Here is a 112251-nt window from a genome sequence, read left to right as displayed (position 1 = left end):
CGTTGGCGCGCAGGTAGCGGGCGACGAGGGCGCTGATCTCGCGGTCGTCCTCGACGACGAGGATGTGGGGCGTGGGCGCGGCGGCGGTGGTGCTCATGATCCGTCTGCAGTGAAAGGCGACCCTCTGTCGGGTGTTATGCCCGGCGCCGGCTGCGGATCGAAGAGAGTCGGGAAACAAACCTTGTAACCCGATGTTGCGGGACCGCGGCTCCGAGATGTTCGGAAACCTGCCGAAACCGGGGCGGGAAAAGCCGAAATCCCTTTCACGGGGGCGATTGCCCGGAGTCGCGCCGATTCCTATGTCGGAGCGGACACTGATTCGGCCCTCCGGCGAAACCGCCGGGGCGGCGCTCCAGGGAGACCGACCATGCAGGGCCCGAACCGCATCCTCGACGATTTCGCCCGCCTCTTCACCGATGCGGCCGGTGCCGCCCAGGGCGTGCGCCGGGAGGCCGAGACCCTGGTGAAGGGCCAGTTCGAGCGCCTGATCCGCGACATGGACATCGCCACCCGCGAGGAGGTGGACGTGCTGCGCGACCTCGTCGCCTCGCTGCGGACCCAGAACGAGGCGCTCGCCACCCGGGTCGCCGCCCTCGAAACCAAGCTCGGCGCCTTCGAAGCCAAGGCCGGCGGCTCCGAGGCGGTGTGACCCCGGGCTTCGAGGCCGCCTGTGATTTTGCACAGGAAGGATCGGTGGAAATGCGCGTTGCCCACCGCTCAACCCCAAATGGAGCTTTGAAGCTTCCGGGCGGGGCAGGTTATAACCGCTAAAGCACTGATTCGCCCCGACCGGAAAGACGGGACCGCAGCCGGAGTCAAATGATCCGTGGTGCAGACCTTCGCGAGAAGGTTCGCGACCTTGGGTTGCCCAATCTGCGGGCCGCAATTGCTTTTGCGCCGGCCGTTTCGACATGACTCGACCGGCCGACAACTTGGATCGCCATGAACCAGCTCCAGATCGAAGATCACGACCGGCCCGAGCACCCGCTCGACGTCGTCGAACGCATCGCCTCCCTGCGCGACTGGATGTTCGACCGGGCGGAAGCCGACGAGATGTCGGTCTCGGTCCAGGGCCGCTGGACGGATTACCACATCGCCTTCACCTGGATCGAAGACGTCGAGGCGCTGCACGTCGCTTCCGCCTTCGACCTCAAGGTGCCGGAGCGGCGCCGGACCGAGGTGCTGAAGCTCGTCACCCTCGTCAACGAGCAGCTCTGGATCGGCCATTTCGATCTCTGGTCGACCGACAGCGTCGTGATGTTCCGCCACTCCCTGCTGCTGACCGGCGGCATCGCGCCGACGCAGGGCCAATGCGCCATGCTGATGAAGAGCGCGACCGATGCCTGCGAGCGCTACTACCAGGCCTTCCAGTTCGTGATCTGGGCCGGCAAGAGCGCCCGGGAATCCCTGGACGCCGTCCTGTTCGAGACCGAGGGCGAGGCCTGAGCGGGGCGATGGCGAACGTCACCGGCCTGCCCGCCTCGCTGACCCTCTTCGGCGCGGGCAAGATGGGCGGGGCCATGCTGCGGGGCTGGCTCGCCGGCGGCCTCGATCCCGCCCGCACCACGGTCGTCGACCCGCATCTCTCTCCCGAGATGGCGATGCTCTGCGCCGAGCGCGGCATCGCCGTGAACCCGGCCGCGCCCGCCCCGGCCGAGACGCTGGTGCTGGCGATCAAGCCGCAGGGGCTGGCCGAGGCCGCTGCCGCGCTGGCCCCGTTCGTCGGCCCGGGCACGCTCCTCGTCTCGGTCCTCGCGGGCAAGACCATCGCCGATCTCAAGGCCCGCCTTCCGGGCCTCGCCTGCGTCGTGCGCACCATGCCGAACCTGCCGGCCAGCATCGGCCGGGGCGCCACCGGCGCCGTGGCAAGCCCGGAGGTCTCCCCCGGCCAGCGCGCGGCGGCGGAGGCCCTGCTGGCCTGTTCCGGCTTGGTGGAGTGGCTCGACGACGAGGGGCTGATCGACGCGGTGACGGCCCTGTCCGGCTCGGGGCCGGCCTATGTCTTCCTGCTCGCCGAGACCCTGGCCGCGGCCGGGATCGCGGCGGGCCTGCCCGCCGAGACGGCCGCGCGGCTCGCCCGCGCCACGGTGTCCGGGGCGGGGGCGCTGCTCGAGGCCACCGGCACGGAGGCGGGACAGCTGCGGCGGGACGTGACCTCGCCGGGCGGCACCACCGCGGCGGCCCTGGCGGTGCTGATGCGCGAGGGCGCCATGCCGGATCTGATGCGGGAGGCCGTGGCCGCGGCGGCCCGCCGGGCGGCCGAGCTTTCCGGCTGATCGAAGCCGGCGGGTCGGGCGCTTCTTTTCCCGGTCGGTCGGACGAGGGGAGCCCCGTTCGATCGGAGCGGTCGCCCGGGCGGCGTGGGTCAGGCCGCGATCCGCGGCTGCGCCTGTCCCCGCGCGGCGTGAACGAGGTCGCGCAGGCCGGAGGGCAGGGCCGCGAGCCCCGTGAAGAGCAGCGGCGCCAGCATCATCCCCCAGTAGAAATTGTCCGGGCGTCCGATCAGCATGAAGGCGAGGCTCAGCCCGCCGAGCAGCAGGGCGACCCGCAGGCCGAGGCCGCCGGGCCAGGCGGCCCAGCCCAGCAGGCAGAGGGGTGCCACCAGGGCGACCAGCGGGAACGGCGCCAGGGTGAGGAGCGTGCAGGCGCCGATCATGCTCAGCACGAAGGGCCACCCGCCGGCCGCGCTCCATCCGGGCGAGGCGGGGTCGGCCGCGGTCACGAGGTGGCTGAGCGTCAGGGCATGGGCGGCGAGGAGCCCGGCGAAGGCGAGGATGGCGGCGATCCAGGCCAGCGCCTCCCGCCGGTTGCCCTCGACCAGCGCCACGAAGGCCATGACGCAGAGATAGGGCAGGGCGAGCTCGCGGAAGGCGACCGCCACGAAGCCGATCAGCACGCTCCCGATCCAGCGCTCCCGGCTGCGGCAGGCCAGCGACAGCACCACCAGCACCGAGGCCCAGGCCTCGTGCCAGAAGCCGAAGACCGGGACGCCGAAGGGCAGCAACCCGACGACGGTGAGCGCGATGGCGGCGGCCAGGGCGCGGCCGGGGCCGAGATCCCGGAACAGGCGGAACGCCATGACGAGGGCGGCCAGGGCCGCGAGGCCGCACAGGACGCGCTGGGCCGCTTCGATCCCGATCCGCGCCTGCAACAGGGCGAGGGTGGGCAGGCGCACCGTTACGAAGGGCTTGAGCGGGTAGCCGCGCTGGCGCTGCTCGGCGAGGGCGGCGGTGTAGTAGCCCTCGCCCGCGGCGACGCGCTCGGCGATCGCCGTGTAGAGCTTCACGTCGGTCTGCTCGGGGTCGGGCGAGGTCCGGACCATTCCGGCGTTCGGCGCGAAGGAGAGGGCGAGCCCGTAGACCATCAGCGCCGCGAGCCCGGCCAGGAGAGCCCGGGCCGCGAGGGCCGGCAGGCGGGCGAGGCGGCTCGCGGGTAGGGAGGGCCGCGACGCCGCCGGAACCGGCGCCGCGGTCAGCGCCGCCATGTCACCACGCTCGCGGCGGCGAAGTTCCAGACCGCGCCGATCACCGCGCCGGCGATGCCCGCGATCCACCAGATCTGCTGCGTCCCGTGCACCCAGGTGCCGACGCCGACATTGCCGAGGGCCCCGATCCCGCAGACCGCGTAGAAGCTCAGTAGGCCCGGCAGCAGCCGCCAGCCGCGCAGGCGCCGGTCGCGGTAGGTGAAGACGTTGTTGAGGCTGAAATTGAAGGTCATCGCCGCCCAGACGGCGAAGGCCTGGGCCGCGGCGAAGGGGGCGGTGAGGGCCAGCCCGAGGCCGAGCACGGCGAGGTGCACGCCGAGACCGAGGCCGCCCACCAGCAGGAAGCGGATCAGCCGGGGCGGCAGGAAGCGGCCCACGGTCTTGTCGATGAGCAGGTTCAGGTATTCGAGGACGACGGCGGAATCGAGCTTGCTCTCGCCCACCGTGCGGCTCCGGAAGGTGTAGGGCACTTCGGTCATGCGGAGGGGCTCCGGCGAGGAGGCGACGAGATCGAGCAGGATCTTGAAGCCGGTGCCGGACAGGCGCGGCAGGGCCGCCTCCAGGACCTCGCGGCGCAGGACGAAGAAGCCGCTCATCGGATCGCTCAGGCGGGTTCGGGTCATCTTGCGGGCGAGCTGCGTCGCCCAGCGGCTCGCCGCGGCGCGGCCCGAATCCCAGTCGCCGATACCGCCGCCCTCGACGTAGCGGGAGCCGACCGCGAGGTCGTGGCCGTCGCGCACGGCCGCGTAGAGGCGGGGCAGCAGGGTCTCGTCGTGCTGGCCGTCGCCGTCGATCACCGCGAGCACGGGGGCGGAGGTGGCGAGCATGCCTTCGATCACGGCGGAGGACAGGCCGCGCCGTCCGACCCGCTGGAGGACGCGCACCCGAACATTGCTCCGGCCGATCTCGCGCACCAGCGCGGCGGTGCCGTCCGGCGAATCGTCGTCGACGAAGATCGCTTCCCAGGAGATCGTCGCGAGGGCCGCTTCGAGCCCGGCGAGCAGACGGCGGACATTGCCCGCCTCGTTGCGCGTGGGGATGATGACGGCGAGCTCGAGGGGGGCGTCGTCAGGGACGAGCCTGCGCTCGGCAACGATCGGGGCGTGGAGCATCGGGGCCTCCGTCTGCCGGGGCCGGGCGGCGGACCACCCGGATCATCCCCTGCTATGGAGGCAGGCCTTTTAAGAATCGGTTTGATGCACAGCCCTGATTTCCGCCTTGTCCCTGCAAGCGGGCGCGAGTGGGCTTAAGTAAGGCCCGATGAGGCGGCCCGTCCCGGTCCGCGACACTCAGCCAGAGACGGAGCGCGACCATGGAAGCGAATCCCGATCCGAAGCCCGTGGCCAAGGCCGCGAAGGGGAAATCGGCCAAGCCCAATCCCCGCGAAGCCGCCGTCGAGGCGCTGATGCGGCTCGCCGCCGAGCAGCCCTGGAACGACATCGAGGTCGGGGACGTGGCCCGCGAGGCCGGGCTGAGTCTCGCCGAATTGCGGGAGCTGTTCCCGTCCAAGGGCGCCATCCTCGGCGGCCTGTCGCGGATCATCGACAGGAAGGTGCTGGAGGAGGAGGCGACCGACCTCGCCGATGAGCCGACCCGCGAGCGCCTCTTCGACGTGCTGATGCGCCGGCTCGACGCCATGGCGCCCTACAAGCCGGCCCTGCGCCGCATCGCCTACGCGCTGCGGGCCGACCCGCTCTCCCTGATGGCGCTGAACAACGTGGCCCTCAACTCGCATCGTTACATGCTGGCGGCGGCCGGCATCGACACGGAGGGACCGCTCGGGCGGGTGAAGCTGCAGGGCGTGGTGATCGCCTTCGCCCGCACCGTCGAGGTCTGGCTGGAGGACGACGACCCGGCGCTCGCCCGTACCATGGCCCGGCTGGACCAGGAGATCCGCCGCGGCGAGCGCTTCATGGAGCGGGCGGAGGATGCCCGCCGCCTCGCCGCGCCCTTCCGCGCCCTGGGCCGCGCCTTTCTCGACCGTCGCCCCGGCCGCGGCCGGCGCAGGGACACCGTCAAGGACGAGGACCCGGCGGTGGACGGCGATTCCGCCGCCGCGATCTGAGCCGGGGGCCGCGCCTGGGCCGCGGCATCCCGTCCTCGGGGCTACGCTGCCGTTTAAAATTGCTCTAAATAAGCTTGGCGGACCGGGAGCCCGTCACGGCCCGGACGATGCGTGTGGGCGCGTGGCGGATAAGGATGTCCATGCCCCTGCAGTCCATGGCGCCCCTCGGCACCGCGCCGCCGACCGTTCCCCGCTACGGCGGGGTCGCCCAGGCCCTGCACTGGCTCACGTCGGCCCTGGTGGTGGCGGTGCTGCCGCTCGCCTGGATCGGCACCAGCCTCGCCAGGGACGCGGCGGCCAAGCCGGTCGTCTTCACCCTGCACAAGTCGGTCGGCCTGACGATCTTCGCGATCGTGGCCCTGCGCATCCTGTGGCGGGCCCTGAATCCCCCGCCGCCCGAGACGACCGAGTCGCGCAGCCTGGCGCTTCTCGCCAGGATCAATCACTGGCTGCTCTACGCGATCTTCCTGATCATGCCGGTCACCGGCTTCCTGCTCAGCGCCTTCAACGGCAATCCGCTGCCGTATTTCTGGCTGTTCTCCATCCCGGGCTTCGAGAAGAACCCCGAGTTGCACGAGGCCTTCGAGAAGGCGCACCTCGCGGGTCAATGGGCGGTCTACGCGCTGGTGCTGCTGCACATCCTCGCGACCGTCTGGCACGTCGCCATCCGCCGCGACTTCGTCCTCGACCGAATGCTGCCGGAGCAGGACCCGCGCAGGCTCCCGCCGCTGCCGGACACCCTCCCGCTCAGATGAAGGGGAGGTTGGGCAGCGCCTCGAGATCCAGCGGCCGCCAGCCGAGGCGCTTGCGCACGAGGCTGTAGAGAACGCTGAAGGCGATCATGCTGACCAGCGCCGCCAGGATGAAGTAGCTCGGCTTCGCGGTCGACAGCCAAGCCGCGATCCCGATCAGGACGGCCAGGCTCATGATCGCGCCGGTCGGGTAGCGCGGGCCGCGGAATTCCTCAGTCATCGGTCACTCCAAGAATGGTGGCGTCCCGGACGATCGGGCCGGTTCGGCCGGCTCCGATCGCCCGAAGGCCGCCTCAGCGGGCGAGATTGGCGCGGCGGCGCTCTTCCCACTCGCGCTCGTTCTGCCAGAACCGCACCATGTTCTGGTGCTGCAGGGCGAGGTTTCGCTCTTGCGCCAGCGCCTCGCGGTGCTGCGTCACACCCATCATGCATTGGGCGAAGGCGTCGGTGCCCGGCTCGAAGCCGAAGCCGAGACACTGGTTCTGATCCATGGCCCGCTGCTCCTTGGGGCTGACGCAGGCCGTGACGGAGAGGGTGCAGGCGGCGACGAGGGCGAGCCGGCTCACGAACGAAGCCGTGCTCCGACCGGAGCCCTGCCGCTCCGCCGCGTGGGCGCGCCGCTGCCCGTTCAGGCGACCATTCATGAAACGCATGGGACTTCCAGACCTTCCAACCTTCCTGCGCCGCGCGGGGTGCGGGCGCTGCCGTGAGCATCTGGAAGCCGCGCGGGACCGCCCGCCCGTCGCGGCGATCCCGGCGACGGCGGCGGCAATGGCCCCGACCGATGTCCCGATGCAGCGCGGGTGTCGCGCTTGAAGGCTGGATAAGGCCTCGCGCCTTACTCAAGTATTGTCGTGTCGATCCGGAAGAGGATCGAGGAAATACACGTTCGATGGAGGGTTAACGATCGAGGAATTCGCGGCTGATCTCGGCCGAGGCAGGGCTAACGGACCATGAAACTGATCGCGTGTATTTGCAATCGCACATAAACTGCTGATGGCGCCTCAGGCGCTGCGGGAGGTCTCGGCGAGCCAGTCGACCACCGCGTCGAGGGCCTGCCGGTTGCTGGTCTCGCCGCCGCGGGCCGCCTCGAACACCGCGATCTGCCGGTCGGCGCTGGTGCCCTCCCGCAGGATCCGCTGGGCGCCCTCGATCTCCGCCGCGCAGCCGAGGGCCTCGGCATCCTCCGCCACGAGGGAGAGCACGCTGGCGAGATAGTCCGAGAAGGGGAAGGCCTCCTCGGAGGCCTCGTCGATCAACTCCGCTTCGACGCCGCTGCGCTGCGCCCGCCAGAGGTTCTCCGCCGCGAGCGCCCGGGAGACGCCGGTGAGGCCGGCATTCAGCGCCGGCCGGCGCTCGACGAGGCGCACCAGGCAGCGGAACAGGGCGGCGATGACGAGGGCGTCGTCGAGCCGGGTGCAGCTGTCGGCGATGCGCAGCTCCAGGGTCGGGAACTTGATCGAGGGGCGCAGCGACCACCACAGGTAGCTCGCATCCTGGATCGAGCCCGCCTTGGTCATGATGCGGATGTAGCGCGCGTAATCGGCCGCATCCGCGATCAGCTCCGGCAGGCCGGTGCGGGGCAGCTCGCCGAAGGCGCTGAGGCGGTAGGCGGAGAGCCCGGTCGGCTTGCCCTGCCAGAAGGGCGAGGAGGCCGAGAGCGCGAAGAGCAGGGGCTGGAACGGCAGGAGCCGGTTCATCAGGTCGACGCGGGCCTCCGGTTCGGCCACCTCGACATGGACATGCATGCCGCAGATCAGGCTGCGCCGCCCGGCGAGCCCGACATCGCGCAGGATGCCGCGGTAGCGGTCGCCCTTGGTGGGCAATTGCCGCGCCCAGTCCGCCACCGGATGGGTGCCGGCCGCGAAGACGAGCAGGCCGTGCCGCCCCGCAATCTCGGCGAGCTTGTCCCGCTGGCGCGCGAGCACGTCGCGGGCCGCCCCGAAGGCGGTCGAGGGCGGCGTGCAGACCTCGACCTGGCACTGGAGCAATTCGCGCCCGATCTCGGGCAGGGCCTCGCCGGCCTCCGTATGGAAGGGCTTCACCGAGCGGCGCGGCGTCCCGCGGGTCTCGGCATCGGCCAGAAAGTACTCTTCCTCGATGCCGAAGCGGTAGCTGTGGCCGGACATCACCCTATCCCCTGACGCGGAGACCGGTCGGACGCCGCCTCACTCAACGCGTGAGTACGAACGCTGCCGGGGGCGAAGGGTTCAGCGTGGCCGTCCGCTGCCCACGAGCCAGGCCGGGTCGAACCAGCGGTCGGCCTCGCCGTCATAGGGCAGGCGGGTGACGTCCCAGTGCTGGATATAGGGGGCGTAGACGTCCCAGACCTTGATACCGCCGCCCACGAAGATGCGCCGGCCGGGATAGCGCTTCAGCACCGTCTCCGGATCCTCGTGCGAGCGGATCACGTCGATGGTGCGGTCCTTGAAGGCGAATTCGGGAATCGAGGAGACCGTCTTCGGGCCGGCGATGAGCACGTGGCCCATGGTGAGCTGGAAGAAGCGGGTCACGTCCTCGACGAAGACCGGATCGGTGTTGCCCTCCCAGGGCAATTGCCCGTTCAGCCCCAGCTGGCCGCGCTGGCCGATGGCGCAGATGCAGCGGACGTCGATCATGCGGTCCTCGAAGGTAGGTTGGGGGCCGGCGACGAAGGCCGCGCTCAGGCGGGGGGCTGGAAATCCAGCACCCGGTCGCTCGGGAAATCGTAGAGCCGGCCGGTTTCGTTCCAGGCGGGGCTCGCGAGCCGCACGAGATGGGGCGCGAGGTCGTCCGGCGTCCGGAGGGTCTGCGGATCCTCGCCCGGCATGGCGGCGGCGCGCATGGCGGTGCGGAGCGGGCCCGGATTGACGAGCATCGCCCGCACTCTGGTGCGCTCGGTCTCGGCGGCGTAGGTGCGCACCAGGGCGTCGAGCGCCGCCTTCGAGACGGAATAGGGCCCCCAATAGGCCCGGCACTTCACGGAGGCGCCGGAGGTGACGAAGACGGCGCGGCCGGCCTCCGAACGCTGCAGCAGCGGATCGAGGGATCGGATCAGCCGGTAATTGGCGGTGACGTTGATCGCCATCACCTGATCCCAGACCTTGGGCGTGACATGGCCCACGGGCATCAGGTTGCCGAGGATGCCGGCATTGCCGATCACCGCGTCGAGCCGGCCCCAGCGCTCGTTGATCGCGGCGCCGAGCCGGTCGAGCCCGTCGAAATCCGTCAGGTCGAGCGGCACCAGCGTGGCGCTCGACCCGGCGGCCTGGATCGCGTCGTCGAGTTCTTCCAGCGCCCCCTGCGTGCGGGCCACGGCGACGATGTGGGCCCCGGCCCCGGCCAGCGCCAGGGCGGCGGCCCGGCCGATGCCGCGGGAGGCTCCGGTGACGACGGCGATGCGGCCTTCGAGGGGCTTCCCCATCCGCTCAGTCCGCCTCGGCCAGCATCGCGAAGCGCTTCGGCCCGGCGATGGCGAGGTCGGTCAGCCCGGTCGGATACTCGCCGGTGAAGCAATGGTCGGTATATTGCGGGCAGGCCTCGTTGCGGGCTTCCTCGCCCATCGCCCGGTAGAGGCCGGGGATCGAGAGGAAGGCGAGGGAATCCGCGCCGATATATTTGCGCATCCCCTCGAGGTCGTGGGTGGCGGCGAGCAGCTTCTCCTTCTCCGGCGTGTCGATGCCGTAGAAGTCGGGATAGGTGATCGGCGGCGAGGCGATGCGGAAATGCACCTCCGTCGCGCCGGCGTCGCGCATCATGCGCACGATCTTCACCGAGGTGGTGCCGCGCACGAGGCTGTCGTCGACGAGCACGATGCGCTTGCCCTCCACCGCGGCGCGGTTGGCCGAGTGCTTCATGCGCACGCCGAGCTCGCGCACGGACTGGGTCGGCTGGATGAAGGTGCGCCCGACATAGTGGTTGCGGATAATGCCCATCTCGAAGGGCAGGCCGGTCTCCTGGGCGTAGCCCAGGGCCGCCGGCACGCCGGAATCCGGCACCGGGATCACGATGTCGGCCTCGGCCCCGGCCTCGCGGGCGAGCTCGATGCCGATGTTCTTGCGCACGGCATAGACGCTCTTGCCGTTCACCACGGAATCCGGCCGGGCGAAGTAGATGTATTCGAAGATGCAGGGCCGCATCGGGCGCCGCTCGGCGAAGCGGATCGATTCCAGCCCCTCGTCCGAGATCACCACCACCTCGCCGTTCTCCACGTCGCGGATGAAGCGGGCGCCGATGATGTCGAGGGCGCAGGTTTCCGAGGCGAGGATGTAGCGGCCGTCGAGTTCGCCGATCACCAGGGGGCGGATGCCCATGGGGTCGCGGGCGCCGATCAGCTTCTTGTTGGTCAGCGCTACGATGGCGTAGGCGCCCTCGATCTGCTGCAGGGCGTCGATGAAGCGCTCGACGATGCGGGGTTTGCGCGAGCGCGCGGCCAGATGCAGGATCACCTCGGTGTCCGAGGTGGACTGGGTGATGGCGCCGTCGCGCACCAAGTCGCGGCGGAGGGAGAGAGCGTTGGTCAGGTTGCCGTTATGGGCGACCGCGAGGCCGCCGCTCGCCAGCTCCGCGAAGAGCGGCTGCACGTTGCGCAGGATGGTGCCGCCCGTCGTCGAGTAGCGCACATGGCCGATGGCGGCCTGGCCCTTCAGCCGCTCGATGGTGGCGCGGTCCGAGAAGGAATCGCCGACGAGGCCCTGGCGGCGCTCGGAATGGTAGACCGCCCCGTCGAAGGCGACGATCCCGGCCGCCTCCTGGCCGCGATGCTGAAGGGCGTGGAGCCCGAGGGCCACGATGGCGGAGGCGTCGTCGTGTCCGTAGATGCCGAAGACGCCGCATTCCTCACGCAGGGTATCGCCCTCGGCGTCCCAGTCGAGGTCCCGCGCGCTCTGTTCTGACATGCCTGCCGATTCCTCGTTGCCGGCCGATCCCGACGGGCAGCGTCTTTGGAAAGCCCGCTATCTAAGCGACCTCTGCGGCGGAACCAAGAACGGTTCCATGCAGGCAGGCGGGGTCAGCGCCGCGGTGCGGGCGTGGCAGGCTGTGCGTCGGTGCGCTGGGCCGGCGTGTCGCCCTCGGCCGGCGGCTCGCCGCCTTCCGGCGCGCCCTCGCCCTTCGGCTTGCGCAGGCTCTTGATCCAGCCCTCCGGATTGTCGGGCAGCTGGGCGACCAGGGCGTTGCCGGACTGCTCCAGATAGTAGCGCGTCTTCGCCTGGGCGGCCCAGTCGGGCATCCGGCCCTGGACGAGCCAGGCCAGGAAGACCCATCCGATCACACAGATCAGGAAGCCGCGGGCGGCGCCGAACAGGAAGCCGAGGGAGCGGTCCACCGCGCCGATCCGCGAATCGAGCACGAGGTCGGAGAGCTTCACCGTGATGATCGAGACGACGATCAGCGTACCGAGGAAGATCGCCGCGATGGAGGCGACGAGGGCCACCGTGTCGCTGGTGACGTGCTGCTTCACCGTGGGCAGCAGCAGCGGGTGCAGCGACCAGGCGACCGCCGCGGCGACGACCCAGGCGAAGATCGCCAGCACCTCCCGGGTCACGCCGCGCACGGCGGCGAGCAGCGCGGACAGGACCACGATGCCGAGCACCACGAGGTCGAGGATGGAAAACGGCATCGCAGGCTACGCATCGCTTAGGGCGGGGAACGGCCGCTCGGCATCGACACGCGGGCTCGCCCGGGCCGCGCGCCTCCGGCTCTTGATGCGGGCGTTATACAAGCGCGAACCTCGGCCGTCACCTTGCGCGAAACAGGCGCCCGATTTCACCGTGCACGACGCTGGGGATCCTCATGCGAGTCTCCTGGCGCGGCCCCGCAGCCTCAGTCGACCTCCGCCCGGCGGGCATTGCGCGCGCTGCGCCGGGGCGCATCGGCGACGATGCCCGCCACGAGGTCGGCGATGTGGCGCAGGGACTGGGTGGCGAGCAGCCTGTCGGTCTCCTCGCCCCGGCCCTGCGGCACCATCGCCCGCGAGAAGCCGAGCTTCTGCGCCTCCTTCAGCCGCGCCTGCGCCTGGGCCACCGGCCGCACCGCACCCGAGAGGCCGACCTCGCCGAAGAACACCGTCTCCGGCGCGAGCGTCGCGCCGGAGAGCGAGGAGACCAGGGCGGCCGCCACCGCGAGGTCGGCCGCCGGCTCGGAGATGCGCAGGCCCCCCGCCACGTTGAGATAGACGTCGTGGGTGCCGAGCCGCAGGCCGCCATGGGCCTCCAGCACCGCGAGCACCATGGAGAGCCGGTTCGGATCCCAGCCGACCACGGAACGCCGGGGCATGCCCAGAGCCGAGGGCGTGACCAGGGCCTGGATCTCGACGAGGAGGGGCCGCGTGCCCTCCATGCCCGCGAAGACCGCCGTGCCCGGCGCGGCATGGTCGCGCCCCGCCAGGAACAGGGCGGAGGGATTGGGCACCTCGGAGAGACCCGCATCCGTCATCTCGAAGACGCCGATCTCGTCGGTGGGGCCGAAGCGGTTCTTCACCGCCCGCAGGATGCGGAAATGGTGGCCCTGGTCGCCCTCGAAGGAGGCGACCGCGTCGACCATGTGCTCCACCACGCGGGGGCCGGCGATCTGCCCGTCCTTGGTGACGTGGCCGACGAGGATCACCGCCGTGCCCGTGGTCTTGGCGAAGCGGATCAGGGCCTGGGCGGAGGAGCGCACCTGCGTGACCGTGCCCGGGGCCGATTCGACGGTCTCGGTCCACATGGTCTGGATCGAATCGATGATGGCGAGCGCCGGCGGATGGCCCTGGGACAGGGTCTCGACGATGTCCTCGACATTGGTCTGCGCCGCGAGCTCCACCGGATGCTTGGCGAGGCCGAGGCGCTCGGCCCGCAGGCGCACCTGGCCCACCGCCTCCTCGCCGGAGATGTAGGCGACGCGGGCACCCTGGGCCGCCATGGCCGCGGAGGCCTGCATCAGCAGGGTCGACTTGCCGATGCCGGGATCGCCCCCGAGCAGGATCACCGAGCCGCGCACGAAGCCGCCGCCGGTCACCCGGTCGAGCTCGGCGATGCCGGAGGGCGTGCGCGGCGCCTCCTTGGCCTCGCCGGTCAGGCCCTCCATGGGGAAGACCCGGCCACGGGCGCGGGACGAGGTCCGCGCCGCCGCCGGACCGGATTGGGGGCCGCTCGCCGCCACCTCCTCCTGGATCGTGTTCCAGCCGTCGCAGGCCTCGCAGCGCCCGCGCCAGCGATTGTAGACCGCCCCGCAGGACTGGCACACGAAGGTCTGGTGGATCTTGGCCATGGATTGCGGTCCCGGCCGCAGGGGCCCGGAGGAAGGGAGGGGCCGGCTCTCGCGGCCCGGCTTACCCTACATAGACACGAACATAACGGGAACCCAGCCCCGTCAGGATCTCGTAGCCGATCGTGCCTGCGGCCTCGCCCACCTTGTCGATGTCGAGGTCGTGGCCGATCAGGGTGGCGGTTCCGCCGCGTCGGGCCTCCGGGGCCTGCGTCACGTCGAGGATGATGAGATCCATCGAGATCAGGCCGAGGATCGGGCAGGGGACGCCGCCGACGAGAGCCCGGCCGGCATTGCTCGCCGCGCGCGGATAGCCGTCGGCATAGCCGAGGGACAGGGTGGCGAGGCGGCGCCGGCCGGGCGCGGTCCAGCGGGCGTTGTAGCCGCAGCTCTCCCCGGCCTCGACCTCCCGCAGCTGAAGGATCGTCGCCTCGAGCCGCACCACCGGCCGCATCGGATTCGGTCGGCCGGGATGCGGGTTGCCGCCGTACAGCGCGTAGCCCGGGCGCAGCAGATCGTGCCGGACCCGGGCGTCGAGGCAGCCGCCCGAGGAATTGGCGAGCGAGGCGCGCAGCCCCGGGAAGGCCGCGCGGATCGCGGCGAAGGCCGCCGCCTGGCGGTCGTTCACGGCGGCCTCGGGCTGCTCGGCGCTGACGAGATGGCTCATCACGAGGTCGATGCCCGCTTCCGCCAGCAGCGGATCGCCGGAGAGCGCCAGGGCCTCGGGCACGGGCAGCCCGAGCCGGTTCATGCCGGTATCGACATGCAGCGCCGCCGGCAGCGCGCCCCGCGACAGGGCCGCCCATTCGGCGATCTCCTCCCCGTCCCCGAGGACGGGGCGCAGGGCATGGGCGCGGTAGGCCGCGCCGGTGCCGGGGGCGAGGCCGTTGAGGACGTAGATCGCCGCCTCCGGCAGCAGCGCGCGCGCTGCGATCCCCTCGGCGAGATGCGCCACGAAGAAGGTCCGGCAGCCCACCCGCCACAGCGCGGGGGCGACCCGGGCGAGCCCGCAGCCATAGGCGTCGGCCTTCACCACGGCGCCGCACTCGGCCTGCGGCGCGCAGGCGCCGAGCTGCCGCCAGTTCGCGACGAGCGCCGACAGGTCGATCGTCAGGCGGGCGCCGTGGGCGGGATAAAAGCGCGCCTCGTCGCGACCCTCTGGTTCTTCGAAGGCGATGATCCGCTCTCCTCCGGCCGGCCCCCGCCGGGTCCCTCACAGCTGCGCCCGCGTGGCGCGGATGAGGGCTTGTAGCACGATCCGGATCAGATCCGGTCGGGCATCCGGTCGTCGCTGGCCAGGTTCGAGAAGCGGGTGATGTTGGCGTCGAACTGCAGCTCGACCGTGCCGGTGGGGCCGTGGCGCTGCTTACCGAGGATGACCTCGGCCTTGCCGTGGACGCGGTTCATCTCCGCCTCCCAGGCGAAGAACTCTTCCGTGCCCTCGCGGGGCTTCTTGTTGTTGACGTAGTATTCCTCGCGGAACACGAACATCACCACGTCGGCGTCCTGCTCGATCGAGCCGGATTCGCGCAGGTCGGCGAGCTGCGGCCGCTTGTCGTCGCGGTTCTCCACCTGACGGGAGAGCTGCGAGAGCGCGATGATCGGCACGTTCAGCTCCTTGGCGAGCGCCTTCATGCCGGTGGTGATCTCGGTCATCTCCTGCACGCGGTTGTCGCCCTTCTTGGCCGAGCCCGAGAGCAGCTGAAGATAGTCGACGATGAGCAGGTCGAGCCCCTTCTGCCGCTTAAGGCGGCGGGCGCGGGCGGCGAGCTGGGCGATGGAGATACCGCCGGTCTGATCGATGTAGAACGGGATCGACTGCATCTCCCGGGCGGCGTCGGTGATCTTGTAGAAATCCTCGGGCCGGATGTCGCCGCGGCGGATCTTGTAGGAGGGCACGCCGGATTGCTCGGCGATGATGCGGGTGGCGAGCTGCTCGGCCGACATTTCGAGGGAGAAGAAGCCGACGATGCCGCCATTCACGGTCTCGATCACGCCGTCGGGCCGCTTCTCGCCGCGATAGGCCTTGGCGATGTTGAAAGCGATGTTGGTCACGAGCGAGGTCTTGCCCATGGCCGGGCGCCCCGCGAGGATGATCAGGTCGGAGGGCTGCAGGCCGCCCATCTTGGCGTCGAGGTCGGTCAGCCCCGTGGCGATGCCGGAGAGCTTGCCGTCGCGCTGATAGGCCTTGGCCGCCATGTCGACGGCCGCGGTGAGCGCGTCGGAGAACTTCTGGAAGCCGCCGTCGTATTTGCCGGCCTCGGCCAGCTCGTAGAGCCGGCGCTCGGTCGCCTCGATCTGGTCGCGGGGCGCGGCCTCCACCGGCGCCTCGTAGGCGCCGTTCACGAGGTCCTCGCCGATGGTGATCAGCCGGCGGCGGATCGCGAGGTCGTAGATGGTGCGGCCGTATTCGGCGGCGTTGATGACGGTGGTCGCCTCCGCCGCGAGGCGGGCGAGGTACTGCATCGGCGTCATGCCGCCGAGATCGGCGTCGCCGAGATAGGTCTTGAGGGTGATCGGGGTCGCGAGCTTGCCCGCCTTGATCAGGGAGACCGCGACCTCGAAGATCTTGCGGTGCACCTCCTCCATGAAGTGCTCGGGCAGGAGGAAGTCCGACACCCGGTAATAGGCGTCGTTGTTGACCATGATCGCGCCGAGCAGGGCCTGCTCCGCGTCCATATTGTGGGGCGGGACGCGGTACTCGGCCTGGACCGCTTCGAGCTTCGCCGTCAGGGCGTTGGGCAAGGCCATGGCGCGCTCTCGATCTCCATTCCCGGCGGCCCGACGGGGCCGCGCTCCGTATCTCTGCCCGACCATGCCGCGGCACGGTGAACCGATCCTTAGGGGCGGCGCGCCGGCCGCGCTGCACCCGCCGCGCCACACCCGCCGAAAGCCGAGCGCCCGCGGTTCCGAGGACCGGAATCGCGGGTGCTATGCTGGAACGAATTGGGAACAAGTCAACGCCGGAAGCGCATCGTCCCCGCTGTCCACGGGGTCCCGGAACGCTTCGCGCCGGCTCAACAGCCCTGCAGCGCGGCGAAATCGGACATCTCGAAGAGGGGGCGGATCTCGATCTCGCTCGGGCCGGGCATGGGATTGGGGCAGCGCCTCACCCAGTCCACGGCTTCCGCCATGTCCTTCACCTCCCAGAGCCAGAAGCCGGCCACCAGCTCCTTCGTCTGCGCGAAGGGGCCGTCGATGACCCTGCGCTCCGTGCCGTCGAAGGCGACCCGCTTGCCCCGGGAGGAGGGGTGAAGCCCGTCGGCCGCCCGGAGGATGCCCGCCTCCGCCAGCGCCTCGTTGAACCGGCCCATGGCCTCGAGGAGTTCGGCGGAGGGCATCTGCCCGGCCTCGCTCTCCGTGGTCGCCTTCACCAGAACCATCACCCGCATCGTCCGCTCCTTCGAAGGACCGGGGCATCGTCGGCCCCGTCTCCTCGAAAGACGATGCGGCTGGTCCCGGGCCGACATCGGCCCGGGATCTTTTTTCAGTTGTTCTCCCCGGGGCGCTGCCGCCGCGGGAGGAAGCGGCTCAGCCGCGGTCGTCGGCGCCCTCGCCGGCATCGGCCAGCGCCTGGCCGACCTCGAGGCCGAGGTCGTCGAGGTTGAACTGCTCGCGCTCGGTGACGACCTCGCCGCGGGCCTGGCGCTCGGCCTCCTCGGCGCTGCGGGCGACGTTCACGGTCACGGTGACCTCGACCTCGGGGTGCAGGTGCACCGGCACGGTGTGCAGGCCGAGGGTCTTGATCGGCTGGTTGAGCACGAACTGGTCGCGGCTCACGGTGAAGCCTTCCTTGGTCACGATCTCGGCGAGGTCGCGGGCCGAGACGGAACCGTAGAGCACGCCGGTCTCGCCGGACTGGCGAACCAGGATGAAGCTCTGACCGTCGAGCTTCTCGGCGACGGCCTGGGCCTCGCTGCGGCGCTCCAGGTTGCGGGCCTCGAGCTGGGCGCGCTGGGCTTCGAAGTGCTTCTTGTTGGCCTCGGTGGCGCGCAGGGCCTTGCCGCGGGCGAGGAGGAAGTTGCGGGCGTAGCCCGGGCGGACCTTCACGGTCTCGCCCATCTGGCCGAGCTTGGCGACGCGCTCGAGGAGGATGACGTCCATGGTTCTGTGTCCTTTCGGTCGAGTTTTTCGGTGTTTGCAGGATCCGCCGGGTTCACCCGGCGGGAGGGGTCAGCGGCGCCCCGGCACGGGCTGCGGGCGCCGTCGCCCGAGCACCGTGTCGGCGATGCCGAAGAGGAAGAGGGCGACGAAGGCGACGCCCTGCGTCGCGAACAGCACCACGTAGAGGCCGATCAGCAGCGCCCCGCGCCCGGGCCGGCCGCGGCTGCGATCGTGGAAGGCGGCGAGCCCCTGGAGGGCGAAGGCGGCGCTGAAGGAGCCGACCAGCGCCACTCCGAGCACGCTCGGATAGCCCGGCACCAGGGTGAGGCCGAAGGCGGCCCCGAGCAGCGCCACCGCGGCCCGCGGCATCGCCGTGGCCGGGATGTCCGGCCAGGGCCGGGCGAGGCGGCCGGAGATCTGCACGATGCGCGCCGCCGCCCAGAGATAGAAGGTCAGGAGCACGGCGAGGCCCTGGGCGGCGAGCGCCGGGGCGACCGTGGCCAGGGCCTCGGCCACCTCGCTCTGCAGGTCCTCGGGGCCCTTGTCCTCGGGGGCGGGCTCCTGAGCCGGCGCGGGTTTGTCGCTGCCGGTCTCTGCCCCGGTCGGGGCGGGGGCGCCGGTGCGGGCCTGGGTCTGCACCTGCACGACGCGCTTCGACATCGCCCCGAGCTGGGCGCGGAAGGTCTCGTAGTTCGGCGAGGCGATCACTGCGATGGCGACGAAGGCCAGGGCCGCCGTGCCGGCGATCCAGGCGAGCAGGCGCCCGGTCGGGTACCATTCGAGGCTGCCGTCGGCGGAGGGCCGGCCGAGCATGGCGAGATAGGCGAGCCACCAGGCGGGGATCGCGAGGTAGACCGCGAAGGCGAAGGCCAGATAGGGCGAGACGAAGGCGGCGAGCACCAGGCTGCCGGCGGCCACCGCCGCGAGGCCGGCCCTGTAGCTCCAGCCGAGGCCGACGATCAGGATCGGCAGCGGGGCCAGCAGGTAGAGGACGATCGCGAGCGGGGTCGCCTTCAGAAGCACCCCGAACAGGAGTGCCGAGACGAGGCCCGCGCCGACGCCGTATGCGATGTCCTTGTTCATCGAATTCCGCTGTCCCGCTGTCCCTCGTCGAGGGCAGGGTTAGGAGCGGCGGAGAGACATCCCCGGACCACCCCAGCGATCGGGCGGCCCGTTCCAGGGCTGCCCTCGGGAAAGGTGAACCGGCCCGCGCGAGACACGCGGGCCGGGAAGCCGAACGACCCTTAGCGGATCACGTAGGGCAGCAGGCCGAGGAAGCGGGCGCGCTTGATCGCCTGGGCGAGCTCACGCTGCTTCTTGGCCGAGACCGCCGTGATGCGGCTGGGAACGATCTTGCCGCGCTCCGACACGTAGCGGGAGAGCAGCTTCACGTCCTTGTAGTCGATCTTCGGGGCGTTGGCGCCCGAGAACGGGCAGGTCTTGCGCCGACGGAAGAACGGACGACGGCCACCGCCGCCACCAGCACCGAAAGCCATGATCAGTTCTCCCCGCCGAAGTTGCGCTCGCCGCCGCCGAAGCCGCCGAAGTCGTCGTCACGACGACGCGGACGGTCGCCGCGGTCGCGATCCTTGCGATCGTCGCGGTCGCGCTTCTGCATCATCGCGGACGGCTCGGCCTCGAGCTGCTCGACGCGGATGGTCATGAAGCGCAGCACGTCCTCGGAGATCTGCATCTGGCGCTCCATCTCGGCGATCGCCGCCGGGGGAGCCGAGATGTTGAGGAGCGTGAAATGCGCCTTGCGGTTCTTCTTGATGCGGTAGGCCAGGGACTTGACGCCCCAGGGCTCGATCTTCTCGATCGTGCCGCCATTGGCTTCGATGACGCCCTTGTAGGTCTCGACCATGGTCTCGACCTGCTGGGACGTCACATCCTGGCGCGCCAGGAAGACGTGTTCGTAGAGAGGCATTCTCGGGCCTTGTCTAACGGTCAAAGGTAGCCCGGCCGCGCAGGGCGCGGAGAGTTCGGGCCGGTTCGTCTCGCATTTCGCTCGGCGCCAAGCCCTTCGAGCCCTTGATGATGGCCCGAGCGGTTGATCGAAGGCGGAGACACGGGACGACGGGCGGTCAGGCCCTGTGCCGCAGGCGGCACCGTCCGTTCAGCCCCCGGCCGGAGCGAACGCGAAGGCGCGCCCATAACGGAGTTTTCGCGGGATGGCAACGATGGGGCCGCGGTTTTCGGCTTCGTCGCTCGCAGAGGGGAGGGCTGCCGGCGAGGCGCCGTCAGGCCGCGACCTCTTCCGCCGTGCGCATCTCCGCCGCTTCGGCCAGGATCGCATAGGAGCGGAGGCGGGCGCCGTGATCGTGGATCGCGGAGGCGACCATCAGCTCGTCCGCGCCGGTCTCCGCGATAAGACGGTCGAGCCCCGCGCGCACGGTCTCCCGCGAGCCGACGATGGCGCGGGCGAGCATCCGGGAGGCCTGGGCCTTCTCGGCGGGGCTCCAGTAGGTCTCGATGTCGTCGATCGGCGGGCGCAGCAGGCCGCGGGTGCCGCGCACGAGGTTCGTGAATTGCTGCTGGGCCGAGGTGAAGAGCCGCCGCGCCTCCGCGTCCGTCTCCGCGGCCACGACGTTCACCCCGACCATGGCATAGGGCCGCCGGAGCTGCCCGGAGGGCTGAAAGCGGCTGCGATAGGCCTCGAGCGCCGGCAGCAGGGCGTCCGGGGCGAAATGCGAGGCGAAGGCGTAGGGCAGCCCGAGCATCGCCGCGAGCTGCGCCCCGAACAGGCTGGATCCGAGGATCCAGAGCGGCACCTCCGAGCCGGTGCCCGGCACCGCCTGGACCCGCTGGTTCGGCTGGAGCGGCCCGAGCAGCGCCTGCAATTCGACCACGTCCTGCGGGAAGCTGTCGGCCGCGTCCGGCGAGCGGCGCAGGGCCCGCAGGGTCAGGCCGTCCGTGCCCGGCGCCCGGCCGAGGCCGAGATCGATCCGGCCCGGATGTAGCGCCGCCAGGGTGCCGAACTGCTCGGCGATCACGAGCGGGGCGTGGTTGGGCAGCATGATCCCGCCCGCCCCGACCCGGATCGTTTTCGTGCCGGCGGCGACGTGGCCGATCACCACCGCCGTCGCCGCGCTGGCGATGCCGACCATGTTGTGGTGCTCGGCGAGCCAGAACCGGTTGTAGCCGAGGCGCTCGGCATGGCGCGCGAGATCGAGGCTGTTGGCGAGCGCATCGGCCGGGGTCGCGCCCTCGGGAATGAAGGCGAGATCCAGGATCGAGAGGCGGGGCATGGTGCGGATGTCCTGGCGATGGGCGGCCGGGCCGCCCGGGCGATGTCCCCTTCGCCTGCCAGATCGGAAGTGTTGCGCCCGCGCGCAAGCGGAGCAGGCGAGACCGCCCGCCGCGTTCCGATGTGGGCGCGGCATGACTGGGCTGCGCGGGAGCCGGACGAAGCGCGCCCGCATTCCTTTCGAAGGCCCGCTCGTCTAGAGCAGGCCGCGCAATCCTCGGAGACCCGGCCCCGTGTCCGCCTCGTCCCTTCGTCTCGGCGTCAACATCGATCACGTGGCCACCGTGCGGAACGCCCGCGGCGGCGCCTATCCCGATCCGGTGCGCGCCGCGCACGAGGCGGTGGCGGCGGGGGCGGACGGCATCACCGCGCATCTGCGCGAGGACCGCCGGCATATCCGCGACACCGACATCGCCGCCCTGCGCCAGCTCTCCGTGCCCCTCAACCTGGAGATGGCGGCCACCGACGAGATGGTCGGCATCGCGCTCGCCACGAGGCCGCATGCCGCCTGCCTCGTCCCGGAGAAGCGCGAGGAGCGGACCACCGAGGGCGGCCTCGACATCGTCGGCGGCCGGGATCACCTCGCGCCCCGCATCGCGGCCCTTTCCGAGGCGGGCATCCGCGTCTCCCTCTTCGTCGAGCCGGACGAGGCGGTGATGGATGCGGCCCGGGCCCTCGCCGCGCCGGTGGTGGAGCTCCATACCGGCCGCTATTGCGAGGCGGCGATCGAGGGGGACGCCCTGCGCCTGCGCGCCGAGCTCGACCGAATCCTGCGGGCGGCCCGCTACGGCACGCAGATCGGCCTCGAGGTGCATGCCGGGCACGGTCTCACCCTCGACAGCGTCGGCCCGGTGGCGGCGATCCCCGAGCTGAAGGAGCTCAATATCGGCCACGCGCTGATCGCCGAGGCAATCTTCGTCGGTCTGCGCCAGGCGGTGCGGGACATGCGCGCGGCGATGGACCGGGCCCGGGAGAACGCCGCGGGGCTCGCATGATCGTCGGCATCGGTTCCGATCTCTGCGACATCCGCCGGATCGAGGCCTCGCTGGAGCGCTTCGGCGACCGTTTCACCCACCGCGTCTTCACCGATGACGAGCGGGCCAAATGCGACGCCCGGGCGGCCCGCGCCCCGTCCTACGCCCGGCGCTTCGCGGCCAAGGAGGCTTGCGCCAAGGCGCTCGGCACCGGCATGGCGCTCGGGGTGTTCTGGCGCGACATGGAGGTGGTGAACCTGCCCGGCGGCGCGCCGACGCTGCGACTCACCGGCGGCGCCAAGGCGCGCCTCGAGGCCCTGGTGCCGGCCGGGCACGTGGCCAGACTGCACATCTCCCTCACCGACGACCCGCCCCTGGCGCAAGCCTTCGTGATCATCGAAGCGGTGCCGGGAGAGCCCTGAGCAGGCTAAGAAGGCGCCTCGCTGGGCCGCTGGCCGGCCCGGTGCGAAAGGGCACGGCGCTCAAGGCTTGCGTTGCGGGGGGCGTAAGCTTGGTCTAGACCGCCGCCACTCCCGCGGGCGAGACGCGCCCGCATCCCACGCGGCTGCCTTGCGGGCCGATCCGGCCCGGACGCCGCGGAGACGACTGAGACTGATGGAAACCGCGCGCGTGGATCACGAGACCAAGCCGGCCCTCCGGTCCTCCGACACCGGCACCTGGGCGAGCATCCGCGAGACCGTGAAGGTCGGCGTCCAGGCCCTCCTGATCGCGCTGGTGGTGCGCACGCTGCTGTTCCAGCCCTTCAACATCCCCTCGGGCTCGCTGATCCCGACACTCCTGATCGGCGACTACCTGTTCGTCTCGAAATATTCCTACGGCTACTCGAAATACTCCCTGCCGCTGGGCGAGTATCTGCCGATCGGCGGCCAGGGCCGGATCTGGGGCGCCGAGCCCAAGCGCGGCGACATCGCCGTGTTCAAGCTGCCCAAGGACAACTCGACGGATTACATCAAGCGCGTGATCGGCCTGCCCGGCGACAAGATCCAGGTGATCGAGGGCGTGCTCAACATCAACGGCAAGCCGGTCAAGCGCGAGCGCATCGCCGATTACGAGACCTTCGACGCCTTCGGGCAGTCGACCAAGGTGCCCCAGTACCAGGAGACGCTGCCCGGCGGCGTCGTGCACCGCACGATCGAGCGCGACGGCGACCACGGTTTCTGGGACAACACCGAGCTCTACACGGTGCCCCCGGGCCACTTCTTCATGATGGGCGACAACCGCGACAATTCCACGGATTCGCGGGACCTCGCCAGCGTCGGCTACGTTCCCTTCGAGAACCTCGTCGGCCGGGCGGAAATGATCTTCTTCTCGATCGACGAGGGAACGCCCGCCTGGCAGATCTGGCGCTGGCCGGCGGATGTCCGCTGGGGCCGCCTGTTCTCGACGATCCACTGATGTGAGCGACGCACCCGCACCCGGAGACGGCGGAGCCCCGCGCCCCTCGAGCCGCGCCCGCCGCGCCCAGCGCCCCCGGCCTTCCCTGCAGGAGCTGGAGGCGCGCATCGGCCACGACTTCGCCGATCCGGACCTGCTCCGGCTCGCCTTGACCCATGTCAGCAAGGCGGGGAATTCGGGCCGCACCGGCAGCTATCAGAGACTGGAATTCCTCGGCGACCGTGTGCTCGGCCTCGCCGTGGCGGAACTGCTCTATGCTGCCTTTCCCGAGGCCGACGAGGGCGAGCTGTCGCGCCGCCTTGCCGGTCTCGTGCGCCGGGAGACCTGCGCGGCGGTCTCGACGCAGTGGCAGGTCGGCCCGCATCTTGAGCTCGGCATCGGCGAGGTGCAGGGCGGGGGGCGGCGCAACCAGACCATCCTCGCCGATGCCTGCGAGTCGATCCTCGGCGCGGTCTATCTCGATGCCGGCTTCGACAAGGCCAAGGCGATCGTGCGCGATGCCTTCCGGCCGGAGCAGGAGACGGCGGCGCCCCGCGGGCGCGACGCCAAGTCGGCTCTTCAGGAATGGGCGATGGCCCGTTCCCTGCCGATCCCGGTCTACGAGGTGGTGGAGCGCTCCGGCCCGGATCATGCTCCGGTCTTCCGAATCGCCGTCCGGGTGAAGGGCATCGAGCCCGGTTTCGGCACGGGCTCCTCGAAGCGCGTCGCCGAGCAGGAGGCTGCCCAGTCCGTGCTGGCACGGGAGGGGATCGGCGCAACCCAGGACGGGAACAGCGATGGCTGAAGACGAAGACCACGGACACGAAGCCGCGCCGGAAAGCCTGCTGCCGCAGATCCCGGCCGATGCGAAGGCCGGCTTCGTCGCCCTGATCGGCGTGCCGAATGCCGGCAAGTCGACGCTGCTCAACGCCCTGGTCGGCACCAAGGTCTCGATCGTTTCCCGCAAGGTGCAGACGACCCGGGCGCTGGTGCGCGGCATCGTGATGGAGGGCTCGGCGCAGATCGTCCTCGTCGACACGCCCGGCATCTTCGCGCCCAAGCGCCGGCTCGACCGGGCCATGGTGCAGTCGGCCTGGGGCGGCGCCGCGGATGCGGATGCGATCTGCCTGCTGATCGACGCGCGCAAGGGCGTGGACGAGGAGGTGGAGCGGCTGCTCGGGCGCGTCCCGGACGTGAAGCGCCCGAAGCTGCTCGTGCTCAACAAGATCGACCTGATCCCCCGCGAGAAGCTACTCGGCCTCGCCAAGACCCTGAACGAGCGCATCCCCTTCACCGAGACCTTCATGATCTCGGCGCTCAACGGCGACGGCATCGAGGCGCTGCGCAAGTCGCTCGCCGCGATGATGCCCGCGGGGCCCTGGCTCTACCCGGAGGACCAGGTCTCGGACGCGCCCCTGCGCATGCTCGCCGCCGAGATCACCCGCGAGAAGATCTACGACCGCCTGCACGAGGAGCTGCCCTACCGCTCCACCGTCGAGACCGACCAGTGGCAGGTGAAGCAGGACGGCTCGGTGCGCATCGAGCAGACCATCTTCGTCGAGCGGGAGAGCCAGCGCTCCATCGTGCTCGGCAAGAACGGCCAGACCATCAAGGCGATCGGCCAGGCCGCCCGGCTGGAGATCGCCGAGGCCGCCGAGGCCAAGGTGCACCTGTTCCTGCACGTGAAGGTGCGCGAGAACTGGGCCGACGATCCCGCCCGCTACCGGGAGATGGGGCTGGAGTTCCCCCGCAACTGACAAGTTTTTAGTTCTCTAAATCGCTCTTGATGTATCGGGAATTTTATAAAAATTTGATGATTTTGTTTTGATTTTTCTTTTTTGGGCGCCAATTTTTTGCTAATGTTCGAATATAATACTATGAAATTCATTTCAGATTTTTGCACTTGCATCTACATAGGCAGCCTGATTTTCAAGAGGTTTTTGCTGTACAGGTGATTTTTTTGATTGATTTTTTGACTGAGATTCTGTTGAAGGTGGTCCGGATTAATCGGGTCAAGTCATGGGATGCTAATATGCGGGCTGCAGAAACAGTCGAGCTCGCTCTTTTGGATAGGCGCTCGAGAGAGCGCGTATCGCCTGTAGAAATTGTCGTGGAATGGCCCGGCCATCCCGGTTGGCGATTGCTTCGAGTTGTGACTGCCGTAAGATTTATGCTCGGTGATATATTTGCCTGCAGTATAGACTTGGTCGGTAGTGGTCCTGGATGTTTTTATGTTATCTATTCTTTAGACACAAATGGGATTCTATTTAGAGAAAAATATGAGGCGGTTGGACGAATTAAGCTAAGAGATATGAAGATGCGTTTTGAGATTGGCAGAATCATGGTTAGATGTAAGGATTTTAGGCGCACTATCATTTGTTGAGAAGCGTAATGTCAGATATCGAGTCAAGCGCCGACATAGTTGTTATTACTATTATACCAAAGCTTGAGCGACAGGCTATTCTGAAGGAATTTTCATCTAAATGGCCTGCTGCCAATAAGCGCGATTTGCCTGGCAGTACTACTCTTTTAGAGATTAACACCAGTAAAAACTGGAGGCCCCGTATTGCGGTGCGGGCTATTTATGAAGCTGGCAACTTGGCCTGCGCTATTGAGACGACAAATATGTTGTCTAGATTTAATCCTAGATTTGCATTTTTGTGTGGAATTGCTGGAAACATGAACCACGATAAGCGCCAGCTTGGCGATGTCGTTGTGTCTGGGTCCTATGCCTATAAATCATTTACCAGAATGTCTTCGGGAAAAAAATTAGAATCTACAATGCCAAATGGGCCGGTTATATCTAGAAAAATGTTTGATAGGGCCAGTGATTATTTTGCTAGCAATTTTATTGACTTTAGTGGATCTGATGTGAGGCAGTTTCTGGGAGATTGTTCTCTGCCTAGAGAAAGCGAAAGTGAGGTTGGAAAAATATTTTGTTGGGATTTGGTGTTGGATTGTGACGAGACTAGGCGAGAGCTTGTCGCATCCGATCGCGAGTATCGTGCTGTAGAAATGGAGATGTATGGATTTCTGCGTGCATTGCAGGCTTTTTCAGATCTGCGGAGGCATCCCATCGATGGATTGGTATTCCGAGGACTCTCTGATCCAGCCTCTGGAAAGAGCAATTCCGATCACGGTAAAACAAATTGGCGAGGTTATGCTGCTCGTAATGCTGCAAGATGTCTGGCAAGTTTCATAAATGATCTCTCGGAGGACGATTGTATGGATTTAAATTTCTAGATTATAATCTATTATAAAAATGAAAAATTAAAATCATGATTTTAACCTATAAAATTGGCATTTGAGTATTTTATTAAAATTCATAAATTCGGTGATCCGTACTACTAATAAAATTTCACGTTGCTTTTTTGAAATTCGTTCAGGGGCGGAAGTGAGCGTTTTCCGATTGCGCCGCAGCATGAACCTGTTACACGCCGACCCATGACGCAGGATCGAGCCACCCGCCAGAGCCGGCCCACGCCGCCGTAGCCGCGCGCTCTCCGTCGTCCTTTCCCTCATCCGCCTGCGCCGCTGCCGCGCGGGCTCATGCCTCCTGTCGGCGCCGCGTGGCGCGCGGGAGCACGAAAGCGCTGCCTCCATGAATCTCGTCCGTCTGCGGAGCGAATGGGCTCCGAACGTCACCCGTGAGCTGCTCGCCGGAACGGTGGTCGCCCTGGCGCTGATCCCTGAGGCGATCGCCTTCTCGATCATCGCCGGCGTCGACCCGAAGGTTGGGCTCTATGCCTCGTTCTGCATCGCCGTCGTCAGCGCCTTCGCCGGCGGCCGCCCCGCCATGATCTCGGCGGCGACCGGAGCGACGGCGCTCCTGATGACCGGCCTCGTGAAGGAGCACGGCGTCGCCTACCTCTACGCGGCGACCATCCTCACCGGCCTCCTGCAGCTCGCCGCGAGCGCGGCCCGGCTCGGCAACCTGATGCGCTTCGTCTCGCGCTCGGTCGTGACCGGCTTCGTCAACGCCCTGGCGATCCTGATCTTCCTCGCCCAGATGCCGGAGCTGATCGGCCAGGGCATGATCGTCTACGCGATGACGGCGGCCGGCCTCGTGGTGATCTACGGGCTCCCCTACCTGACCAGGGCCATCCCCTCGCCCCTGGTGACGATCGTGCTGTTCTCGGCGGTGGCGATGGCTCTCGACCTGCCGATCCATCGGGTCGGGGACATGGGCGCGCTGCCGAGCGAGCTGCCCTGGTTCGCCCTGCCGCAGGTGCCCTTCACCCTGGAGACCCTGCGAATCATCCTGCCGACATCGGCCACCATCGCCATGGTCGGGCTGTTGGAGAGCCTGATGACGGCGGCGATCATCGACGAGATGACCGACACCACCTCCGACAAGAACCGCGAATGCGCCGGCCAGGGCGCGGCCAACATCGCCTCCGGCTTCCTCGGCGGCATGGCTGGCTGCGCGATGATCGGCCAGTCGGTGATCAACGTCTCCTCCGGCGGCCGCGGACGGCTCTCGACCCTCTGGGCCGGCGCCTTCCTGCTGTTCCTGATCGTGGTGCTGGGGCCCTACGTGGCGCAGATCCCCATGGCCGCGCTCGTCGCCGTGATGATCATGGTCTCGATCAACACCTTCCAGTGGAGGTCGCTGCGGACGCTCCTCACGCATCCGCGCTCGTCGAGCGTCGTCATGCTCGGCACCGTCGCGGTGGTGGTGGCGACCCACGACCTCGCCCGGGGCGTGCTGTTCGGCGTGGCGCTGAGCGGGCTGTTCTTCGCCCACAAGGTGACGCGCCTCTTCGGCGTCACCTCTACGCGCGCGGGGCGGGCTCGCACCTACCGGGTCAGCGGCCAGATCTTCTTCGCGACGGCGGAGGCCTTCCATGCGGCCTTCGATGTCCGGGAAACCGATCTCGACCGTATCGTGATCGATCTCTCGGCCGCGCATTTCTGGGACATCACCAGCGTGAACGCCCTCGACCGGGTGGTGCTGAAGTTCCGCCATCACGGCGTCGCGGTGGAGGTCGTCGGCATGAACGCGGCCACCGCCACCATGGTCGAGCGGCTCGGCAGCTACGACAAGCCGGGCGCGGCCCTGGACGCGGCCGGCCACTGACGGCCGGCCGAGGCCGGGGCAGCCCGCGAAAAGCCGTCCCGGACGCCGCCGAATCCGGCTATACGAGAGTTATCCCCGGTCGATTCGTCCGTTTGCGACCCGAGGCACCGCTTCGCGCGTGACCTCCGGCCACGACGTGCGTTCCCGGACCGAAGCGTTTGAAGTCCGAATTCCAGAAAAGATGCAGCACGTCGTCTACGGCCTCCCCCCGGCCGGCCTCGTGGAGGTCGCCTCCGGCGCGGCGCAGGTCTCGCCCTTCTTTCCCGGCTCCCCGCGCCTGGAGGATGTGAGCCCCGGCAGCCTCGACGGCGCCGTGGTGCTCGCCCCCGCCGGCACGATCGAGCGGCGCTACACCCTCGCACTGGCACTGCGCGGGCTCGCCCCGGGCGGGCGCTGCGTGGCGCTGGCGCCCAAGGACCGGGGCGGGGCGCGCCTCGCCAAGGAGCTCGCCGCCTTCGGGGCCGTGATCGCCGAGGAGGCGCGCCGCCATCACCGGATCTGCCTCCTGTCCCGGCCGGAACGGCCGGAGGGGCTTGAGGAAGCCATCGCCGAGGGGGCGCCGCGCCACATCGACAACATGGCTCTGTGCACCCAGCCTGGCATCTTCTCCTGGGACCGTCTCGATCCCGGCTCGGCCCTGCTGATCGAGACCCTGCCGATGCTGTCCGGCCGCGGCGCCGATTTCGGCTGCGGCCTCGGCATCCTGTCCATGGCCGTGCTGCGCTCGCCCGCGGTGACCGAGCTCGCGATGATCGACATCGACCGGCGCGCCGTCGCCATGGCCGAGCGCAACGTGGGGGACGCCCGCGCGCGCTTCCGCTGGGCCGACCTGCGCCAGCCGGACGAGACCCTGTCGCGGCTTGACTTCGTGGTGATGAACCCGCCCTTCCATGACGGGGGCGCCGAGGACCGCAGCCTGGGTCAGGCCTTCATTGCCCGGGCGGCCCAGGTCCTGCGCCCCGGCGGCAGCCTCTGGCTCACCGCCAACACCCATCTGCCCTACGAGGCCACCCTGCGGGAGCATTTCCGCGAGGTGACGCAGCGGGCCGCGGGCGACGGCTACAAGGTGATCGAGGCGCGCAAGGCCACGGGTTCCGGCAAGGCCTTCGGCAAGAGGAACGGATGAGCAAGTCCGTCCGTCTCGACAAGCTCCTCGCCAATCTCGGCTACGGCTCCCGCCGGGAGATCCAGGCTTTGGCCTGGGGTGGTCGCATCACCCTCGACGGCGCGGCGTTGAACGATGCCGGCGGCCGCATCGCCCTCGAGGCCGACCTGCCCGAGCGGATGAGGATCGACGGCGCCCCCCTCGATCCCCTGCCCGGTCTCTGCCTGATGCTGCACAAGCCGCTGGGCGTGACCTGCTCGCACAAGGAGGCGGGGCCGCTCGTCTACGGCCTGCTGCCCGAGCGCTGGCGCCGGCGCGACCCCGCCCTCTCGACGGTGGGGCGCCTCGACAAGGAGACCTCAGGCCTGCTCCTGCTCACCGATGACGGCGCGCTGCTGCACCGGATCATCTCGCCCAAGGCCAAGGTCGCCAAGCGCTACCAGGTGACGCTCGACCGGCCGCTCCGGGGCGACGAGGCGGCGGCCCTGGCCTCCGGGACGCTGATGCTGGAGGGCGAGGACAAGCCCCTGTTGCCGGTCGGCTTCGAGGGCCAGGACGCGACCCATTGTGCCGTGACCCTGCACGAGGGGCGCTACCATCAGGTCCGCCGCATGTTCGCGGCGTTGGGTAATCACGTCACGGCGCTCCACCGCGACCGGGTCGGCGGCCTCGACCTGCCGGCGGATCTACCGGCGGGAGAATGCCGCGTGATGCGGCCCGCCGAGATCGCCGCCGTCTTCGCGCCATCTGCGTGATTGCCTGGCGGGGCGATTGCGGCCCATAAGCGCCGATGGCTTCCATCGATCAGACCGCTGCCGTCCTGCACGGCTTCATCGCGCGCGCCGAGCGCGACGACTTCGCCGCGGTGCAGGGCGCCGTCCTCGAACACGCCCTGGCCGAGCCGGATCCGCGGGCGCGCCCGGCCGCCCTGGACGCGCTGCTCGACCGGCTTTCGGACGGCATCCGGCCGGACACTTTCTCGCCCCTGCAGCAGGCCTTCTACGTCGCGGTGCTCGCCATGATCGAGCGGACCAGGGACGAGGTCGGCCGCGTCGCGGGCTGAGCCTGGAGGAGGGGCTTGGCTTGCGCCGCGTCCCCGCTTCTGCTAACGCCCCCGCCCATCCCACACGCGGAGCCGGCCTCATGCATGAATGAGGCGTTTCCGGTGGCCGGCCTCAGGTCGGTCGCTTCCTCCGCGGCGGTACCAACCGGAGAGAACAAAGCATCATGGCCGTCGATTTCACCATGCGCCAGCTCCTCGAGTCAGGCGCGCATTTCGGGCATCAGGCCCACCGCTGGAACCCGAAGATGGCTTCGTACATCTTCGGCACCCGCAACAACATCCACATCATCGACCTCGCCCAGACCGTGCCGGCGATGCACTCCGCCCTGCAGGCGGTGAGCGACACCGTGGCCCGCGGCGGCCGCGTGCTGTTCGTCGGCACCAAGCGCCAGGCGGCGGATGCCATCGCCGAGGCGGCCAAGCGCTCCGCCCAGTACTACGTCAATTCCCGCTGGCTCGGCGGCATGCTGACCAATTGGAAGACCATCTCGGGCTCGATCCAGCGCCTGCGCAAGGTCGACGAGACCCTCGATGGCGGCGCCGTCGGCCTCACCAAGAAGGAGCGCCTGATGCTCTCCCGTGAGAAGGAGAAGCTCGAGAAGGCGCTCGGCGGCATCAAGGACATGGGCGGCGTGCCCGACCTGCTGTTCGTGATCGACACCAACAAGGAGCAGCTGGCGATCAAGGAGGCGAACCGCCTCGGCATCCCGGTCGCGGCCATCGTCGACTCGAACTGCAACCCCGACGGCATCACCTACGTCGTCCCCGCCAACGACGACGCCGGCCGCGCCATCGCGCTGTACTGCGATCTCGTCGCCCGCGCGGCGATCGAGGGCATCGGCCGCGGCCAGGGCGCGCTCGGCATCGATGTCGGCGCCTCCGAGGAGCCGACCGCCGAGGAGCTGCCGGCCAATGACGACGCCGTCGCCTCCATCGAGTCCGGCTCGATCAACCCGGCCGACGTCGCGGCGCTCGCCGAGTCGACCGAGCATTTCGAGCTCCTCGCCGCCCCGCGCGGCGCCCCCGACGACCTGACCAAGCTCACCGGCGTCGGCCCGCAGCTCGTGCAGAAGCTCAACGATGCCGGCGTGTGGCACTACTGGCAGATCGCTGCCATGCAGCCCGACGACGTCGCCAAGCTCGACGCCGATCTGAAGCTCAACGGCCGCATCGGCCGCGACGGCTGGATCGAGCAGTCCCGCGCCTTCGTCGAGGCCGCTGCGGCCTGATCGGCGACGGCACCGGCTCTCGGGCCCGGTGCCGCGGCGCGCGTCATCTCTCTGCAAAGCCCGGCGCTTTAAGCGAGCGCCGGGCTCACTCACTTCAAGATACCGCTGAATCGAAAGAGGATCGCCATGGCCAACATCACCGCCGCCCTCGTGAAGGAGCTGCGCGAGAAGACCGGCGCCGGCATGATGGATTGCAAGGGCGCGCTCAACGAGACCGACGGCGACCTCGAGGCGGCGATCGACTGGCTGCGCAAGAAGGGTCTCGCCAAGGCCGCCAAGAAGGCCGGCCGTGTCGCTGCCGAGGGCCTCGTCGCCGTCGAGTCCGCCGGCCGTCACGCCGCGATCCTCGAGGTGAACTCCGAGACCGACTTCGTTGCCCGCAACGACAGCTTCCAGGCCTTCGCCCGCGAGGCCGCCAAGCTCGCGCTGAACACCGACGGCACCCTGGAGAGCCTGGAGGCCGCGACCTTCCCCGGCTCCTCCACGACCGTGAAGGACACGCTCTCGAACCTGATCGCCACGATCGGCGAGAACATGACCCTGCGCCGCGTCGCCAAGCTCGAGGTTGGCCAGGGCGTGATCGCCTCCTACGTGCACAACCAGATCAGCGAGGGTCTCGGCAAGATCGGCGTGCTCGTCGCGCTCGAATCGACCGGTGACGTCGAGTTCCTGTCGACCCTCGGCCGCCAGATCGCCATGCACGTCGCCGCGACCAACCCGGTGGCCCTCGACGCTTCCGGCGTCGACACCGCGACCGTCGAGCGCGAGAGCAACATCCTGCGCGAGAAGAACGCCGGCAAGCCGGACCATGTCCTCGCCAAGATCATCGAGAGCGGCCTGAAGAGCTACTACAAGGAGGTCACCCTCCTGGAGCAGCCCTTCGTGCATGACGGCTCCAAGACCATCACCCAGGTCCTGAAGGAGGCCGAGGGCAAGGCCGGCGCCCCGGTCGCGATCAAGGGCTTCGTGCGTTACGCCCTCGGCGAGGGCATCGAGAAGGAAGAGGGCCCGGACTTCGCGGCCGAGGTCGCGAGCATGTCGCGCTGAGCGCGATCCACGCTTTCCTCCATGTTGAAAAGGGGCGGCGGCAGCGATGCCGTCGCCCCTCGACGTTCTGGTACGGGCCTTGATAGAAGCCGCGGGACTTCGCGTTCCCCCCAGCGTATTGAGGAGCCCTAGATGCCGGAGAAGGCGCCGTTCCGTCGCGTCCTCGTCAAGCTCTCCGGTGAGGCGCTTGCCGCCCCGGACGGCTATTGGCTCCATCCGCCGACCTTGGCGTCCCTGGCCGAGGACATCGCCAGCACCATCCGGCATGGTTTCGAGATCGCCGTGGTGGTGGGCGGCGGCAACATGATCCGCGGCGCCCGCATCTCCCAGGCCGGCTGGATCGACCGGGCGACGGGCGATTCGCTCGGGATGATGGCGACGGTGATGAATTCGCTGGCCATCGAGACCGCGCTCAACGCCGCGGGTGTGGCGGCCCGCACCATGTCGGCGGTCTCGATGCCGACGATCTGCGAGACCTTCGCCCGGCAGCCCGCCCTGCACCATCTCGACAAGGGCCAGGTCGTGGTGCTCGCCGGCGGCACCGGAAACCCCTACTTCACCACCGACACGGCCGCGGTGCTGCGCGCGGCGGAACTGCGCTGCGACGCGGTGCTGAAGGCCACCCAGGTCGACGGCGTCTATTCCGCCGATCCGAAGCGCGATCCGAACGCGCGGCGCTACGACCGGCTGAGCCACGACGAGGCCATCGCCCGCGACCTCAAGATCATGGACACGGCCGCTTTCGCCCTGGCGCGGGAGAGCAGGCTCTCCATCGTGGTCGGCTCGCTCCATCCGCCGAGCTCCGTCACCGCGATCCTGACCGGCGACGCGCCCTCCACCCTGGTGGCGCCGTAGGGGCGTCCCCGCTCCGGAAGGCGTCAGGGGCCGGGAGGCCCCTCCGCCAGGGCGACGAGCGCCGCCAGGTCGCGCCGGATCCAGGCCTCGTCCTCGGCGAATTGCGCGTCGCTCGTGCCGGGCTGCCGGAACAGCGTCAGCATGACCTCGCTGCCTTCCCCGTTCGGCACGATCCGCAGGGGCACGAAGACGCTTCGGCCGTCGCCGAGATCGACCCGGTGATCCATCACGCCGAAGAGGTTGTGCGGCGTGAAGGTGATCCTCACGGGACCCTCCGGTCCCTGGGCGGTCCAGCCTTCGCCGTCGCGTTCGAGGGGCCCGTTGCTGAGGCCGGAGGCCCATTGCGGGAAGCTCTCGGGTCGCCAGAGCCTTTCATAGAGGTCCCGCGCTTCCCGCCGGACCGAGCAGGTGATCACCTTCGCTTCCAGCATGGTTCCTCCGGGGGCGCCATTGTTGGAGCGCATACCGCATTTGGCCAGCCTCATGCCCTTCTCCGCTGATCGCGCGTTGCCCCTCCGGGCCGATCGATCGGTGCGGGACCCGATCCGTCCGCGCGACGGGGCCGCGCCACGCTTTCAAAGGCGGTGCGCCGGCACCCGCCCGATGGCGTTCGGCAGCCGCTTCCTATTTGCGGGTGCACGCGTTTTCGTTCATTGAAGCCGCAACGCGTGCAGGCAGCCGCTCGCCCGGCTGCGCCGCTTCCACAGCCCAAGCGTCGGGACCTTCTTTCGACATGGCCACACCGGACTTCGACCTCAACGACATCAAGCGCCGCATGCAGGGCGCCGTCGCCTCCCTGAGCAAGGATCTCGGCTCCCTGCGCACAGGCCGGGCGACGCCGAGCCTGCTCGATCCGATCCAGGTCGAGGCCTACGGCGCGCTGATGCCGATGGCGCAGGTCGCCACCGTGAGCGTGCCGGAGCCGCGCCTCCTGTCCATCTCGGTCTGGGACCGCTCGATGGTGACGCATGTCGAGAAGGCGATCCGCGAATCCGATCTCGGCCTCAACCCGATGACCGAGGGCCAGACCATCCGCCTGCGCATCCCCGAGATGAACGAGCAGCGCCGCAAGGAGATGGTCAAGGTCGCCCACAAATACGCCGAGGAGGCCCGCGTCGCCGTGCGCCATGTCCGCCGCGACGGGCTCGACATCCTCAAGAAGCTCGAGAAGGACGGCGCCATCAGCCAGGACGACGAGAAGCGTCAGGCGGGCGACGTGCAGAAGGCGACCGACGACCATATTTCCGAGATCGACACCGTACTCTCCGCCAAGGAGAAGGAGATCATGCAGGTCTGATCCCGGCGGTCGCCGTTGTAATTTCAGGCGGGGCGGCGCGTTGCCGCCCCGTGTTGCATGGTCTGGATCGGGGGAGAGGCGCGTTGATTCGATCGGAAGGCGCGCGTCAGGTGGCGGCGGTCGATGGCGGGGGCGGTGCGCTGTCCGGCGAGTCCGAGCCCACGAGCCATGAGATCAAGCCCGCGCTGCCTCCCCCGCAGCACGTCGCGATCATCATGGACGGCAACGGCCGCTGGGCTTCGAGCCGCGGCTTGCCGCGCTTCGAGGGGCATCGTCGGGGCGTCGAGGCGGTGCGTCGCGCCGTGCGCTCGGCCATCCTGCTCGGCGTGCGCTACCTGACCATCTACAGCTTCTCGTCGGAGAACTGGCGCCGGCCTCCGACCGAGGTGGCCGAGCTGATGGGGCTCCTCAAGCTCTTCGTGCGCCGGGACCTCGCCGAGCTCCACGCCAACGACGTGCGCATCCGCGTGATCGGCGAGCGCAGCGATCTCACGTCCGACATCGCTGCCCTGCTCGCCGAAGCCGAGGAGCGCACCCGCGACAACAAGGGCCTGACCCTGGTCGTGGCCTTCAATTATGGCGGCCGGCAGGAGATCCTGCGGGCGATGCAGCGCATCGCGGCCGAGGTCGCCGCCGGCCGTCTGCAGCCGGACGCGATCGGGCTCGACACGATCACGGGCACGCTCGATACGGCCGGGATCCCCGACCCGGATCTCGTCATCCGCACCTCGGGCGAGCAGCGTCTCTCGAACTTCCTGACCTGGCAGACGGCCTATGCCGAATACGTGGTCTCGCCGGCCTTCTGGCCCGATTTCGATCACGGCGCCTTCCTGGAAGCGGTCGCCGAGTATCATCGCCGCGACCGCCGCTTCGGCGGCCTCAGCAGCAAGGCCCAGGGATGAGCGGTCGCGGCTCTGCGCCGACGCCCGCGGGCGCGCGGCGCATGCCTTTCGCCACCCGTGAGTTCGCGTTGCGGGCCGTCTCCGGCGTGGTGCTCGCGGCTCTGGTGCTGGCGGCGCTCCTCGTCGGTGGCTGGCCCTTCGCGGCGATCTGGCTCGCCGCGGGCATCCTCGGCGCGGGCGAATGGCTCGTCATGAGCCGTACGGCGCCGACGCGGCTTCTCGGGATCGTCACCGCCGCCGGCCTCGTCGGTCTCTGCGTGGCGCTCCTCGCCCGTCTGCCGCTGCCCGTAGCGGCCGCCATCGCGGCCCTGGCGGTCGCGATCCTGGCGGTCGCCGCGCGGGGGGCGACCGGCCGGCTCCATGCCGTGCTCGGCTTCGCCGCGGCCTCGGTCGTCGTGCTCGTGCCGACGGCCCTGCGCGAGGACCCGGCCATCGGCCTCGTCGGGCCGGCCTGGATCTTCGCCGTGGTCTGGTCGACGGACATCGCCGCCTATTTCGCCGGCCGCCTCCTGGGCGGCCCCAAGCTGATGCCGCGGGTGAGCCCCAACAAGACCTGGTCGGGGGCGGTCGGCGGGCTTCTGGCGGGCACTCTCGCCGGGCTCGGCGTCGTTCTCGCGGCCCGCGAGGGCAGCCCGGATCTGTTCGGGCGCCTCCCGCTTCTCGCCGTGGCGCTCGTCAGCGCCCTCGCCTCCGTCCTCAGCCAGGGAGGCGACCTGTTCGAATCCGCCCTGAAGCGTCGCTACGGGGTCAAGGATTCCGGGCACACCATCCCCGGCCATGGCGGCATCATGGACCGCCTGGACGGCTTCTTCGCGGTCGCCCTCCTCGCCGGCCTCGCGCTCCTGGCGCGGCGCCTCGCTGCCGTCTGATTTCGGGTGCTTGATGATGCCCGCCGACGAAACTTCAGGATGTCTCCCGTGAGCCTCACCGTCACCGTCCTCGGCGCCACCGGCTCCATCGGTCGTTCCACCACCGATCTCCTGCGCCAGCATGCCGGGCGCTTCCGCGTCGGCGCCCTGGTCGGCGGTCGCGACGCCGCCGCCCTCGGCGCGCTCGCCCGGGAGCTGAAGGCCGATTTCGCCGCCCTCGCCGACGAATCCGCCGGCCCGGCCCTGGCCGAGGCCCTGGCGGGCTCGGGCATCCCCCACGGGGCGGGCGAGGGGGCGGTGCTGGAAGCGGTGGCCCGCGACGCGGATATCGTCGTCGCCGCAGTGAGCGGCGCGGCCGGCCTCAAGCCGACCTGCGCGGCGCTGAAGCTCGGCCGCACGGTGGCGCTCGCCAACAAGGAGAGCCTGGTCTGCGCCGGCGACGCCTTCATGCGCGACGCCAAGCGCTACGGCGCGACCCTGCTGCCGGTGGATTCCGAGCACAACGCCCTGGCCCAGGCCCTGGGCGACGGCCGCATCGACGACGTGGCCAAGATGACGATCACCGCCTCGGGCGGCCCGTTCCGCACCTGGACGCGGGAGCGCATCGCCGCGGCGACGCCGGATCAGGCCGCTGCCCATCCGACCTGGTCGATGGGCATGAAGATCAACATCGATTCCGCCTCCCTGATGAACAAGGGGCTGGAGCTGATCGAGGCGCATCACCTGTTCGCGCTCTCCGCCGACCGCCTCGACGTGATCGTGCATCCGCAATCGATCGTGCACGGCTTGGTCTACTGGCGCGACGGCGCGGTGACCGCCGGGCTCGCCATGCCCGACATGCGCGTGCCGATCGCCCATTGCCTCGGCCTCGGCGACCGCCTGACCATCGAGCGGGGGCGCAATCTCGATCTCGCCGCGACCGGCAGCCTCACCTTCGAGCCGGCGGACGAGGCCCGTTTCCCCTGCCTGCGCATCGCCCGGGCCGCGCTGGCCGAGGGGGGCGGCGCGCCGACCGTGATGAACGCGGCCAACGAGATCGCGGTCGCGGCCTTCATCCGCGGCGCGATTCCCTTCTACGGCATCGCCGAACTGGTGGAGCGGGCCTGCACGCATTTCGCGGCCGAATACCGCGCGGCCCCCGCCGACGTGGAGGCCGCGCTCGCCATCGATGCGCATGTGCGCGCCTGGGCGTCCCAGGCCCTCCCCGCCGCCGCGGCGGCGGAGTGAGACCCCGCCGGCGTTCGGCGCAACAAGCCCCTGCCGCCTCGCTCCGGCTTCGGTTTCCGGGGCAAGACGGTCGGGATTAAAGGCTCGCCTCGCGCGACGGGCCGTGCGACCATCCGCGGGACGCGACGTGCTTGCCCTCGTGGAGGGGGACGCCGATCTCAGCGCGGAGCGGTCGAGAAGAACGGGGGCCGAAGGGCCTCGGGAGACTCAGATGGACTTCCTTTCCGCCATGGGCGGCACGGCCGAGAGCTTCTTCGGCTCGGTCATCCCTTTCCTGATCGTGCTCACCGTCGTCGTGTTCGTGCACGAGATGGGGCATTTCCTGGTCGGGCGCTGGTGTGGCGTCGGCGTCAACGCCTTCTCCATCGGCTTCGGTCCCGAGATCGCCGGCTTCAACGATCGCCGCGGCACCCGCTGGAAGCTCTCCGCGATCCCCCTGGGCGGCTACGTGAAGTTCGTGGGCGATGCCAACGGCGCCAGCGTGCCCGATGCCGAGGCCGTGGCCCGCATGAGCGACCACGAGCGCAGGATCAGCTTCCCGACCCAGCCCGTGCACAAGCGGGCCGCCATCGTCGCCGCCGGGCCGATCGCCAATTTCATCCTCGCCATCGTGCTGTTCTCCGGCGCGATCTACGTGAATGGCCGCTACGAGACGCCGGCCCGGGTCGAGGCCGTGCAGCCGGGCAGCGCCGCCGAGCGGGCCGGCTTCAAGGGCGGCGACGTGATCCGCGCCATCGACGGCGAGGCGATCGGCAGCTTCGCGCAGATGCAGCGCATCGTGGCGAGCAGCGCCGGGTCGAGCCTGTCCGTGGTGGTGGAGCGCGACGGCGGCCGTGAGACGCTGACCGCCGTGCCCGACACCTTCGAGGAGCGCACGCCCTTCGGCCGCCACCGCATCGGTCGCCTGGGCATCAACGGCCCCAATGCCGGCGCGGCCAAGCTCGTCCATTACGGCGCGCTCGAATCCGTGACGTTCGGCGTCCACGAGACCGTCTTCGTGGTGGACCGCACCTTCAGCTACATCGGCAAGCTGGTCACCGGGCGGGAATCCGCCGATCAGCTCTCCGGTCCGATCGGCATCGCCCGGGTCTCGGGCGAGGTCGCCCGGGTCGGCGGCGTCGGTGGCCTGATCGGCCTCACCGCGCTGCTCTCCGTCTCGATCGGCCTGCTCAACCTCTTCCCGATCCCGCTGCTCGATGGCGGCCACCTCCTGTTCTACGCCTTCGAGGCCGTGCGCGGGAAACCCTTGAGCGAGCGCGCGCAGGAGATCGGTTTCCGCATCGGGCTGGCCTTCGTCATCATGCTGATGCTGTTCGCGGCCTGGAACGACATCCTCAATCTGGGGGCTTCCTGGAGCGGCCGCGGCACCTGAGCCGACCCGGCGGGCGGGGTCGCGGCTCCGCCTGGATCGAGGGTGAACAAAGCGTTGCGCGCGCCCGCGGCTATTCGAAAAAGCCGTGGGCGTAGCCGTATTTACGCCCTATTCACCTTAATCGACGATGCTTCGAGTCTGCCATCGTCCGTTAAGTGGCGCGAAGGCCACGACCCCCAAAATCCCGACAGGTCGATCCCCCGTTCACGTTTGCTAACGAGGGGAAACTCGATAGAAGCGTGGCTGGGACCAGAGGGTGGGCGTCCGATGGACGCTCGTCTGCGGGTGCGAACCCGTGCTGATAATAAAAGAGACGGGCGAATACATGATGTCGATGACGGGGAAGCGCCGGCGCAAGTCGGCGGAGCGGACCATCGTCTTGGTCGCCACCGCCGCCGCTGGCGTGATTCTCGGCGGCGTCGCCGCTCAGGCGCAGCAGATCGTCGTCGAGGGCAATCGCCGCGTCGACTCCGACACCATTCGTTCTTACGTGACGGGAACTGCCTCGGGCTCGCCCGAGGAGGCGCGCCGCAACCTTCTCTCCACCGGCCTCTTCTCGGACGTGCAGGTCTCGGCCCGCGGCGGCACCACGGTCGTGCGGGTGCGTGAGAACAGCGTGATCGGCCGCGTGGTCTTCGAGGGCAACAAGAAGATCGAGAAGGCGACGCTCGAGGGTGTGGTCGAGGCCAAGGATCGTGGCCCGCTGAGCCAGGCCGTGATCGCCGCCGACGTTGATCGGATCCGTGACGTTTACAAGCGTTCGGGTCGTGGGACGGCGCGGGTGAGCTACCGTCTGGTGGACCTTCCGAACGGGCGGACCGACGTGGTCTACCAGATCGAGGAAGGCGACAAGACCGGCATCCGCGAGATCCACTTCGTGGGCAACAACGCCTACTCGGAGTCGACCCTGCGCGGGATGATGACCTCCTCCGAGATGAACTTCCTGTCGTTCATCAAGACCTCGGACGTCTACGATCCCGACCGCATCGCCAACGACCTGGACATCATCCGGCGCTACTACCTCAAGAACGGCTATGCCGACTTCCGCATCGTCAACGCCGATGCGCGCTACGTCGAGACGCCGGAGGATGCCGGCTGGGTCATCACCGTCACGGTGGACGAGGGCGAGCAGTACACGGTCGGCGCGGTCGCGGTGGATGCCCGGGTTCCGGGGGTCGATACCGGCGCGCTGGACGGCGAGGTGCGCGCCCAGGTCGGCGACGTCTACAACGCCGAGGACGTGGAGAAGACGCTGGTGGGGGTGACCAACGAGGTCAACCGCCAGGGCTACCCCTTCGCCCAGGTGCGGCCGACGGGCCAGCGCGACCGGGCCACCCACAAGGTGTCGCTGGGCTTCGTGGTCGAGGACGGCCCGCGGGTCTACATCGAGCGGATCAACATCCGCGGCAACACCCGGACCCGGGACTACGTGATCCGGCGCGAGCTCGATCTGGGCGAGGGCGACGCCTACAACCGCGTTCTGGTCGACCGGGCCGAGCGCCGCCTGAACGGTCTGGGCTTCTTCAAGAAGGTGCGCTTCTCCAACGAGCCGGGCTCGGCGCCGGACCGGGTGGTGGTCAACATCGACGTCGAGGATCAGCCCACGGGCTCGTTCTCGGTGGCCGGCGGCTACTCCACCCAGGACGGCATCATCGGCGAAGTCTCCGTCTCCGAATCCAACTTCCTCGGACGCGGGCAGTACGTGCGTGTCGCCGCCCAGGGCGGCCAGTACGCCAAGGGCTTCGACTTCTCCTTCACCGAGCCGTACTTCCTCGGCTACCGTCTCGCGGCCGGCTTCGACGCCTTCTACAAGTACTCGGACCTGACCCGGTACTCGCGCTACGAGACCACGGTCTATGGCGGCCAGCTCCGCGTCGGCCTGCCGATCACCCAGGAATTCGGCGTCACCTTCCGCTACTCGCTGTACAACACCGAGCTGAAGGTCCCGAACACGATCAAGCGGCCCTTCAACGACTGCTCGATCCCGATCCCCGGCTACACCCAGCTGAACCCGGCGGGCACGATCGATCCGGTCTCGGGTCGCAACGTCGGCGGCCTGCCCGCCTATCCGAACTGCGCCTTCGACGGCGAGGCCTCGATCGCGCTCAAGGGCTCGCAGGGCTCGACCCTGACCTCGCTCGCCGGCGTGACGCTCGCCTACTCGACCCTCGACAACCTGCAGCGGCCGACCAACGGCTTCTACGGCGAGTTGAAGCCCGATATCGCCGGCCTCGGCGGCGACTCCAAGTTCTTCCGGGTGACGGGCGATGCCCGCTACTACAAGGAACTCTGGGAGGACGTGGTCGGCTTCGTCCGCATCCAGGGCGGTCACATCACCGCGCTCGACGGCAACCCGCTGCGGATCACCGACCAGTTCTTCATGGGCCCGTCGCTGGTGCGCGGCTTCGCCCCGAACGGCCTCGGCCCGCGCGACGTCGGCATCGCCGATGCCCGCTCCAACGCCATCGGCGGCACGACCTACTTCGGCGGCACCCTCGAGATTCAGTTCCCGATCTGGGGCATCCCGAAGGATCTCGGCCTGAAGGGCGCGGTCTTCGCCGATGCGGGTACGCTGTTCGGGTACTCCGGCAGCCGCTCCTTCGACGTGAATGGCGACGGCTTCATCAACGGCATCGCCCCGGGTGGCCTCTGCAACTACACGAGCTTCGGTTCGAACGCGATCAAGGTCGAGCCCGAGTGCGTGAACGTGCACGACAAGCCGACCATCCGTTCCTCGGTCGGTGCCTCCATCCTGTGGAACTCGCCCCTCGGCCCGATCCGCTTCGACTACGCCTACGCCCTCACCAAGGACGAAGGCATCCAGACGACCTTCGGGCGCGTGGGCAAGGATCAGATCCAGGCCTTCCGCTTCTCCGGCGGCTCGCGCTTCTGACGGAAACGACGCGCCGCCCGATCCCCGGGCGGCGCGTTATGGCTTCATGACCGATCCCGTCTTCTTCGCGCCCGAACCCGGCCTGACCCTCGCAGAGGTGTCCGCCGTCACGGGTCTCACCCTTCCCGAAGGCGCGGATCCGTCCCGCGCCTTCGTCGCTTGTGCGCCCCTCGAGAGCGCTGGCCCCGAAGACCTCGCCTATATGGACAACGCGCGCTACGCCGAGGCTCTCGCCCGGACGCGTGCCGGTGTCTGCCTAGTCTCGCCGCGCTTCGCCGCCCGGGTGCCCGAGACGACGATCGCTCTTGTCGCGGCCGATCCCTATCGCCACTACGCCAAGCTGCTCGCCCGCCTGCATCCCGATGCGATGCGGCCGGGTTCGCTGTTTGCCGCCGCCGGCATCTCTCCGGGAGCTCATGTGCATCCCGAGGCGCGGCTCGAGGACGGCGTGCGCGTCGATCCAGGGGCGGTGATCGGACCGGGCGCGGAGATCGGTTCCGGCAGCGTGGTCGCGGCCAATGCCGTGATCGGCCCCAATGTCCGGGTCGGGCGGGATTCCTCGATCGGCGCTGGCGTCACCCTCTCCCACGCGCTCGTCGGCAACCGGGTCATCCTGCATCCGGGCGTGCGCGTCGGCCAGGACGGGTTCGGCTTCGCCATGGGTGCCGGCGGCCATCTCAAGGTGCCACAGGTCGGCCGCGTCATCATCCAGGACGATGTCGAGATCGGCGCCAACACCACGATCGACCGGGGCGCCAGCCGCGACACGGTGATCGGTGAGGGCACCAAGATCGACAACCTCGTCCAGATCGCCCACAACGTGGTGATCGGTCGCCATTGCGTGATCGTCTCCGGCGTCGGCATCTCCGGCTCGACCACGCTGGAGGATTACGTCGTGCTCGGAGGCCAGGTCGGCGTGGTCGGCCATCTGCGCATCGGCATGGGTGCCCAGATCGCCGGCTCCTCGAACGTGAACCGCGACGTGCCTCCGGGGGCGCGCTGGGGGGGCACTCCGGCCCGGCCCGTGCGGACCTGGTTCCGCGAGATGACGGCGCTCGCCCAACTCGCCCGCCGCTCCGGCGGTGAGGACGCTCCCGCTTCCCGTCCCGGCAAGCGCGCCGCCGCCGACGAGGCCTGAGCGGCTTTCGCTCAGGCGCCCCCGTCGAAGAGGGCCCGGATCTCCGGGATGCCGTCCCACAAGTCGGTGCGGTGGCAGCGCAGCTGCGCGCGGGCCGTCGTCTCGTAGAGCGCGAAACTCTCCGCGATGAGGCGGTCGAGGTCGTAGCTGGGGGCCATGCCGCCCGACGGGCGGCGTCCCTTGAACAGGGTGGAGCCTGCGACCCCATAGAATTCGGCGATGGGCGGATAGACCGGCCAGACGACTCCGTCGAGGAGCGGATCGGGCACGTAGTCGCCCACATCGATGTCGGCCGGCTGGAAGCCCGCCTCCCGCAGCAGCCGCGCCGCCACCTCGCCGAGCACGCCGATGCTCGGATGGTTGATGTTGCGCATGAACACGCCACGCCGGGCCCAGCGGGCGATCTCCCCGGAGAGATCGAAGCCGACCGCGCGGCTCGCCCGGACGAGGTCGGAGGCGCAGGAGTCCCAGGCGGCGAAATAGCCGAGCCGCACCATCACGTCGCGCCGGAACAGGGCGGCGACCCGCCCGGGCGTGAGCCCGCGCAGGAAGCCGAACAGCACGATCGCCGAATGGTAGGTGTGGAGCGGGGAGGGGACCAGCCGGCCTCCCGCGGCCCCGACATAGATCGCGTCGGGATGGAAGGCGGAGAACACGATCGAGGGATAGAGCCGGGCCGCCGGCAGGGCCTCACATAGGGCCTGCGGGCCGCTGCCGGGCAGGCTGCCCGGTTCGAGGGCCTGCACGAAGACATGATCGAAGGCCCGCAGCTCCCCGACCAGCGTCTCCAGGCCGCCCCGCCGCGCCCGCAGGCCGGCAAGGCCGAACAGGCGGACCTGGGCCCCCGGCAGCAGCGTCGCCACGGACAAGGCCACGCCCTCCGCCTGGCAATTGCCGATCACCGCGATGCGCGGCCCTGGGCCGGACAGCGCCTCCGCGGGCCGGCGCCCGGGCAGCAGCCAGGCCACGGCGCCCCTGATCAAGCCCGTGCTCATCCGGCTATTCCCGCCGGATCAGGCGGTCGACGACGAGGTCCGACCAGAAGCCCCAGCGGAACTCGCGCTTGAGGGCTTCGGGATCGTAATCGTGCTCCACCCATTCCAGGAAGCTGCGGCCGGCGGGCTCGCCCTCGGCAAGGTAGCGGGCGAAGAAGGCGTCGAGGATCCCGGTCTTGGCGAAACGCCAGTGGCCGTAGCGGGGGGAGAGCTGGCGCGCGGCTTCCCGCACGGGTCGGCCCTCGTGCAGGATCAGGAACAGGGCGGCGGCGAGACCGGCCCGGTCCGCGCCGGACTTGCAATGCATCACCGCCGGGTACTCGATGCCTTCGAAGAAGGCCTTGGCGGCGAGCACCGTCTCGCGGGAGGGCGCCTCCCGGGAGCGCAGGACGAACTCGACGAGCTTCAGGCCCTGACGCTCGCAGGCCTCGCGCTGCAGCGGCCAGGAGCCATGCTCGCGGCCCCCGCGCAGGGAGATGATCGTGCGCACGCCCTTGCGCTTGAACCAGGCGAGCTGGTGCGGCGAGGGCTGGGCCGAGCGCCAGACGAGGCCGGTGCCGACGAGATGCCGGTTGAGATAGGCTAGGCGGAACACGCCGTGATCGACGAGCAGCATGTTCGCCCAGGCCCGGGCGCGGGCAAGCGGGCCTTCGATGGGCTGCTCGAACCGGGCGATGCGGGCCATGCGGCGCGCGTAGCGGGTCTCGGGCTTGAGGAAACGGTTGAACACGATGCTCCGGCTCGATCGCCGCTCCGGGGCCGGATGCTGCCCCGCGCCGCTCTAGCAGCCGTTCGGATGGGCGACAACGCGGCGCCACGGGCGCCAGAGGCGAGCCTCTTCTGCTGCGACGCGGGAGACGCTTCGGCGCCGCCGATCCCCCGTTGCCCCGCGCCCGGATTTGCGCGCATCATGGCGCCATCCGACGCATTGGGGAGCGGACGTCTCCATGAGCACGACCACGGTCAGCATCCGCCGCGCACGGCTAGGGGACGCGGCGATGCTGTCGGCCGTGTTCGATGCAGCCTGGCGGGAGGCCTATCAGGGCGTCATCCCCGGCCTGGCTCTGGAGCGCTACATCGCCAAGCGCGGCCCGACGGCCTGGAAGGGCATGATCGGGCGCGGCCGCGGGCTCGCGGCGGTGGAGTTCGGGGAGACGATCGTGGGCTACGCCGCCTATGGCCGGGCGCGGGAGCGCTCCCTGCGGGCCGAGGGCGAGATCGACGAACTCTACATCACGCCGGAATATCAGGGGATCGGCCTCGGCACCCGCCTGTTCCGTGCGGTGCGCAACGACCTGATCGATCACGGGCTCGCGCGGGTGGGCGTCTGGTCCCTCGCCGCCAATCCGCGGGCGATCGCCTTCTACGAGGGGCTCGGCGGCCTGCGCAGCGCCGAGGCCGTCGAGCGCCTCTCTGGCGCCTGCCTGCCGAAGATCGGCTTTATCTTCGTTTAGAACCCACGGTTCAGAGTGCGGACATGGGCGTAACAGGCCGCTCCGCCTGTCGAATGTCGGATTTCCTTGGCGGTACGGCGCGGCTAGAAGGGCCGTGCAGGCAGCCGCGACCGGAAAGACGGCCTCCTGCCGGACAGATCAGGATAAGCCATGAACATCGATGCCATCTCGATCGGCAAGAATCCGCCGCAGGACGTCAACATCATCGTCGAGGTCCCGCTGGGCGGAGAGCCGATCAAGTACGAGATGGACAAGGATGCCGGCGCCCTGGTCGTCGACCGCTTCCTCTATACGGCGATGCATTATCCGGGGAATTACGGTTTCATCCCGCACACCCTGTCGGGTGACGGCGATCCCTGCGACGTGCTGGTCGCCAATACACGGGCGATCGCCCCGGGCGCCATCATCAGCGTGCGCCCCGTCGGCGTGCTGGTGATGGAGGACAATGCCGGCGAGGACGAGAAGATCATCGCCGTGCCCTCGCGCCACCTGACCATGCGCTACGACCGCATCGAGAACTATGCGGACTTGCCGGACATCACCCTGCAGCAGATCCAGCACTTCTTCGAGCACTACAAGGACCTGGAGCCCGGCAAGTGGGTGAAGGTGGTGCGCTGGGGCGACAAGGCCGAGGCCCATCGCCTGATCCTGGAAGGGGTCGAGCGCTTCAAGAAGTCCAAGGCCTGAGGCCGGATCTCCTTGAAAACAGCCCCGGGGCGCCAGGCGCCGCCGGGGCTTTTTCGTGCGTCAGCCCCGGGGGCCGACGAGGCCCGGCGGGATCGGGGGCTGCTCGCGCGGGGGAGCGGAGGCCTCCAGGGGTTGCGGCTTCGCGGCGGGTTTCGGGGCCGGCATGCGCGCCTCGACGGCCGGTTTGGGCGCCGGCGGCTTCGAGGCCGGCTCCGAGGCCGGGCGCGCCGGCTTCGGAGCCGGCTTTGGCACGATCGCGCCGGTGGTCGCGACGTCCGGAACCGCGGCGGCGGGGGCGGCGGTGGCCGGGTTGTCGAGCCCGTAGATGTCGTCGCGGAAATGCGCGCGGCCATCCGCGGTGGCGTAGCCGGTCAGGTAGACGAAGGCGACCGGCACCGGCTTGGTGAGCTTGATGTCCCGGCGCTCGCCGGTGGCGATGCCGGTCTCGATCTCGATCGGCCCCCAGGTCGAGCCCGGCCCGTTCGGCCCCTCGGTGCCCTGGAGCAGCCAGGCCGCGAATTCCTTGACCTGCCCGACGCGGACGCAGCCATGGGAGTGGAAGCGGACATTGCCGGCGAACAGCGACTTCGCCGGGGTGTCGTGCATGTAGACCGCGTATTTGTTCGGCATGTCGATGCGGACCTGGCCGAGCGAATTGTCGAAGCCCGGATCCTGGCGCAGCGTGTAGTTGATCGCCTTCTCGCTCGACCAGTCGATCGCGGTCGGGTCCACCTCCGCGCCGCCGGGGCCGTAGATGCGGATGTGGTTCTTGGCGAGATAGCCCGGGTTCTTGCGCATAGTCGGGATGATCTCGTTCTTGATCACCGAGACGGGCAGGGTCCAGTTCGGGTTGAGATTGATGTCGGTGATGCGGGTTGCCACGACCGGGGTCGCCTTGTCCGGCGAGCCGACCACGGCGACGTAGCGGCGGGCCACCGTGCCCTTCTCCACCGCCTCCACCGCGGCCGAGGGGATGTTGACCACCACGTAGCGCTCGCCGAAGGCGAAGGTGGAGCCCATCAGCCGCTCGGCGGAGGCGGCGAGCTGCCGGTGGCGCACGCTGGCCGGCACGTTGAGGGCATTGACCGTGAGCCGCGCCACGATGCCGGAATCGGGCAGCCCGTGCCGGGTCTGGAAGGATTTCACCGCGGCCACCAGCGGCGCGTCGTAGAGGTCCGAATGGACGGCGTCGGCGGCGAGGTCGCCGGTCATCACGAGATGGCCGCGCAGGGCCGCCACGGCCGGGTTGCGGTCCCCGGGCTTGAGGGCGAGCCCGGCGGGCAGGCTGCTCCAGCCGCCGGCCTCCGCCAGCGCCCGGTACTGCTCGGCCATCCGCACCGTGTCGAGGAAGGTGGCCGGGGTGAAGCTCGGCTGCGGGTCCTCGGCGATCTTGGCATAGATCGTGGCCGGCAGCTCGCGGCTCTTCCGGGCGGGCGCGGCGGCCGAGTCGGCCGCCGGAACCGGCGCGGCTTGCGGCGCCGCCGGGGGCGTGACCGGGCCCGCCTCCTGCGAGGAGGGCTGCACGGAGAGCGGCAGCGGCGCCGATGCGCCCTCGCGGGCGGATTCGGCCCCCGCGGCGGCGGCGGCGAGGAGAAGCGGCGCGAGGAGCGCCGGACGAAGGATGTGGTGACGCAGCAACATCGCCGGCCTCTGAGGGGTCGTGCCGGCAGGTTGCGCCGGGATGGTTACTTTTCCCCTCCCGCGAGCTGTCCCGGCCGTCCCCGAGCGTGACGGTTGCGCCCCCCATGAGACCGGGGCCGCTCGATCGAGGCGGAGGCCATGTCATCAAGCCCGCCGGGGCCGGAAACACACGGCCCGGCCCCGCTCTGGCGGAGGGCTTGCTTGCGTCAGGCCGCGTGGATCGGCGCATCGGTTCGGGATAGAAGTTCGGCACTTACGAAGCGGGAGAAGAGCCCTTGGCCACCATCATCCCCGTCGCACCCTTCGACTACGTGGTGTTCGGCGCCACCGGCGACCTGACCCAGCGCAAGCTCCTGCCGGCGCTCTATCACCGCTATCGCGACGGGCAGATCCCGGAGACGAGCCGCATCATCGGCGCCTCGCGCACGGAGCTCACGGAGGAGGCCTTCCGCGAGAAGGCCCGGGATGCGCTCAAGAGCTTCATCGCGCCCTTCGATCTCGACGAGGACAAGCTCGACGGCTTCCTGGCCCATCTCAGCTACGTCCATATCGACGCGCTGGGCGAGGACGGCTGGCCGGACCTCAAGGCGCTGCTCGACGAGCAGCCGGACCGGATCCGGCCCTATTACCTCGCGACCTCCCCCGATCTCTACGGCCCGATCTGCCGGAATCTCGACCGGTTCGGGCTGATCGGCGAGAAGAGCCGCGTCGTGCTGGAGAAGCCGATCGGCAAGGACCTGAAATCGGCCCGCGCCATCAACGACGCCGTCGGCGCCGTCTTTCCCGAGAGCCAGATCTTCCGCATCGACCACTATCTCGGCAAGGAGACGGTGCAGAACCTGCTGGCCCTGCGCTTCGCCAACACGATCTTCGACCGGCTCTGGAACGCCGACGTGATCGACCACGTCCAGATCACCGTGGCCGAGACCGTGGGCGTCGAGGGGCGCGGCGGCTATTACGACACCTCGGGCGCCCTGCGGGACATGGTGCAGAACCACATCCTGCAGCTGCTCTGCCTCACAGCGATGGAGAGCCCGCTCTCCCTCGACGCCAATTCGGTGCGCGATGAGAAGCTGAAGGTGCTGCGCGCCCTGAAGCCCATCACCGCCGCCGACGTGCAGACGGTGACGGTGCGTGGGCAATACGTCTCCGGCGCCGTGGGCGGGAAGGCGGTGGCCGGCTACCAGGACGATCTGGGGCCGGAGGCCGCCACCAGCCGCACCGAGACCTTCGTCGCCCTCAAGCTCGAGGTGCGCTCCTGGCGCTGGGCCGGCGTGCCCTTCTACGTGCGCACCGGCAAGCGCCTGCCCAAGAAGCATTCCGAGATCGTGGTGCAGTTCCGCGCCTCGCCCTTCTCGATCTTCCCTTCCGAATCCTTCGGCCGCGAGCCGAACCGCCTGGTCATCCGCCTCCAGCCGGAGGAGGGCATGAAGCTCGAGGTGATGACCAAGGATCCCGGGCCGGGCGGCATGCGCCTGCGCCCGACCGATCTCGACATCTCCTTCGAGGAGACCTTCAAGCAGCGCTATCCCGACGCCTACGAGCGGCTGCTGATGGACGTGGTGCGCGGCAACGCCACCCTGTTCATGCGCCGGGACGAGGTGGAGGCCGCTTGGGAATGGGCGGACAAGCTGCTCAAGGCCTGGGCCGACCGGCCCGAGCCGCCGCGCCCCTATTCCGCCGGCAGCTGGGGGCCGACCGCCTCCATCGCCCTGATCGAGCGCGACGGCCGCACCTGGCACGAGGAGCTGAAGTAGCGCCGGGGCCAAAGAAAAAGGCGCCCCGGTAACCCGGTGCGCCTGAAAAGTTTCGATCCATTTCCTTGGGAGGAGAATGTCTCCCAGAGGTAAAGGCTGGGCGGCGGTTTCGGAAGGGTGCCGGCGGCGCATGGCACCGCTCATTCAGAAACCCGGCCATGCCCTTCGCGCAAGAGTCGGATCCCTGCGGCGGACGTGCGCGGTTTCCAACACCTGTTCCGGGATGGGGACACCTGCGCGCCCCGGCGGGTCGCCCCGTCCGAAACGGACGATCGGACATATCGACAAGCCGCTCCCGTTCCTGTAGAGAGCCGGCCAACTCACAACAGGATGCCGAAATCCTGACGCCCGGCCTTTGCCGGACGGGCGCAACGGCGGAGATTTTCCATGAACATCATCGAGCAGCTCGAGCGGGAAGAGATCGCCCGTCTCAACAAGACCATTCCGGATTTCGAGCCGGGCGACACGGTCGTCGTCAACGTCCGCGTCAAGGAAGGCGATCGCACCCGCGTGCAGGCCTATGAGGGCGTCTGCATCGCCCGTTCCGGCGGCGGCCTCAACGAGAGCTTCACCGTCCGCAAGATCTCCTACGGCGAGGGCGTCGAGCGCGTCTTCCCGGTCCATTCGCCGATGATCGATTCGATCAAGGTGGCCCGCCGCGGCAAGGTCCGCCGCGCCAAGCTCTACTACCTGCGCGACCGCCGCGGTAAGTCGGCCCGTATCGTCGAGCGCTCCGACCGCGCCGAGAAGGCCGCCAAGGCGGCCAAGGTCGCCGCCGCCGAGTAAGGTTTTTCGACCCGCGCCACGGCGTGGGCCCGGATCTCCCTTCGACCCGCTCCGATCGCCTCGGGGCGGGTTTTTCGTTGCGCGTTGGCCTCGCGTCCGGATGATCCGATGGGGGTGAGCCGGGGCCTCTCTCCTCGCCCTCTGGGCGAGGAGGACCGCGCACAGCGCGGTGGAGTGGGACCTGAGCGCGATCCGGAAAGCGCGCCGCCCTCTCCGTCCGCTTCGCGGCCACCTCTCCCGGGGGGAGAGGAAAGGCCGTCGCGGACCGGGCCGAGCATGCGGAACGGCTGCGCTCCCCCGCCGATCCGGTGCTCAAACGTCCTTCGGGGCGGTGAGCAGGGGCGGGAAGCTGGCGAGGAAGCGGGCGCGCTCCCAGAGGTCGACGCCGTGGCCGTTCACCAGGGACTGGGCCTTCACTTTGGCGACCTCGTCGTCCTCCGCCTCGATCACCACGACGGAGCGGATCGAACCCGTCGGGTCGAGATAATAGGCCCGGTAGGTCGGGAGACCCGGGGCGGGGCTGTCGGTCGTGGTGGCCGTGCTCGGCATCAGGTCGCCCGGTTGTCGGCGGGAGGACAAGTCTCTCCGGCACCGGCGCCTAGGATCTTACAGCCGGTGATTGTTATACTGTGATGGTTTGCCGGTGCGATTGATAGTTCACAAAGATACAGAATCTGGATTTTATTAAGCCCGGGCGCGGGGCCGTCTCGTGCCGGACGAAGGCCGGTGCCCCAAAGCAGAAAGGCCGCCCGAGGGGCGGCCTTTCCGTTGAGGGCGAAGCGGGAAGCTTCGGATCAGCGCGAGTAGAACTCGATGACCAGGTTCGGTTCCATCTGCACCGGATAGGGCACCTCGGAGAGGCCCGGGATCCGGGTGACGCGGGCGGTCATCTTGGAATGATCGACCTCGATGTAGTCGGGCACGTCGCGCTCGGCGAGCTGGCTCGCCACCACGACGATCTCGAGCTGGCGGGAGGCTTCCTTGACCTCGATGAGGTCGCCGGCCTTCACCTGGTAGCTCGGGATGTTGACCCGGCGACCGTTCACCTTGACGTGGCCGTGGTTGACGAACTGACGCGCCGCGAACGGGGTCGGAACGAACTTCGAACGGTACACGACGGCGTCGAGCCGGCGCTCGAGCAGGCCGATCAGGTTCTCGCCGGAATCGCCGCGCAGGCGGATCGCCTCGGCGTAGTAACGGCGGAACTGCTTCTCGGTGATGTTGCCGTAGTAGCCCTTGAGCTTCTGCTTGGCGCGCAGCTGCGTGCCGAAGTCGCTCATCTTGCCCTTGCGGCGCTGGCCGTGCTGGCCGGGGCCGTATTCACGGCGGTTGACGGGGCTCTTCGGGCGGCCCCAGATGTTCTGGCCCATGCGGCGATCGAGCTTGTGCTTCGCCTGGACGCGTTTGGACATCGCTGTTCCTCTGGAACGAGTTGAGGAACGCGCCCTCCTTTTCCTCGCGGCTCGCGCCGGAAGGACGACAGAGCGGGTTTCGGGCCGCTCGCGGGTGCGTATGAAAATGCCACGGGGCCCCTGATCGGAGCCCCGCGAACCGGCCGCTCCTAGACGAGAAGAGCGGCGGCGTCAATCAATGTTGATTGTTCGCCTCCGCGCACCGGCACGATCGTGCCGGTTGCGGACGGCTAATGCTGTGCCCGCCACTCGGCGATTAGGTCGCAGAGCGCGGCGTGGCCCGCCTGCGCGGCCCGGCGCTGCGTCGGCCAGACATCCTTGGAGGAATCGACCACCCGCAGCCCCTGCCGGATCTCCCATCGAAACCGCTGCGCCTGGCTGGGGGAGGGCTCGACGGTGAGGGTGTAGGGATGATGGGTCTGGAGATGCATGTGCAGGATAATGCCATGCAGGGGTGCGGCGACCCACCGGATCCGATGCATGGCTGCACCGGCGAGGGTCCCGGCCGCGTCAGAGGCCGGCCAGGGACCCTCACGCGCGCCGCAGGGGCAGCACCTCGACGCCGATCTCCGCAAGGCCGCGCCGGGCCAGGCTGCGTTCGAGGGCCGGGTTCAGGCCCGCGCCGCCGGTGAAGATACCCTGGACCGGCTGCGGCCGGTCCCGCGCCTCGCCCGGCCCGAGCAGCTGCACCACCCGCCGGGCGATGGCCGGGGCCGGGTCGATCCAGCCGACGAGCCAGGGGGCCAGGGCCTCGAAGCGGGGCAGCAGCAGCGGGTAATGGGTGCAGGACAGGCAGATCACGTCCGTGCGCCGGCCATCCTCCAGGGTGCGGAAGCAGGGGGCGATCTCCGCGGCGAGCGCCGCATCCGCCACCGGCTCGCCCGCCATCTCGGCCTCCGCGTAGCGGGCGAGGTTCGGCGCGCCGACCAGGGTGACGGCGCAATCGCCGGCATAGGTGGCGACGAGGTCGCGGGTGTAGCTGCGGGCCACGGTGCCCGGGGTCGCGAGCAGCGTCACCACCTTCGAGCGCGAGAGGGCGGCGGCGGGCTTGATCGGCGGCACCACGCCGACGAAGGGCGTGACGAAGCGCTGGCGCAGGGCCGGGAGCACCACCGTCGAGGCGGTGTTGCAGGCGATCACCACGAGATCGGGCGCGTGCAGGGCGAGCAGCCGCTCCATCACCGCGAGGACGCGCTCCACCAGCACCGGCTCGCTGAGGGCGCCGTAGGGGAAGGCCGCGTCGTCCGCGCAATAGAGCGTGCGCGCATCCGGCCGGGCCGCCCGCACCTGCTCCAGCACGGTCAGGCCGCCGAGGCCGGAATCGAAGACGAGAATCGTCGGTTCGCGAAGGGAAGCCGGCGACGCGGCGGCGAAGGTCGCTCCGGCCATCAGATCGATCCGCATGCGAGTAACCCGTCTCTGCCTCGGGGCGAAGTGTCGGGGGGCGATGGTTAAGGCCGGCTCACCGTGGCCGCATCAAGGCCGCGGCGCCGGTTCGCCGCGTGCAAACCCTGTGGATGCCGGCCCGGCGCGCGGGGGGCGCGACGAACGGTGCCGCTCCCTCCGCGTTGTCGCGGCGAAATCGCGGACTACCTGCGCCGTAAGTTCAGAGAACGAGGTCCTCCCGATGGCAGCGAGCGCAGCGGTCTTCTCCTCCCGTCCCGCCTCCGGGGCCCGGGCCTTCCCGCCGCCGGAGGTCTCGGCCCGGCCCGTCGACCGGGACGCCTGGATCGCCGCCTTCCACGCGGTGCGGGCGGAGACCGAGCGGCGGGCGGCGCCGCTCTCGGCCGAGGACCAGCAGGTCCAGTCCATGGAGGATGCGAGCCCGACCAAGTGGCACCGCGCCCATGTCACCTGGTTCTTCGAGCAGTTCCTGCTGCGGGAGCACCTGCCCGGCTACGCCATCTACGATGAGCGCCTGCATTACCTGTTCAACTCGTACTACGTGCAGGCCGGGCCGCGGCAGCCGCGCTTCCTGCGGGGCATGATCACCCGTCCGCGGATGGAGGAGGTGGCGGCCTACCGCGCCCATGTCGACCGCGCCGTCGACGCCCTGCTGCGCGAGGCCTCCGCCGCCGCCCTCGACGCGATCCTCCCCGTTCTGGAGATCGGCCTCTACCACGAGCAGCAGCACCAGGAGCTGCTGCTGACCGACATCCTGCACGCCTTCGCCCAGAACCCGCTGAGCCCCGTCTACGACGCGGCTTGGCGCTTCCCCGCCGCGGAGGCGCGCCCCGGCACGGCGGAGCTCCCCTGCGGCATCACCCAGATCGGGCATGCGGGCGAAGGCTTCGCCTTCGACAACGAATCCCCCCGCCACGACGTCCTGATGCTGCCGGGTACGATCGACCGGGCCCTCGTCACCAGCGCCCAGTGGTTCGCCTTCATGGAGGATGGCGGCTACGCGCGGGCCGAGCTCTGGCTCTCGGACGGCTGGCTCAAGGTCCAGGCCGAGGGCTGGGAGGCGCCGGGCTACTGGCGCCGGGCCGAGGGCGGCTGGGCGAGCATGACGCTCGCCGGTCTCCGGCCCATCGATCCGGGCCTGCCGGTCACCCATGTCAGCTACTACGAGGCCGACGCCTATGCCCGCTGGGCGGGGCGCGACCTGCCGACGGAGGCCGAATGGGAGGTCGCCGCCCGCGAGGGGCTTCTGGGCGATGCCTTCGGCCGCGTCTGGCAATGGACCCGCAGCGCCTACGGCCCCTATCCCGGCTATCGCCCGCTTCCCGGCGCGCTCGGCGAGTACAACGGCAAGTTCATGTCGAACCAGTACGTGCTGCGCGGCTCCTCGGTCGCGACCCCGGAGGGGCATGCGCGGATCGGCTACCGCAACTTCTTCTACCCGCACCAGCGCTGGCAGTTCACCGGCCTGCGCCTCTCGGATGCACGCTCCACCGGAGCGTGAAGACCGAGCGTGAACACCTGCCCAAGATCGCACGTTTCTTCCTGCCCGGCGCCCTGCCGGGGTCCCGAACGCTCGCCGCCGGAGGATCTTCCTTGACCGTCCATCCCCGCTTCGACGACGCCAAGCCCCTCGCCCAGACCCCCGAGGACCGGCTGTTCCGGGACGATGTCTGGAACGGGCTCGGCGCCGCGCGCAAGGAGCTGCCGGCGAAGTACTTCTACGACGCCGCCGGCTCGGCCCTGTTCGAGAAGATCACGGTGCTGCCGGAATACTATCCCACCCGCACCGAGCTGAAGATCCTCGACGAGCGCGGCCCCGAGATCGCGGCGGCCCTGCCGAAAGGCGCGGCGCTGGTCGAGTTCGGCGCCGGCTCGACGGTGAAGCTGCGCCGCCTGCTCCGCCACATGAAGGACCTGACGGCCTATGTGCCGGTGGATGTCTCCGGCGAGTTCCTGCGCGAGCAGGCCGAGACCCTGCGCGGGGATTTCCCCCAGCTCGCGATCGCCCCCGTCGTGGCCGATTTCACCCGGCCCTTCGCCCTGCCGGCCTCCCTGGGCGACGCGCCCCGGGCCGGCTTCTTCCCCGGCTCCACCATCGGCAATTTCCGGCCGGAGGAGGCAGTGGCGCTGCTCGACACCTTCGGCCGCATCCTCGGCCAGGGCGCCCGGCTCGTCGTGGGCGTCGATCTCGTCAAGGACCGGGCGGTGCTCGAGGCGGCCTATGACGATGCGGCCGGCGTCACCGCGGCCTTCAACCTGAACCTGCTCGCCCGCATCAACCGGGAGCTCGCCGGAAGCTTCGACGCGGCGCAGTTCGCCCATCGCGCCCTGTTCAACCCCGAGGCCTCGCGCATCGAGATGCATCTCGTCAGCCGCACGCGGCAGCAGGTCGAGATCGCCGGCCGCCGCTTCGGCTTCGAGCGGGGCGAGACGATCCATACCGAGAACAGCTACAAGTACACGATCGCCGGCTTCCAGGCGCTCGCCGCCGAGGCCGGCTGGTCGGCCGCGGAGGTCTGGACCGACGCGGAGGGGCTGTTCTCCGTGCACGTGCTGGAGCGGACGGGCCCACGCGATTGAGGCCGCGCCCCGCCGGCTTCAGGCGACGAGATCACGCAGGATCGCGAACAGGGCCTCGGTGTCGATCCGGTAGCGGTCCTCGATCGAGGCGTGGCCCATGAGGAAGCGGTAATCGAGCCCAGCGAGGTAGGCCAGGTGCTTCATGCACCAGCTGACATGGTCCGGGTGCTGGAATTCCAGCACCCGCGTGCCGGCCTCGCAGAAGGCGAGATTGGTCAGGCCGGCGCCGTGCGGCCCGATCACGATGCGCGCATGGGCGAAGAGGGCGACCTGCTGCGCCAGCGACAGCCCGGTGAGCAGGACCACCGTGAAGCCGAAACGGGCGAGGAGCCCTTCGATCTCCGCCTCGTTCTCCAGGCGCCGAAACTTGGAATCTGAGCGCGTGACGTAGATGCGCTCCGGCCCCGGGGGTGCCTGGCCCGCCATGCCCCGCTTGATGATCGCGAAGGCCGTCATCGCGGCGGGATGGATGTCGATCCCGTGCGGGGTTTGCTGGAAGGGCGCCAGCAATTCCTCCACGAAGACGGCCCCGGCATCCTGGAGCCGCACGATCGGCAGCCCGTAATGCTCCGCCACCAGCTCGGCGGATTGCCGCTGCGCCTCCCAGAGATAGTCGGGCAGCAGGACGACGAGGTCCTTCCGGCGCGACGGCAGCTCGCCGTAGAGGGCGATCTTGCAGACGAAGAAGAGAAGCCAGTGGAAGTGGTTGCCGGACACCCCGGCCAGGGCGTGGAGCGCCCGGCGCGCGCGCAAGGTGGGCACCACGTCGAAGCGGCCGAGTTCCGCCTCCGAGAATTTGAGCAGGTTCCTGTCCATGAAGAAGGGGAAATGGAACAGGGATTCGCGGACGACGGCGCCGTCCTTCTCGATGGCGCCGTACTTGTTGAGCACGATCGCGTCGTGGAAGGTCAGCAGATCGATCCCGCTGGCGACGTAGCTGTCCCGCGCCCCTTCGCCGGCGGCCTTCGGCGCTGCGACCTCGACCGCCGGGGCGATGAGGTCGATCCGGTCGGCGAGTCTGCGGCCGGATTCGACGGTGAGGGTGGTGAGGCCCGGCTCCCGGGACAGGCGCGTCTCGATGCCGGAATCCGGCCAGAGAACCAGGCGGCCCGCCAGGGTGTCCGGACGTTCCGTCCCGGCCGGGAGGTCGAATTCGACGCTTCTGCGGCCGTCGAGATGCATAAAGACGAGGGTCGCGTCTTCGATCGCCCAGAAATACTCGTTCGGGTGCTCCTGGCCGACGATCCGCCCGTCGGGGGCGAGCTTGATGACCCGTCCCGTGGCGTCGTGCGTGTGGGTGTAGCGCCAGAAAACGGATCCGAGGTCGATCGCCATCTGCTGCCCGACTGACCGTGCCGTTCGGCCCAGCCGCGCGCCGGCGCGCCCCGAGGGGCGGAGCCGGCCGCGCCGGGAGAGACGGCAAGACAAGCGACATCCCGCCCCGTGGCGGAGGGCGATCCGGCGTCGCGCGCCGGATCGGGAGCGTCCCGGCGGCCGGCCTTCGCGGCGTCAGCCTCCGGGGGCGGGTCGCGGCGGCGGCAGCCACCGCGACGGCAGGCGCATCAGAACACCTGCCCGGCGCCCTCGTTGCGCTTGGGCGCGCCGGGGACGCCGGCCTCCGCATCCGCCTTGTCGGCGGCGCGCTTGTCGAGGGCGCGCTCCACCACCTTGGCGAGGCCGACCATGATCTGGTCGAGCTCGTAGTCCTTCGGGGTGTAGACGGCGGTGACGCCCATGTTCTTGAGCACCAGCTCGTCGTCCGTCGAGATGATGCCGCCGACGACCACGGGGATGTGGTCGAGGCCGGCCTCGCGCAGCTTGGCCTTCACGTCGCGCACCAGGGGCACATGCGAGCCCGAGAGGATCGACAGGCCGATCACGTGGGCGCCCCGCTCCTTCGCCTTGGCGACGATCTCCGCCGGGGTCTGGCGGATGCCGTCATAGGTCACGTCGAAGCCGACGTCGCGGGCGCGCAGGGCGATCTGCTCGGCGCCGTTCGAGTGGCCGTCGAGGCCGGGCTTGCCGACCACGAGCTTCGGCGTCTCGCCGAGGCGCTCGCCAAGATCGGCGATGAGGAGCTTGGCCTCCTCGGCGGCGCCGGAGGTGACCGTCTCCAGGGTCACGCCGGTCGGCGCGCGGTACTCGCCGAAGACCTCGCGCAGGCGCTGGCCCCATTCGCCCGTGGTGACGCCCGCCTTCGCCGCGGCGATCGAGACCGGCATGATGTTGGCGCCGGAGCGGGCGGCCTGTTCCAGGTCGTCCAGGGCCTTGCCCACCGCCCGGTCGTCGCGCTTCGAGCGCCATTCGCGGATGCGGGCCTCGGCCTCCATCTCCACCGTCTCGGAGACCGTGAAGATCGCGCCCTCGCCGGCGGTGAGGGGCGAGGGCTCGCCCTGCTGCCACTTGTTGACGCCGACGACGATCTGATCGCCCTTCTCGATGGCCGAGATGCGCTTGGCGTTGGATTCCACCAGCGCCCGCTTCAGCTCGCCCGCCTCGACGGCCGTCACCGCGCCGCCGATCTCGGCGATGCGTTTCAGCTCGGCCCGGGTCTGCTCCTTCAGGGCCTCGACCTTGGCCTCGATCACCGTCGAGCCGTCGAAGATGTCGTCGTATTCGAGCAGGTCCGTCTCGAAGGCGAGGATCTGCTGCATGCGCATGGACCATTGCTGGTCCCAGGGGCGCGGCAGGCCGAGGGCCTCGTTCCAGGCGGGCAGCTGCACCGCCCGGGCGCGGGCGCGCTTGGACAGCGTCACCGCCAGCATCTCGATGAGGATGCGGTGGACGTTGTTCTCGGGTTGCTGCTCGGTGAGGCCGAGGGAGTTCACCTGCACGCCGTAGCGGAAGATGCGCTTCTTCGGGTCGGTGATGCCGTAGCGCTCCTGGGCGATCTCGTCCCAGAGCTCGCTGAACGCGCGCATCTTGCAGATCTCGGTGATGAACCGCATGCCCGCGTTCACGAAGAACGAGATCCGGCTGAAGACGTCGGGGAAGCTCGCCTCGTCGAAATCGGGGTCGGCCCGCACGGTGTCGAGCACGGCGATGGCGATGGCCAGCGCGTAGGACAGCTCTTGGACCGGCGTCGCCCCCGCCTCCTGCAGATGGTAGGAGCAGACGTTCATCGGGTTCCACTTCGGCACGTTCTTGGTCGTGAACAGGATCACGTCCTTGGTGAGCCGGAGCGAGGGCGCGGGCGGGAACACGTAGGTGCCGCGCGACAGGTACTCCTTGATGATGTCGTTCTGCGTGGTGCCCTGCAGGGCCGAGATCGGCGCGCCCTGCTCCTCGGCCACCGCGAGATAGAGCGACAGCAGCCACGGCGCCGTGGCGTTGATCGTCATCGAGGTGTTCATCTGGGCGAGCGGGATCTGGTCGAACAGGCTCCGCATGTCGCCGAGATGGGCGATCGAGACGCCGACCTTGCCGACCTCGCCGCGGGCGAGCTCGTGGTCGGGGTCGTAGCCGGTCTGGGTCGGCAGGTCGAAGGCGACCGAGAGACCGGTCTGGCCCTTGGCGAGGTTGCCGCGATACAGCTTGTTGGATTCCGCCGCCGTCGAGTGACCGGCATAGGTGCGGATGATCCAAGGTTTGTCGCGCTTGACCTCCGCGACGCTCGCGCTGGCGCTCATCCCGCTCGACTCCGTATACCAGAATTCGTCTTAATCCCGCGCGTGCCGCGCGATGTCGGCGGCACCGTAGCGAAGCGGCCGCGGCTCGTCATCTGGGAGAAAGGTCGGGGTCGGTCGGTCCGGCGACTGGAAAAACTTGATGCCGCGTGAAGCGGATTTTTTCGGGTGAAGGTCCCGCATTGCGCCATGCACGGCACGGGCGAGGGGGACTCGCCCGTGCGTGAGAGCGCCGGCTCGCGGCTGTTTCAGAGGATGTGCGGGCTCAGTAACCGTTCGAGCACACCCGCATGCGGGCCGGGCCTCCATTGCTCTGGTGGCTCTTGGCGTGGCCGATCGAGCCCGTCATGTCCTGGGTCGGGTTGCCGCCCGGGCGCTTCACGACGATCTCGCAGGTGCTCCGCGACGCGGCGGGCCAGCTCGGCGCCGCCGGGACCTGGACCACGTCCAGCCGCCCGCCGCGGGGGACGAGGATAGAGCGGGGCGAGCCCGGCGCGGGCAGGCGGTCGAGGTCGGGCGCGATGCTCGACCAATGCGGGGCCGCGTTCCTCGGCAGCACCGGCTTGGTCACCTTGGCCGCCTTGGCGGCCCGCGGCCGCTCGTTCCCGGCACCTGGCCGCGATGTTGCGGGGACGGCCGCGGTGGCGAGCACCGCGAGCGCAAGCGAGAGGCAGGAGAGAAAGCGCCGCAAGATCTTGCTCCAGTATTTGTCAGGCTCTGCCCAACGATGAGGCATATGAGCAAGATAATGGGCAAATACCGGTAATATGTGCTGCGGCACACGAAGGTGTTTTGCCGATTTAATCCTTCGTCTTCTCGAAATTTTGCCGGGATGATGGCGCCCGCGCCGACGTGGGCGCGGTTCTGCCTCCCGAGGCTGGTCCCGGGCCCGGTCGGTCGTCCGCGCAAGAAGGCGGCGCCACGCCGCAGTTTCGAAGGGCTCCAACCTCCGCTTCGCGCGTTGAGCCGGCGAGGACGATCGTGCCGACAGCCAAGGAGGAACCCGCGATGGCAGACCAGAGCCCGCGGCTGACCACAGCCTTTGGAAACCCGGTTTCCGACAACCAGAATTCCCTCACCGCCGGCCCGCGCGGCCCGGTGCTGATGCAGGACTACCACCTCATCGAGAAGATGGCCCATTTCAACCGGGAGCGGATCCCGGAGCGGGTGGTGCATGCCAAGGGCTACGGCGCCTACGGCACCTTCCGCCTCACCCGATCACTGGCGGAATACACCCGGGCCAAGGTGCTGACCGAGGTCGGCAAGGACGTGCCGATGGTCGCCCGCTTCTCGACGGTGGGCGGCGAATCCGGCTCGGCCGACACCGCCCGCGACCCCCGCGGCTTCGCCCTCAAGTTCTACACGGAGGAGGGCAACTGGGATCTCGTCGGCAACAACACGCCGATCTTCTTCGTGCGCGACGCGATCAAGTTCTCCGACTTCATCCGCACCCAGAAGCGCGACCCGCGCACCCATCTGAAGCCGCATTGGCGCCGCTGGGACTTCTGGAGCCTCTCGCCCGAGGCGATCCACCAGGTGATGTTCCTCTATTCCGACCGCGGCACCCCGAAATCCGCGCGCTTCATGAACGGCTACGGCTCGCACACCTTCTCGCTCTGGAACGACAAGGGCGAGCGCCACTGGGTGAAGTTCCACTTCCACACCAAGCAGGGCATCCAGAACTTCTCCGCCGATGAGGCTGACGAGATTGCTGGCAAGGACCCCGACTACTCCTCCGCCGACCTCTCCCACGCCATCGAGACAGGCGACTTCCCGAAATGGCGGGTCTCGGTGCAGCTCATGCCGGAGCTCGAGGCCGACAGCTACCGCATCAACCCCTTCGACCTCACCAAGGTCTGGCCGCATGCCGACTACCCGCTGATCGAGATCGGCGAGATGGAGCTGAACCGGAACCCGGACAACTACTTCGCCGAGATCGAGCAATCGGCCTTCGAGCCCTCGAACGTGGTGCCCGGCATCGGCTTCTCCCCGGACAAGATGCTGCAGAACCGCGTGCTCTCCTACGCGGACGCCCATCGCTACCGGCTCGGGGTCAATTACCAGCAGATCCCGGTGAACCAGGCCAAGAACGCCCCCGTCCAGACCTATCACCGCGACGGCGCCATGCGCACCGACGGCAATCACGGCGCGCAGGTCGATTACGAGCCGAATTCCTTCGGCGGCCCGGTGCAGGATCCGTCCTTCGCGGAGCCGCCCCTGCGCCTCAAGGGCGAGGCCGGCCGCTACGGCTGGCCGGGGGACGACGAGGATCTCTACGGCCAGCCGAAAATCTTCTGGACCAAAGTGCTCGACGAGGGCGGGCGCAAGCGGCTCGTGGAGAACATCGTCACCTCCATGGGCGACAGCCCCCGCGCCATCCAGGAGCGGATGATCGCCCATTGGTACAAGGTGCACGAGGATTTCGGGCGCGGGGTCGCCGAGGGGCTCGGCATCGGCGGGAGCCGGGCCGCGGCCGAGTAGCCGAAAACCCGAGAAATCCCGGTATATTGCATTCAGGAGGGCATCGGCTGTGGCCGGTGCCCTTTTTCCAGGATCTGGAGCCGGTCTCCGCCTTTCGGCCCACTTGGAAGGGCGGAAACATCGTGCTTATAGCGTCGCTAAGCCCGGAGGCCCGGGCAACAACGAGCGTATAAGGGAGAGCCACGATGGCTGCGAGCGCAGCACCGGCCTGGACCGGCCAGACGGCGGAAGCCAAGGACCTTTACGAGCTCGGCGAGATCCCGCCGCTCGGCCACGTGCCTGCCAAGATGTATGCCTGGGCGATCCGCCGCGAGCGCCACGGGCCGCCGGAGCAGTCCCATCAGCTCGAAGTGCTGCCGGTCTGGGACATCGGCGACGACGAAGTGCTCGTCTACGTCATGGCCGCCGGCGTGAACTACAACGGCGTCTGGGCCGGCCTCGGCGAGCCGATCTCCCCCTTCGACGTGCACAAGGGCGAGTACCACATCGCCGGTTCCGACGCCTCCGGCATCGTCTGGAAGGTCGGCGCCAAGGTGAAGCGCTGGAAGGTCGGCGACGAGGTCATCGTCCACTGCAACCAGGACGACGGCGACGACGAGGAGTGCAACGGCGGCGACCCGATGTTCTCGCCGACCCAGCGCATCTGGGGCTACGAGACCGGCGACGGCTCCTTCGCCCAGTTCTGCCGGGTGCAGTCCCGCCAGCTCATGGCGCGGCCGAAGCACCTGACCTGGGAAGAGGCGGCCTGCTACACGCTGACGCTCGCCACCGCCTACCGCATGCTGTTCGGCCACGCCCCGCACACCGTGCGGCCCGGCCAGAACGTGCTGATCTGGGGCGCCTCCGGCGGCCTCGGCGTGTTCGGTGTGCAGCTCTGCGCGGCCTCGGGCGCCAACGCCATCGCCGTGATCTCGGACGAGTCGAAGCGCGACTACGTGATGAGCCTCGGCGCCAAGGGCGTCATCAACCGCAAGGACTTCGATTGCTGGGGCCAGCTGCCGAAGGTGAACAGCCCCGAATACAACACCTGGCTCAAGGAAGCCCGGCGGTTCGGCAAGGCGATCTGGGACATCACCGGCAAGGGCAACGACGTCGACATCGTGTTCGAGCACCCGGGCGAGGCGACCTTCCCGGTCTCGTCGCTGGTGGTGAAGCGCGGCGGCATGGTGGTGTTCTGCGCCGGCACGACCGGCTTCAACATCACCTTCGACGCCCGCTACGTCTGGATGCGGCAGAAGCGCATCCAGGGCTCGCACTTCGCCCACCTCAAGCAGGCCTCGGCCGCCAACCAGTTCGTCATGGACCGGCGGGTCGATCCCTGCATGAGCGAGGTGTTCCCCTGGGACAAGATCCCGGCGGCCCACACCAAGATGTGGAAGAACCAGCACCCGCCGGGCAACATGGCGGTGCTCGTCAATTCGACCCGCGCCGGCCTGCGCACAGTCGAGGACGTCATCGAGGCGGGCCCGCTCAAGGCGATGTGAGCCTCATGCTTGCGGCGCGCGCCTTGAGGGCGGGCGCCGCGGGAGAGACGAGAAGCCATGCCCGGGCGGGCGTGGCTCCTTTTTGTTTTCGGGCCGGCTGTTCGAGCGCGTCGGCCGAGCTGCATCCCCTCGCCCCGCGTGCGGGGAGAGGGGGCTCGGCTCACCCGCTCCGATCATCCGGGCGCGAGATCGACGCGCATCTCCTCGCCCCGCTTGCGGGGAGAGGGCTTCGGCGACCTTGTCGTCGCCGAAGCGAGGCGGCAGCCGAGGGTGAGGGGGCGGTTTCGGAAGAGTCTCGTCCGTCGACTCCCCCTCACCGCCGCTCCGGCTACGCCTCCGCTCCCGGGCTGCACGACGAGGTGCAGCCCGGCCTCTCCCCGCGTGCGGGGAGAGGGGGGCTCGGCTCGACCCTCTCCGATCATCCGGGCGCAAGATCGACGCGCATCCCCTCGCCTCGCTTGCGGGGAGAGGGCTTCGGCGACCTCGTCGTCGCCGAAGCGAGGCGGCAGCCGAGGGTGAGGGAGCGGTTCCGGAAGAGTCTCGTCCGTCGACTCCCCTTCACCGCCGCTCCGGCTGCGCCTGCGCTTCCCGCATGGACGACGAGGTCCATGCGGGCCTCTCCCCGCGTGCGGGGAGAGGGGGCTCGGCCCGCCTGGATCCTTCCGAGGCCCTACTGCGGGTGGCGGGGAACAGGCCGGGGGAGCGCGCCCGCCGCCTGCATCGGGCGGTGGCCTGCCCTGCTCGCGCGACCTCTTGCCGCATTGGGGGCGAGCGGGGAGAAGGGGCCTCCCTTCCCAGCCGAGGCCGTTCCTTGTCCGACGACGACGATTCCTACGTGTATGACGAGGCCACCGGCGAGTGGCGCCCGGCGTCCGAGATGGCGGCGGCCACGGCCGCGGCGGGCAAGCCCGAGGTGCGCGATGCCTCCGGCAACCTCCTAGCGGATGGCGATTCCGTCACCCTGATCAAGGACCTCAAGGTCAAGGGCGCGAACCAGACCCTGAAGCAGGGGACGGTGATCCGCTCGATCCGCCTCACGGACGACCCGGAGGAGATCGATTGCCGCCACGACACCATCAAGGGTCTCGTCCTGCGCACGGAATTCGTGCGCAAGCGCTGAGGGGCCCGGGGCGCGGCCGGCTCAGCGGCCGCGGGGCGGATCCTGGGGCAGGTGGCGCCCGTAGGTCTCCTGCTTGTCCTGGTGCTGCTTGATCATGTCCGCGTAGGCCTGCCGCATCTCCGGCGACACGGCGATGTTCTTGCCCTTGGCGGGCTTGCGCTTGGGCGCCTTCTTGAAGGTGTCGGACGTCTCGGCCATGTCTCGCAGGAGCCCCCGGTTTCCGGCAGAATTCGGCCGAGCATAGGCAAGGCCGATGCCGTTGGCGCGGCCTCCCGGCGTCGCATGCCTTCCGGTGCCGGACGGCCCTTGCTAGAAGCCCGGCCAACGGGCGGGCACGAGGATGCCCGAGACAGACGACGCGCGCGAGACGACGATGGAAAAATTCACGACTTTGGAGGGCGTCGCGGCGCCCATGCGGATCATCAACGTCGACACCGACCGCATCATCCCCAAGCAGTATCTCAAGACCATCAAGCGCACCGGGCTCGGCCAGGGCCTGTTCTCCGAGATGCGCTACAACGACGACGGCTCGGAGAACCCGGACTTCGTCCTGAACCAGCCGGCCTACCGCAACGCCAAGATCCTCGTCGTCGGCGACAATTTCGGCTGCGGCTCGTCCCGCGAGCACGCCCCCTGGGCGCTGGCCGATTTCGGCATCCGCTGCCTGATCTCGACGAGCTTCGCGGACATCTTCTTCAACAACTGCGCCAAGAACGGCATTCTGGCGATCGTGGTCTCCCCGGAGGACCTGGAGAAGCTGTTCGAGGATGCCGAGCGCGGCGCCAACGCGACCCTGACGATCGACCTCGCCGCCCAGACCATCCAGGGCCCGGATGGCGGCACGCTGCATTTCGACATCGACGAGGGCCGCAAGCACAACCTGCTCAACGGCCTCGACGAGATCGGCCTGACCCTCGACCAGCAGGCCGCGGCGATCGACGCCTACGAGAAGAAGCTCGCCGCCCGCGAATGGGCGTGACCGGGCCGGATCGTCACGCTTCGTTTACCTTGAGGGCGCCTTAAACTGAGGCCACAGCTTCAGCCGGAAGGAGCCCTGCCGATGACGCCGCGCGCGACGATCCTCGCCCTCCTCTGTTGCACGGGCCTCGTGCTCCCCGGAGCGGCCCGCGCCGACTTCGAGTCCTGCCTCGCCGGGATCCAGAGCCAGGCCGCGGCGCAGGGCGTCTCGGCCGAGGCCTTCCGGGCCGCGACCCGCGGCATCGGCTTCGACGACAAGGTCATCGAGCTCTCCCAGGCCCAGCCCGAGTTCAAGACGCCGATCTGGGACTACATGGCCGCCCTCGTCGACGACGAGCGGGTCGAGGACGGGCGCGCCGCCATGCGCCAGCACGCCCAGTCCCTGGCCGCGGCGGAGGCGCGCTACGGTGTCGACCGCTACACCATCGCCGCGGTCTGGGGCGTCGAGTCGAATTTCGGCAAGAACCTCGGCAAGATGCCGCTGGTGCAGTCGCTCGCGACGCTGGCCTGCTCGAACAACCGCCGGCGCGACTTCTTCCGCGGCGAGCTGCTCGCTACCCTGAAGATCATCGCCCATGGCGACATCGCCCCCGAGCGCCTGACCGGCTCCTGGGCGGGCGCCTTCGGCCAGACCCAGTTCATGCCGACGACCTATCAGCGTCTCGCCGTCGATCTCGACGGGGACGGGCGCCGCGACGTGGTCGATTCCGTGGCCGACGCCGTCGGCTCCACGGCGAATTTCCTGCGCGTGGCCAAGTGGTCGAACGCGCAGGGCTGGGGCTACGAGGTGCGGCTGCCCCGAGGCTTCAACGTCGCTGCGGCCGGGCGGAAGAACAAGAAGCCGGTGAGCCACTGGGCCTCGCTCGGCGTCACCAAAGTCGATGGCCGCCCGCTGACGGGGGAGGGGCCGGTCGGCATCCTGGCGCCCGCCGGCATCGACGGGCCGGCCTTCCTGGTCACGAAGAATTTCGACGCGATCTATTCCTACAACGCCGCCGAATCCTACGGCCTCGCCATCGCCGTGCTCTCGGACCGCCTGCGCGGCCGGCCCGGCGTCCAGGCCGAGTGGCCGACGGACGATCCGCCGCTCTCCCGCGCCGAGCGCCGCGACCTCCAGACCCGCCTCACCGCCCGCGGCTACGATGTCGGCGAGCCGGACGGCAAGGTCGGCCAGAAGACCCGCGATGCCATCAAGGAGATCGAGCGCCAGCTCGGCATGCCTCAGACCGGCCGCGCCGGCGGCAAGGTGCTGGAGGCGTTGCGGCGGGGGTGAGGGCGGGCTTCGATCGGAGGGTTCCACGTGGAACGCGTCGGATCGGCTTCGAAAGCGCACGACCCCCAGGTGTTCGGCGACCCTGTTCGACAAGAAGCCGGGGCGTGCATCGCCCCGGCTTCTTGCCGTTCAGTCCGCGCGGCGGTCCCGCTTGCGGGTTTTTTCGGCGACGGTGCCGTCATGGGGATCGACCATGACCTTGACGGCCTTCCCGTCCTTCAGGGCCTTGCCCTCCCAGACGCCATCATCGGCTTCGAGGCTGCGGATGTCGGTGTAGCCGGCCTCGGTGAGCTTTCGGAGGGCCTGGTCGATCGGCATCCAGTCCTTGCCCGGGACGTCCGCCAGGGCGGGGCCGGCGAGCGCGCCGAGGGTGAGGGCGGCGGCGAGCAGGGGCTTCGTCAACGATGTCATCGGCATGGGGTCGTCCTCCTCGTTCGGTGGCGCCGCCGTCATGGCAGCGCGCGGACCCGCGAGGCTGACGGTCGCCGTCAGCGTCCTGTCAGGAACGAACCCGTCAGCGCCCCGGAGCGGCGGCGCCGCGTCCGGGCGCGTTGCGCTGCATGAGGCGCGCGGCGCCCTCGGCGCTCGGCGGCAGGCCATTGCGGTCCTGCGGGGCCGCGCCGGCCGGACCAGGGAAGGAAGAGGCGGGGTTGCGGTCGCCGTCCCGGTCGAAGGCGTAGCCCGCATTCACGCCGGCATAGAAGCCGGTGAAATCCTCGGCCCGGGCAAGGCCCGGCAGCAGCAGCGCGGCGGCGGGCAGAAGGCTCAGGGCAGCGCGGGGAAAGGACACGGGGCGACTCCGGGGCGGCGCGGCAGGCGCCGGACTTCCGGGGATGTCGCAAAAGAAAGGCGGCGGCTTTGCGGCCGCCGCCTTCCCGAAATGCCGTCAGGGTCGATCAGTAATCGACGCTGATGCTCTGGGCTTCGCGGCCCTTCTGGCCCTCGACCACGCCGAGCGTGACCTGCTGGCCCTCGGCGAGCGAGTCGAGACCGGCCCGCGACAGGGCGGAGCGGTGCACGAACACGTCCTTGCCGCCGTCGTTGACGGAGACGAAGCCGAAGCCCTTGGCCGGATCGTACCACTTCACGGTGCCGGTCATCTCGACCGACGGGCCGCTGGCGAAGCGACCACCGCCGCCACCGCCGCCGCCGCCGCCGAAGCGGTCGCCACCGCCGAAGCGGTCACCGCCGCCGCCGAAGCGATCGCCGCCGCCGAAGCGGGGGCGCGGCGCGCGCGGGGGCGCGGCCTCGGCCGTCGAGGTGTCGACGCTGGTCACGGCGGTGACCTGCGGACCCTTCTGACCCTGCGCGGTCTGCACCGTGAGGCGCGTGCCGGGCATCAGGTCGTCGTGGCCGGCGGCCTCGACCGCGCGGATGTGGAGGAAGGCATCGCCCGAGCCGTCACCCAGCTCGACGAAGCCGAAGCCCTTCTCCTTGTTGAACCACTTCACCGTGGCATCGCGCTCGGGGCCGGTCGGAGCCGGCGCGGCAGACCGAGACGGTCCGCGGTCGAAACCGCCGCCGCCGCCACCGAACCGGTTGCCGCCACCGCCGCCACCGTAATTGCCGCCGCCGTATCCGCCGCCGCCATAGCCACCTTCGGGGGGAAGCTGGTCGGGCCAACGCGGCTCGGAACCACCTTCATCGAAGCCGCGCTTCTGCGACCCCCCGCGAAAATCACGCCCACGTCCCATAGAAAGCTCGCAAAAACCGTCCGCCCGCCAACGTCCCGAATATCGCGTGCGCGTTATGCGAGACAGCCCACGCTCCGCACACTCATCATCCCTGGAGCGGTCACCAAGAATAACGTGTCAGTCCTGACGCAATCCCGCCCGCACCGCAAGGACCTTTCGAGGGCAGGGGCGGCCGGCAACGGCTTTTTCGGGGGTGAAATGCGGAGATTCCGTGCTTTGTCCCCCTTTCCCGGCAAAGGGCCCCGGGCGCGGCCTGCCGGCACGGTGAAAGTTTCGCTTTGAGATTCAGGGAAATGCAATCCTCCGGGCCTAGCCTGCCCGTCGCATCCGGCCTTGAGGCCCGAGGGTCCCGCCACCGCCGACATGATCGCGACTCCGACCTTCCCCGATCTCTCCGCCCTCGTCGTGGACGAGAGCCTCTATATCCGCCGCATCGTGCGCGACATGCTGATGCGCGTCGGCATCAAGCGCGTCCTCGAGGCGCCGGACGGGGCCGAGGCCCTGGGCGTGCTGGCCGAGAGCAAGCCGGACCTGACGATTCTCGACTGGGACCTCGCGATCCTGTCCGGCGAGGAGTTCATCCGCCTCGCCCGCACGCCGGCCACCTCGCCCTCGCCGACCGTGCCGATCATCCTGATGCTGGCCCAGCCGCGCCGAAACGTGGTGGACCGGGCCATCGCCCTCGGCGTCAACGAGATCATCGCCAAGCCGTTCTCGCCCAAGACGCTGTGGTCGCGCCTCGACGAGGTGATCAGCCGGCCGCGGCCCTTCTCGCAGGTCAAGAGCCTGCTGCGCCCGATTCCCCGCGCCAACAGCGCCAGCAAGACCCTGATGTGACCGCCGCGGCCGGTGCCGCCGCGGCGGGCGCCGGTGATGAAAGTGCGACTTCGTCACAACGGGCCTTTGCAGAACTTCCGCACTGATTGTAGCGTGATGGATCAGGATGGTCCGGCGCGTCGCCGCACCACGATCCGCGAGGACCCGGCGCGTCCGATGAGGGATGACAGTGCCGCCGTGACGGTCCGCCCCGCACCCAGCGTGTCGCTGCAGCGGGAAGGCACGATGCCGCCTGTCGGGGGACGGCCGGTCGCGTCTTCGGGCGCCTATGCCGCGCCCTATCCGCCGATGCGGCCGGGCCGGCGCAACGCCTATGCCGCCCTCGATCTCGGCACCAACAATTGCCGTCTGCTCATCGCCGAGCCCGCCTCCCACGGCTTCCGGGTGATCGACGCCTTCTCCCGCATCGTCCGCCTGGGCGAGGGGCTGGGGAATTCCGACCGCCTGAGCGAGGCCGCGGTGGCGCGCACGGTGGAAGCCCTGAAGATCTGCCGGGCCAAGATGGAGTCCCGCGGCGTGGTGCGCTCCAAGGTGATCGCCACCGAGGCCTGCCGGCTCGCCGTCAACGGCGCCGATTTCGTCGAGCGCGTCCGGGCCGAGGTCGGCCTCGATCTCGAGATCGTGGACCGCCAGACCGAGGCCTATCTCGCCGTCACCGGCTGCGCCGCGCTCGCCGATCCGCGGGCGGAATCGGTCGTGATCTTCGACATCGGCGGTGGCTCCACCGAGATCGCCTGGCTCGACGGGGCGGCGACCAACCCCTCCACCGATCCCACCCTACGCATCCGCGCCTGGGATTCCCTGCCCGTGGGCGTCGTCACCCTGGCCGAGCGGCATGGCGGCTCCGAGGTCACGCGGCTGACCTTCGAGGGCATGGTGGAGGAGGTGGGCGACCTGCTCTCCCCCTTCGCGATCCGCGCCGCCGCCGCGGCCACCGCGCCGTTCTTCCACCTGCTCGGCACCTCCGGCACGGTGACGACGCTCGCCGCCATGCATCTGCGCCTCGTCCGCTACGAGCGGCGCCGGGTCGACGGCCTCTGGATGAGCGACGCCGAGGTCTCGGACGCGATCGACGACCTGCTCGGCACCCGCCTGGACCAGCGCGCCGACAATCCCTGCATCGGCCGCGACCGGGCCGATCTCGTCCTCGCCGGCTGCGCGATCCTGGAGGCGATCCGCCGGGTCTTCCCGGCCGACCGCCTCCGCATCGCCGACCGGGGCCTGCGCGAGGGCCTGCTCATGAACATGATGCGCGAGGACGGGGTCTGGCGCCGGCGGGGCTATCGCTGACCCGTTCCCGCGCCGCTGCCGCTCAGACGGATTCGGCGGTGCGCGAGGAATGGTGCCCCGTGATGAGCCAGCGGCCGCCGATCTCCTCGAAGGTGAACAGGAAGCGGGCCGGCACCTCTTCCTCCGCGCCATCGCGCCGGATCGTGAAGGTATAGAGCCCGCCGATCACCACCGTTCCGAGCTTCCGGCTGACCCGCTTCTTCTGCACGGTGATGCCGCAGCTGATGCCGTCGTTCGACAGGAACGACTCGAAGTAGCGGCGCCGGTCCTCCTCCCGCCCGCGGATGTCGTCCGACAGGGTCGGGACGAGGATCGCGTCCGGGGCGTAGAGCGACAGCACCGCCGCGACATCGCGCGTGGCGATGGTCTCCGCCCATTGCAGAAGCACCTTGCCGGCCTCGGTCAGGCAGGAGGCGGCACTGCGATTCCCCGCTGTCTCCGCGTCGGCGGGAATCGCGGCGCTCGGGTCGATCGTCATGGCACTCCTCTCACGGTTGGGTCGCGCAGCCAGCCGGGACCATCCCTCGGTCGGGGGCAATACACAACGTTATAACGTTGCATTTTGTGAATTCATCCCGCCGGGCTTTGGCGGAGCGGGTTCACGGACTGCATCTTCCCGTGCCCGCTGCGGCGCGATAGGACGATCCCGTGAAGGGTTTGGTATCATGAGCGACCGGCGCGGCGGGCAGGGCGGCCTGCGAGGCGATCTCAAGCAGCGGGTGAAGACGGCGCGGGGGCGCACCGTCTCCCAGAAGCGCTGGCTGGAGCGGCAGCTCAACGACCCCTATGTCGCCCGGGCCAAGCGCGAGGGCTACCGCTCCCGCGCGGCCTTCAAGCTCCTGGAGATCGACGAGCGTTTCCACCTGCTCAAGCCGGGCCAGCGGGTGGTGGATCTCGGGGCCGCGCCCGGCGGCTGGTCGCAGGTCGCCGCCAAGGTGGTCGGCTCGCAGGGGCGGGTGGTCGGCATCGATCTCCTGGAGATCGACCCGATGACCGGCGTCGAATTCATCACCCTCGACTTCCTGGACCCCTCCGCGCCCGAGCGCCTGACCACGCTGCTCGGCGGCCCGGCCGATCTCGTCCTGTCCGACATGGCCGCCAACACCACGGGCCACAAGAAGACCGACCACCTGCGCATCATCGGCCTCGCCGAGACGGCGGCGGCCTTCGCCCGGGAGATCCTGGCGCCGGGGGGCAGCTACCTCGCCAAGGTGTTCCAGGGCGGCACCGAGGGCACGCTCCTCGCCGACCTGAAGCGCGACTTCGCCAGCGTGCGCCACGTGAAGCCGGCGGCGAGCCGGGCGGATTCGAGCGAGCTCTACGTGCTGGCCATGGGCTATCGCGGCGCGACGGCGGGGGCGCCCGAGGACGCGGTGTCAGACGCGTAGGCTCCAGGCTCCCAGAGTCGCGGGATCGGGCCGGGGCAGCGCCTCGCGAATCGGGGCGGCCCGTTCCGCCGCCGCCGGGAGCCCGGCTGCCGCGAGGGCGGCGCAGGTGGCCGGATCGGTGCAGACCCGCGCCAGGGTCTCGCGGTCGATGCCGGCGAGGCGGCCCCGCTCGTAGCGGGCGAAGACCTGACCCGTGGCGGCCTCGGCGAAGCAGACGCGCGGCAGCCGGCGCAGGCAATCCCTCAGGAAGCCGGCATTCCGCTCCGGCGCCGAATCGACGTTCCCGTAGACGTCGCCCGGGCAGCGGGCGTGGATGTCGATCTTGCGGAAGCGCTCGATGTCGATCAGCCCCGCCGCGTCGAGGATCACCATCGCGTTGTTGGTGCCGAAGGCGATGGTGCGCGGCCGGGTCCCCTTCGGCACGCCGTTGTCGAGGAACTCGAAGAACACCGCCTTGTCGCGCCGCAGGGCCCAGTTGAAGAACAGGCGCGGCATGCCGGTATAGGCTTCGACATTGTGCGCGAGCAGGTCTTCGACGGCCTTGTAGCGGCCGAATTCCTGGCCGCGCTTCCAGGCGCGCTCCACCGTCGCCTCCGGCGGCGTCACCATAAATTGCAGATAGACCTGCTGGCCGAACCGGCTGAGCAGCTGGCCGCCGCCCTCCGCGGCCGGATCGGCGGAGAAGCTGTCGAAGCGGAAACGGTCGATCAGCAGATGCGAGATCCGGCCCTCCGCGGCCTTGCGCGCCACGTGCCGGTCGAGCTTGGCATCGACGATCTCGACCTCGTGGCCAGTCAGCGGCCCGGCATAGAGCCGCGCCGCGCCCAGGCTCATGTAGTCGAGCAGGTATTTCCGCCAGACGTCGGGGGTGATCACCGCGAAGTCGCACCAGCTCTGGCCGCCGCGCTCGACGAGGTCGCGCTGATAGGGGCGGATCGTGCTCTTGCCCGAGGCGGAGGCGCCCTTCACCGTCATCACCACGGGATGCTTCTGGGCCGCGAGCCGCCGGTAGCCGGCGCGGGATGCGGCCGCATCGAAGGCGGGCTCCAGCGCGAGGCCGATCCGCCGGCTGCCATGGTCGTTCGAGACCAGGATCCCGGCGATCCGGCAGAGGAGCGCCCGGTCGTGGATCAGGCAGCCGTGGCGGGCGAGCACGCTCGACAGGACGCGGTGGAGCGCGTCGCGGGCGGCCTCCTCCAGGCTCCCCGGAGCCGCCTCCGCGCGCCGGGCTTCGAGGCGGCGCAGGAGATCCCCCGGCTCCCGCCGGGCCGGCGGCGGGGACGGCTCGACCGGAGGCCGCCGCTTCCCGAGCCGGCGGTACCAGGGCAGCGCCTCGGGCTCCGGCGCCTCGGCGGCTTCCGGCTCGGCCGGCGCGTCGAGGAGCTCGGCGAGCTCGCGTTCGAGGAGGGCTGCCGCCTCGTCCCGGATCGCGGCGAGGAGCTTGAGGAGGGCGGGCATCTGCGCCGCGATGCCCTCGCTCAGGATCGTCGCGACCATGCGCCGGAAGTTCAGGCCGAGATCCGCATAGACCTCGCCCACCGGAACCGAGAGATCGGCCATCACCCGGATCAGCACCTCGTGCACGACGAGGCGCTCGGGACGAAACAGGGCGAGCTGCGTCGCCGGCAGCCCGCAGGCATCGCTGAGCTCGAAGGTCTCGCTCAGGGTGGTCTCGACGTTTTCCGGCCGGAACACCGTCGCCAGCGGCAGGAAGGCGCGGGGGATCCCGGGGACCAGCCCGGGATTCCAGGCATCGGGCACGGCCGCCTTCGGGGCGGCGAGGGCGGGGCCGCTGCTCATGCCGTCTGCCGCCCCTCGTCTCGCCTCAGGCCGCCGAGGCGTTCTCGATCGGCTCCAGACGGAACTGGTAGGTGTCGGGCCAGAGCACGGCCGCCTTCTCGGTCCAGGCCGCATCGAAGAAGAGCCGCGCGCAGAACGAGCTCTTCCAGATGCAGACCATCACGATGCGGTTGTCGAGAACCTTCACGTGACGGCTCTCAAGGCCGCGGGTGATACCGAGGCGGGGCAGCATGTCGAAGCTCGACATGGCGTATTCGTTCTCGCCCGGGAAGATCACCGGGCATTCGACGACGGTCAGATATTTCACTTCGACGGCGCTCATGGTGCAACTACGCTCGTTCAGGCCACGTGAGGGCGGGAGCCTTCCCGCCGGTTCTGAGATGAAGAGAGCGAAAGGGCGCTTCGGGTTCCGCGCCGCTCTCGCCGGAAACGTCACCGCCCCGCCCCGTGGGAGGCCGCGCATACGTCGCGGGCGCAGTCCCAGAGGCTCAGCACCGAGTCGAGGCGCAGGCCGTCGACCAGGGCGATGTGGTCGACCTGGCGCTCGCAGAACATCCGCACCCGGTCCTCGTCGGAGGAGCGGATATCGAGCGATGCATAATCGTGCCGGGTGATGCGCCAGACGCAGCCGTTGTAGATGTCGGGGCCCTCGGCCGCGACGGCGCGGAAGATGTCGCGCTCGGTCAGGAGACCGAGGATCGCGGCGTCGTCGCCGCTGCCTTCGACCACCACGACGGCGCTGCTGCCGCTGCGCGTGAGGAGCTGGGCCGCCTCCTCCACGGAGCGATCGGCCTGGATCCGCGGCACCGCCCGCATCTCGCCCGTGGCGCCTCGCATCGTCTCCATGGCGTTCCTCCGTTCTGCCTCCGTCGAGGGAAGCTTTCTTGTTGTCCACGGTGGTATACAAAATACCTATTGTCAATTCTGCATTATGAATTATGGTGCCGGTGTCGGGCAAGTGGTTTGCACGATTCGTCCATCGGCCAATTGCGGGTGGAGAGGAGGTTCCGTGCCGGCGCAGGGCACATGGCGACGGATGTTCGCCCGTCTTCCTCATCGGACCGGTTGTTGAACCGGCTTCCGACAACTTGACGACCCTTTTCCGGATATTACCCATCGGACAGGCGTCATGCGCCGGCCGATTATTTCAGCCATGTGAATTCTTTGAAGGATAATTCCAGAAAAGCGCGGGCGGTTTCGCTCAACAAAAATCACAAAACAAAAAATCAAACAGTCGATCCAAATCCTCAGGAGAAACGCTCATGACAAGCTCTGTCACAGCAGGAAGCCCAGCGCCGACGAACCGCTGGCTGCAATTGGTATTCGGCGTGATCTGCATGTGCATGATCGCCAACATGCAATACGGCTGGACCTTCTTCGTGAACCCGATGCAGGAGCGTCACGGCTGGGACCGTGCCGCCATCCAGATCGCCTTCACGATGTTCGTCGTCACCGAGACCTGGCTCGTGCCGATCGAGGGCTGGTTCGTCGACAAGTACGGCCCGCGCATCGTCACCCTGATCGGCGGCGCCCTCTGCGGCATCGCCTGGGTGATGAACTCCTATGCCGACTCGCTCTTCCTGCTCTACGTCGCCGCCGCGATCGGCGGGACGGGCGCGGGCGCGGTCTACGGCACCTGCGTCGGCAACTCGCTGAAGTGGTTCCCGGATCGCCGTGGCCTCGCCGCCGGCATCACGGCCATGGGCTTCGGCGCGGGCTCGGCGCTCACCGTCGTGCCGATCCAGGCGATGATCAAGAACTACGGCTACGAGTCGGCCTTCTTCTACTTCGGCATCGGCCAGGGCCTCATCGTGATGCTGCTCGCCCTGTTCCTCGTCGCCCCGAAGAAGGGCCAGGTTCCGGACGTCGCCAAGGTCAGCCAGAGCAAGCGCGACTACACCCCCGGCGAGATGGTGCGCACCCCGATCTTCTGGGTGATGTACGCGATGTTCGTGATGATGGCCGCCGGCGGCCTGATGGCGACCGCGCAGCTCGGCCCGATCGCGAAGGACTTCCACATCGCCGACACCCCGGTGAGCCTGCTCGGCATCACCCTGCCGGCGCTGACCTTCGCGGCGACGATCGACCGGGTTCTCAACGGCGTCACGCGGCCCTTCTTCGGCTGGGTCTCCGACCATATCGGCCGCGAGAACACGATGTTCCTCTCCTTCGCCATCGAGGGCGTGGGCATCTATCTGCTGAGCCAGTTCGGCCAGGATCCCTTCGCCTTCGTGATCCTGACCGGCCTCGTGTTCTTCGCCTGGGGCGAGATCTACTCCCTCTTCCCGGCGACCTGCGGCGACACCTTCGGCTCGAAGTACGCCGCCACGAATGCGGGCCTGCTCTACACCGCCAAGGGCACCGCGGCGCTCATCGTCCCCTATACCAGCGTGCTGACGGTCATGACCGGCAGCTGGCACGCCGTGTTCCTGGCGGCGGCGGCGCTCAACATCATCGCCGCGTTCATGGCGATCTTCGTCCTCAAGCCGATGCGGGCCGCCTACACCAAGCCGCCCGTGGCCCTGAGCCCGACCCCCGTCACGGCGCATTGAGCGCCGTCCCGAGGCCCCTCTGACGGGCCATCCTCGACGCGCCGCGGGCCCGACCCGCGGCGCGTCAACGTCCTTGCGGAGGCGTCCGGGAGGACGAATCGTGGGCGAGGCGCACGCGTGAACGTGAAGGCGTCTTTCGAGCTTCGCCGTCGTCTCGCGCGTTGACCCTCTCTCTGGTATTTGGTATACCAGACATGCAAATCGATCGGCCGACGCGCCGGTCGCCGCCGGGCATCCCGCCTCAACGAACGCCGAGGGCGCCGCGGGAACCGAGACGAACGGGACCCGAGGCCGAACGCCACCGGGCCGGGCTCCGACGAAGACCCGAACTCGCGAAGGCCATTCGCGAACGATATCCTGGGAGGACAGCAGACATGACCGCCATCGCCCAAAACATCGATGCGATCACGGCCGGGGCCGTGCCGCACCAGGAGACCGAGCTCACCGACGGCTTCCACCTCGTCATCGACGCGCTGAAGCTCAACGGCATCGAGACGATCTACAACGTGCCCGGCATCCCGATCACCGATCTCGGCCGTCTGGCCCAGGCCGAGGGTCTGCGGGTCATCTCCTTCCGCCACGAGCAGAACGCGGGCAACGCGGCGGCGATCGCCGGCTTCCTCACCAAGAAGCCGGGCATCTGCCTCACCGTCTCGGCGCCGGGCTTCCTCAACGGCCTCACCGCGCTCGCCAACGCCACCACCAACTGCTTCCCGATGATCCTGATCTCCGGCTCCTCGGAGCGTGAGATCGTCGACCTGCAGCAGGGCGACTACGAGGAGATGGACCAGCTCGCCATCGCCAAGCCGCTCTGCAAGGCTGCCTTCCGCGTGCTGCACGCCGAGGATATCGGGATCGGCGTCGCCCGCGCGATCCGCGCCGCGGTGTCCGGCCGGCCCGGCGGCGTCTACCTGGATCTGCCCGCCAAGCTGTTCTCGCAGGTCATCGACGGCCATCTCGGCGCGAAGTCCCTGGTCAAGGTGATCGACCCGGCCCCGGCCCAGATCCCGGCCCCGGCCTCCGTCGCCCGCGCCCTCGATCTGCTGAAGTCGGCCAAGCGTCCGCTCATCGTGCTCGGCAAGGGCGCGGCCTATGCCCAGGCCGACGAGGCCGTTCGCGCCCTCGTCGAGGAGAGCGGCATCCCCTACGTGCCGATGAGCATGGCCAAGGGCCTGCTGCCCGACACCCACCCGCTCTCGGCCGGCGCCGCCCGCTCGACCGCGCTCAAGGATTCCGACGTGGTGGTGCTGGTCGGCGCCCGCCTCAACTGGCTGCTCTCGCACGGCAAGGGCAAGACCTGGGGCGAGCCGGGCTCCAAGCGCTTCATCCAGATCGACATCGAGCCCCGTGAGATGGACTCGAACGTCGAGATCGCCGCCCCGCTCGTCGGCGATATCGGCTCCTGCGTCGAGGCGCTGCTCGACGGCCTGCGCAAGGACTGGAAGGCCCCGCCCGCGGACTGGATCGAGACGATCCGCTCCAAGAAGGAGGCCAACATCGCCAAGATGGCGCCGAAGCTGATGAAGAACACGTCGCCGATGTGCTTCCACTCGGCCCTCGGCGCGCTGCGCACCGTCATCAAGGAGCGGCCGGACGCGATCCTCGTCAACGAGGGCGCCAACACCCTCGACCTCGCCCGCGGCATCATCGACATGTACCAGCCGCGCAAGCGCCTGGATGTCGGCACCTGGGGCGTGATGGGCATCGGCATGGGCTTCGCCGTCGCCGCCGCCGTCGAGACCGGCAAGCCGGTGCTGGCGGTCGAGGGCGACTCGGCCTTCGGCTTCTCCGGCATGGAGGTGGAGACGATCTGCCGCTACGACCTGCCGGTCTGCATCGTGATCTTCAACAACAACGGCATCTATCGCGGCACCGACATCGACCCGACCGGGCGCGACCCGGGCACCACGGTGTTCGTGAAGGATTCCCGCTACGACAAGATGATGGAGGCCTTCGGCGGCGTCGGCGTGAACGTCACCACGCCGGACGAGCTGAAGCGCGCCGTCGACGCGGCGATGGATTCCGGCAAGCCGACCCTCATCAACGCGGTGATCGATCCGGCTGCGGGCAGCGAGAGCGGCAATATCGGCAGCCTCAACCCGCAGAGCACCCTGAAGAAGAAGTGATCGGGCGGCTGCGTCCCCCGCACTGAAACGCCGAGGGACCGCGATGCGCCAGCCGCATCGCGGTCCTTTCGTTGTTCCCCTTCGCGACGAGGCTCTCATGACCGCGACTCAGGCCGCGCCGCCGGCCGCCTCTCCGATCGATCCCCATCTCGCCGGGCGCCTGGATTTCCGGCACCGGCTGCCTTCGCAGCCGCCCCTGCCCCCCGGGCGCCACGACCTCGGCCTGTTCCCCGAGCGCGACGCCGTGCTGGTCGTCCCCGCCGGCATCGATCCGCGCCGGCCCACGCCCCTGGTGACGCTGTTCCATGGCGGCGGCGGCAGCGCGCAGAAGATCCTGCCGATGCTGGAGCGGCACGCCGAGGCGCGCGGCTTCCTGCTGCTCGCCCCGCAATCGCTGTTCCCGACCTGGGACCTCGTGATCGCCGGCAACGGGCCGGACCGGGAGCGTCTCGACACGGCGCTCGCCGCGGTCGCCGACCGCTTCCTGCTCGATCCCGCCCGCTTCGCCTTCGCCGGGCATTCGGACGGGGGCAGCTACACCCTCTCTCTCGGGCTCGCCAATGGCGACCGGGTCTCGCACATGATCGTCTCGTCGGCGGGCTTCCTCACCGTCCAGGTGCAGGCGGGCGCCCCGCGCATCTTCCTCTCGCACGGCACCCGCGACGAGCAGATCCCGATCGACCGCAGCGGCCGGCGCCATGCCCGCCTGCTGGAGGCGGCGGGCTACGACCTGACATATGTCGAGTATGACGGCCCGCACGCCTACGATCCGGCGGTGGTGGAACGGGCGGTCGCGTTCCTGTTCGACGCGTAGGCCCGATCCCCGCGCGGCGCGCCGTCCCTCAGGCGGTGGCCGCGGCGGCCTCTCCGGCCTGGGCCGCGCACCAGCGGCGCCACATCCCCGCGAAGGCCGCTTCGACCTCCCGCGCATGACGGACATGGTCCATGTGCGGGCTCGCGCGCAGCCTGTCGCGCAGGCCGCGGCGGAGGTCGAGCAGACGGGCGGGATCGCCGGCCAGGCCGGCGGCGATGGCGACGTAGTCCGCGGTCGTCTCGGCGACGAGCGCGTGCAGGCCGGCCCCGGCGAGCACCGCCGCGCCCATCCGCGAGAGGGTCTGGCCGCCTCTGAGGGCGACATAGGGCACGCCCATATGGAGCGTGTCGTAGCTCGTGGTGCCGCCGTTGAAGGGGAAGGGGTCGAGCGCGATGTCGACCTGCCCATGCAGGGCGTATTTCTCCGTGCCCGAGCGGGGCACGCAGGCGACCCGCTGCGGATCGATCCCGGCTTCCGTCAGCCGGCGCCCGATCTCCGTCTGCGTGTCCGGATCCTCCGGGTCCGTGACGATGAGGAGCAGCCGCGAATCCGGGACCGCGCGGAGCAGGTCCGACCAGACCGCCAGCGTCTCCGGGCTCACCTTCTCGAAGCGGTTCAGGCAGCCGAAGGTGATGAACCCGTTCGCCTGGAAGGGGGCCTGTTCGGCGGGCTCCGGGGCGGTCCGGTCCGGCCAGTAGCAATAGGACACGCCCGGCAGCCGCCAGAGCGTCTCCGCATAGAGCGGATCCTCGCTGCCCTCCGGGTCGTAGAGGGGGTCGGTCAGCCGGTAGTCGATCGCGGCGAGCCCCGTCGTGAGGGGAAGCCCGATCCAGGTCACCTGCACCGGCGCCGGCTTGCGCGCGAACAGGAGCAGGCGGTGATCCGCGCTGTGGCTGGCGAGGTCGACCAGGATGTCGATGCCGTCCGCCTGGATGAGGCTCGCGGCGAGATCGTCGTCGAGGGTGGCGATCTCGCGCCAGCCCTCGAAGAGCGGCTTCAGGCGCCCGGTGGTCGCGTCCGCCTCCCCGGTGAAGTAGGCGAAGGCCTCGATCCGCCCGCGGTCGTGGTGCTGCAGGAAGGGTTCGATGAAGCGCGACACGGGGTGCTCGCGCAGGTCGCCCGAAACGAAGCCGACCTTCAGGGGGCGGTCCGGCGTGGGATCGTTGGCGAAGTGCCGCGCGGCCTCCGAAAGCCCGGCGTAGCGGAGGCCGAATTCGGCGGCGATCTGCAGGGCGCGGGCCGGGCTGGTGAAGAGCGCGGCCTGGACCAGGTTGCTGTAGCTGATGGCATCGCCGGGATCGCGCGCCACCGCCTCTTCGAGCAGAGCGAGGGCTTCGGCCGGGCGGCCGAGCTGCTGCAGGAGGACGCCGTGGTTGTTCCGGGCGTAGGGCGCGTCGGGCTGGAGCCCGAGGAGCGCCGTATTCGCCCGCAGGGCCGCTTGCAGGTGCCCCCTCTGGCGGTTGAGATCGGCCAGCCGGGCATAGGCATCGGCCTGGGACGGGTCGAGCTCGACGACACGCTCGAAGGCGCGCAGGGCGGCCCCCTTCCGGCCGCAGTCGAGGAGCGCCTCCCCGAGGTCCCTCTGGTAGGTGGCGTTGTCCGTCTCGAGCGTCGCCGCGAGCTCGAACAGGGTGCAGGCCTGGTCCGGCCGCTCCGTCCGGGACGCGATCACGCCGGCCAGATGGATGGCGGCCGCGTTCTTGTCGTCGAGGGCGATGACGAGATCGACCCGCGTCTCCGCCTCGGCCGGTCGGCCCTGTTGCACCAGGGTTGCGGCGTGGTCGAGCAGCGTCCGGGCGAGGGGCGCGATCTGTTGTCGGATGGTGGCGGCGTCGAAGCCCCAGCTCCGGAACTTGTCGAGGATTGCCCGCGCTTCGGTCAGCCGGTCGGAGGCGAGCAGCGCCGTCGCGAGCGCCGTCCAATGCACCGCCTGCTGCGGCTGGAGGCGGAGCGCCTCCACGAAGAGGGGCACGGCCTGCGTGGGGTCGCCGCGCCGCATCGCCGCCAGGCCGAGGCCGTAACGGGCGGCGGCGTTCGCCGGCTCCTGCGCGAGAATGCGCGCATAGTCCTGTTCCGCCTCCGACACGCGATCGGCGGCGAGGTGCTCGGTGGCCGATCTGAGAAGCCTGCCGAGGGAGGGCGCCTTCCCGGACGCCATCCTGCTGAGCTTCGAACCGCGCGCCATGGCATCCCTGCTGGTGTCGCGGGATTGTCGGCGCGCATGGTTAACGCTTCGTAAGCGGCCCTCTTGCGCGCCGGCCCGGTCCGGGCAGGCCGGCTACCCCGCCCCGGCGGCGAGATCGAGGAGGCCGCCCTCCGCCCCCCTTGCGCGGTTCGGCGCGGCCTCGGCCAGGGGGGAGGTGCCGCGGGTGGCCGCCTCGGCGACCAGCGTGGCGATCAGGTCGGTCTGGGAGACCACCCCGAGGAGGCGGCCCTCCGGCCCGACCACGGGCAGGTGATGGTGCGGCCCCTGCGCCATCCGCACGGCGACCTCGGCGAGGGCCATCTCCGGCTTCAGGGACTCGACCGAGGTGGTCATCACGTCGGCCGCGCAGCCATGGGGGGCGCGGCCCCGCCCGACGGTGAGCCGGAGGCGGCGGGCCAGCCCGAGCCGGGGCCCCTTCCGGTGCCACTCCGCCTTGTCCATGAGGTCGGTCTGGGTGAGCACGCCGAGCACCCGCGCGCTCTCGTCCGTCACCGGCAGCATCTTGATGTGGTGGCGGCGCAGGAGCTGGAGCGCCTCCCGCAGGGGCGTGTCGGGGGCGATGGCGACGACGTCCCGCGTCAGCAGGGAGGCGCAGGTCGCCGGCCCGGAGCGGCGCAGCAGGGCCCTGAGCTGGGCGCGCTGCAGGATCGCCTCGAGGTCGCCGCGGTCGATGTCGAGGACCTGGTCGAAATCCTTCAGCGCCGCGTCGATGTCGCTCGCGGCGAGGCCCGCGCGGCCGGGGGGCTGGGGCGCGGCCGGCGCGATGCTCGCCCCGTGCGGATAGGTCCGGCCGGTGAGGGTGTTGAACAGGACCGCCGAGGCGAGCAGCAGCAGCGTGTTCACGCCCAGGGGCCAGAACACGAAGCCGTAGCCGAGATCGTGGATCGCCGGGCCGCCGAGCACGGCGGTGAGCGCCACCGCGCCGCTCGGCGGATGCAGGCAGCGCAGCGCGAGCATCAGGCCGATCGCGCCCCCGCCGGCGATCGCGGCGGCGGCCAGCGGGTCGGGGACATGGGCGGCGACCGTCACGCCGACCAGGGCGGCGATGAGGTTTCCGCCGAGGATCGACCAGGGCTGGGCCAGCGGGCTTGCCGGAACGGCGAAGAGCAGCACGGCCGAGGCGCCCATCGGCGCGACCATGACGGGGAATTCGGCGCCGGAACCGAGGGCGGCGCGGGAGACGAGCCCCGTGACGAGCAGGCCGAGCAGGGCGCCGCAGGCGGCGCGGACGCGCTCGCGCAGGCTGACCGGGGCCTGCTGGGGCAGGAGGCGGCTCAGGCGCGATGACGGCACCGGCGAACTCCCTCGGGGCTGGATGAGGCGGCGGAGCGGCCGCGCTTCCCGTCGTTCGGTCCCTACGGCTCGAGGCCCCAAAAAGAAACCGGGCCGAACGAATCGGCCCGGAGTGACACGCGAGACCGCGTCGGCGGCGTACCGCCGAAACGACCTCCCGGGGGAGAGCGGAGGAAAGGAACGGAATGGACTGGTCCGGGATGGGGCGAAGGCCGCCCCATCCCCGTCTCGTGAGGTCCGGTCGTCAGACCGCGCGGGCCTCGTGCATCGCGGCGATCTGCTCGGGGGTGTAGCCGAGGTCCTTGAGCACCTCGTCGGTGTGCTCGCCGAGCAGCGGCGAAGCCTTGATGTCGACCTGCATGTCCGAGAACTTGATCGGGCTGCCGACGGTCAGGTACGAGCCGAGCTTCGGATGGGGCACCTCGACGATGGTGCCGCTGGCGCGCAGCGACGGATCGGCGGCGATCTCCTTCATGGAGAGGACCGGCGAGCAGGGGATGTCGAACTTGCGCAGGATGTCGACCGCCTCGAACTTGGTCTTGTCGGCCAGCCAGTCCTCGATGAAGGCGAAGATCTCGAAGATCTTGTCCTGGCGGGCACGGGCGGTGTTGTAGGCCGGGTCGTCGATCCACTCGGGCTTGTTCAGCGCCTTGCAGATCGGGGCCCAGGCATGGCCCTGGATCGTGAAGTAGATGTAGGCGTTCGGGTCGGTCTGCCAGCCCTTGCACTTGAGCACCCAGCCCGGCTGGCCGCCGCCGCCCGCGTTGCCGCCGCGCGGCACCACGTCCGAGAAGGTCCCGTGCGGGTACTGCGGGTACTCCTCGAGATAGCCGACGGCGTCGAGGCGCTGCTGGTCGCGCAGCTTCACGCGGCAGAGGTTGATCACCGAGTCCTGCATCGAGACGGCGACCTTCTGGCCCTTGCCCGACTTGTTCTTGGCGTGCAGGGCCGTGAGGATGCCGATGGCCAGATGCATGCCGGTGTTCGAGTCGCCGAGGGCCGCGGCCGACACGGTGGGCGGGCCGTCCCAGAAGCCGGTGGTGGAAGCGGCGCCGCCGGCGCACTGGGCCACGTTCTCGTAGACCTTCAGGTCCTCGTAGTGGTGGCCGTCCGAGAAGCCCTTCACCGAAGCCAGGATCATGCCCGGGTTGAGCTCCTGGATGCGGGCCCAGGTGAAGCCCATGCGGTCGAGGGCGCCGGGGCCGAAATTCTCGACCATCACGTCCGAATCGCGGATCAGCTTCTCGAGGACTTCCTTGCCCTGGGGGGTCTTGGTGTCCAGCGTCAGCGAACGCTTGTTCGAGTTCAGCATCGTGAAGTAGAGGGCGTCCGCATCCTCGATGTGGCGCAGCTGGTTGCGGGTGACGTCGCCGGCGCCGGGGCGCTCGACCTTGATGACGTCCGCGCCGAACCAGGCGAGGAGCTGCGTGCAGGCGGGGCCGGCCTGGACGTGCGTGAAGTCGATGATCTTGATGCCGTCGAGAGGCTTGCTCATCTTGGCTTTCTCCCTAAGTGAACTGTGGTTTCGGATCGTTTGTTAATGTGATTGTGTTATTTTTGAAATAAATTAACAATATTCGCCGTTACGCAATGGCGAGCTTCGAACGTTCGGCTTCGAGGTCGGCGACCCGGCGGCGAAGCCGGCGTTCCTCCTCCCAGCGCTCGGTCTCGTCGCGGATGATCGCGGCGATGCCGGTGACCGTGCCGTCGGGCGCCTTCAGCAGCGCGACGGTGAAGGCGATCGAGAGCGACCGCCCGTCCTTGTGGAGCGCCGGGACCTTCAGGAGCTGCGTGCCGTAGCGGGTCACGCCGGTCTGCATGGTCTTGGCGTAGCCGTGCCAATGCCGCTGGCGGTGACGCTCCGGCGTGATCAGGTCGAGGTTCCGGCCGAGCGCCTCGTCCTGCGAGAACCCGAAGATCCGCTCGGCGGCCGGATTCCAGAGGGTGATCAATCCCTCCGCATCCGAGACCACCACCGCATCCCCGGCCGCGGCCACGAGCTGGGCGAGATCGGGTTGGTTCGCGTCGATTGTCTGGGACATGGGGATACCCACGCTGTTCAATCGGTTTCAGGCAGAGACCTGCCTGCGGCTGCTCCGTTCTGAAGGGAACTCAAGATGAGGCGCAGTTCTCCTGCGCGATTCTTGGCACGGATACTGGCCGTGACCTGACGGCAAGATCGTCGAGGATGCCGCGATCGTTCATGGCGTTCGGCGCCTCCCTGATATCGACTGTCGGCGACTTGCATCGCGACGTCGTGTTGGCATCTGGTATACCAGATACGAAATTCAGGTCAAGATCGGTCTGGATCGATCGGCGCGGTCGGCGGTTCGCTGAAGGAGCGGGCCCGCGGGCGCGCTCGGGGAGGAACGGAAAGCGATGGGTGCCGAGGCCAGAATCAGGATCCGCCAGATCGAGCGCTTCGCCTTCCGCGTGGAGTTCGGCGACGGCTTCCCCGAACTCCTCACCGACGAGCCGGTGCCGATCGGCGGCGGGGAAGGGCCCTCGCCGGAGCAATTGCTGATCGCCGGGGTGAGCAACTGCCTCTGCGCCAGCCTCGCCTTCGCGCTCGGCCGCTACGGGCAGGACGGCAAGGGCGTGGAAGCGGAGGCGATCGGCCATGTCGGCCGCAACGACGAGGGGCGGCTCCGGCTCCAGGGCATCGAGGTGGCCATCGCCCTCGGGGCGCCCGCCGCCAGCATGGACCGCATCGCCGACGTGCTCGCCCGCTTCGAGCGCTTCTGCACGGTCTCGGAGAGCGTGAAGGCCGGGATCCCGGTCTCGGTCAGTGTGCGCGACGGCGAGGGCACGCGTCTGCGATAGGCCGCGCGCGAACGACAACCGAAAGGGAGGACACCCGATGAGCCACAATGAGACGCAGCGCGCCGTCGCCCGGGCGCCGGAGGATCTGGCCCGCCTCTTCAACGAGCGCGCTAATGCCGGCGACGTGGACGGGCTGGTCGCTCTCTACGAGCCGGAGGCTGTGCTGGCCGCGGGCGAGGTGGTGGCCACGGGCCACGCGGAGATCCACCGATTCTATGCCGATCTCCTGGCGCGGAAATCCGACTTTCCCGCCCCGGAGACCCTGGCGCCGCTCCGCAACGGCGCCGTCGCCCTCACCTTCGCGCGCCTGCCCAAGGGCGCCCTCTCCGTGGAGCTGGCCCGGCGCCAGGAGGACGGGGCCTGGCTCTGGGCCATCGACCAGCTCAAGGTCCGGGGCGGCGAGCCCGCCTGAGCCGGCCCGAGTCGCAGCGCACGAAAATTCTGTTTTGGCTGTCGTGACTTCGTGGAGGCGCGAAGGCCCGCCCGGTACGCCCGCGCGGGCCTTCGAGGCCTTGCCCGGCCGTGGGAGCTGGGGCTAGAACTCCCCGGGTTCAGCTGGCGGTGTTCCCTTCCGCGGGCCGGGTTCAGCCCGCCGCCGCGACGGCTGGTCCTGTCCGAAAGGTGCGATGCGCGCAACCTGAGGATGTGAAATGATCGGTGTCGCTTCGTTGACCGGGCGCGCCGCGATCGGTTGGGTCGAACGAGAGCCGGCCGGCGAAGGCCGGACCGCAGGGAGTGGATCGTCGGATGGCCGCGGATGCCGAATTCCTGATCGACCGGCGCCGTCTGCGCCGTAAGCTGTCCCTCTGGCGCGTGCTCGGCATCGGCGGCCTCATCGTCGCGGTGGCGGCGGTCGGTCTGCGGGTGCGCAGCGGCACGCAGCCCATCGGCTTCGGCGCCGTCGAGAATCAGATCGCCCGGATCTCGATCGGCGGCTTCATCGCCGGCAGCGAGGACACCACCAAGCTGATCAAGCGCGTCGGCGAGGCCAGCGCGGTCAAGGGCGTCGTGGTCTCGATCTCCTCTCCCGGGGGCACCACCACGGGCTCGGAGGAGCTCTACCGCAACCTGCGGGCGCTGGCGGCCAAGAAGCCGATCGTCGCCTTCGTGGACGGCACCGCGGCCTCGGGCGCCTACATCACGGCGATCGCCGCCGACCACATCGTCGCCCGCGAGACCGCCCTGGTCGGCTCCATCGGCGTGCTGTTCCAGTATCCGGACGTGTCGGCGCTCCTCGACAAGGTCGGCGTCAAGGTCGAGGCCGTGAAGTCCTCGCCCCTCAAGGCCGAGCCCTCGGGCTTCACGCCGACTTCCCCCGAAGCCCGGGCGGCGCTGGCCGCCGTGGTCTCCGATACCTATGCCTGGTTCAAGGGGCTCGTGGCCGAGCGCCGGGGCCTGAACGAGAAGGAACTCGCCACGGTCGCCGATGGCCGCGTCTTCAGCGGCCGGCAGAGCATCCCCCTGAAGCTCGTCGACGAGCTCGGCGGCGAGCGCCAGGCCATCGCCTGGCTCGAGCGGGAGAAGGGCGTCGCCCAGGATCTGCCCGTGAAGGACTGGAAGCCGAAATCGGAAGGCGGCTTCAAGCTGTGGTCGGCGGCCGGCGTTGCGGGCCTGCTCGGCTTCGACGGACTCGCCGACCATCTGAGGGCGTGGAGCGAGGAGAGCCGCGGCCTGAGCGCCGGCGGCATGCTCGCCCTCTGGCGGCCCGCCGCGGGCGAGGCCCGCTGATCCCTCGCCGCCCGGCCCTGCGCGCCCGCCCCGACCATCGCCTTCGGAAGACCTGCCTATGATCAAGTCGGAACTCGTGCTCCGGATCGCCGAGCAGAACCCGCATCTCTATCAGCGGGACGTCGAGACCCTGGTGAACGCGATCCTCGACACGATCGCCGATGCGCTGGCCCGGGGCGACCGGGTCGAGCTGCGCGGCTTTGGTGCCTTCTCGGTGAAGCGCCGGGATGCCCGGCGCGGGCGCAACCCCCGCACCGGCGAGGCGGTCGCCGTCTCCGAGAAGGCGATCCCCGTGTTCAAGACCGGCAAGGAGATGCGCCTGCGCCTCAACAAGGCCGGCATCGGCGCGGCCGAGGCGGTGGATGGCTGAAGGCATGCCGGCAAGGCCGCCCCTGCCCTCGCGCGCAAGCGCTTGAGACTCGGCCGTTCCGCATCATGTTTCGCGACGAGGCGATGCGTTCGTCCGGGCGGGGTCCCTGGACGCGAGGGGCGCGAGCCTTCGGAGATTTGAGATGATTCGTTTCCTGAAAAGCCTGATTCTGCTGCCCATCGCCATCGTCGTGGTGCTGCTCGCGGTGGCCAACCGGCAGATCGTCACGATCTCGGCCGATCCGTTCTCGCCGGAGCCGGTCTTCGCCCTGGCGGTGCCGCTCTATGCCGTGCTCTTCGCCGCGGTCGCCCTCGGCATCCTGGTCGGCGGCATCGGGAGCTGGTTCGGCCAGGGCACGACCCGCCGGCGCGCCCGGTACCATCGCCGCGAGGCCGACCGGCTGGAGCGCGAGGCCGCGCATCTGCGCAACGTCGCGGCGGTGAACGGCCAGACCGGCGAGAACCTGCGGGTTCCCAACCGCGTGGCGCTGCCCGCCCCGCGCTGATCCCGTGTCCGTCCTCGTCAAGATCTGTGGTCTGAGCACCGAGGCGACGCTCGATGCCGCCCTCGCGGCGGGGGCGGATCTCGTCGGCCTCGTCCATTTCCCGAAGAGCCCGCGCCATGTCGACCTGGACCGGGCCCGGGCGCTCGCCGAGCGGGCCCGGGGGCGGGCCGAGCGGGTCGTCCTTCTGGTCGATCCCGACGACGCCCTGCTCGCCGCCGTCGTGGAGCGGGTCGCGCCGGACGTGATCCAGCTCCATGGCCACGAGACGCCGGCGCGCGTCGCCGCGATCCGGGCGCGCTTCGGCCGGCCGGTGATGAAGGCCCTCGGCATCGCCACGGCGGCGGATCTCGCCGGGCTTCCCGCCTATGCGGCGGTGGCGGACCGCCTGCTCCTCGACGCCAAGCCGCCCGCCGACGCGGATCGGCCCGGGGGCAACGGCCTCGCCTTCGACTGGTCTCTGATCGAGCGGGCCGAACTGGCACCGGGCACCATGCTCTCGGGCGGCCTCACGCCGGAGAGCGTCGCCGAGGCGCTCGCCCGCACCCGCCTGCGGGCCGTGGACGTCTCCTCCGGCGTGGAGACGAGCCCGGGCATCAAATGCCCCGACCGTATCGCCGCCTTCATCCGCGCCGCCCGCGGGGGGTGATGCGGGGTTTTGGGGGCTGCGGAGTGTCTCCCCATGTTGGGAGGGCGCCTCGGTCAGGGGCGTATCCCCTCGCCCCGTAGCGGTCTTTCCTCTCAGGTGGCCGCGAAGCGGACGGAGAGGGCAGCACGGTCATTCCCGGCCTCGCATGACGCCCCCTCCACCGCGCTTCGCGCGGTCCCCCTCGCCCCGGGGGCGAGGAGAGGGGCTCCATCGGCACGCGCGGCTCTGTAAAGCCGAGAGCCGTTCGCGGGGACGAGGCGACCCCTCGAACCCCGATCAGTTCCGGTCGTCGGGGGCCGGCGGCAGGGGGATCACCTCGATGCCTTCCTCGATCAGCGCCTTGGCCTCCTGGGGCGTCGCCTCGCCGTAGATCGCGCGCACGGGCGCCTCGCCGTAATGCATGGCCCGCGCCTCGTCGGGGAAGCGGCCGCCGACATCGTCCGCGTCGCGGGTCACCTGCTCGCGGAAGGCCCGCAGCATCGCCCGCATCTGCCGCTCAGGCTCGGCGATCATGGGCACGGCCGGGCTCTCCGCGGGCGGAGCCGGAACGGCCGGGGTGGCGGGGTGCCGGGAGCGCTCGCGATCGGTGCGGGCCACGGCGGGCGCCATCAGCGCCTTGCCGACCTTGGCCGAGGCGCAGACCGGGCAGGTGACGAGTCCGCGCGCGGATTGCTCGTCGTAGGAGGCGCTCGACGGGAACCAGCTCTCGAAATCATGGCCCGCATCGCAGGCGAGCGTGTAACGGATCATCGGACAGCAGGTTTGCGATCAGGCCTTCCGGATCCGGAAGGGCTTGGCGTGAACGAGCGTGGGAATGCGGCGCCGGGCCTCCTCGACGAGCGCGAGGTCGATCTCGGCCAGGATGAGCGCCGGGGCCGGCGTCTCCGCCTCGGCGAGGATGCGGCCCCAGGGATCGACGATCAGCGAATGGCCGAAGGTGTCGCGGCCATCCTCGTGCCGGCCGGCCTGGGCGGCGGAGATCATGAAGGAGCCGGTCTCGATCGCCCGCGCCCGCTGCAGCACGTGCCAATGCGCCTCGCCGGTCTGCTTCGTGAAGGCGGCCGGGGCGGTGAGCACCTGCGCCCCCGCTTCGGCCAGCCCGCGATAGAGCGCCGGAAAGCGGATGTCGTAGCAGATGCTGAGGCCGAGGGTGGCGAAGGGGAGTTCCACCACCACCGCGCAATCGCCGCCGGTATAGGTCGCCGATTCCCGCCAGCTCTCGCCGTTGGGCAGGTCGACGTCGTAGAGGTGGAGCTTGTCGTAGGAGGCGCGGATCGCCCCGGTCCCGTCGATCAGGAAGGCGCGGTTGGCGATGCGCTCGCCGTTGCGGATCGCCAGCGAGCCGACATGGACGACAATGCCCGCCTCCCGCGCGACCGCCCGCAGGGCGGCCAGGGTCTCGTCCTCGTCCTGCGTGCGTACGTGGGAGAACAGGCGCTCCCGGTCCCGCTCGACCAGCGAGGTGGTCTCCGGCGTCTGCACGTAATGCGCGCCGCGCCGCGCCGCCTCGCGCACGGCGGCGATGGCCGCCTCGCGGTTGGCGGCCGGATCGCGGCCCGCCTGCATCTGGGCGCAGGCGGCGACGAAGCGGGTGGGGGCAGGGGCGGCCATCAGGCGGCGAGCAGCGGGTCGAGCCGGCCCGCGCGGTCGAGGGCGTAGAGATCGTCGCAGCCGCCGACATGGGTGTCGCCGACGAAGATCTGCGGCACGCTGGTGCGACCGCCGGCCCGCTGGACCATGGCCGCCCGGGCGCCGACGGTCTTCTCGACGTCGATCTCCGTGAAGGCGACGTTCTTCTCGCGCAGCAGGCTCTTGGCCGCCGAGCAATAGGGGCACCAGGCCGTCGTGTAGATCGTGACCGGCTGCATCGTCCGCGCTTTGGCAGGAATGAGAAAAGGCCCTTCCGATATAGGGAAGAGCCTCGTTCCTTCCTACTGCGGCCATCGCACGGCCGCCATCCCGGCTGCTCAGGCGGCGAGCAGTTTCTCGACCTCGTTGACGAGCTCGCGCAGATGGAACGGCTTGGAGAGGACCTTGGCGTCCTTCGGAGCCTTCGAATCCGGGTTCAGCGCCACGGCGGCGAAGCCGGTGATGAACATCACCTTGATGTCGGGATCGAGCTCGGTGGCCCGGCGGGCCAGCTCGATGCCGTCCATCTCCGGCATCACGATGTCCGTCAGGAGCAGCTCGAAGGGCTCCTCGCGCAGGCGGTTATAGGCCGAGAGTCCGTTGTCGAAGGACAGGACATCGTAGCCGGCATTCTGCAGCGCCTTCGCGAGGAAGCGCCGCATGTCGTTGTCGTCTTCGGCGAGGAGGATCTTCATCGGTCGGCTTCCTAGGCCAGGAACCTGCTTCGTTCATTCCATAAAGCGTTCGTATGGTAAACAAGGTCTTAAATCGCGCCCGTGCCGCCACGTGCGCACTGGCACGGTGGACAGAGCGTTGCCGGCACCCCACAGTGGGGGGATGTTTCCTGTCGCCCGCTTCCCGCGGTAACGCGCGCCGATGATCGACACGCAGCCTGCCGACGCCTTCGACCCGCCCTTCGCCATCGACGAGCCTGAGGCGCATACGCTGCCGTTCGTGTTCAACACGCCGCATTCGGGCGCGGTCTACCCCCCGGACTTCCTCGCCGCCTCGCGGCTCGACGCGCTGGCCCTGCGCCGCTCCGAGGACGCCCATGTCGACCGGCTCTTCGCCCCCGTGGTCGCCCTCGGCGCGCCGCTGATGCGGGCGAACTTCCCCCGGGCCTATCTCGACGTGAACCGGGAGCCCTACGAGCTCGACCCGCGCATGTTCCACGGGCGGCTGCCGCCCTTCGCCAACACCCGCTCGATGCGCGTCGCGGGCGGGCTCGGCACGGTGCCGCGCATCGTCGCCGACGGGCAGGAGATCTACCGGGAGCGGTTGCCGGTGGAGGAGGCGGTGCAGCGCATCGAGCAACTCTACAAGCCGTATCACCGCACCCTGCGCGGGCTGATCCAGCGCACGGTCCGCCAGTTCGGCCGGGCGATCCTGATCGATTGCCACTCGATGCCCTCCTCGAGCCTCGGGCGGGACGAGAGCGCCAATGCCGACTTCGTCCTCGGCGACCGTTTCGGCACGGCCTGCTCCGAAGCCCTCACCCAGGGCTTCGAGGCCCAGCTCAGGGCCCGAGGGTATAAGGTCGTGAGAAACAAGCCCTACGCCGGAGGCTTCATCACCGAGCACTACGGCGAACCCAACCTAAACCGCCACACTCTTCAGATCGAAATCAATCGCGCTCTGTATATGAACGAGAGTAGTCTTGCGATGACTTGCGGTTTCGACACGTTGCGGCAGACGCTCACGGATGTCGTGGCCGCCGTTGCGGCCGAGGTCGTCGATGCGCCGCCCCATCGCATCGCGGCGGAATGAAGCCTCCACGACCGTGAGGGCGGTCCGGGCCTGTGGGCAATAAAAAAGGCCGTCCCGAAGGACGGCCCGAAGTCTAGGGAGGAAACGCCCAAGAAGGGCTGCAGGGCCGCGACGCCATCGCGACCTTGCAATGCACAAGATACAGTGCACCGCACAAAAAGCAAGAGCGAGAAGAGCGTCTTGTCATGAGGCGGCCGCATGGCTTGCGCGCGCGGGTCGCAAGCCATGCAGCGCGAGCGGGGATTCGGGTCGGACTTGGCTCAGCCCTCTCCGAGAAGCTGCCGGATCTCCTGACGGAGGGCGTCGGACAGCTCCTCCCGCTGCAGGCCGTAAGCGATGTTGGCGGTGAGGAAGCCGATCTTCGAGCCGGTGTCGTAGGTGCGGCCGTCGTAGCGCATGCCGTAGAACTTCTGGGTCTCCGCGAGCCGCTTCATCGCATCGGTCAGCTGGATCTCGCCGCCGGCGCCCTTCTCGCCCTTCTCCAGGATCGAGAAGACCTCGGGCTGGAGGATGTAGCGGCCGGAGATGATGAAGTTCGAAGGGGCGGTGCCCTGCTTCGGCTTCTCCACCATGCCGGTGATCTCGAAGGTCTGGCCGAAGGTCTCGCCGACGCTGACGATGCCGTATTGGTGGGTTTCCTCCGGCTTCACCTCCTCGACGGCGATGATGTTGCCGCCGTGCTTCTCGTAGGCCGCGAGCATCTGGCCCATGCAGCCGCGGCTGAGCATGTCGGGCAGCAGGACCGCGAAGGGCTCATCGCCGACGATCTCGCGGGCGCACCAGACGGCATGGCCGAGTCCCAGCGGTGCCTGCTGGCGGGTGAAGCTGGTCTGGCCGGCCTTGGGAAGATCCTTCTTCAGCTCTTCGTAGGCTGCGGTCTTGCCGCGCTCCCGAAGCGTGTGGTCGAGCTCGAACGCAATGTCGAAATGGTCCTCGATCACCGCCTTGCCGCGGCCGGTGACGAAAATGAAGTGCTCGATGCCGGCTTCCCGCGCCTCGTCCACGACATGCTGGACGACGGGCCTGTCGACGACCGTCAACATCTCCTTCGGTACGGCCTTGGTGGCGGGCAGGAAGCGTGTGCCCAGGCCCGCAACGGGAAGGACGGCCTTGCGAATCGGTTTCATGAATCGAGACCCGTATGTGGCGTTCGGCGGGAAGAGCCCGTAACGAGTGCGTTACATAGCGCGACGCTCCGGTGCATGCAGCGCCCGAAGTGGTGAAACTTGGCCATTCCGCAGCTTAATCGGACCTGAAGCCTGTCGGGTCGGGGCTGGTCCTGCTCCGGTTGCAATCGACCGGGACTTCAAGGCGTCGCCCCGTCGCCCTCTCGCCCTTCGAACCGGTCTCTCCTGCCGCGTCGCACGCGCGGAAGCCCGTCTCGCGAATGAAGACTGGACCAGCGGAGGCGGGTGGGCGAAACGAGATCTCAGGTGAGCTGGGCTGACGCGACCGGCACCGCTAAAGACCCGCGTTCGCGGTTCCATAAGAAGGGCAGGGGCGATGGCTGTTCTGGTGACGGGCGGAGCCGGCTATATCGGCAGCCACATGGTGCTGGCGCTGATCGACGCAGGCCACGACGAGGTCGTGGTGATCGACGATCTCTCGACCGGATTCGACTGGGCGCTCCCGCCTGAGGTGAAGCTCGTCGTCGGCGACGTGGCCGACCAGGCCCTCGTGACGGAGACGATCCTCCAGCATCGCGTGGATGCGATCGCGCATTTCGCGGCCAAGATCGTGGTGCCGGATTCCGTGTCGGATCCCCTCGGCTACTATCTCGCCAACACGGTGAAGACCCGCGCGCTGATCGAGACCGCGGTGCGCACCGGGGTGAAGCACTTCATCTTCTCGTCCACGGCGGCCGTCTATGGCGAACCCGAAGTGGTGCCGGTGCCCGAGAACCTGACGACGAACCCGATCAATCCTTATGGCCGTTCGAAGCTGATGAGCGAGTGGATGCTGGCCGACGCGGCCAAAGCCCACGGCTTCAGCTACGTGGTGCTGCGCTACTTCAACGTGGCGGGCGCGGATCCGCGGGGGCGCAGCGGCCAATCCACCCCGAACGCGACGCATCTCATCAAGGTCGCGACGCAGGCCGCCCTCGGCCGGCGTACGCATCTCGATGTCTACGGAACCGATTATCCGACCCGGGACGGCTCCTGCCTGCGGGACTACATCCAGGTCTCTGACCTCGCCGATGCGCATCTCGTGGCGCTGAACCACCTGCGCCAGGGCGGCGAGAGCCTGACCCTGAATTGCGGCTACGGGCGCGGCTATTCGGTTCTCGAAGTGATCGAGGTGGTCAAGCGCGTCTCGGGGCGCGATTTCGAGGTGCGGCTGTCTCCGCGTCGCCCCGGCGACCCGGCTCAGATCGTCGCGCAGGCCGACCGGATCCGGAACGACCTCGGCTGGAACCCGCAGCACGACGATCTCGATCGGATCGTCGAGCAGGCGCTCGCCTGGGAAGACGCGCTCGCCAAGCGAAATCTCCGTTGAGGCTGTTGTCGCGGGCTCTGGTTGCCCTGCTGTTCCTCGCGAGCGGCTCCCTGGCCGAGGCGGAAAGCTTTTCCACCTTCGTCGCGGGCCTGCGCAGCGAGGCCCGCGATCGTGGCATCTCGGACGCGACGTTCGAGGCGGCCTTCCGGGGCATCACCGCGCCCGATCCGGACATCCTCGCCCGCACGAAGAAACAGGGCGAGTTCAGCCGCCCGGTCTGGGAGTATCTCGTCGGCGCGGTTTCCCCGGGCCGGATCGCGAAGGGGTGGGCGCAGGCCGCCCGTCTCGCCTCCACGCTTCAGGCGATCGAGGCGAAGACGGGGGTGCCGCGCTGGATGGTGCTCGCCTTCTGGGGCATCGAATCCGACTTCGGCGCCAGCGCCGGCCGCGTCCCGACCCTCCGCGCGCTGTCGAGCCTCGCCTATGCCCGTCACCGCGGCAGCCTGTTCCGGGGGGAATTGCTCGCCGCGCTCGCCATCCTCCAGCAGGGCGATATCGAGCCGGAACGGATGGTCGGTTCCTGGGCGGGCGCCATGGGGCAGGTGCAGTTCCTGCCCTCCGTCTTCCTCAAGGAGGCGGTCGATTTCGACGGCGACGGGCATCGCGACATCTGGCGCTCCGACGCCGACGCGCTCGCCTCCATCGCGCATTATCTCCAGTCTCTCGGCTGGAACCCGGCTCTGTCCTGGGGCTACGAAGTGCGGCTTCCGGCCGGCTTCGACCTGGCGCGCTACCGGGGGGCGCTGACTGATTTCGCGCAGCGCGGCGTCACCCGGACCGATGGCAAGCCCATGCCGAAGGCGGGGGAGGGGAGCCTGTTCCTGCCCGGGGGGCTCGGCGGCCCGGTCTTCCTGATCACCGACAATTTCGAGGTCGTCCGCGGCTACAACACGAGCGACGCCTATGCGCTCGCGGTCGGCCATCTCGCGGACCGGCTGGCCGGCGCCCCCGTCCTCGCCGCCCCCTGGCCGAAGGGCGAGGCCCGTCTCGAGACGGCGGGGCTGCGCCAGCTCCAGGCGGCGCTTGCCGGGCAAGGGCTCTCTGCAGGCGAGCAGGATGGCCGCGCGGGGCCGCGCCTGCGCGAGGCGGTGCGGCAATATCAGATCCGCGAAGGGCTCCCGGCCGACGGCTATGCCAGCCCGGCGCTCCTCGCTCGTCTCCAGGCAAGGCCGTGACCCGGCAGAAGGGCGGGGCACGGGCGGCCGGCCGACTTTAGACGGATCGGAAATGGTCGGCTAAGATGACAGCCCTCCGCCAACCGCGACCGGGCAAGCCCAACGGTATGCGCATCAAGCCGTTTTCTCGCTGGACCTTGGCTGTGAGCCTGCTCGGCTCCGCTCTCGCCAGCATCCTGGTTGCGGCCCTCATGCTGCTGGTGAGTCCCGCCGGGCCGGCTCGGGCGCAATGGGGCGACGCCTACGACGCGCCGAGGGGCGACCCCTACTACGCCCCGCCCCGGCGCCGCCTGCGCGACCGTTATCAGGACGATGGCTACGGCTATGGCGGACGCGCGACCGCCCGCCGCTACGCTCCGCCTCCCCAGGAGGCGCCCCGGCAATTCTACTGGCCCTGGGAGGACCGCCCGCAACAGGCTCAGCCCCCCGCCGCGCGGCCGCCGAGTTCCGCGGAGCCGGGTCGGGCCTCTCGGCCGCGCCCGTCGCCCCCCAGCGCGCGGACCAGCCGCAAGCGCTCCGTGCCGCCCGCGCCGTCCGTCGCCGCCCCGAAGCCGGCGGAGCCCAAGACCGCACCGACGACGCAGGTCGCCGTCTTCGGAGACTCGCTGGCCTCCTACCTGCGGCGCGGCCTCGACGAGGCCTTTTCCGACAATCCCAATGTCGCCATCGTCGATCGCTCCCGCGGCGATAGCGGGCTCGTGCGCAAGGACGTCGTCGACTGGCCGAAAGCCGCCGAGGACTGGCTCAAGGCCAATTCCGGAAGCAGCTACGCCCTGGTCATGGTCGGCGTGAACGACCGGCAGCCGATCCGCGAGGGGGATCAGAGCTACGATCCCCTCTCGGACAAGTGGCGGGAGATCTACGGCGCCCGGGTCGATGCGCTGATCAAGGCCTTCACCGACCGCAAGGTGCCTCTCATCTGGGTCGGCCTGCCGCCGGTGCGCAGCGAGTCGCTCACCACCGATTTCACCGCGATCAACGACCTCGTGCGCGAGCGCGTGCAGAAGGCCGGGCAGAGCTTCGTCGAGATCTGGCAGGGCTTCGTCGACGAACGGAACCGCTATGTCGCCAGCGGTCCCGACGTCGACGGACAGGAGGCGCGCCTGCGGACCTCGGACGGCGTTCACTTCACCAGTGCCGGCGCGCGCAAGGTGGCGCATTTCGCCGATGTGGAACTGAAGCGGATCATGGGCGCCAACGGCACGCTAACGCCGGAGCAGGCCGCGCCGGTCGCGGCCGTGCCCGGGACATCCGCCCCCGCGAGCACGGGCGTCAGCCTCGACGACACCTCGGCGCTGGACCGCAAGATCACGGCGATGCTGCCGCCTCTGCCGGAGCCGCCGGGCATTCCGAGCCTCCCGGTGAAGCCGACCGCGGGGCCGGTGGTGCCGCTCGGCCGGGTCGAGACCTCGCCCGGGGGCCTCCTGATCACCGGCCGCCCGCGGGAGGGAGATGCCACCGGGACCGTCGAGCGCAGCCTTCAGCGCGGCGCCGCCCCGATGCCGCAGCCCGGCCGCGCCGACGATTTCAAGTGGCCGCCGAGCTGACGGGCCAAAAGGAAACGCCCGACCGCATGGCGATCGGGCGTCGTTCCTTCGTCCTCCGCGCCTCCGCGGAGGCTTCGGCTCAGCGCGGCAGCAGGCTCGCGCCCATCAGGCTCTCGTCGATCGAGCGGGCGGCCTGACGGCCCTCGCGGATCGCCCAGACCACCAGGGACTGGCCGCGGCGCATGTCGCCCGCCGCGAAGATCTTCGGATGCGAGGTCCGGTAATCCTCGGTGTTGGCGAGCACGTTGTTGCGCTTGTCGAGGGCCACGCCGGATTCCTCCAGGAGGCCCTTGGTGACCGAGCCGGCGAAGCCGATCGCCATGAAGACGAGGTCGGCCGGCAGGGTGAACTCCGAGCCTTCGATCGGCTTGCGCTTCTCGTCCACGCGGGCGCAGACGACGCCGGTGAGCTGCCCCTTGCGGTTGCCCTCGAGCCGCAGGGTCGCGGCCTGGAACTCGCGCTCGGCGCCCTCGGCCTGGCTCGAGGAGGTGCGCATCTTGGTCGGCCAGTACGGCCACACCGTCAGCTTGTCCTCCTGCTCCGGCGGACGCGGGCGGATGTCGAGCTGCGTGACCGAGAGCGCGCCCTGGCGGAAGGCGGTGCCGACGCAGTCGGAGGCCGTGTCGCCGCCGCCGATGACGACGACGTTCTTGCCCGCCGCGATGATCGGCAGCTCGCCGTTGCCCGGCATCGGCTCGGCGCCGACGCGCCGGTTCGACTGCACGAGGTAGGGCATGGCGTAATGCACGCCGTCGAGATCCTGACCCGGCAATTGCGGGTTGCGGGGATCCTCGGCGCCGCCGCAGAACAGCACGGCATCGAACTCCGCGGTCAGCTCCTCGACGGTTTTGTTCACGCCGACATTAACCTTGTAGTGGAAGACCACGCCCTCGGCTTCCATCTGCTTCACGCGCCGGTCGATGTGGCGCTTCTCCATCTTGAAGTCCGGGATGCCGTAGCGGAGCAGGCCGCCGGCCTTGGGCTCGCGCTCGAACACATGCACGTCATGGCCGACCCGGGCGAGCTGCTGGGCCGCGGCCATGCCGGCGGGACCGGAGCCCACCACGGCGACGCGCTTGCCGGTACGGGTGTTGGACGGCTCGGGCTTCACCCAGCCCATGTTCCAGGCCCGGTCCGCGATCGCCTGCTCGATGGTCTTGATCGCCACCGGCTGGTTCTCGAGGTTGAGCGTGCAGGCCTCCTCGCAGGGCGCGGGGCAGACGCGGCCGGTGAATTCGGGGAAGTTGTTCGTCGAGTGGAGGTTGCGGGCGGCCTCCTCCCAGTCGGACTGGTAGACGAGGTCGTTCCAGTCCGGGATCTGGTTGTGGACCGGGCAGCCGGTCGGCCCGTGGCAGAACGGGATGCCGCAATCCATGCAGCGCGCCGCCTGCTTTTTCAGGTCGTACTCGTCGAGGGGCAGGGTGAACTCGCGGAAGTGCCGCACGCGGTCCGCCGCGAGCTGGTACTTCTGCTCCTGCCGGTCGAATTCGAGGAAACCCGTGACCTTGCCCATCGATCAGCCCTTCGCCGCGGATCCTCGGGATCGCGCGCTCCGCCCTATCCGTTCCTGACATGCGGCGGCCGGCACGGAGCCGGCCGCCCTCATCTCACTCCGCCGCCACCGGCATGCGGGCCATTTCCATCTCGCGCAGCGCCCGGCGGTACTCGACGGGCATCACCTTGACGAACTTGGTGCGGTAGCTCGCCCAGTCGTCGAGGATCTTCTTCGCCCGCGGCGAGCCGGTGTACTTGAGATGGTTGGTGATGAGCTGCGTGAGCCGCTCCTCGTCGTGGCCCGACATGTCCGCGAGGATGTCGACCCGGCCCTTCGTCTCCAGGTCGCCGTCCTGGTGGAAGCGACGCATGATGTCGTCCTCCTCCTCCACGGGCTCCAGATCGACCATCGAGAGGTTGCAGCGCTCGCGGAAGGTGCCGTCCTCGTCGAGCACATAGGCGATGCCGCCCGACATGCCCGCCGCGAAGTTGCGCCCGGTCTCGCCGATCGAGACGACGACGCCGCCGGTCATGTACTCGCAGCCATGGTCGCCCATGCCCTCGACCACCGTGATCGCGCCGGAATTGCGCACGGCGAAGCGCTCGCCCGCGGAGCCGCGGATGTAGCACTCGCCGGCGATCGCCCCGTAGAGCACGGTGTTGCCGGCCATGATCGTCCGCGTCGCCGAGGCCTTCAGCGCCTCGCTTGGGCGGATGATCAGCTTGCCGCCCGACAGGCCCTTGCCGATGTAGTCGTTGCCGTGGCCCGAGAGCTCGATGGTCACGCCGGCGGCGACCCAGGCGCCGAAGCTCTGGCCCGCGGTGCCGGAGAGCTTCACGACGATGGTGTCGTCGGGCAGGCCGTCATGGCCATGCGCCTTCGCCACCATGCCGGAGAGCATCGCCCCCGCCGCGCGGTCGGAGTTCTTGATCACGTCCTCGACCACCACCGGCTCGCCGGTCTCGATCGCGTGCTTGGCCTTCTCGATGAGACGGCGGTCGAGCACGGTGTCGATCGGGTGCTTCTGCGACTCGACGTGACGGATCGCGACCTCCGGCCCGACATCGGGACGGTGGAACAGCTTCGTGAAGTCGAGGCCGCGCGCCTTCCAGTGGTCGATCGCCTCGCGCTTGTCGAGGAGATCGGAGCGGCCGATCAGGTCCTCGAGCTTGGTGAAGCCCATCGCCGCCATCATCTCCCGCAGCTCTTCGGCCACGAAGAAGAAGTAGTTGATGACGTGCTCCGGCGTGCCCTTGAAGCGCTTGCGCAGCACCGGATCCTGCGTGGCGACGCCCACGGGGCAGGTGTTCAGGTGGCACTTGCGCATCATGATGCAGCCGGCCGCGATCAGGGGCGCGGTCGAGAAGCCGATCTGGTCGGCGCCGAGCAGCACCGCAATCATCACGTCCTTGCCGGTGCGGATGCCGCCATCGGCCTGGAGCGCCACGCGGCCGCGCAGGCCGTTGATGACGAGCGTCTGCTGGGTCTCGGCGAGGCCGGTCTCCCAGGGGCCGCCGGCATGCTTGATCGAGGTGAGCGGGGCCGCGCCGGTGCCGCCGTCGAAGCCCGAGATCGTGATGTGGTCCGCGCGCGCCTTGGCGACGCCCGCCGCCACCGTGCCGACACCGACCTCGGAGACGAGCTTCACCGAGATGTCCGCTGCCGGATTCACGTTCTTCAGGTCGAAGATCAGCTGGGCGAGATCCTCGATCGAGTAGATGTCGTGGTGGGGCGGCGGCGAGATCAGACCGACGCCCGGGGTGGCGTAGCGGACCTTGGCGATCTTGGCGTCGACCTTGTGACCGGGCAGCTGGCCGCCCTCGCCGGGCTTGGCACCCTGCGCCACCTTGATCTGGATCATGTCGCCGTTGACGAGATACTCGGTGGTGACGCCGAAGCGGCCGGACGCCACCTGCTTGATCGCGGAACGGCGCGAGCGGCCGTCCGGCAGCGGCTTGAAGCGGCGCGGCTCCTCGCCGCCCTCGCCCGAGTTCGAGCGGCCGCCGAACGAGTTCATGGCGATCGCCAGGGTCTCGTGCGCCTCCTTGGAGATCGAGCCGTAGGACATCGCGCCGGTCGCGAAGCGCTTCACGATCTCGGAGGCCGGCTCCACCTCCGCGATGTCGACCGGCTGGCGGCCGAGCTCCTCCGCGGTCCTGATGCGGAACAGGCCGCGCAGGGTCTTGAGGTGGTTCTCCTGCTCGTTCACGAGCTTGGCGTACTCGCGGTAGCGCTCGGCCGCGCCGAGGCGCACCGCGTGCTGCAGCGTCGCCACCGTGTCCGGGGTCCAGGTGTGGGTCTCGCCGCGCAGGCGATAGGCGTATTCGCCGCCGACATCGAGGGCGTTGCGATAGACCGGCGCGTCGCCGAAGGCGTCGCGATGGCGCATCGCGGTCTCCTGGGCGACCTCGGCCATGCCGATGCCTTCGATGGTGGTGGCGGTGCCGAAGAAGTCCCGCTCGACGAACTCGGAATTGAGGCCGATCGCGTCGAAGATCTGCGCGCCGCAATAGGACTGGTAGGTCGAGATGCCCATCTTGGACATGACCTTGAGCAGGCCCTTATCGATCGACTTGATGTAGCGGTAGACGATCTCGTCGTCGGTCAGGTCCGGCGGGAACTCGTCCTTCATCGCGATCAGCGTCTCGAAGGCGAGGTACGGGTTCACCGCCTCGGCGCCGTAGCCGGCGAGGCAGGCGAAGTGATGCACCTCGCGCGGCTCGCCCGACTCGACCACGAGGCCGACCGAGGTGCGAAGGCCCTTGCGGATCAGGTAGTTGTGCACGGCCGCGGTGGCGAGCAGGGCCGGAATCGGGATCCGGTCCGGTCCGACCGCCCGGTCGGACAGGATGATGATGTTGTAGCCGCCGCGCACCGCGACCTCGGCCCGGTCGCAGAGGCGATCGAGCGCGCCCTCCATCGCCGCCGCGCCGGTCTCGGCGGGGAAGGTGATGTCGAGGGTCTTGGTGTCGAAGCGGTCCTCGAAATGTGAGATCGAGCGGATCTTCTCGAGATCCCCGTTCGTCAGGATCGGCTGACGGACCTCGAGCCGCTTGCGGCGGGAGGCGCCTTCCATGTCGAGCAGGTTCGGCCGCGGCCCGATGAACGAGACGAGGCTCATCACGGCCTCCTCGCGGATCGGGTCGATCGGCGGGTTGGTGACCTGCGCGAAGTTCTGCTTGAAGTAGCTGTAGAGCGGCTTCGGCTTGTCCGAGAGCGGGGCGAGCGGCGTGTCGGAGCCCATGGAGCCGACCGCCTCCTGGCCGGTCACGGCCATGGGCGCCATCAGCAGCTTCAGGTCTTCCTGGGTGTAGCCGAAGGCCTGCTGGCGATCGAGCAGGGACACGTCGGTGCGCGAGGCCCGCGGCTGGATCGGATGCAGGTCCTCCAGCACGATCTGGGTGTTCTTCACCCACTCGGCATAGGGATGCGCGCCGGCCAGCTCGCCCTTGATCTCCTCGTCGGAGACGATGCGGCCCTTCTGCAGGTCGATCAGCAGCATGCGGCCCGGCTGCAGGCGCCAGGATTGCACGATCTTCTCGTCCGGGATCGGCAGCACGCCCATCTCGGAGGCGAGCACGACCAGGCCGTCGTCGGTGACGAGGTAGCGGGCCGGGCGCAGGCCGTTGCGGTCGAGGGTGGCGCCGATCTGGCGGCCATCGGTGAAGGCGACCGCGGCCGGGCCGTCCCACGGCTCCATCAGGGCGGCGTGATACTCGTAGAAGGCGCGCCGCTCCTCGCTCATCAGCGGGTTGCCGGCCCAGGCCTCCGGGATGAGCATCATCATCGCATGGGCGAGCGAGTAGCCGCCGGCCACGAGGAACTCGAGGGCGTTGTCGAAGCAGGCGGTGTCGGACTGGCCCTCGTAGGAGATCGGCCAGATCTTCGAGATGTCGTTGCCGAACAGCTCGGAATCGACGCTGGCCTGCCGGGCCTTCATCCAGTTCACGTTGCCGCGCAGCGTGTTGATCTCGCCGTTATGCGCGACCATCCGGTAGGGGTGCGACAGGCGCCAGGTCGGGAAGGTATTGGTGGCGAAGCGCTGGTGCACCAGCGCGATGGCCGAGACGAAGCGCTCGTCCTTGAGGTCGAGATAGTAGTGGCCAAGCTGGTGCACGAGCACCATGCCCTTGTAGACCACGGTCCGGGTCGACACGGAGACCGGATAGAACTCCATCAGCCGCTCGTCGCCATGGCCGTAGACCTTGGACGAGATCACCTTGCGGGCGATGTAGACGCGCCGCTCGAAGGTGTCCTGGTCGGTGATGGTGGCCGGGCAGCCGATGAAGACCTGGCGGTGATGCGGCTCGGTCTCCTTCACGGCGGCGCCGAGGTCGCTCGAATCGACCGGCACGTCGCGCCAGCCGATGAGGGGCAGGCCCTCCTCGGCGAGCGAGGTCTCGACGATCTCCTCGATGATGCGGCGGGCATCCTCGGCCTTCGGCATGAAGAACTGGCCGATGGCGTACTGGCCGTGGGGCGGCAGCTCGAAGCCGAGGCGCGAGCATTCCTCCGCGAAGAAGACATGCGGGATCTGGACGAGAATGCCGCAGCCGTCGCCCATGGTCGGATCCGCGCCCACCGCGCCGCGATGGTCGAGATTCTCGAGGATCTTCAGGCCCTGCTGGACGATGGCGTGGCTACGCCGGTCGTGCATGTCGGCGATGAAGCCGACGCCGCAGGCATCGCGCTCGCGCGCGGGATCGTAGCTGCCTTCCGCCTTCGGCAGCGCCGGGTCGCGCACGATCAGCGGCTTGTCGCCGGCGCGCGAGGGAATGTTCACGTCGTCAGAGCGGGTGTTTGCAGACACAGACAGTTCCAAGGCGTTCATGCCCGATGAATCCATGCGCATCGCCGTCACATCTCCGTCCCGACCCGAAGGCGAGCATGTTTTGTGCCCGAACGGAAGCGACGTTCGGACACCGCGGTTAGTTTGCGTCGGGTCGTGGCGGGATCTCTTCGGCTTCGAGAAGCGCCCGCAACCCGCGGGCGTGGCGCAGGCTCGCTCAGCCCGCGCTCGCCCGGATCGCCGTGTCGGCGATCGGCTTGATAGCTCGTTTGGACGTCACGTCGATCACGCGAAACAGCCCCCAGCGCGCCCGAAGGCGGCTGCCACCGAAAAGGGACAGTGATACTGTCCTATAAATCGACGGTGCCAGATTTCAAGTATTCCAGCAAGTGCACCGACACCGCGCTCGACCCCGCTTTATGCAGGGCAGACGCGACGGCACGTCACGACCCGGCACGGGGCGCCGACCCGGGCGAGGGCCGGTTCTCGAATCGCCCCGCATTCTCGCCCGAATTCTGAAGTTAACGACATCTTGCCAAGCACGGGGGCCTGCGGGGAACGATCTGCGCCCGGGCCGGGACAAGCCGCCTCAAGCGGCGCCCGGCCCAAGCCGCCCGGGCCGATCGACGAGAGGTCACATGGTTTCGCGCCGCACCTCGCATTTCCTCCGCGCCAGTCTTGCCGCTCTCGCGCTCAGCGTCGCCACCGGTGCGGCGATGGCGCAGGGCTACGGGCGCACCTTCGAGTTCGAGGAGGCCGAGCCGCTGATGTCGCCGCGGGCGGTGGCCTTCCGCCTGTTCGACCGGGGCTTCACCGAGATCGGACGGCCGCGCTTCGACGGGGCGGCCTATGTCGTGGACGCGACGAACCCGGCCGGGGCCCGCGTCCGGCTGATCGTGGATCCGCGCAGCGGGGCGGTGCTGGGGCGCGAACGCCTTGATATTCCTTACTTTCCGGGCGCCCGCCCGCCGCGCGCCGCCGGCTTCGGCTGGACCGAGGAGGAGCCGCGGCCGCGCCGGGTCTACCGGGAGGCGGAGAGGCTGGTGCCGCCCGCCGACATCCCGGATGCGGGGCCGCCGGGCATCCGCCCGCAGCGGCCGGGCCTGAGCGCGACGCCGCCCGGGCCGGCCGAGGCCGCGCCGTTCGGGCTGAACCCGGATGCCCGGGGCCGGGCCGATTCGGGGCGGCGCAGCGCCAAGCTCGCCCCTGTGCAGAAGCCCGCCGCGCCCCGGGCGACGCCCGCTGCGCCGGCGCCGAAACTCGAGACGCCGCAAGGGATTGACCGGGATTCCGCCAAGGCCGGCGAGCCTCCTAGGCCCGCCCCCGCCGAGGCGGCCAAGCCCGCGGCGCCGGAGGGGAAGGAGCCGGCCAGGGAGGCCGCCCACAGCGCGCCGCCGACGCCGGCCGCGGTGCAGCCCCCGTCCCCCGGAACGGCGGTCGACGCGAAGCCGGCCGAGGCGAAAACCCCTGATACCAAAGCGGCTTGGCAGGATCCGCCGGCCGGCGAGAAGAAGGTCCGCGTCATCGGCGGCGCCACCATCGTGCCCGGTGGCGGGGGCGAGGCGGCCCCCGCCGGCCCGAACTGAGGCGCCGGGGCGGATGACCGATTCGTCATCCGCCGGCGACCCTCCGGTAAGGCCCGCGGGACCAGCCTGACGCCGCTCGAGGCTTCGAAGCCTCGGCCCTTCGGCCGCGAAGCCGAAGGCCGAGGGCTTCGAGGCCGGCTTCGTCGGCCCCCGCGAGGTTCCATGCCGGCTCCCTCGGATGTCCCCATTCCGGGCGCATCGGCGCATTTCCAGCCGCGTCCCGGCGGATTATGCCGTGAGCCGATGCGGCTCTTGATCATCGAGGACGACCGGGACGCGGTCGCCTATCTCGCCAAGGCGTTCCGGGAGGAGGGGCACGTCGCCGACCAGGCGACGGACGGCCTCGACGGCTACGCGCTCGCCCGCGAGGGCGATTACGACGTGCTGATCGTCGACCGGATGCTGCCCAAGCTCGACGGGCTGTCGCTGATCCGCTCCCTGCGCGAGCAGGGGGTGACGACGCCGGTGCTGATTCTCTCCGCGCTCGGCCAGGTCGACGACCGGGTGAAGGGCCTGCGGGCCGGGGGCGACGATTACCTGCCCAAGCCCTATGCCTTCTCCGAGCTGCTCGCCCGCACGGAGGTGCTGGCCCGGCGCCGGGCCGGCCCGGTGGGCGGGGCCGAGCCCACGGCGTACAAGGTCGGCACCCTGGAGCTCGACCGCCTGTCCCACCGGGTCACCCGGGCGGGCCGGGAGATCGTGCTGCAGCCCCGGGAATTCCGCCTGCTCGAATACCTGATGCGCCATGCCGGGCAGGTCGTCACCCGCACGATGCTGCTCGAGCATGTCTGGGACTACCATTTCGATCCGCAGACCAACGTGATCGACGTCCATGTCTCGCGCCTGCGCGCCAAGATCGACAAGGGGTTCGACCAGCCGATCCTGCACACGGTCCGCGGCGCCGGCTACATGGTCCGGCCCGATCCGGCGGGCGGGGCGTGAGGGCGGTGTCGCCGGGCGCGGGGGACGACGCCTCCGGCCGCGCGCCGGCCCCGCCGGCCCCGCGCCTGCCCATGGCCCTGCTGCGCGACGCGCCCCCCGGGCGGGAAGGCCTGCCGGCCCGGCTCGGCAAGCTGTTCCGCACCACGGCGTTCAAGCTCTCCCTCGCCTATCTGGTGCTGTTCGCGGTCTCGGTGACCCTGGCGCTCGGCTACGTCGCCTGGAACGCCCGCCGGGTGCTCGACGACCAGATCGTCTCGACCATCGAGGCCGAGATCAACGGCCTGTCCGAGCAATACACCCAAGGGGGGCTGCGCCGGCTCATCGCCGTGGTGGAGCGGCGCGCCAAGGAGCCCGGAGCCTCGCTCTACCTCGTCACCACCCCGGCCGGGGAGCATGTGGTCGGCAACGTCTCCCGGGTGCCCCTGGGGCTGCTCGATGCGCCGGGCCAGTTCGAGGGCCCCTATGGCCGCGGCAGCGAGGGGGAGGAGGGCGCCGAGCACCGGGCGATCATGCGGGTCTACACGCTGGCCGGCGGCTTCCGTCTGCTGGTCGGCCGCGACACCGCCGAGCGCGACCGCCTGCGCGAGGTCATCGGCAACACCTTCGGCTCCTCGCTCGCCCTGGTGCTGGTGATCGGCGTGGTCGGCGGCTGGTTCGTGGCGGGCCGGGTGCTCAAGCGCGTGGACGACATGACCGAGACCACCCGCACCATCATGGCGGGGGATCTCGACGGCCGCCTGAAGGTGGCGGGCACCGGCGACGAGCTCGACCGCCTCGCCCAGAACCTCAACCTCATGCTGGAGCGCATCGGCGAGCTGATGCGCGGCATGCAGGAGGTCTCCGACAACATCGCCCACGACCTGAAGACGCCGCTCACCCGCCTGCGCAACCGGGCCGACGAGGCCCTGCGCGGGGCCGGCAGCGCCGACGACCTGCGCGCGGCGATGGAAACGGTGATCGAGGAGAGCGACGGGCTGATCCGCGTGTTCAACGCGCTCCTCACCATCGCCCGGCTGGAGGCCGGCAGCGCGCCGGACCATTTCGCGGATTTCGATGCCGGGCGGGTCGCCGGGGAGGTGGCCGAGCTCTACGAGGCGCTCGCCGAGGAGAAGGGCCTCGCCCTGACGCTCGAAGCCGAGCCCGGCCTGATCATCCGCGGCAACCGCGAGCTGATCGGCCAGGCGCTGGCCAACCTCGCCGACAACGCCATCAAATACGGCGCCGGCGGCCCCGGCCCCCCGGTGATCGCCATGACGGCCGCCCGGGTGCCCGAGGGCGTGCGCCTCACCGTGGCCGATCACGGCCCCGGCATCCCCGAGGCCGAGCGCGCCCACGTGCTCGCCCGCTTCGTCCGCCTGGAAGCCGCCCGCACCAACCCCGGCTTCGGCCTCGGCCTCAGCCTCGTCAACGCCGTGGTGCGGCTGCACGGCGGGCGGTTGGATTTGGAGGACAATGGGCCGGGGTTGCGGGTCGTGGTGACGGTGCCGGGGATGGGGTGAGGTAGCTTGCTGCCCATCCGTGCAACAAGTTTTTCAAATATTTTGAATTATGGCCGACAGTATGAATAATTTTTTATCAAAATTCTGTATATTCATAAATTGTTGAATATAATTCACGGTTAAAGTAAGAATTAATTTCTGACTATATTTATAGTAAGTCACGCCACCTATCGTAGATTATTGCCAAAAATCATTTCGTTCCCACAATTGCTTAACTGAAAAATTTCCTAGCAATCCTCTATGCCAAGAAGTGCTTTATGATGGATTTCAATGTTTAAATTAGCATATTATTTGAATTTAAACATTAGAATTTTCTACAAATATGATCCAAAGTTGTGGCAGACTCTGCTTCAAAATTGCCTAAGCAGTCTGGGCAAGTTATGTCGCCTTCCTCTGCTATACGCAAAGCAGAACAATGCGGACAGATCATTAGAAATGCTCGCAATGCTTCCTCTAAGCTGGCGTCAGATTGCACAGCCATAGCAAGCCGGGGATCAACAATCCCGAAGAGATAGAGAGGGCGATTTCCCGCGTTGGGAACATCTCCAATCTTAGCTACAGCTCCAACCGAAGACCAGTTCTTTACTTTTGATCTGACAGCTTGCGTTGAAACCCTAAATACATCGCTTGCCAATGAACTGATTGTAAAAGTTAGTTCTCCAACTTTTTTCAATTCTCCGAAGGCCGTGCCATATAATTCTCTCGCCCGTTCGTTCGAAAAAGCTGAAATGCCGACCTTGACGGTCCTGTAATCAATTTTATCCCTAAAAGACCCTGATTTAGTATGCTCATCTACAATTTTTTTACAGATGCGTACCATGTCGCGCGGTGAGCCGTGTGCTAAATATGCTACCAGGGAGTGTATGTCATAAGGCGCGTCAGCGCTAATTAATTGATCAAATCGACTTATTTTCCCTTCGGAATATGTTTGAAGGCGCCTGCTTAAAACCTTCTGTAGATCTTGGACTGACCAATCTAGGGCGTATTCAAGTAATCTGTCCGGGCGACCTCCTGCATTTTGATATGCATCTTTAGTTTGATCCCAAAGAAAAAACTTAAAGGCAACTCCTTCCGTTTCTAATAACGGAAGATCTATTAATAAAGATTGTAAAAATTCAAAAGATTTATCTGCATCACTTGCTGTTATGGTGAGTTCGTCTACTCTATCGACGAGAATATACACTGAAGAAAATTGAAGCTTCAAGGCGATTTGGATCAAATTTTCAAACTGAAATTTTAAGGTGTCGTCGAAAGTTTGAGTGCCAGCGGGCGGATTCTCTAGCTTGCCAGCTCCAAAGTAGCCAGCTGCAACATTTGCTAGAGAGGCAACAATTCCGCCGTATTTGTTCCAGGCATCTACAGCCTTGTCGCCCATTGATTTAATTGAATTGAGTGTTTCTTTAAATTTTTCTGTGGTTATTTTTCCAAAATAAATCTTAGAAAGCGAAACAATAATTTTCTTATCTAGTTCTGTTACATTATTTGGAGCGTAGCCTAAATTATCAAGTTCAAGGACTATGGCAAGAAGTATTATACGATTTATGTTTGTTAAATGATAGTCAATGTTGGCGTCCGATGGCCGCTTTAGTCCATCCGACGGAAATTTATCGTATGTGATGCATAAAAACGACCTCGCTTCCGCGCTGCGCTTTTCAATCATAATTTTTTGGGCAGTCTTGCCTCCACCGCGTGGAGCAAACACAACGTTGCTCTTCGGCTTTCGCGGATCTCCAACCACTGCTGGGAAAAATGGTGGATCAACAAAATAACTCTCGATCAGTGGCTCATCTGCTGCATTTGTTGATGCAAAAGGATCCTCCGTAAATCCATGAGCAGAAAAAAATTCCTTTGACATCAAATTGCTCCACGGACTTGTAGCTGCACAGCATTGGAATTATGATAAATTGCTAGTAAAATCGGCGCCATATTGCAACTTATTTCCTGATGTTCGTTTTGTCTTATTGCATTCCTGACGTGTTATTTCTCAAAATATTTGAGTGTGTACTGCTGCGTTTGCGTTATCGAATAAAGTCAAACCAGATTTTTATGTTGTGTGATTTTGTGAAGCGATGCTAATCTATCTGAGCTTCGATCTGATTCCTATTCTAAGCCAAGATCAAAACTCAATTCAACTGGCACTGGTTCTGATCTGCGCCGGATTCCCCACCACCGTCGCGCCCGCGGGCACGTCGCGGGTCACCACGCTGCCGGCGCCGATGATGGCGTCGTCGCCGATGGTGACGCCGGGCAGGATCAGGGCGCCGGCGCCGATCCAGACATCGGCGCCGATGGTGATCGGGCGGCCGCATTCGAGCATCTGCCGGCGCAGGGCCGGGTCGCGGGGATGGTCGGCGGTGAGGATCTGCACCCCGGGGCCGATCTGCGTGCGGTCGCCGATCCGCACCGCGACCACGTCGAGGATGCAGCCGTTGAAATTCATGAACACGGCCTCGCCCAGGTGGATGTTGAAGCCGTAATCGCAGTGGAAGGGCGGGCGGATGTTGCAGCCCTTCCCGACGGAGCCGAACCGCTCCTCCAGCAGGCCCTGGCGCTCGGCCGGGTCCTGCGCCAGGGCCGCGTTGTAGCGGGCGAGCCAGGCCATGGTCCGGGCGGAATCGGCGGCGATCTCGGGATCGTCGGCGACATAGAGAGCGCCGGCGAGCATCTTCTGCTTCTGCGAACGGGTGTCCAACGGGCGCTCCTCCTCCGGTTCGGGCGGTAGATGGATCGGGCGGGCGGGGATGGCGAGGCCTCCCCTGGACCCCCCTCCCGAAACGCGCGATGACGGGCGCCAAGAAACGGGAGGAGCCGCATGAGCCGCGAGGCCGCCCTGCGCCGGCATCTGGGCGCCGCGCCGCCGCTGTCGGATCCGGGGCAGGCCGAGGCGCGCTTCGCCGAGATCGCGCCCGACCTGCCGGCCGCCCTGCGCAAGGGGGCGGCCAAGGACCTGCTCCTGGCGCTGGCCGACCATTCGCCCTTCCTGTGGGGGCTGTGCCTCCGCGACCCCGCCCGTCTCGCCCGGCTCCTCGACGCGGATCCCGAGGCGGCGGATGCGCGGATCGTGGCCGCCCAGGCGGCGGCGGGCCGGGCGGCGCCGGCGGGCGACCTCGACGCGGTCGGGCGGGCTCTGCGGGCGAACCGGGCCGAGCACGCGCTGCTCGTGGCGCTGGCTGATCTCGGCGGGCTCTGGCCGCAGGCGCGGGTGACCCGGGCGCTCTCCGATTTCGCCGATGCCTCGGTCCAGGCCGCCGCCGACGCCCTGCTGCGCCAGGCCGCCGCCGCCGGGCGCTTCCGGCCCCTCGATCCGGAGGCGCCGCAGGCGGGCTCGGGGCTCGTCGTGCTCGGGCTCGGCAAGCTCGGGGGGCGGGAGCTCAACTATTCGAGCGACATCGACCTGATCGTGTTCTTCGATCCCGAGGCCCGGCGCCTGAAGGAGGGGCTGGAGCCGACGCCGTTCTTCAGCCGCCTCGCCCAGGGCATGGCCAAGCTCCTGCAGGAGCGCACCGGCGAGGGCTATGTCCACCGGGTCGATTACCGGCTGCGGCCCGATCCCGGCTCGACCCCGACCGCGATGAGCCTCGCCTCGGCCTATGTCTATTACGAGACCACGGGCCAGAACTGGGAGCGCGCCGCCTTCATCAAGGCCCGGCCCGTCGCCGGGGACCGCGACGCGGGCGAGGCCTTCCTGAAGGAGCTGCGGCCCTTCGTCTGGCGCAAGTATTTCGACTTCGCGGCCATCGCCGACGTGCACGCCATGAAGCGGCAGATCCATGCCGTGCGCGGGCACGAGACCCTGGCGGTGGCCGGCCACGACATCAAGCTCGGGCGCGGGGGCATCCGCGAGATCGAGTTCTTCGTGCAGACGCAGCAGCTCGTCTTCGGGGGCCGGCGGCCGGAGCTGCGCGGGCGCTCCACCGTGGCGATGCTCGGCGCGCTGCACGCGGACGGCTGGATCTCCGCCGAGGCCCGGGACGAATTGCGCGCGGCCTACGACTTCCTGCGCACCATCGAGCACCGGCTGCAGATGCTGCGCGACGAGCAGACCCAGCGCCTGCCGATCGAGCCCGAGGCGCTGGAGGCCTTCGCCCGATTCTCGGGATTCGCCGACCGGGCCGGTTTCGAGGCGGCGCTGCTCGCCCATGCGGAGCGGGTGCAGGCGCATTACGCCCTGCTCTTCGAGGGGGGCGACGACCTCTCCTCGGAGCTCGGCAACCTCGTCTTCAGCGGGGCCGGGGACGATCCCGGCACGCTCGC

107 protein-coding genes (2 of these 107 cut by a window edge) are annotated in these 112251 nt (G+C 69.0%); 56 read left to right on the top strand and 51 right to left on the bottom strand.

What is annotated here, in order from left to right:
- Positions 1 to 97, bottom strand: partial view of a response regulator gene (locus MFF21_RS06535; protein WP_238310422.1) — the beginning only. 635 nt of this gene lie to the left of the window's left edge; the window shows 97 of its 732 coding nt (coding positions 1-97); it begins with the start codon at positions 95 to 97; its stop codon lies off the left edge, out of view.
- Between the two features lie 270 nt (positions 98 to 367).
- Here MFF21_RS06535 and MFF21_RS06530 point away from each other — a divergent pair, with 270 nt between their 5' ends.
- From MFF21_RS06530 to proC, 3 genes are all read left to right on the top strand, one after another.
- Entirely contained in the window at positions 368 to 649 is a 282-nt protein-coding gene (locus MFF21_RS06530; RefSeq protein WP_238310421.1) for an accessory factor UbiK family protein, read from the top strand.
- A gap of 293 nt (positions 650 to 942) precedes the next feature.
- Entirely contained in the window at positions 943 to 1446 is a 504-nt protein-coding gene (locus MFF21_RS06525; RefSeq protein ID WP_238310420.1) for a type III secretion system chaperone family protein, read from the top strand.
- A gap of 8 nt (positions 1447 to 1454) precedes the next feature.
- Positions 1455 to 2276 (top strand): pyrroline-5-carboxylate reductase, encoded by an 822-nt coding sequence (proC, locus tag MFF21_RS06520; RefSeq protein WP_238310419.1) that lies wholly within the window; start codon positions 1455 to 1457, stop codon positions 2274 to 2276.
- 89 nt (positions 2277 to 2365) lie between these two features.
- Here the strand turns inward: proC and MFF21_RS06515 are convergent, their stop codons facing one another.
- A complete protein-coding gene (locus MFF21_RS06515; RefSeq protein ID WP_238310418.1) occupies positions 2366 to 3484 on the bottom strand; it encodes a hypothetical protein in 1119 nt (372 codons plus the stop codon).
- Positions 3472 to 4596, bottom strand: a complete 1125-nt coding sequence (locus MFF21_RS06510; RefSeq protein ID WP_238310416.1) for a glycosyltransferase family 2 protein — start codon at positions 4594 to 4596, stop codon at positions 3472 to 3474. Before MFF21_RS06510 ends, MFF21_RS06515 begins: the two co-directional genes overlap by 13 nt.
- Positions 4597 to 4796: 200 nt before the next feature.
- Between MFF21_RS06510 and MFF21_RS06505 the strand changes: the two genes are divergently transcribed.
- Positions 4797 to 5549, top strand: coding sequence for a TetR/AcrR family transcriptional regulator (locus MFF21_RS06505; protein ID WP_238310414.1), 753 nt, complete (start codon positions 4797 to 4799; stop codon positions 5547 to 5549).
- A gap of 140 nt (positions 5550 to 5689) precedes the next feature.
- Positions 5690 to 6304: a cytochrome b gene (locus MFF21_RS06500; RefSeq protein WP_238310412.1), complete on the top strand. Its 615-nt coding sequence runs from the start codon at positions 5690 to 5692 to the stop codon at positions 6302 to 6304.
- Here MFF21_RS06500 and MFF21_RS06495 read toward each other — a convergent pair.
- From MFF21_RS06495 to MFF21_RS06420, 16 genes are all read right to left on the bottom strand, one after another.
- A complete protein-coding gene (locus MFF21_RS06495) occupies positions 6297 to 6521 on the bottom strand; it encodes a hypothetical protein (RefSeq protein ID WP_238310411.1) in 225 nt (74 codons plus the stop codon). The genes MFF21_RS06500 and MFF21_RS06495 overlap by 8 nt on opposite strands.
- Before the next feature lie 73 nt (positions 6522 to 6594).
- Positions 6595 to 6954, bottom strand: coding sequence for a hypothetical protein (locus tag MFF21_RS06490; RefSeq protein WP_238310410.1), 360 nt, complete (start codon positions 6952 to 6954; stop codon positions 6595 to 6597).
- Between the two features lie 351 nt (positions 6955 to 7305).
- Positions 7306 to 8430 carry a carboxylate-amine ligase gene (locus MFF21_RS06485; protein ID WP_238310409.1) on the bottom strand — a complete coding sequence of 375 codons (1125 nt, stop codon included), beginning with the start codon at positions 8428 to 8430 and terminating at the stop codon, positions 7306 to 7308.
- Positions 8431 to 8511: 81 nt separating this feature from the next.
- Positions 8512 to 8919 carry a dihydrofolate reductase gene (locus MFF21_RS06480; protein WP_238310408.1) on the bottom strand — a complete coding sequence of 136 codons (408 nt, stop codon included), beginning with the start codon at positions 8917 to 8919 and terminating at the stop codon, positions 8512 to 8514.
- A gap of 44 nt (positions 8920 to 8963) precedes the next feature.
- A complete protein-coding gene (locus MFF21_RS06475; protein ID WP_238310403.1) occupies positions 8964 to 9704 on the bottom strand; it encodes an SDR family NAD(P)-dependent oxidoreductase in 741 nt (246 codons plus the stop codon).
- A gap of 4 nt (positions 9705 to 9708) precedes the next feature.
- Positions 9709 to 11178, bottom strand: a complete 1470-nt coding sequence (purF, locus tag MFF21_RS06470; RefSeq protein WP_238310401.1) for an amidophosphoribosyltransferase — start codon at positions 11176 to 11178, stop codon at positions 9709 to 9711.
- A 113-nt stretch (positions 11179 to 11291) separates the two neighbouring features.
- Positions 11292 to 11900: a CvpA family protein gene (locus MFF21_RS06465; RefSeq protein WP_238310400.1), complete on the bottom strand. Its 609-nt coding sequence runs from the start codon at positions 11898 to 11900 to the stop codon at positions 11292 to 11294.
- Between the two features lie 203 nt (positions 11901 to 12103).
- Positions 12104 to 13528: a DNA repair protein RadA gene (radA, locus tag MFF21_RS06460; protein ID WP_238310398.1), complete on the bottom strand. Its 1425-nt coding sequence runs from the start codon at positions 13526 to 13528 to the stop codon at positions 12104 to 12106.
- Between the two features lie 61 nt (positions 13529 to 13589).
- Positions 13590 to 14702, bottom strand: coding sequence for an alanine racemase (alr, locus tag MFF21_RS06455; protein ID WP_238310522.1), 1113 nt, complete (start codon positions 14700 to 14702; stop codon positions 13590 to 13592).
- 86 nt (positions 14703 to 14788) lie between these two features.
- On the bottom strand, positions 14789 to 16276 hold the full coding sequence (locus MFF21_RS06450; protein ID WP_238310396.1) for a replicative DNA helicase: 1488 nt from the start codon (positions 16274 to 16276) through the stop codon (positions 14789 to 14791).
- A 266-nt stretch (positions 16277 to 16542) separates the two neighbouring features.
- On the bottom strand, positions 16543 to 16917 hold the full coding sequence (locus MFF21_RS06445; protein WP_238310392.1) for a YciI family protein: 375 nt from the start codon (positions 16915 to 16917) through the stop codon (positions 16543 to 16545).
- A gap of 139 nt (positions 16918 to 17056) precedes the next feature.
- On the bottom strand, positions 17057 to 17629 hold the full coding sequence (rplI, locus tag MFF21_RS06440) for a 50S ribosomal protein L9 (protein WP_238310390.1): 573 nt from the start codon (positions 17627 to 17629) through the stop codon (positions 17057 to 17059).
- A 69-nt stretch (positions 17630 to 17698) separates the two neighbouring features.
- On the bottom strand, positions 17699 to 18712 hold the full coding sequence (locus MFF21_RS06435) for a DUF2232 domain-containing protein (protein WP_238310389.1): 1014 nt from the start codon (positions 18710 to 18712) through the stop codon (positions 17699 to 17701).
- A 161-nt stretch (positions 18713 to 18873) separates the two neighbouring features.
- Complete coding sequence (gene rpsR, locus MFF21_RS06430) at positions 18874 to 19125, bottom strand: 30S ribosomal protein S18 (protein ID WP_238310387.1); 252 nt, start codon at positions 19123 to 19125, stop codon at positions 18874 to 18876.
- 2 nt (positions 19126 to 19127) lie between these two features.
- A complete protein-coding gene (rpsF, locus tag MFF21_RS06425) occupies positions 19128 to 19556 on the bottom strand; it encodes a 30S ribosomal protein S6 (RefSeq protein ID WP_238310386.1) in 429 nt (142 codons plus the stop codon).
- A gap of 313 nt (positions 19557 to 19869) precedes the next feature.
- The gene (locus tag MFF21_RS06420) at positions 19870 to 20877 is read right to left on the bottom strand and encodes an LLM class flavin-dependent oxidoreductase (RefSeq protein ID WP_238310384.1); all 1008 of its coding nucleotides are present in this window, start codon (positions 20875 to 20877) and stop codon (positions 19870 to 19872) included.
- A 232-nt stretch (positions 20878 to 21109) separates the two neighbouring features.
- On the opposite strand from MFF21_RS06420, the gene MFF21_RS06415 reads away from it, so the two are divergent.
- The 13 genes from MFF21_RS06415 (at position 21110) to pyrH (ending at position 33624) form a co-directional block, all read left to right on the top strand.
- On the top strand, positions 21110 to 21871 hold the full coding sequence (locus MFF21_RS06415; protein WP_238310382.1) for a pyridoxine 5'-phosphate synthase: 762 nt from the start codon (positions 21110 to 21112) through the stop codon (positions 21869 to 21871).
- The gene (gene acpS, locus MFF21_RS06410; RefSeq protein ID WP_238310381.1) at positions 21868 to 22272 is read left to right on the top strand and encodes a holo-ACP synthase; all 405 of its coding nucleotides are present in this window, start codon (positions 21868 to 21870) and stop codon (positions 22270 to 22272) included. Before MFF21_RS06415 ends, acpS begins: the two co-directional genes overlap by 4 nt.
- Before the next feature lie 193 nt (positions 22273 to 22465).
- Positions 22466 to 23266 carry a signal peptidase I gene (gene lepB / locus MFF21_RS06405; protein WP_238310380.1) on the top strand — a complete coding sequence of 267 codons (801 nt, stop codon included), beginning with the start codon at positions 22466 to 22468 and terminating at the stop codon, positions 23264 to 23266.
- 1 nt (position 23267) lies between these two features.
- A complete protein-coding gene (rnc, locus tag MFF21_RS06400) occupies positions 23268 to 24050 on the top strand; it encodes a ribonuclease III (RefSeq protein ID WP_238310379.1) in 783 nt (260 codons plus the stop codon).
- Positions 24043 to 25002: a GTPase Era gene (gene era / locus MFF21_RS06395; protein ID WP_238310378.1), complete on the top strand. Its 960-nt coding sequence runs from the start codon at positions 24043 to 24045 to the stop codon at positions 25000 to 25002. Before rnc ends, era begins: the two co-directional genes overlap by 8 nt.
- Before the next feature lie 634 nt (positions 25003 to 25636).
- Positions 25637 to 26488 (top strand): phosphorylase family protein, encoded by an 852-nt coding sequence (locus MFF21_RS06390; protein WP_238310377.1) that lies wholly within the window; start codon positions 25637 to 25639, stop codon positions 26486 to 26488.
- Positions 26489 to 26846: 358 nt separating this feature from the next.
- Positions 26847 to 28325 (top strand): SulP family inorganic anion transporter, encoded by a 1479-nt coding sequence (locus tag MFF21_RS06385; RefSeq protein ID WP_238310376.1) that lies wholly within the window; start codon positions 26847 to 26849, stop codon positions 28323 to 28325.
- A 181-nt stretch (positions 28326 to 28506) separates the two neighbouring features.
- Positions 28507 to 29451 (top strand): class I SAM-dependent methyltransferase, encoded by a 945-nt coding sequence (locus MFF21_RS06380; RefSeq protein WP_238310375.1) that lies wholly within the window; start codon positions 28507 to 28509, stop codon positions 29449 to 29451.
- Complete coding sequence (locus MFF21_RS06375; RefSeq protein WP_238310374.1) at positions 29448 to 30185, top strand: pseudouridine synthase; 738 nt, start codon at positions 29448 to 29450, stop codon at positions 30183 to 30185. Before MFF21_RS06380 ends, MFF21_RS06375 begins: the two co-directional genes overlap by 4 nt.
- Before the next feature lie 35 nt (positions 30186 to 30220).
- Positions 30221 to 30493 (top strand): hypothetical protein, encoded by a 273-nt coding sequence (locus MFF21_RS06370; RefSeq protein ID WP_238310373.1) that lies wholly within the window; start codon positions 30221 to 30223, stop codon positions 30491 to 30493.
- Positions 30494 to 30657: 164 nt separating this feature from the next.
- On the top strand, positions 30658 to 31722 hold the full coding sequence (locus tag MFF21_RS06365; RefSeq protein WP_238310372.1) for a 30S ribosomal protein S2: 1065 nt from the start codon (positions 30658 to 30660) through the stop codon (positions 31720 to 31722).
- Positions 31723 to 31848: 126 nt separating this feature from the next.
- On the top strand, positions 31849 to 32769 hold the full coding sequence (gene tsf / locus MFF21_RS06360; protein WP_238310371.1) for a translation elongation factor Ts: 921 nt from the start codon (positions 31849 to 31851) through the stop codon (positions 32767 to 32769).
- Positions 32770 to 32901: 132 nt separating this feature from the next.
- Positions 32902 to 33624: a UMP kinase gene (gene pyrH, locus MFF21_RS06355; RefSeq protein ID WP_238310370.1), complete on the top strand. Its 723-nt coding sequence runs from the start codon at positions 32902 to 32904 to the stop codon at positions 33622 to 33624.
- Positions 33625 to 33647: 23 nt separating this feature from the next.
- Here pyrH and MFF21_RS06350 read toward each other — a convergent pair whose 3' ends face one another.
- On the bottom strand, positions 33648 to 34055 hold the full coding sequence (locus MFF21_RS06350) for a polyketide cyclase (RefSeq protein ID WP_238310369.1): 408 nt from the start codon (positions 34053 to 34055) through the stop codon (positions 33648 to 33650).
- 302 nt (positions 34056 to 34357) lie between these two features.
- Between MFF21_RS06350 and frr the strand changes: the two genes are divergently transcribed.
- The 7 genes from frr to lpxD all read left to right on the top strand — a co-directional run bounded on the left by frr (position 34358) and on the right by lpxD (position 43322).
- Positions 34358 to 34921, top strand: coding sequence for a ribosome recycling factor (frr, locus tag MFF21_RS06345; RefSeq protein ID WP_238310368.1), 564 nt, complete (start codon positions 34358 to 34360; stop codon positions 34919 to 34921).
- A gap of 140 nt (positions 34922 to 35061) precedes the next feature.
- Positions 35062 to 35823, top strand: a complete 762-nt coding sequence (locus MFF21_RS06340) for an isoprenyl transferase (protein ID WP_238310521.1) — start codon at positions 35062 to 35064, stop codon at positions 35821 to 35823.
- 41 nt (positions 35824 to 35864) lie between these two features.
- Positions 35865 to 36692, top strand: coding sequence for a phosphatidate cytidylyltransferase (locus tag MFF21_RS06335; RefSeq protein ID WP_373324944.1), 828 nt, complete (start codon positions 35865 to 35867; stop codon positions 36690 to 36692).
- A gap of 48 nt (positions 36693 to 36740) precedes the next feature.
- Positions 36741 to 37919, top strand: a complete 1179-nt coding sequence (gene dxr, locus MFF21_RS06330) for a 1-deoxy-D-xylulose-5-phosphate reductoisomerase (RefSeq protein ID WP_238310366.1) — start codon at positions 36741 to 36743, stop codon at positions 37917 to 37919.
- Between the two features lie 211 nt (positions 37920 to 38130).
- A complete protein-coding gene (gene rseP, locus MFF21_RS06325; protein WP_238310365.1) occupies positions 38131 to 39291 on the top strand; it encodes an RIP metalloprotease RseP in 1161 nt (386 codons plus the stop codon).
- A gap of 325 nt (positions 39292 to 39616) precedes the next feature.
- Entirely contained in the window at positions 39617 to 42184 is a 2568-nt protein-coding gene (bamA, locus tag MFF21_RS06320; protein ID WP_238310364.1) for an outer membrane protein assembly factor BamA, read from the top strand.
- 46 nt (positions 42185 to 42230) lie between these two features.
- On the top strand, positions 42231 to 43322 hold the full coding sequence (gene lpxD / locus MFF21_RS06315; RefSeq protein WP_238310363.1) for a UDP-3-O-(3-hydroxymyristoyl)glucosamine N-acyltransferase: 1092 nt from the start codon (positions 42231 to 42233) through the stop codon (positions 43320 to 43322).
- An 11-nt stretch (positions 43323 to 43333) separates the two neighbouring features.
- Here lpxD and MFF21_RS06310 read toward each other — a convergent pair whose 3' ends face one another.
- Positions 43334 to 44317: a WcbI family polysaccharide biosynthesis putative acetyltransferase gene (locus tag MFF21_RS06310; protein ID WP_238310362.1), complete on the bottom strand. Its 984-nt coding sequence runs from the start codon at positions 44315 to 44317 to the stop codon at positions 43334 to 43336.
- A gap of 4 nt (positions 44318 to 44321) precedes the next feature.
- Positions 44322 to 45047 (bottom strand): fused DSP-PTPase phosphatase/NAD kinase-like protein, encoded by a 726-nt coding sequence (locus MFF21_RS06305; RefSeq protein ID WP_238310361.1) that lies wholly within the window; start codon positions 45045 to 45047, stop codon positions 44322 to 44324.
- A gap of 217 nt (positions 45048 to 45264) precedes the next feature.
- On the opposite strand from MFF21_RS06305, the gene MFF21_RS06300 reads away from it, so the two are divergent.
- Entirely contained in the window at positions 45265 to 45771 is a 507-nt protein-coding gene (locus MFF21_RS06300) for a GNAT family N-acetyltransferase (RefSeq protein ID WP_238310360.1), read from the top strand.
- Positions 45772 to 45921: 150 nt separating this feature from the next.
- Positions 45922 to 46458: an inorganic diphosphatase gene (gene ppa / locus MFF21_RS06295; protein ID WP_238310359.1), complete on the top strand. Its 537-nt coding sequence runs from the start codon at positions 45922 to 45924 to the stop codon at positions 46456 to 46458.
- A gap of 60 nt (positions 46459 to 46518) precedes the next feature.
- Here the strand turns inward: ppa and MFF21_RS06290 are convergent, their stop codons facing one another.
- Complete coding sequence (locus tag MFF21_RS06290; RefSeq protein WP_238310358.1) at positions 46519 to 48099, bottom strand: L,D-transpeptidase family protein; 1581 nt, start codon at positions 48097 to 48099, stop codon at positions 46519 to 46521.
- 275 nt (positions 48100 to 48374) lie between these two features.
- On the opposite strand from MFF21_RS06290, the gene zwf reads away from it, so the two are divergent.
- Both zwf and rplS read left to right on the top strand, forming a co-directional pair.
- Positions 48375 to 49856, top strand: a complete 1482-nt coding sequence (gene zwf, locus MFF21_RS06285; protein ID WP_238310357.1) for a glucose-6-phosphate dehydrogenase — start codon at positions 48375 to 48377, stop codon at positions 49854 to 49856.
- 387 nt (positions 49857 to 50243) lie between these two features.
- Complete coding sequence (gene rplS / locus MFF21_RS06280; RefSeq protein WP_238310356.1) at positions 50244 to 50642, top strand: 50S ribosomal protein L19; 399 nt, start codon at positions 50244 to 50246, stop codon at positions 50640 to 50642.
- Between the two features lie 312 nt (positions 50643 to 50954).
- On the opposite strand, the gene MFF21_RS06275 is transcribed toward rplS, so the two are convergent.
- From MFF21_RS06275 to murI, 4 genes are all read right to left on the bottom strand, one after another.
- The gene (locus MFF21_RS06275) at positions 50955 to 51191 is read right to left on the bottom strand and encodes a hypothetical protein (RefSeq protein ID WP_238310355.1); all 237 of its coding nucleotides are present in this window, start codon (positions 51189 to 51191) and stop codon (positions 50955 to 50957) included.
- Positions 51192 to 51436: 245 nt separating this feature from the next.
- The gene (rpsD, locus tag MFF21_RS06270) at positions 51437 to 52054 is read right to left on the bottom strand and encodes a 30S ribosomal protein S4 (RefSeq protein ID WP_238310354.1); all 618 of its coding nucleotides are present in this window, start codon (positions 52052 to 52054) and stop codon (positions 51437 to 51439) included.
- A 230-nt stretch (positions 52055 to 52284) separates the two neighbouring features.
- Positions 52285 to 52536 carry a hypothetical protein gene (locus MFF21_RS06265; protein WP_238310353.1) on the bottom strand — a complete coding sequence of 84 codons (252 nt, stop codon included), beginning with the start codon at positions 52534 to 52536 and terminating at the stop codon, positions 52285 to 52287.
- 49 nt (positions 52537 to 52585) lie between these two features.
- The gene (gene murI, locus MFF21_RS06260) at positions 52586 to 53458 is read right to left on the bottom strand and encodes a glutamate racemase (protein ID WP_238310352.1); all 873 of its coding nucleotides are present in this window, start codon (positions 53456 to 53458) and stop codon (positions 52586 to 52588) included.
- A gap of 223 nt (positions 53459 to 53681) precedes the next feature.
- Here murI and egtB point away from each other — a divergent pair, with 223 nt between their 5' ends.
- A complete protein-coding gene (gene egtB, locus MFF21_RS06255; RefSeq protein ID WP_238310351.1) occupies positions 53682 to 54959 on the top strand; it encodes an ergothioneine biosynthesis protein EgtB in 1278 nt (425 codons plus the stop codon).
- A gap of 92 nt (positions 54960 to 55051) precedes the next feature.
- Entirely contained in the window at positions 55052 to 56038 is a 987-nt protein-coding gene (gene egtD, locus MFF21_RS06250) for an L-histidine N(alpha)-methyltransferase (RefSeq protein ID WP_238310350.1), read from the top strand.
- A gap of 18 nt (positions 56039 to 56056) precedes the next feature.
- Here egtD and MFF21_RS06245 read toward each other — a convergent pair whose 3' ends face one another.
- From MFF21_RS06245 to MFF21_RS06235, 3 genes are all read right to left on the bottom strand, one after another.
- Positions 56057 to 57373 (bottom strand): glycosyltransferase family 61 protein, encoded by a 1317-nt coding sequence (locus MFF21_RS06245; protein WP_238310349.1) that lies wholly within the window; start codon positions 57371 to 57373, stop codon positions 56057 to 56059.
- Positions 57374 to 57600: 227 nt separating this feature from the next.
- Positions 57601 to 59667 (bottom strand): ethylmalonyl-CoA mutase, encoded by a 2067-nt coding sequence (locus MFF21_RS06240; protein ID WP_238310348.1) that lies wholly within the window; start codon positions 59665 to 59667, stop codon positions 57601 to 57603.
- A gap of 262 nt (positions 59668 to 59929) precedes the next feature.
- The gene (locus MFF21_RS06235; RefSeq protein WP_238310347.1) at positions 59930 to 60355 is read right to left on the bottom strand and encodes a hypothetical protein; all 426 of its coding nucleotides are present in this window, start codon (positions 60353 to 60355) and stop codon (positions 59930 to 59932) included.
- Positions 60356 to 60672: 317 nt separating this feature from the next.
- Between MFF21_RS06235 and MFF21_RS06230 the strand changes: the two genes are divergently transcribed.
- The 3 genes from MFF21_RS06230 (at position 60673) to MFF21_RS06220 (ending at position 64749) form a co-directional block, all read left to right on the top strand.
- The gene (locus MFF21_RS06230; RefSeq protein ID WP_238310346.1) at positions 60673 to 62145 is read left to right on the top strand and encodes a catalase; all 1473 of its coding nucleotides are present in this window, start codon (positions 60673 to 60675) and stop codon (positions 62143 to 62145) included.
- A 185-nt stretch (positions 62146 to 62330) separates the two neighbouring features.
- Positions 62331 to 63629: a crotonyl-CoA carboxylase/reductase gene (gene ccrA, locus MFF21_RS06225; protein WP_017482797.1), complete on the top strand. Its 1299-nt coding sequence runs from the start codon at positions 62331 to 62333 to the stop codon at positions 63627 to 63629.
- Positions 63630 to 64440: 811 nt separating this feature from the next.
- Entirely contained in the window at positions 64441 to 64749 is a 309-nt protein-coding gene (locus tag MFF21_RS06220) for an alkylphosphonate utilization protein (protein WP_238310345.1), read from the top strand.
- A 21-nt stretch (positions 64750 to 64770) separates the two neighbouring features.
- Here MFF21_RS06220 and MFF21_RS06215 read toward each other — a convergent pair whose 3' ends face one another.
- Positions 64771 to 64947, bottom strand: a complete 177-nt coding sequence (locus MFF21_RS06215) for a hypothetical protein (protein ID WP_238310344.1) — start codon at positions 64945 to 64947, stop codon at positions 64771 to 64773.
- 175 nt (positions 64948 to 65122) lie between these two features.
- Between MFF21_RS06215 and leuD the strand changes: the two genes are divergently transcribed.
- Positions 65123 to 65728: a 3-isopropylmalate dehydratase small subunit gene (gene leuD, locus MFF21_RS06210; protein WP_238310520.1), complete on the top strand. Its 606-nt coding sequence runs from the start codon at positions 65123 to 65125 to the stop codon at positions 65726 to 65728.
- 81 nt (positions 65729 to 65809) lie between these two features.
- Positions 65810 to 67000: a lytic murein transglycosylase gene (locus MFF21_RS06205; RefSeq protein ID WP_238310343.1), complete on the top strand. Its 1191-nt coding sequence runs from the start codon at positions 65810 to 65812 to the stop codon at positions 66998 to 67000.
- 129 nt (positions 67001 to 67129) lie between these two features.
- Here MFF21_RS06205 and MFF21_RS06200 read toward each other — a convergent pair whose 3' ends face one another.
- The 3 genes from MFF21_RS06200 to MFF21_RS23955 all read right to left on the bottom strand — a co-directional run bounded on the left by MFF21_RS06200 (position 67130) and on the right by MFF21_RS23955 (position 68694).
- A complete protein-coding gene (locus MFF21_RS06200; protein ID WP_238310342.1) occupies positions 67130 to 67411 on the bottom strand; it encodes a PepSY domain-containing protein in 282 nt (93 codons plus the stop codon).
- Between the two features lie 103 nt (positions 67412 to 67514).
- Complete coding sequence (locus MFF21_RS06195) at positions 67515 to 67790, bottom strand: hypothetical protein (protein WP_373324939.1); 276 nt, start codon at positions 67788 to 67790, stop codon at positions 67515 to 67517.
- Between the two features lie 106 nt (positions 67791 to 67896).
- Entirely contained in the window at positions 67897 to 68694 is a 798-nt protein-coding gene (locus MFF21_RS23955; RefSeq protein WP_283206509.1) for a cold-shock protein, read from the bottom strand.
- Between the two features lie 363 nt (positions 68695 to 69057).
- Between MFF21_RS23955 and MFF21_RS06180 the strand changes: the two genes are divergently transcribed.
- Positions 69058 to 69531: a response regulator gene (locus tag MFF21_RS06180; protein WP_238310341.1), complete on the top strand. Its 474-nt coding sequence runs from the start codon at positions 69058 to 69060 to the stop codon at positions 69529 to 69531.
- Between the two features lie 156 nt (positions 69532 to 69687).
- A complete protein-coding gene (locus MFF21_RS06175; RefSeq protein ID WP_238310340.1) occupies positions 69688 to 70821 on the top strand; it encodes a Ppx/GppA phosphatase family protein in 1134 nt (377 codons plus the stop codon).
- A gap of 22 nt (positions 70822 to 70843) precedes the next feature.
- Here MFF21_RS06175 and MFF21_RS06170 read toward each other — a convergent pair whose 3' ends face one another.
- Positions 70844 to 71299, bottom strand: a complete 456-nt coding sequence (locus MFF21_RS06170; protein ID WP_238310339.1) for an SgcJ/EcaC family oxidoreductase — start codon at positions 71297 to 71299, stop codon at positions 70844 to 70846.
- A 187-nt stretch (positions 71300 to 71486) separates the two neighbouring features.
- Here MFF21_RS06170 and MFF21_RS06165 point away from each other — a divergent pair, with 187 nt between their 5' ends.
- On the top strand, positions 71487 to 72209 hold the full coding sequence (locus MFF21_RS06165) for an RlmE family RNA methyltransferase (RefSeq protein WP_238310338.1): 723 nt from the start codon (positions 71487 to 71489) through the stop codon (positions 72207 to 72209).
- Here the strand turns inward: MFF21_RS06165 and MFF21_RS06160 are convergent.
- From MFF21_RS06160 to MFF21_RS06150, 3 genes are all read right to left on the bottom strand, one after another.
- Positions 72198 to 74009 (bottom strand): DEAD/DEAH box helicase family protein, encoded by a 1812-nt coding sequence (locus tag MFF21_RS06160; RefSeq protein WP_238310337.1) that lies wholly within the window; start codon positions 74007 to 74009, stop codon positions 72198 to 72200. The genes MFF21_RS06165 and MFF21_RS06160 overlap by 12 nt on opposite strands.
- Positions 74010 to 74034: 25 nt before the next feature.
- Entirely contained in the window at positions 74035 to 74331 is a 297-nt protein-coding gene (locus MFF21_RS06155) for a hypothetical protein (protein ID WP_238310336.1), read from the bottom strand.
- 110 nt (positions 74332 to 74441) lie between these two features.
- Complete coding sequence (locus MFF21_RS06150) at positions 74442 to 74855, bottom strand: CBS domain-containing protein (RefSeq protein ID WP_238310335.1); 414 nt, start codon at positions 74853 to 74855, stop codon at positions 74442 to 74444.
- 416 nt (positions 74856 to 75271) lie between these two features.
- Between MFF21_RS06150 and oxlT the strand changes: the two genes are divergently transcribed.
- The 3 genes from oxlT (at position 75272) to MFF21_RS06135 (ending at position 79501) form a co-directional block, all read left to right on the top strand.
- Complete coding sequence (gene oxlT / locus MFF21_RS06145) at positions 75272 to 76561, top strand: oxalate/formate MFS antiporter (protein ID WP_238310334.1); 1290 nt, start codon at positions 75272 to 75274, stop codon at positions 76559 to 76561.
- 374 nt (positions 76562 to 76935) lie between these two features.
- The gene (gene oxc / locus MFF21_RS06140; protein ID WP_238310333.1) at positions 76936 to 78687 is read left to right on the top strand and encodes an oxalyl-CoA decarboxylase; all 1752 of its coding nucleotides are present in this window, start codon (positions 76936 to 76938) and stop codon (positions 78685 to 78687) included.
- 97 nt (positions 78688 to 78784) lie between these two features.
- Positions 78785 to 79501, top strand: coding sequence for an alpha/beta hydrolase (locus tag MFF21_RS06135; RefSeq protein WP_238310332.1), 717 nt, complete (start codon positions 78785 to 78787; stop codon positions 79499 to 79501).
- Positions 79502 to 79529: 28 nt separating this feature from the next.
- Here MFF21_RS06135 and MFF21_RS06130 read toward each other — a convergent pair whose 3' ends face one another.
- The 4 genes from MFF21_RS06130 to MFF21_RS06115 all read right to left on the bottom strand — a co-directional run bounded on the left by MFF21_RS06130 (position 79530) and on the right by MFF21_RS06115 (position 85048).
- Positions 79530 to 81659, bottom strand: coding sequence for an O-linked N-acetylglucosamine transferase, SPINDLY family protein (locus MFF21_RS06130; protein ID WP_238310331.1), 2130 nt, complete (start codon positions 81657 to 81659; stop codon positions 79530 to 79532).
- 120 nt (positions 81660 to 81779) lie between these two features.
- Complete coding sequence (locus MFF21_RS06125) at positions 81780 to 83000, bottom strand: HPP family protein (protein ID WP_238310330.1); 1221 nt, start codon at positions 82998 to 83000, stop codon at positions 81780 to 81782.
- A 244-nt stretch (positions 83001 to 83244) separates the two neighbouring features.
- On the bottom strand, positions 83245 to 84495 hold the full coding sequence (gene frc / locus MFF21_RS06120) for a formyl-CoA transferase (RefSeq protein WP_238310329.1): 1251 nt from the start codon (positions 84493 to 84495) through the stop codon (positions 83245 to 83247).
- Between the two features lie 88 nt (positions 84496 to 84583).
- Positions 84584 to 85048 (bottom strand): PAS domain S-box protein, encoded by a 465-nt coding sequence (locus tag MFF21_RS06115; protein WP_373324951.1) that lies wholly within the window; start codon positions 85046 to 85048, stop codon positions 84584 to 84586.
- 331 nt (positions 85049 to 85379) lie between these two features.
- On the opposite strand from MFF21_RS06115, the gene MFF21_RS06110 reads away from it, so the two are divergent.
- From MFF21_RS06110 to MFF21_RS06085, 6 genes are all read left to right on the top strand, one after another.
- Complete coding sequence (locus MFF21_RS06110; protein WP_238310327.1) at positions 85380 to 85823, top strand: OsmC family protein; 444 nt, start codon at positions 85380 to 85382, stop codon at positions 85821 to 85823.
- Between the two features lie 37 nt (positions 85824 to 85860).
- Positions 85861 to 86235: a YybH family protein gene (locus MFF21_RS06105; protein WP_238310326.1), complete on the top strand. Its 375-nt coding sequence runs from the start codon at positions 85861 to 85863 to the stop codon at positions 86233 to 86235.
- A 335-nt stretch (positions 86236 to 86570) separates the two neighbouring features.
- On the top strand, positions 86571 to 87551 hold the full coding sequence (gene sppA, locus MFF21_RS06100) for a signal peptide peptidase SppA (RefSeq protein ID WP_238310325.1): 981 nt from the start codon (positions 86571 to 86573) through the stop codon (positions 87549 to 87551).
- Between the two features lie 58 nt (positions 87552 to 87609).
- Complete coding sequence (gene ihfB, locus MFF21_RS06095) at positions 87610 to 87921, top strand: integration host factor subunit beta (RefSeq protein ID WP_238310324.1); 312 nt, start codon at positions 87610 to 87612, stop codon at positions 87919 to 87921.
- A gap of 142 nt (positions 87922 to 88063) precedes the next feature.
- Positions 88064 to 88426: a lipopolysaccharide assembly protein LapA domain-containing protein gene (locus tag MFF21_RS06090; RefSeq protein WP_238310323.1), complete on the top strand. Its 363-nt coding sequence runs from the start codon at positions 88064 to 88066 to the stop codon at positions 88424 to 88426.
- Between the two features lie 4 nt (positions 88427 to 88430).
- Complete coding sequence (locus MFF21_RS06085; protein WP_238310322.1) at positions 88431 to 89072, top strand: phosphoribosylanthranilate isomerase; 642 nt, start codon at positions 88431 to 88433, stop codon at positions 89070 to 89072.
- Positions 89073 to 89348: 276 nt separating this feature from the next.
- Here MFF21_RS06085 and MFF21_RS06080 read toward each other — a convergent pair whose 3' ends face one another.
- From MFF21_RS06080 to cpdR, 4 genes are all read right to left on the bottom strand, one after another.
- Positions 89349 to 89822, bottom strand: a complete 474-nt coding sequence (locus tag MFF21_RS06080; protein WP_238310321.1) for a DUF1178 family protein — start codon at positions 89820 to 89822, stop codon at positions 89349 to 89351.
- Positions 89823 to 89840: 18 nt separating this feature from the next.
- Entirely contained in the window at positions 89841 to 90683 is an 843-nt protein-coding gene (locus tag MFF21_RS06075; protein WP_238310320.1) for a carbon-nitrogen hydrolase family protein, read from the bottom strand.
- Positions 90683 to 90940, bottom strand: a complete 258-nt coding sequence (gene grxC, locus MFF21_RS06070) for a glutaredoxin 3 (RefSeq protein WP_238310319.1) — start codon at positions 90938 to 90940, stop codon at positions 90683 to 90685. The genes MFF21_RS06075 and grxC overlap by 1 nt, the downstream gene beginning before the upstream one ends.
- A 99-nt stretch (positions 90941 to 91039) precedes the next feature.
- The gene (gene cpdR, locus MFF21_RS06065; protein WP_232631607.1) at positions 91040 to 91396 is read right to left on the bottom strand and encodes a cell cycle two-component system response regulator CpdR; all 357 of its coding nucleotides are present in this window, start codon (positions 91394 to 91396) and stop codon (positions 91040 to 91042) included.
- Positions 91397 to 91577: 181 nt separating this feature from the next.
- Here cpdR and MFF21_RS06060 point away from each other — a divergent pair, with 181 nt between their 5' ends.
- Complete coding sequence (locus MFF21_RS06060) at positions 91578 to 92468, top strand: N-formylglutamate amidohydrolase (protein WP_238310318.1); 891 nt, start codon at positions 91578 to 91580, stop codon at positions 92466 to 92468.
- Positions 92469 to 92728: 260 nt separating this feature from the next.
- Here the strand turns inward: MFF21_RS06060 and galU are convergent, their stop codons facing one another.
- Positions 92729 to 93595 (bottom strand): UTP--glucose-1-phosphate uridylyltransferase GalU, encoded by an 867-nt coding sequence (gene galU / locus MFF21_RS06055; protein WP_238310317.1) that lies wholly within the window; start codon positions 93593 to 93595, stop codon positions 92729 to 92731.
- A 376-nt stretch (positions 93596 to 93971) separates the two neighbouring features.
- Between galU and galE the strand changes: the two genes are divergently transcribed.
- The 3 genes from galE (at position 93972) to MFF21_RS06040 (ending at position 97686) form a co-directional block, all read left to right on the top strand.
- Positions 93972 to 94964: a UDP-glucose 4-epimerase GalE gene (gene galE / locus MFF21_RS06050; RefSeq protein WP_238310316.1), complete on the top strand. Its 993-nt coding sequence runs from the start codon at positions 93972 to 93974 to the stop codon at positions 94962 to 94964.
- The gene (locus MFF21_RS06045; RefSeq protein WP_373324938.1) at positions 94961 to 96139 is read left to right on the top strand and encodes a lytic murein transglycosylase; all 1179 of its coding nucleotides are present in this window, start codon (positions 94961 to 94963) and stop codon (positions 96137 to 96139) included. Before galE ends, MFF21_RS06045 begins: the two co-directional genes overlap by 4 nt.
- Before the next feature lie 107 nt (positions 96140 to 96246).
- On the top strand, positions 96247 to 97686 hold the full coding sequence (locus tag MFF21_RS06040) for an SGNH/GDSL hydrolase family protein (protein WP_373324950.1): 1440 nt from the start codon (positions 96247 to 96249) through the stop codon (positions 97684 to 97686).
- Between the two features lie 79 nt (positions 97687 to 97765).
- Here the strand turns inward: MFF21_RS06040 and MFF21_RS06035 are convergent, their stop codons facing one another.
- Positions 97766 to 99199 carry a glutamate synthase subunit beta gene (locus MFF21_RS06035; protein ID WP_238310315.1) on the bottom strand — a complete coding sequence of 478 codons (1434 nt, stop codon included), beginning with the start codon at positions 99197 to 99199 and terminating at the stop codon, positions 97766 to 97768.
- Positions 99200 to 99293: 94 nt separating this feature from the next.
- On the bottom strand, positions 99294 to 104012 hold the full coding sequence (gltB, locus tag MFF21_RS06030) for a glutamate synthase large subunit (protein ID WP_238310314.1): 4719 nt from the start codon (positions 104010 to 104012) through the stop codon (positions 99294 to 99296).
- Between the two features lie 596 nt (positions 104013 to 104608).
- Between gltB and MFF21_RS06025 the strand changes: the two genes are divergently transcribed.
- The 3 genes from MFF21_RS06025 to MFF21_RS06015 all read left to right on the top strand — a co-directional run bounded on the left by MFF21_RS06025 (position 104609) and on the right by MFF21_RS06015 (position 107997).
- Positions 104609 to 105556 (top strand): hypothetical protein, encoded by a 948-nt coding sequence (locus MFF21_RS06025; protein WP_238310313.1) that lies wholly within the window; start codon positions 104609 to 104611, stop codon positions 105554 to 105556.
- 243 nt (positions 105557 to 105799) lie between these two features.
- Positions 105800 to 106498 (top strand): response regulator transcription factor, encoded by a 699-nt coding sequence (locus MFF21_RS06020; protein WP_238310312.1) that lies wholly within the window; start codon positions 105800 to 105802, stop codon positions 106496 to 106498.
- Positions 106499 to 106569: 71 nt separating this feature from the next.
- Complete coding sequence (locus MFF21_RS06015) at positions 106570 to 107997, top strand: sensor histidine kinase (RefSeq protein ID WP_238310515.1); 1428 nt, start codon at positions 106570 to 106572, stop codon at positions 107995 to 107997.
- Positions 107998 to 108301: 304 nt separating this feature from the next.
- On the opposite strand, the gene MFF21_RS06010 is transcribed toward MFF21_RS06015, so the two are convergent.
- Positions 108302 to 109852 carry an anti-phage protein gene (locus MFF21_RS06010; RefSeq protein WP_238310311.1) on the bottom strand — a complete coding sequence of 517 codons (1551 nt, stop codon included), beginning with the start codon at positions 109850 to 109852 and terminating at the stop codon, positions 108302 to 108304.
- A gap of 273 nt (positions 109853 to 110125) precedes the next feature.
- Positions 110126 to 110662: a sugar O-acetyltransferase gene (locus tag MFF21_RS06005; RefSeq protein ID WP_238310514.1), complete on the bottom strand. Its 537-nt coding sequence runs from the start codon at positions 110660 to 110662 to the stop codon at positions 110126 to 110128.
- 147 nt (positions 110663 to 110809) lie between these two features.
- Between MFF21_RS06005 and MFF21_RS06000 the strand changes: the two genes are divergently transcribed.
- Positions 110810 to 112251, top strand: partial view of a bifunctional [glutamine synthetase] adenylyltransferase/[glutamine synthetase]-adenylyl-L-tyrosine phosphorylase gene (locus tag MFF21_RS06000; protein WP_238310310.1) — the 5' end (the start) only. Its footprint extends 1489 nt past the window's final position; 1442 of the gene's 2931 nt are visible here — the first part of the coding sequence; its start codon is at positions 110810 to 110812; its stop codon lies beyond the right edge, outside the window.

It is taken from the genome of Methylobacterium organophilum (genome assembly GCF_022179465.1).
Taxonomy (GTDB): domain Bacteria; phylum Pseudomonadota; class Alphaproteobacteria; order Rhizobiales; family Beijerinckiaceae; genus Methylobacterium; species Methylobacterium organophilum.
Note: the sequence above shows the minus strand (reverse complement) of the source record. Positions and strands in the feature narration are given on the sequence as shown.

Excerpts from the sequence above, each read along its gene's own strand:
- MFF21_RS06530 (WP_238310421.1), top strand. The coding sequence starts at position 368 with ATGCAGGGCCCGAACCGCATCCTCGACGATTTCGCCCGCCTCTTCACC.
- MFF21_RS06525 (WP_238310420.1), top strand. The coding sequence starts at position 943 with ATGAACCAGCTCCAGATCGAAGATCACGACCGGCCCGAGCACCCGCTC.
- proC (WP_238310419.1), top strand. The coding sequence starts at position 1,455 with ATGGCGAACGTCACCGGCCTGCCCGCCTCGCTGACCCTCTTCGGCGCG.
- MFF21_RS06515 (WP_238310418.1), bottom strand. The coding sequence starts at position 3,484 with ATGGCGGCGCTGACCGCGGCGCCGGTTCCGGCGGCGTCGCGGCCCTCC.
- MFF21_RS06510 (WP_238310416.1), bottom strand. The coding sequence starts at position 4,596 with ATGCTCCACGCCCCGATCGTTGCCGAGCGCAGGCTCGTCCCTGACGAC.
- MFF21_RS06505 (WP_238310414.1), top strand. The coding sequence starts at position 4,797 with ATGGAAGCGAATCCCGATCCGAAGCCCGTGGCCAAGGCCGCGAAGGGG.
- MFF21_RS06500 (WP_238310412.1), top strand. The coding sequence starts at position 5,690 with ATGCCCCTGCAGTCCATGGCGCCCCTCGGCACCGCGCCGCCGACCGTT.
- MFF21_RS06495 (WP_238310411.1), bottom strand. The coding sequence starts at position 6,521 with ATGACTGAGGAATTCCGCGGCCCGCGCTACCCGACCGGCGCGATCATG.
- MFF21_RS06490 (WP_238310410.1), bottom strand. The coding sequence starts at position 6,954 with ATGCGTTTCATGAATGGTCGCCTGAACGGGCAGCGGCGCGCCCACGCG.
- MFF21_RS06485 (WP_238310409.1), bottom strand. The coding sequence starts at position 8,430 with ATGTCCGGCCACAGCTACCGCTTCGGCATCGAGGAAGAGTACTTTCTG.
- MFF21_RS06480 (WP_238310408.1), bottom strand. The coding sequence starts at position 8,919 with ATGATCGACGTCCGCTGCATCTGCGCCATCGGCCAGCGCGGCCAGCTG.
- MFF21_RS06475 (WP_238310403.1), bottom strand. The coding sequence starts at position 9,704 with ATGGGGAAGCCCCTCGAAGGCCGCATCGCCGTCGTCACCGGAGCCTCC.
- purF (WP_238310401.1), bottom strand. The coding sequence starts at position 11,178 with ATGTCAGAACAGAGCGCGCGGGACCTCGACTGGGACGCCGAGGGCGAT.
- MFF21_RS06465 (WP_238310400.1), bottom strand. The coding sequence starts at position 11,900 with ATGCCGTTTTCCATCCTCGACCTCGTGGTGCTCGGCATCGTGGTCCTG.
- radA (WP_238310398.1), bottom strand. The coding sequence starts at position 13,528 with ATGGCCAAGATCCACCAGACCTTCGTGTGCCAGTCCTGCGGGGCGGTC.
- MFF21_RS06450 (WP_238310396.1), bottom strand. The coding sequence starts at position 16,276 with ATGGCCTTGCCCAACGCCCTGACGGCGAAGCTCGAAGCGGTCCAGGCC.
- MFF21_RS06445 (WP_238310392.1), bottom strand. The coding sequence starts at position 16,917 with ATGCGGGTGATGGTTCTGGTGAAGGCGACCACGGAGAGCGAGGCCGGG.
- rplI (WP_238310390.1), bottom strand. The coding sequence starts at position 17,629 with ATGGACGTCATCCTCCTCGAGCGCGTCGCCAAGCTCGGCCAGATGGGC.
- MFF21_RS06435 (WP_238310389.1), bottom strand. The coding sequence starts at position 18,712 with ATGAACAAGGACATCGCATACGGCGTCGGCGCGGGCCTCGTCTCGGCA.
- rpsR (WP_238310387.1), bottom strand. The coding sequence starts at position 19,125 with ATGGCTTTCGGTGCTGGTGGCGGCGGTGGCCGTCGTCCGTTCTTCCGT.
- rpsF (WP_238310386.1), bottom strand. The coding sequence starts at position 19,556 with ATGCCTCTCTACGAACACGTCTTCCTGGCGCGCCAGGATGTGACGTCC.
- MFF21_RS06420 (WP_238310384.1), bottom strand. The coding sequence starts at position 20,877 with ATGCCCCGCCTCTCGATCCTGGATCTCGCCTTCATTCCCGAGGGCGCG.
- acpS (WP_238310381.1), top strand. The coding sequence starts at position 21,868 with ATGATCGTCGGCATCGGTTCCGATCTCTGCGACATCCGCCGGATCGAG.
- lepB (WP_238310380.1), top strand. The coding sequence starts at position 22,466 with ATGGAAACCGCGCGCGTGGATCACGAGACCAAGCCGGCCCTCCGGTCC.
- era (WP_238310378.1), top strand. The coding sequence starts at position 24,043 with ATGGCTGAAGACGAAGACCACGGACACGAAGCCGCGCCGGAAAGCCTG.
- MFF21_RS06390 (WP_238310377.1), top strand. The coding sequence starts at position 25,637 with ATGTCAGATATCGAGTCAAGCGCCGACATAGTTGTTATTACTATTATA.
- MFF21_RS06385 (WP_238310376.1), top strand. The coding sequence starts at position 26,847 with ATGAATCTCGTCCGTCTGCGGAGCGAATGGGCTCCGAACGTCACCCGT.
- MFF21_RS06380 (WP_238310375.1), top strand. The coding sequence starts at position 28,507 with ATGCAGCACGTCGTCTACGGCCTCCCCCCGGCCGGCCTCGTGGAGGTC.
- MFF21_RS06375 (WP_238310374.1), top strand. The coding sequence starts at position 29,448 with ATGAGCAAGTCCGTCCGTCTCGACAAGCTCCTCGCCAATCTCGGCTAC.
- MFF21_RS06370 (WP_238310373.1), top strand. The coding sequence starts at position 30,221 with ATGGCTTCCATCGATCAGACCGCTGCCGTCCTGCACGGCTTCATCGCG.
- MFF21_RS06365 (WP_238310372.1), top strand. The coding sequence starts at position 30,658 with ATGGCCGTCGATTTCACCATGCGCCAGCTCCTCGAGTCAGGCGCGCAT.
- tsf (WP_238310371.1), top strand. The coding sequence starts at position 31,849 with ATGGCCAACATCACCGCCGCCCTCGTGAAGGAGCTGCGCGAGAAGACC.
- pyrH (WP_238310370.1), top strand. The coding sequence starts at position 32,902 with ATGCCGGAGAAGGCGCCGTTCCGTCGCGTCCTCGTCAAGCTCTCCGGT.
- MFF21_RS06350 (WP_238310369.1), bottom strand. The coding sequence starts at position 34,055 with ATGCTGGAAGCGAAGGTGATCACCTGCTCGGTCCGGCGGGAAGCGCGG.
- frr (WP_238310368.1), top strand. The coding sequence starts at position 34,358 with ATGGCCACACCGGACTTCGACCTCAACGACATCAAGCGCCGCATGCAG.
- MFF21_RS06335 (WP_373324944.1), top strand. The coding sequence starts at position 35,865 with ATGCCTTTCGCCACCCGTGAGTTCGCGTTGCGGGCCGTCTCCGGCGTG.
- rseP (WP_238310365.1), top strand. The coding sequence starts at position 38,131 with ATGGACTTCCTTTCCGCCATGGGCGGCACGGCCGAGAGCTTCTTCGGC.
- bamA (WP_238310364.1), top strand. The coding sequence starts at position 39,617 with ATGATGTCGATGACGGGGAAGCGCCGGCGCAAGTCGGCGGAGCGGACC.
- lpxD (WP_238310363.1), top strand. The coding sequence starts at position 42,231 with ATGACCGATCCCGTCTTCTTCGCGCCCGAACCCGGCCTGACCCTCGCA.
- MFF21_RS06310 (WP_238310362.1), bottom strand. The coding sequence starts at position 44,317 with ATGAGCACGGGCTTGATCAGGGGCGCCGTGGCCTGGCTGCTGCCCGGG.
- MFF21_RS06300 (WP_238310360.1), top strand. The coding sequence starts at position 45,265 with ATGAGCACGACCACGGTCAGCATCCGCCGCGCACGGCTAGGGGACGCG.
- ppa (WP_238310359.1), top strand. The coding sequence starts at position 45,922 with ATGAACATCGATGCCATCTCGATCGGCAAGAATCCGCCGCAGGACGTC.
- MFF21_RS06290 (WP_238310358.1), bottom strand. The coding sequence starts at position 48,099 with ATGTTGCTGCGTCACCACATCCTTCGTCCGGCGCTCCTCGCGCCGCTT.
- rplS (WP_238310356.1), top strand. The coding sequence starts at position 50,244 with ATGAACATCATCGAGCAGCTCGAGCGGGAAGAGATCGCCCGTCTCAAC.
- MFF21_RS06275 (WP_238310355.1), bottom strand. The coding sequence starts at position 51,191 with ATGCCGAGCACGGCCACCACGACCGACAGCCCCGCCCCGGGTCTCCCG.
- rpsD (WP_238310354.1), bottom strand. The coding sequence starts at position 52,054 with ATGTCCAAACGCGTCCAGGCGAAGCACAAGCTCGATCGCCGCATGGGC.
- MFF21_RS06265 (WP_238310353.1), bottom strand. The coding sequence starts at position 52,536 with ATGCATCGGATCCGGTGGGTCGCCGCACCCCTGCATGGCATTATCCTG.
- murI (WP_238310352.1), bottom strand. The coding sequence starts at position 53,458 with ATGCGGATCGATCTGATGGCCGGAGCGACCTTCGCCGCCGCGTCGCCG.
- egtB (WP_238310351.1), top strand. The coding sequence starts at position 53,682 with ATGGCAGCGAGCGCAGCGGTCTTCTCCTCCCGTCCCGCCTCCGGGGCC.
- MFF21_RS06245 (WP_238310349.1), bottom strand. The coding sequence starts at position 57,373 with ATGGCGATCGACCTCGGATCCGTTTTCTGGCGCTACACCCACACGCAC.
- MFF21_RS06240 (WP_238310348.1), bottom strand. The coding sequence starts at position 59,667 with ATGAGCGCCAGCGCGAGCGTCGCGGAGGTCAAGCGCGACAAACCTTGG.
- MFF21_RS06230 (WP_238310346.1), top strand. The coding sequence starts at position 60,673 with ATGGCAGACCAGAGCCCGCGGCTGACCACAGCCTTTGGAAACCCGGTT.
- ccrA (WP_017482797.1), top strand. The coding sequence starts at position 62,331 with ATGGCTGCGAGCGCAGCACCGGCCTGGACCGGCCAGACGGCGGAAGCC.
- MFF21_RS06215 (WP_238310344.1), bottom strand. The coding sequence starts at position 64,947 with ATGGCCGAGACGTCCGACACCTTCAAGAAGGCGCCCAAGCGCAAGCCC.
- leuD (WP_238310520.1), top strand. The coding sequence starts at position 65,123 with ATGGAAAAATTCACGACTTTGGAGGGCGTCGCGGCGCCCATGCGGATC.
- MFF21_RS06205 (WP_238310343.1), top strand. The coding sequence starts at position 65,810 with ATGACGCCGCGCGCGACGATCCTCGCCCTCCTCTGTTGCACGGGCCTC.
- MFF21_RS06200 (WP_238310342.1), bottom strand. The coding sequence starts at position 67,411 with ATGACATCGTTGACGAAGCCCCTGCTCGCCGCCGCCCTCACCCTCGGC.
- MFF21_RS23955 (WP_283206509.1), bottom strand. The coding sequence starts at position 68,694 with ATGGGACGTGGGCGTGATTTTCGCGGGGGGTCGCAGAAGCGCGGCTTC.
- MFF21_RS06180 (WP_238310341.1), top strand. The coding sequence starts at position 69,058 with ATGATCGCGACTCCGACCTTCCCCGATCTCTCCGCCCTCGTCGTGGAC.
- MFF21_RS06175 (WP_238310340.1), top strand. The coding sequence starts at position 69,688 with ATGAGGGATGACAGTGCCGCCGTGACGGTCCGCCCCGCACCCAGCGTG.
- MFF21_RS06170 (WP_238310339.1), bottom strand. The coding sequence starts at position 71,299 with ATGACGATCGACCCGAGCGCCGCGATTCCCGCCGACGCGGAGACAGCG.
- MFF21_RS06165 (WP_238310338.1), top strand. The coding sequence starts at position 71,487 with ATGAGCGACCGGCGCGGCGGGCAGGGCGGCCTGCGAGGCGATCTCAAG.
- MFF21_RS06160 (WP_238310337.1), bottom strand. The coding sequence starts at position 74,009 with ATGAGCAGCGGCCCCGCCCTCGCCGCCCCGAAGGCGGCCGTGCCCGAT.
- MFF21_RS06155 (WP_238310336.1), bottom strand. The coding sequence starts at position 74,331 with ATGAGCGCCGTCGAAGTGAAATATCTGACCGTCGTCGAATGCCCGGTG.
- MFF21_RS06150 (WP_238310335.1), bottom strand. The coding sequence starts at position 74,855 with ATGGAGACGATGCGAGGCGCCACGGGCGAGATGCGGGCGGTGCCGCGG.
- oxlT (WP_238310334.1), top strand. The coding sequence starts at position 75,272 with ATGACAAGCTCTGTCACAGCAGGAAGCCCAGCGCCGACGAACCGCTGG.
- oxc (WP_238310333.1), top strand. The coding sequence starts at position 76,936 with ATGACCGCCATCGCCCAAAACATCGATGCGATCACGGCCGGGGCCGTG.
- MFF21_RS06135 (WP_238310332.1), top strand. The coding sequence starts at position 78,785 with ATGACCGCGACTCAGGCCGCGCCGCCGGCCGCCTCTCCGATCGATCCC.
- MFF21_RS06130 (WP_238310331.1), bottom strand. The coding sequence starts at position 81,659 with ATGGCGTCCGGGAAGGCGCCCTCCCTCGGCAGGCTTCTCAGATCGGCC.
- frc (WP_238310329.1), bottom strand. The coding sequence starts at position 84,495 with ATGAGCAAGCCTCTCGACGGCATCAAGATCATCGACTTCACGCACGTC.
- MFF21_RS06110 (WP_238310327.1), top strand. The coding sequence starts at position 85,380 with ATGGGTGCCGAGGCCAGAATCAGGATCCGCCAGATCGAGCGCTTCGCC.
- MFF21_RS06105 (WP_238310326.1), top strand. The coding sequence starts at position 85,861 with ATGAGCCACAATGAGACGCAGCGCGCCGTCGCCCGGGCGCCGGAGGAT.
- sppA (WP_238310325.1), top strand. The coding sequence starts at position 86,571 with ATGGCCGCGGATGCCGAATTCCTGATCGACCGGCGCCGTCTGCGCCGT.
- ihfB (WP_238310324.1), top strand. The coding sequence starts at position 87,610 with ATGATCAAGTCGGAACTCGTGCTCCGGATCGCCGAGCAGAACCCGCAT.
- MFF21_RS06090 (WP_238310323.1), top strand. The coding sequence starts at position 88,064 with ATGATTCGTTTCCTGAAAAGCCTGATTCTGCTGCCCATCGCCATCGTC.
- MFF21_RS06080 (WP_238310321.1), bottom strand. The coding sequence starts at position 89,822 with ATGATCCGTTACACGCTCGCCTGCGATGCGGGCCATGATTTCGAGAGC.
- MFF21_RS06075 (WP_238310320.1), bottom strand. The coding sequence starts at position 90,683 with ATGGCCGCCCCTGCCCCCACCCGCTTCGTCGCCGCCTGCGCCCAGATG.
- grxC (WP_238310319.1), bottom strand. The coding sequence starts at position 90,940 with ATGCAGCCGGTCACGATCTACACGACGGCCTGGTGCCCCTATTGCTCG.
- cpdR (WP_232631607.1), bottom strand. The coding sequence starts at position 91,396 with ATGAAGATCCTCCTCGCCGAAGACGACAACGACATGCGGCGCTTCCTC.
- MFF21_RS06060 (WP_238310318.1), top strand. The coding sequence starts at position 91,578 with ATGATCGACACGCAGCCTGCCGACGCCTTCGACCCGCCCTTCGCCATC.
- galU (WP_238310317.1), bottom strand. The coding sequence starts at position 93,595 with ATGAAACCGATTCGCAAGGCCGTCCTTCCCGTTGCGGGCCTGGGCACA.
- galE (WP_238310316.1), top strand. The coding sequence starts at position 93,972 with ATGGCTGTTCTGGTGACGGGCGGAGCCGGCTATATCGGCAGCCACATG.
- MFF21_RS06040 (WP_373324950.1), top strand. The coding sequence starts at position 96,247 with ATGCGCATCAAGCCGTTTTCTCGCTGGACCTTGGCTGTGAGCCTGCTC.
- MFF21_RS06035 (WP_238310315.1), bottom strand. The coding sequence starts at position 99,199 with ATGGGCAAGGTCACGGGTTTCCTCGAATTCGACCGGCAGGAGCAGAAG.
- gltB (WP_238310314.1), bottom strand. The coding sequence starts at position 104,012 with ATGAACGCCTTGGAACTGTCTGTGTCTGCAAACACCCGCTCTGACGAC.
- MFF21_RS06025 (WP_238310313.1), top strand. The coding sequence starts at position 104,609 with ATGGTTTCGCGCCGCACCTCGCATTTCCTCCGCGCCAGTCTTGCCGCT.
- MFF21_RS06020 (WP_238310312.1), top strand. The coding sequence starts at position 105,800 with ATGCGGCTCTTGATCATCGAGGACGACCGGGACGCGGTCGCCTATCTC.
- MFF21_RS06015 (WP_238310515.1), top strand. The coding sequence starts at position 106,570 with ATGGCCCTGCTGCGCGACGCGCCCCCCGGGCGGGAAGGCCTGCCGGCC.
- MFF21_RS06010 (WP_238310311.1), bottom strand. The coding sequence starts at position 109,852 with ATGTCAAAGGAATTTTTTTCTGCTCATGGATTTACGGAGGATCCTTTT.
- MFF21_RS06005 (WP_238310514.1), bottom strand. The coding sequence starts at position 110,662 with ATGCTCGCCGGCGCTCTCTATGTCGCCGACGATCCCGAGATCGCCGCC.